This window comes from Enterococcus sp. AZ089 (genome assembly GCF_050547225.1).
In the GTDB taxonomy this organism is placed as follows: Bacteria; Bacillota; Bacilli; order Lactobacillales; family Enterococcaceae; genus Enterococcus_D; species Enterococcus_D entomosocium.
In genome coordinates this window covers 576,714-692,056 of record NZ_CP172954.1, presented here as the reverse complement: position 1 = coordinate 692,056, position 115,343 = coordinate 576,714, and the positions used below count along the sequence as shown (strand labels likewise).

100 protein-coding genes and 1 other RNA gene (2 of these 101 cut by a window edge) are annotated in these 115,343 nt (G+C 41.8%); 25 read left to right on the top strand and 76 right to left on the bottom strand.

The window, feature by feature from the left end; translation table 11 throughout:
• The 7 genes from IGJ01_RS03160 to IGJ01_RS03130 all read right to left on the bottom strand — a co-directional run.
• Window positions 1–1,198, bottom strand: the 5' portion of a protein-coding gene (locus tag IGJ01_RS03160) for a bifunctional metallophosphatase/5'-nucleotidase (protein ID WP_008378070.1). 185 nt of this gene lie to the left of the window's left edge; the window shows 1,198 of its 1,383 coding nt (coding positions 1–1,198); the start codon lies at window positions 1,196–1,198; the stop codon falls past the left edge of the window.
• 634 nt (window positions 1,199–1,832) lie between these two features.
• Window positions 1,833–1,919, bottom strand: an RNA gene (ffs, locus tag IGJ01_RS03155) — signal recognition particle sRNA small type.
• A gap of 29 nt (window positions 1,920–1,948) precedes the next feature.
• On the bottom strand, window positions 1,949–2,455 hold the full coding sequence (tadA, locus tag IGJ01_RS03150; RefSeq protein WP_005231990.1) for a tRNA adenosine(34) deaminase TadA: 507 nt from the start codon (window positions 2,453–2,455) through the stop codon (window positions 1,949–1,951).
• Window positions 2,456–2,586: 131 nt separating this feature from the next.
• A complete protein-coding gene (locus tag IGJ01_RS03145) occupies window positions 2,587–2,922 on the bottom strand; it encodes a hypothetical protein (RefSeq protein WP_005227636.1) in 336 nt (111 codons plus the stop codon).
• 68 nt (window positions 2,923–2,990) lie between these two features.
• On the bottom strand, window positions 2,991–4,358 hold the full coding sequence (locus tag IGJ01_RS03140) for an RsmB/NOP family class I SAM-dependent RNA methyltransferase (RefSeq protein WP_008378065.1): 1,368 nt from the start codon (window positions 4,356–4,358) through the stop codon (window positions 2,991–2,993).
• Window positions 4,359–4,497: 139 nt separating this feature from the next.
• Entirely contained in the window at window positions 4,498–5,133 is a 636-nt protein-coding gene (locus tag IGJ01_RS03135; RefSeq protein ID WP_008378064.1) for a YczE/YyaS/YitT family protein, read from the bottom strand.
• Between the two features lie 204 nt (window positions 5,134–5,337).
• Entirely contained in the window at window positions 5,338–6,141 is an 804-nt protein-coding gene (locus IGJ01_RS03130; protein ID WP_016611256.1) for a MerR family transcriptional regulator, read from the bottom strand.
• A 106-nt stretch (window positions 6,142–6,247) separates the two neighbouring features.
• On the opposite strand from IGJ01_RS03130, the gene IGJ01_RS03125 reads away from it, so the two are divergent.
• Window positions 6,248–7,981: an ABC transporter ATP-binding protein gene (locus IGJ01_RS03125; RefSeq protein WP_061053783.1), complete on the top strand. Its 1,734-nt coding sequence runs from the start codon at window positions 6,248–6,250 to the stop codon at window positions 7,979–7,981.
• On the top strand, window positions 7,974–9,758 hold the full coding sequence (locus IGJ01_RS03120; RefSeq protein WP_005231996.1) for an ABC transporter ATP-binding protein: 1,785 nt from the start codon (window positions 7,974–7,976) through the stop codon (window positions 9,756–9,758). Before IGJ01_RS03125 ends, IGJ01_RS03120 begins: the two co-directional genes overlap by 8 nt.
• 125 nt (window positions 9,759–9,883) lie before the next feature.
• On the opposite strand, the gene IGJ01_RS03115 is transcribed toward IGJ01_RS03120, so the two are convergent.
• The 5 genes from IGJ01_RS03115 to IGJ01_RS03095 all read right to left on the bottom strand — a co-directional run bounded on the left by IGJ01_RS03115 (window position 9,884) and on the right by IGJ01_RS03095 (window position 17,714).
• The gene (locus IGJ01_RS03115; protein ID WP_429970139.1) at window positions 9,884–12,295 is read right to left on the bottom strand and encodes a glycoside hydrolase family 2 TIM barrel-domain containing protein; all 2,412 of its coding nucleotides are present in this window, start codon (window positions 12,293–12,295) and stop codon (window positions 9,884–9,886) included.
• Window positions 12,296–12,319: 24 nt separating this feature from the next.
• A complete protein-coding gene (locus tag IGJ01_RS03110) occupies window positions 12,320–14,026 on the bottom strand; it encodes a glycoside hydrolase family 3 protein (protein WP_244733075.1) in 1,707 nt (568 codons plus the stop codon).
• A 108-nt stretch (window positions 14,027–14,134) separates the two neighbouring features.
• Window positions 14,135–15,424 (bottom strand): PTS sugar transporter subunit IIC, encoded by a 1,290-nt coding sequence (locus IGJ01_RS03105; RefSeq protein WP_008378054.1) that lies wholly within the window; start codon window positions 15,422–15,424, stop codon window positions 14,135–14,137.
• A 5-nt stretch (window positions 15,425–15,429) separates the two neighbouring features.
• Complete coding sequence (locus IGJ01_RS03100) at window positions 15,430–16,800, bottom strand: glycoside hydrolase family 1 protein (protein WP_008378052.1); 1,371 nt, start codon at window positions 16,798–16,800, stop codon at window positions 15,430–15,432.
• A gap of 113 nt (window positions 16,801–16,913) precedes the next feature.
• Complete coding sequence (locus IGJ01_RS03095; RefSeq protein ID WP_008378050.1) at window positions 16,914–17,714, bottom strand: MurR/RpiR family transcriptional regulator; 801 nt, start codon at window positions 17,712–17,714, stop codon at window positions 16,914–16,916.
• Window positions 17,715–17,919: 205 nt separating this feature from the next.
• On the opposite strand from IGJ01_RS03095, the gene IGJ01_RS03090 reads away from it, so the two are divergent.
• On the top strand, window positions 17,920–19,419 hold the full coding sequence (locus tag IGJ01_RS03090; RefSeq protein ID WP_244733073.1) for a helix-turn-helix domain-containing protein: 1,500 nt from the start codon (window positions 17,920–17,922) through the stop codon (window positions 19,417–19,419).
• 74 nt (window positions 19,420–19,493) lie between these two features.
• Here the strand turns inward: IGJ01_RS03090 and IGJ01_RS03085 are convergent, their stop codons facing one another.
• Window positions 19,494–19,787, bottom strand: coding sequence for a WxL domain-containing protein (locus tag IGJ01_RS03085; protein WP_244733071.1), 294 nt, complete (start codon window positions 19,785–19,787; stop codon window positions 19,494–19,496).
• A 570-nt stretch (window positions 19,788–20,357) separates the two neighbouring features.
• Window positions 20,358–22,862 (bottom strand): VWA domain-containing protein, encoded by a 2,505-nt coding sequence (locus IGJ01_RS03080; protein WP_430601394.1) that lies wholly within the window; start codon window positions 22,860–22,862, stop codon window positions 20,358–20,360.
• Between the two features lie 208 nt (window positions 22,863–23,070).
• Here IGJ01_RS03080 and IGJ01_RS03075 point away from each other — a divergent pair, with 208 nt between their 5' ends.
• Entirely contained in the window at window positions 23,071–24,570 is a 1,500-nt protein-coding gene (locus IGJ01_RS03075) for a helix-turn-helix domain-containing protein (RefSeq protein WP_430601393.1), read from the top strand.
• A 140-nt stretch (window positions 24,571–24,710) separates the two neighbouring features.
• Here IGJ01_RS03075 and IGJ01_RS03070 read toward each other — a convergent pair whose 3' ends face one another.
• The 3 genes from IGJ01_RS03070 to IGJ01_RS03060 all read right to left on the bottom strand — a co-directional run bounded on the left by IGJ01_RS03070 (window position 24,711) and on the right by IGJ01_RS03060 (window position 27,637).
• Window positions 24,711–25,274 (bottom strand): hypothetical protein, encoded by a 564-nt coding sequence (locus IGJ01_RS03070; RefSeq protein ID WP_008378032.1) that lies wholly within the window; start codon window positions 25,272–25,274, stop codon window positions 24,711–24,713.
• 144 nt (window positions 25,275–25,418) lie between these two features.
• Entirely contained in the window at window positions 25,419–26,111 is a 693-nt protein-coding gene (locus IGJ01_RS03065; RefSeq protein WP_008378031.1) for a response regulator, read from the bottom strand.
• The gene (locus tag IGJ01_RS03060) at window positions 26,108–27,637 is read right to left on the bottom strand and encodes a Spo0B domain-containing protein (RefSeq protein ID WP_008378028.1); all 1,530 of its coding nucleotides are present in this window, start codon (window positions 27,635–27,637) and stop codon (window positions 26,108–26,110) included. The genes IGJ01_RS03065 and IGJ01_RS03060 overlap by 4 nt, the downstream gene beginning before the upstream one ends.
• 167 nt (window positions 27,638–27,804) lie before the next feature.
• Between IGJ01_RS03060 and IGJ01_RS03055 the strand changes: the two genes are divergently transcribed.
• Window positions 27,805–29,133, top strand: a complete 1,329-nt coding sequence (locus IGJ01_RS03055) for a 2-hydroxycarboxylate transporter family protein (RefSeq protein WP_086316913.1) — start codon at window positions 27,805–27,807, stop codon at window positions 29,131–29,133.
• 30 nt (window positions 29,134–29,163) lie between these two features.
• Window positions 29,164–30,330 carry an NAD(P)-dependent malic enzyme gene (locus IGJ01_RS03050; RefSeq protein WP_429967645.1) on the top strand — a complete coding sequence of 389 codons (1,167 nt, stop codon included), beginning with the start codon at window positions 29,164–29,166 and terminating at the stop codon, window positions 30,328–30,330.
• A 203-nt stretch (window positions 30,331–30,533) separates the two neighbouring features.
• Here the strand turns inward: IGJ01_RS03050 and IGJ01_RS03045 are convergent, their stop codons facing one another.
• Window positions 30,534–32,012, bottom strand: coding sequence for a helix-turn-helix domain-containing protein (locus IGJ01_RS03045; protein WP_430601392.1), 1,479 nt, complete (start codon window positions 32,010–32,012; stop codon window positions 30,534–30,536).
• 428 nt (window positions 32,013–32,440) lie between these two features.
• A complete protein-coding gene (locus tag IGJ01_RS03040; protein ID WP_254907482.1) occupies window positions 32,441–33,490 on the bottom strand; it encodes a zinc-dependent alcohol dehydrogenase in 1,050 nt (349 codons plus the stop codon).
• An 89-nt stretch (window positions 33,491–33,579) separates the two neighbouring features.
• Between IGJ01_RS03040 and IGJ01_RS03035 the strand changes: the two genes are divergently transcribed.
• The gene (locus IGJ01_RS03035; RefSeq protein WP_086316908.1) at window positions 33,580–34,029 is read left to right on the top strand and encodes a MerR family transcriptional regulator; all 450 of its coding nucleotides are present in this window, start codon (window positions 33,580–33,582) and stop codon (window positions 34,027–34,029) included.
• Between the two features lie 54 nt (window positions 34,030–34,083).
• Here the strand turns inward: IGJ01_RS03035 and IGJ01_RS03030 are convergent, their stop codons facing one another.
• The 11 genes from IGJ01_RS03030 to IGJ01_RS02980 form a co-directional block, all read right to left on the bottom strand.
• Entirely contained in the window at window positions 34,084–35,247 is a 1,164-nt protein-coding gene (locus IGJ01_RS03030; RefSeq protein ID WP_430601391.1) for a hypothetical protein, read from the bottom strand.
• Between the two features lie 47 nt (window positions 35,248–35,294).
• Window positions 35,295–36,059 carry a hypothetical protein gene (locus tag IGJ01_RS03025; protein WP_086316906.1) on the bottom strand — a complete coding sequence of 255 codons (765 nt, stop codon included), beginning with the start codon at window positions 36,057–36,059 and terminating at the stop codon, window positions 35,295–35,297.
• 73 nt (window positions 36,060–36,132) lie between these two features.
• A complete protein-coding gene (lepB, locus tag IGJ01_RS03020) occupies window positions 36,133–36,612 on the bottom strand; it encodes a signal peptidase I (protein ID WP_086316905.1) in 480 nt (159 codons plus the stop codon).
• A 27-nt stretch (window positions 36,613–36,639) separates the two neighbouring features.
• Window positions 36,640–38,106 carry an HTH domain-containing protein gene (locus IGJ01_RS03015; protein ID WP_430601390.1) on the bottom strand — a complete coding sequence of 489 codons (1,467 nt, stop codon included), beginning with the start codon at window positions 38,104–38,106 and terminating at the stop codon, window positions 36,640–36,642.
• Window positions 38,107–38,187: 81 nt separating this feature from the next.
• The gene (locus tag IGJ01_RS03010) at window positions 38,188–41,208 is read right to left on the bottom strand and encodes a WxL domain-containing protein (RefSeq protein ID WP_086316903.1); all 3,021 of its coding nucleotides are present in this window, start codon (window positions 41,206–41,208) and stop codon (window positions 38,188–38,190) included.
• 1 nt (window position 41,209) lies between these two features.
• Window positions 41,210–42,274 (bottom strand): DUF916 and DUF3324 domain-containing protein, encoded by a 1,065-nt coding sequence (locus IGJ01_RS03005; protein ID WP_430601389.1) that lies wholly within the window; start codon window positions 42,272–42,274, stop codon window positions 41,210–41,212.
• Window positions 42,275–42,366: 92 nt separating this feature from the next.
• Window positions 42,367–43,293 (bottom strand): WxL domain-containing protein, encoded by a 927-nt coding sequence (locus IGJ01_RS03000; protein WP_430601388.1) that lies wholly within the window; start codon window positions 43,291–43,293, stop codon window positions 42,367–42,369.
• Between the two features lie 23 nt (window positions 43,294–43,316).
• Window positions 43,317–44,141, bottom strand: a complete 825-nt coding sequence (locus IGJ01_RS02995) for a WxL domain-containing protein (protein ID WP_430601387.1) — start codon at window positions 44,139–44,141, stop codon at window positions 43,317–43,319.
• Between the two features lie 12 nt (window positions 44,142–44,153).
• A complete protein-coding gene (locus IGJ01_RS02990; protein ID WP_301389176.1) occupies window positions 44,154–44,522 on the bottom strand; it encodes an LPXTG cell wall anchor domain-containing protein in 369 nt (122 codons plus the stop codon).
• A gap of 1,194 nt (window positions 44,523–45,716) precedes the next feature.
• Window positions 45,717–45,932: a hypothetical protein gene (locus IGJ01_RS02985; protein WP_228085392.1), complete on the bottom strand. Its 216-nt coding sequence runs from the start codon at window positions 45,930–45,932 to the stop codon at window positions 45,717–45,719.
• A 379-nt stretch (window positions 45,933–46,311) separates the two neighbouring features.
• Entirely contained in the window at window positions 46,312–46,707 is a 396-nt protein-coding gene (locus tag IGJ01_RS02980) for a DUF7006 family protein (protein ID WP_008377999.1), read from the bottom strand.
• A gap of 487 nt (window positions 46,708–47,194) precedes the next feature.
• Here IGJ01_RS02980 and IGJ01_RS02975 point away from each other — a divergent pair, with 487 nt between their 5' ends.
• On the top strand, window positions 47,195–48,682 hold the full coding sequence (locus tag IGJ01_RS02975) for a helix-turn-helix domain-containing protein (protein WP_086316900.1): 1,488 nt from the start codon (window positions 47,195–47,197) through the stop codon (window positions 48,680–48,682).
• A 127-nt stretch (window positions 48,683–48,809) separates the two neighbouring features.
• Here the strand turns inward: IGJ01_RS02975 and IGJ01_RS02970 are convergent, their stop codons facing one another.
• The 13 genes from IGJ01_RS02970 to IGJ01_RS02910 all read right to left on the bottom strand — a co-directional run bounded on the left by IGJ01_RS02970 (window position 48,810) and on the right by IGJ01_RS02910 (window position 63,785).
• Window positions 48,810–49,172: a DUF7006 family protein gene (locus tag IGJ01_RS02970; protein WP_008377996.1), complete on the bottom strand. Its 363-nt coding sequence runs from the start codon at window positions 49,170–49,172 to the stop codon at window positions 48,810–48,812.
• A gap of 53 nt (window positions 49,173–49,225) precedes the next feature.
• On the bottom strand, window positions 49,226–50,686 hold the full coding sequence (locus IGJ01_RS02965; protein WP_086316899.1) for a helix-turn-helix domain-containing protein: 1,461 nt from the start codon (window positions 50,684–50,686) through the stop codon (window positions 49,226–49,228).
• Window positions 50,687–50,700: 14 nt separating this feature from the next.
• Entirely contained in the window at window positions 50,701–51,798 is a 1,098-nt protein-coding gene (wecB, locus tag IGJ01_RS02960; protein WP_217809920.1) for a non-hydrolyzing UDP-N-acetylglucosamine 2-epimerase, read from the bottom strand.
• A gap of 32 nt (window positions 51,799–51,830) precedes the next feature.
• Complete coding sequence (locus IGJ01_RS02955; protein ID WP_086333021.1) at window positions 51,831–52,862, bottom strand: glycosyltransferase family 4 protein; 1,032 nt, start codon at window positions 52,860–52,862, stop codon at window positions 51,831–51,833.
• The gene (locus IGJ01_RS02950; RefSeq protein WP_086316896.1) at window positions 52,859–54,274 is read right to left on the bottom strand and encodes a lipopolysaccharide biosynthesis protein; all 1,416 of its coding nucleotides are present in this window, start codon (window positions 54,272–54,274) and stop codon (window positions 52,859–52,861) included. The genes IGJ01_RS02955 and IGJ01_RS02950 overlap by 4 nt, the downstream gene beginning before the upstream one ends.
• A gap of 8 nt (window positions 54,275–54,282) precedes the next feature.
• Window positions 54,283–55,536 carry an O-antigen ligase family protein gene (locus tag IGJ01_RS02945; protein WP_430601386.1) on the bottom strand — a complete coding sequence of 418 codons (1,254 nt, stop codon included), beginning with the start codon at window positions 55,534–55,536 and terminating at the stop codon, window positions 54,283–54,285.
• Entirely contained in the window at window positions 55,533–56,279 is a 747-nt protein-coding gene (locus tag IGJ01_RS02940) for a WecB/TagA/CpsF family glycosyltransferase (protein ID WP_008377984.1), read from the bottom strand. Before IGJ01_RS02940 ends, IGJ01_RS02945 begins: the two co-directional genes overlap by 4 nt.
• A complete protein-coding gene (locus tag IGJ01_RS02935) occupies window positions 56,279–56,926 on the bottom strand; it encodes a sugar transferase (RefSeq protein WP_086333018.1) in 648 nt (215 codons plus the stop codon). Before IGJ01_RS02935 ends, IGJ01_RS02940 begins: the two co-directional genes overlap by 1 nt.
• A 13-nt stretch (window positions 56,927–56,939) precedes the next feature.
• On the bottom strand, window positions 56,940–57,581 hold the full coding sequence (locus IGJ01_RS02930) for a CpsD/CapB family tyrosine-protein kinase (RefSeq protein ID WP_430601385.1): 642 nt from the start codon (window positions 57,579–57,581) through the stop codon (window positions 56,940–56,942).
• Window positions 57,581–58,315 carry a YveK family protein gene (locus IGJ01_RS02925; protein WP_008377977.1) on the bottom strand — a complete coding sequence of 245 codons (735 nt, stop codon included), beginning with the start codon at window positions 58,313–58,315 and terminating at the stop codon, window positions 57,581–57,583. The genes IGJ01_RS02930 and IGJ01_RS02925 overlap by 1 nt, the downstream gene beginning before the upstream one ends.
• 40 nt (window positions 58,316–58,355) lie before the next feature.
• On the bottom strand, window positions 58,356–59,609 hold the full coding sequence (locus IGJ01_RS02920; protein WP_016611295.1) for a nucleotide sugar dehydrogenase: 1,254 nt from the start codon (window positions 59,607–59,609) through the stop codon (window positions 58,356–58,358).
• Window positions 59,606–60,100 carry a hypothetical protein gene (locus tag IGJ01_RS02915; RefSeq protein WP_008377972.1) on the bottom strand — a complete coding sequence of 165 codons (495 nt, stop codon included), beginning with the start codon at window positions 60,098–60,100 and terminating at the stop codon, window positions 59,606–59,608. Before IGJ01_RS02915 ends, IGJ01_RS02920 begins: the two co-directional genes overlap by 4 nt.
• Window positions 60,101–60,176: 76 nt before the next feature.
• Window positions 60,177–63,785, bottom strand: coding sequence for an immunoglobulin-like domain-containing protein (locus IGJ01_RS02910; RefSeq protein WP_275626343.1), 3,609 nt, complete (start codon window positions 63,783–63,785; stop codon window positions 60,177–60,179).
• A 660-nt stretch (window positions 63,786–64,445) separates the two neighbouring features.
• Here IGJ01_RS02910 and IGJ01_RS02905 point away from each other — a divergent pair.
• Window positions 64,446–64,649, top strand: a complete 204-nt coding sequence (locus tag IGJ01_RS02905; protein ID WP_005232004.1) for a hypothetical protein — start codon at window positions 64,446–64,448, stop codon at window positions 64,647–64,649.
• Window positions 64,650–64,845: 196 nt separating this feature from the next.
• On the opposite strand, the gene IGJ01_RS02900 is transcribed toward IGJ01_RS02905, so the two are convergent.
• Window positions 64,846–66,336: a helix-turn-helix domain-containing protein gene (locus IGJ01_RS02900; protein ID WP_016611298.1), complete on the bottom strand. Its 1,491-nt coding sequence runs from the start codon at window positions 66,334–66,336 to the stop codon at window positions 64,846–64,848.
• A 180-nt stretch (window positions 66,337–66,516) separates the two neighbouring features.
• On the opposite strand from IGJ01_RS02900, the gene IGJ01_RS02895 reads away from it, so the two are divergent.
• A complete protein-coding gene (locus IGJ01_RS02895) occupies window positions 66,517–67,092 on the top strand; it encodes a recombinase family protein (RefSeq protein ID WP_005232006.1) in 576 nt (191 codons plus the stop codon).
• Between the two features lie 199 nt (window positions 67,093–67,291).
• Here the strand turns inward: IGJ01_RS02895 and IGJ01_RS02890 are convergent, their stop codons facing one another.
• Window positions 67,292–68,716, bottom strand: coding sequence for a PTS mannitol transporter subunit IICB (locus IGJ01_RS02890; protein WP_144330645.1), 1,425 nt, complete (start codon window positions 68,714–68,716; stop codon window positions 67,292–67,294).
• A gap of 17 nt (window positions 68,717–68,733) precedes the next feature.
• Entirely contained in the window at window positions 68,734–70,392 is a 1,659-nt protein-coding gene (locus tag IGJ01_RS02885; RefSeq protein ID WP_144330644.1) for a glycoside hydrolase family 43 protein, read from the bottom strand.
• A gap of 89 nt (window positions 70,393–70,481) precedes the next feature.
• Between IGJ01_RS02885 and IGJ01_RS02880 the strand changes: the two genes are divergently transcribed.
• The 4 genes from IGJ01_RS02880 (at window position 70,482) to IGJ01_RS02865 (ending at window position 75,362) form a co-directional block, all read left to right on the top strand.
• The gene (locus IGJ01_RS02880) at window positions 70,482–71,372 is read left to right on the top strand and encodes a helix-turn-helix domain-containing protein (protein WP_144330727.1); all 891 of its coding nucleotides are present in this window, start codon (window positions 70,482–70,484) and stop codon (window positions 71,370–71,372) included.
• A 494-nt stretch (window positions 71,373–71,866) separates the two neighbouring features.
• A complete protein-coding gene (locus IGJ01_RS02875; RefSeq protein WP_430601384.1) occupies window positions 71,867–73,372 on the top strand; it encodes a helix-turn-helix domain-containing protein in 1,506 nt (501 codons plus the stop codon).
• Window positions 73,373–73,840: 468 nt separating this feature from the next.
• The gene (locus IGJ01_RS02870) at window positions 73,841–74,707 is read left to right on the top strand and encodes a LysR family transcriptional regulator (RefSeq protein WP_008377960.1); all 867 of its coding nucleotides are present in this window, start codon (window positions 73,841–73,843) and stop codon (window positions 74,705–74,707) included.
• 502 nt (window positions 74,708–75,209) lie between these two features.
• Window positions 75,210–75,362, top strand: coding sequence for a hypothetical protein (locus IGJ01_RS02865; RefSeq protein ID WP_008377957.1), 153 nt, complete (start codon window positions 75,210–75,212; stop codon window positions 75,360–75,362).
• 51 nt (window positions 75,363–75,413) lie between these two features.
• On the opposite strand, the gene IGJ01_RS02860 is transcribed toward IGJ01_RS02865, so the two are convergent.
• From IGJ01_RS02860 to IGJ01_RS02845, 4 genes are all read right to left on the bottom strand, one after another.
• Entirely contained in the window at window positions 75,414–75,947 is a 534-nt protein-coding gene (locus IGJ01_RS02860) for an IbrB-like domain-containing protein (RefSeq protein WP_005232014.1), read from the bottom strand.
• Window positions 75,874–76,365: a hypothetical protein gene (locus tag IGJ01_RS02855; protein WP_050790962.1), complete on the bottom strand. Its 492-nt coding sequence runs from the start codon at window positions 76,363–76,365 to the stop codon at window positions 75,874–75,876. The genes IGJ01_RS02860 and IGJ01_RS02855 overlap by 74 nt, the downstream gene beginning before the upstream one ends.
• Window positions 76,366–76,401: 36 nt before the next feature.
• Entirely contained in the window at window positions 76,402–77,709 is a 1,308-nt protein-coding gene (locus IGJ01_RS02850) for a DUF3440 domain-containing protein (RefSeq protein WP_008377955.1), read from the bottom strand.
• Between the two features lie 231 nt (window positions 77,710–77,940).
• Window positions 77,941–78,465: a hypothetical protein gene (locus tag IGJ01_RS02845; protein ID WP_016619925.1), complete on the bottom strand. Its 525-nt coding sequence runs from the start codon at window positions 78,463–78,465 to the stop codon at window positions 77,941–77,943.
• A 955-nt stretch (window positions 78,466–79,420) separates the two neighbouring features.
• Between IGJ01_RS02845 and IGJ01_RS02840 the strand changes: the two genes are divergently transcribed.
• Entirely contained in the window at window positions 79,421–79,609 is a 189-nt protein-coding gene (locus IGJ01_RS02840; protein ID WP_005227564.1) for a hypothetical protein, read from the top strand.
• A 413-nt stretch (window positions 79,610–80,022) separates the two neighbouring features.
• Here IGJ01_RS02840 and IGJ01_RS02835 read toward each other — a convergent pair whose 3' ends face one another.
• The 5 genes from IGJ01_RS02835 to IGJ01_RS02815 all read right to left on the bottom strand — a co-directional run bounded on the left by IGJ01_RS02835 (window position 80,023) and on the right by IGJ01_RS02815 (window position 85,873).
• Window positions 80,023–80,949, bottom strand: a complete 927-nt coding sequence (locus IGJ01_RS02835; protein ID WP_008377949.1) for a LacI family DNA-binding transcriptional regulator — start codon at window positions 80,947–80,949, stop codon at window positions 80,023–80,025.
• Between the two features lie 231 nt (window positions 80,950–81,180).
• Window positions 81,181–83,544, bottom strand: a complete 2,364-nt coding sequence (locus tag IGJ01_RS02830) for an HAD-IC family P-type ATPase (protein WP_430601383.1) — start codon at window positions 83,542–83,544, stop codon at window positions 81,181–81,183.
• A 366-nt stretch (window positions 83,545–83,910) separates the two neighbouring features.
• A complete protein-coding gene (locus IGJ01_RS02825) occupies window positions 83,911–84,642 on the bottom strand; it encodes a class I SAM-dependent methyltransferase (protein WP_176273459.1) in 732 nt (243 codons plus the stop codon).
• Window positions 84,643–84,916: 274 nt separating this feature from the next.
• Window positions 84,917–85,429 (bottom strand): ClbS/DfsB family four-helix bundle protein, encoded by a 513-nt coding sequence (locus IGJ01_RS02820; protein ID WP_086316885.1) that lies wholly within the window; start codon window positions 85,427–85,429, stop codon window positions 84,917–84,919.
• 27 nt (window positions 85,430–85,456) lie between these two features.
• A complete protein-coding gene (locus tag IGJ01_RS02815; protein ID WP_086316884.1) occupies window positions 85,457–85,873 on the bottom strand; it encodes an effector binding domain-containing protein in 417 nt (138 codons plus the stop codon).
• Window positions 85,874–85,965: 92 nt separating this feature from the next.
• Between IGJ01_RS02815 and IGJ01_RS02810 the strand changes: the two genes are divergently transcribed.
• The 3 genes from IGJ01_RS02810 (at window position 85,966) to IGJ01_RS02800 (ending at window position 87,993) form a co-directional block, all read left to right on the top strand.
• Entirely contained in the window at window positions 85,966–86,874 is a 909-nt protein-coding gene (locus tag IGJ01_RS02810) for a helix-turn-helix transcriptional regulator (protein WP_086316883.1), read from the top strand.
• Window positions 86,864–87,433 (top strand): hypothetical protein, encoded by a 570-nt coding sequence (locus tag IGJ01_RS02805; protein ID WP_035006572.1) that lies wholly within the window; start codon window positions 86,864–86,866, stop codon window positions 87,431–87,433. Before IGJ01_RS02810 ends, IGJ01_RS02805 begins: the two co-directional genes overlap by 11 nt.
• A 98-nt stretch (window positions 87,434–87,531) precedes the next feature.
• Entirely contained in the window at window positions 87,532–87,993 is a 462-nt protein-coding gene (locus IGJ01_RS02800; RefSeq protein WP_005232035.1) for a GNAT family N-acetyltransferase, read from the top strand.
• 114 nt (window positions 87,994–88,107) lie between these two features.
• On the opposite strand, the gene IGJ01_RS02795 is transcribed toward IGJ01_RS02800, so the two are convergent.
• The 4 genes from IGJ01_RS02795 to IGJ01_RS02780 all read right to left on the bottom strand — a co-directional run bounded on the left by IGJ01_RS02795 (window position 88,108) and on the right by IGJ01_RS02780 (window position 91,653).
• Entirely contained in the window at window positions 88,108–88,953 is an 846-nt protein-coding gene (locus IGJ01_RS02795) for a class I SAM-dependent methyltransferase (protein WP_086316882.1), read from the bottom strand.
• Between the two features lie 388 nt (window positions 88,954–89,341).
• A complete protein-coding gene (locus tag IGJ01_RS02790) occupies window positions 89,342–90,175 on the bottom strand; it encodes a MerR family transcriptional regulator (RefSeq protein WP_194199901.1) in 834 nt (277 codons plus the stop codon).
• 21 nt (window positions 90,176–90,196) lie between these two features.
• Window positions 90,197–90,937 carry an ABC transporter permease gene (locus IGJ01_RS02785; protein ID WP_413154042.1) on the bottom strand — a complete coding sequence of 247 codons (741 nt, stop codon included), beginning with the start codon at window positions 90,935–90,937 and terminating at the stop codon, window positions 90,197–90,199.
• Window positions 90,934–91,653, bottom strand: a complete 720-nt coding sequence (locus IGJ01_RS02780; protein WP_016609705.1) for an ABC transporter ATP-binding protein — start codon at window positions 91,651–91,653, stop codon at window positions 90,934–90,936. Before IGJ01_RS02780 ends, IGJ01_RS02785 begins: the two co-directional genes overlap by 4 nt.
• Before the next feature lie 251 nt (window positions 91,654–91,904).
• Here IGJ01_RS02780 and IGJ01_RS02775 point away from each other — a divergent pair, with 251 nt between their 5' ends.
• Entirely contained in the window at window positions 91,905–92,396 is a 492-nt protein-coding gene (locus tag IGJ01_RS02775) for a PH domain-containing protein (protein ID WP_194199899.1), read from the top strand.
• Window positions 92,386–93,855, top strand: a complete 1,470-nt coding sequence (locus tag IGJ01_RS02770; protein WP_430601382.1) for a PH domain-containing protein — start codon at window positions 92,386–92,388, stop codon at window positions 93,853–93,855. The genes IGJ01_RS02775 and IGJ01_RS02770 overlap by 11 nt, the downstream gene beginning before the upstream one ends.
• Window positions 93,856–93,967: 112 nt before the next feature.
• On the opposite strand, the gene IGJ01_RS02765 is transcribed toward IGJ01_RS02770, so the two are convergent.
• The 8 genes from IGJ01_RS02765 to IGJ01_RS02730 form a co-directional block, all read right to left on the bottom strand.
• The gene (locus IGJ01_RS02765; RefSeq protein ID WP_142437662.1) at window positions 93,968–94,930 is read right to left on the bottom strand and encodes a transketolase C-terminal domain-containing protein; all 963 of its coding nucleotides are present in this window, start codon (window positions 94,928–94,930) and stop codon (window positions 93,968–93,970) included.
• 3 nt (window positions 94,931–94,933) lie between these two features.
• On the bottom strand, window positions 94,934–95,791 hold the full coding sequence (locus IGJ01_RS02760) for a transketolase (protein WP_086316879.1): 858 nt from the start codon (window positions 95,789–95,791) through the stop codon (window positions 94,934–94,936).
• 22 nt (window positions 95,792–95,813) lie between these two features.
• Window positions 95,814–97,178 (bottom strand): PTS ascorbate transporter subunit IIC, encoded by a 1,365-nt coding sequence (locus IGJ01_RS02755; protein WP_005232062.1) that lies wholly within the window; start codon window positions 97,176–97,178, stop codon window positions 95,814–95,816.
• Window positions 97,179–97,194: 16 nt separating this feature from the next.
• A complete protein-coding gene (locus tag IGJ01_RS02750) occupies window positions 97,195–97,476 on the bottom strand; it encodes a PTS sugar transporter subunit IIB (protein WP_005227537.1) in 282 nt (93 codons plus the stop codon).
• The gene (locus tag IGJ01_RS02745) at window positions 97,473–99,512 is read right to left on the bottom strand and encodes a BglG family transcription antiterminator (RefSeq protein WP_430601381.1); all 2,040 of its coding nucleotides are present in this window, start codon (window positions 99,510–99,512) and stop codon (window positions 97,473–97,475) included. The genes IGJ01_RS02750 and IGJ01_RS02745 overlap by 4 nt, the downstream gene beginning before the upstream one ends.
• A 364-nt stretch (window positions 99,513–99,876) precedes the next feature.
• Window positions 99,877–101,139: a PTS sugar transporter subunit IIC gene (locus tag IGJ01_RS02740; protein ID WP_016611331.1), complete on the bottom strand. Its 1,263-nt coding sequence runs from the start codon at window positions 101,137–101,139 to the stop codon at window positions 99,877–99,879.
• A gap of 14 nt (window positions 101,140–101,153) precedes the next feature.
• Window positions 101,154–101,879, bottom strand: a complete 726-nt coding sequence (locus IGJ01_RS02735; protein WP_139960420.1) for a glucosamine-6-phosphate deaminase — start codon at window positions 101,877–101,879, stop codon at window positions 101,154–101,156.
• 2 nt (window positions 101,880–101,881) lie between these two features.
• Window positions 101,882–103,207: a 6-phospho-beta-glucosidase gene (locus tag IGJ01_RS02730; protein WP_005232076.1), complete on the bottom strand. Its 1,326-nt coding sequence runs from the start codon at window positions 103,205–103,207 to the stop codon at window positions 101,882–101,884.
• 145 nt (window positions 103,208–103,352) lie between these two features.
• Between IGJ01_RS02730 and IGJ01_RS02725 the strand changes: the two genes are divergently transcribed.
• The gene (locus IGJ01_RS02725) at window positions 103,353–104,105 is read left to right on the top strand and encodes a MurR/RpiR family transcriptional regulator (RefSeq protein ID WP_005232077.1); all 753 of its coding nucleotides are present in this window, start codon (window positions 103,353–103,355) and stop codon (window positions 104,103–104,105) included.
• A gap of 205 nt (window positions 104,106–104,310) precedes the next feature.
• Here the strand turns inward: IGJ01_RS02725 and IGJ01_RS02720 are convergent, their stop codons facing one another.
• Window positions 104,311–105,639: a PTS sugar transporter subunit IIC gene (locus IGJ01_RS02720; protein WP_005227522.1), complete on the bottom strand. Its 1,329-nt coding sequence runs from the start codon at window positions 105,637–105,639 to the stop codon at window positions 104,311–104,313.
• A 146-nt stretch (window positions 105,640–105,785) separates the two neighbouring features.
• Window positions 105,786–106,499 carry a GntR family transcriptional regulator gene (locus tag IGJ01_RS02715; RefSeq protein WP_016611336.1) on the bottom strand — a complete coding sequence of 238 codons (714 nt, stop codon included), beginning with the start codon at window positions 106,497–106,499 and terminating at the stop codon, window positions 105,786–105,788.
• A 167-nt stretch (window positions 106,500–106,666) separates the two neighbouring features.
• On the opposite strand from IGJ01_RS02715, the gene IGJ01_RS02710 reads away from it, so the two are divergent.
• Window positions 106,667–108,091, top strand: a complete 1,425-nt coding sequence (locus IGJ01_RS02710) for a glycoside hydrolase family 1 protein (RefSeq protein ID WP_086372608.1) — start codon at window positions 106,667–106,669, stop codon at window positions 108,089–108,091.
• A gap of 518 nt (window positions 108,092–108,609) precedes the next feature.
• Here IGJ01_RS02710 and IGJ01_RS02705 read toward each other — a convergent pair.
• Window positions 108,610–108,714 (bottom strand): putative holin-like toxin, encoded by a 105-nt coding sequence (locus tag IGJ01_RS02705; RefSeq protein ID WP_017144486.1) that lies wholly within the window; start codon window positions 108,712–108,714, stop codon window positions 108,610–108,612.
• Window positions 108,715–109,081: 367 nt separating this feature from the next.
• On the opposite strand from IGJ01_RS02705, the gene IGJ01_RS02700 reads away from it, so the two are divergent.
• Both IGJ01_RS02700 and IGJ01_RS02695 read left to right on the top strand, forming a co-directional pair.
• Complete coding sequence (locus IGJ01_RS02700) at window positions 109,082–109,915, top strand: helix-turn-helix domain-containing protein (protein WP_429960374.1); 834 nt, start codon at window positions 109,082–109,084, stop codon at window positions 109,913–109,915.
• Window positions 109,908–110,327: a DUF2000 domain-containing protein gene (locus IGJ01_RS02695; RefSeq protein ID WP_005232083.1), complete on the top strand. Its 420-nt coding sequence runs from the start codon at window positions 109,908–109,910 to the stop codon at window positions 110,325–110,327. The genes IGJ01_RS02700 and IGJ01_RS02695 overlap by 8 nt, the downstream gene beginning before the upstream one ends.
• Before the next feature lie 194 nt (window positions 110,328–110,521).
• On the opposite strand, the gene IGJ01_RS02690 is transcribed toward IGJ01_RS02695, so the two are convergent.
• From IGJ01_RS02690 to IGJ01_RS02680, 3 genes are all read right to left on the bottom strand, one after another.
• Window positions 110,522–111,064, bottom strand: coding sequence for a DUF3267 domain-containing protein (locus tag IGJ01_RS02690; protein WP_086299091.1), 543 nt, complete (start codon window positions 111,062–111,064; stop codon window positions 110,522–110,524).
• A 58-nt stretch (window positions 111,065–111,122) separates the two neighbouring features.
• Window positions 111,123–111,440, bottom strand: coding sequence for a hypothetical protein (locus IGJ01_RS02685; protein WP_005232089.1), 318 nt, complete (start codon window positions 111,438–111,440; stop codon window positions 111,123–111,125).
• A gap of 459 nt (window positions 111,441–111,899) precedes the next feature.
• Complete coding sequence (locus tag IGJ01_RS02680; protein ID WP_429947102.1) at window positions 111,900–113,024, bottom strand: GGDEF domain-containing protein; 1,125 nt, start codon at window positions 113,022–113,024, stop codon at window positions 111,900–111,902.
• Between the two features lie 136 nt (window positions 113,025–113,160).
• Here IGJ01_RS02680 and IGJ01_RS02675 point away from each other — a divergent pair, with 136 nt between their 5' ends.
• Entirely contained in the window at window positions 113,161–113,904 is a 744-nt protein-coding gene (locus tag IGJ01_RS02675; RefSeq protein ID WP_005232094.1) for an EAL domain-containing protein, read from the top strand.
• 373 nt (window positions 113,905–114,277) lie between these two features.
• Here the strand turns inward: IGJ01_RS02675 and IGJ01_RS02670 are convergent, their stop codons facing one another.
• The 3 genes from IGJ01_RS02670 to IGJ01_RS02660 form a co-directional block, all read right to left on the bottom strand.
• Window positions 114,278–114,625 carry a DUF7006 family protein gene (locus tag IGJ01_RS02670; RefSeq protein ID WP_430601380.1) on the bottom strand — a complete coding sequence of 116 codons (348 nt, stop codon included), beginning with the start codon at window positions 114,623–114,625 and terminating at the stop codon, window positions 114,278–114,280.
• 125 nt (window positions 114,626–114,750) lie between these two features.
• Window positions 114,751–115,146 carry a hypothetical protein gene (locus tag IGJ01_RS02665; RefSeq protein WP_430601379.1) on the bottom strand — a complete coding sequence of 132 codons (396 nt, stop codon included), beginning with the start codon at window positions 115,144–115,146 and terminating at the stop codon, window positions 114,751–114,753.
• A gap of 173 nt (window positions 115,147–115,319) precedes the next feature.
• Window positions 115,320–115,343: the 3' end of an LPXTG cell wall anchor domain-containing protein gene (locus tag IGJ01_RS02660; RefSeq protein ID WP_144331032.1), read on the bottom strand. The gene runs 306 nt beyond the window's last position; the window shows 24 of its 330 coding nt (coding positions 307–330); its start codon lies off the right edge, out of view; it ends in the stop codon at window positions 115,320–115,322.

Sequence of the window (115,343 nt, the reverse complement as noted above, 5' to 3'; positions counted from 1 at the left end):
GGTGGTTTTTTTCATCAAAGCGAATGCCTTCATAAACCAGTTCGCCAAAAATCTTCCCTCGAAAGCCCATCCCCATAATTGGGAAATTGCGCAAAAAGTTGCGATTTTTTTCCATCTCTAAGACCAATCGAATGACATCCGCGCCTTGCAGCGTCACTCGAATCAAATGCATCGGATGGGGCAAAATCGTGTGCAGCTGATCTTGATCGACCCGTCCTTGTGGTAAATCATCTAAAAATAGCCCCGTATTTAAGATGGCGGCATCCGTCTGTCCTTTGGCACATAATGCCAAAAGAGCCTCCCGAACCAAGGAATGTTCACTTTGCCAATCCCTCGTAAACGCTGCTGGAATTTCTGCCACCTGATTTGCCCGCAGCAAGCGATGGCCGATTGATAGATATTCGGCGATCTCGTCCTCATCTTGCGGAAAAGCCACCAACGAATCCGTCGGAATCACACGTGCGCGATGCTTGATCGGGCGGTGGTGATCATCTAAGACCACTTCGACTTCGCCAATGTTAAAACCAAACTTGCCAGCTGCGCCAATTTGAACCCCATTGATGACTTCGCCCTTTTCAAACAAATGGTGCGTGTGGGAACCTAATATAACATCTAACTCTGGAAAGTCCCTCGCAATCTGGCGGTCAGCATTGATGCCTAGATGGCTCATCAAGACCAGCAGATCGACCTCGGGGCGCAAATGCTGCACCAATGAAGGCAAAATCTCCAAGGGTTCGCGAATGTCCCAACCGTTGGGGGCATATGTTAGCGGAAACGGTGCCGTAAAAGCGATCAAGCCGATTTTGGCTCCTTGATTGCTTTCCATGATTTTGTATTCTTGTGCCCACTTTGGCGGACGCAAATCCTTTTTATCAAATAAGTTGCCTAAAATGACCGGAAATGCTGCTTGGTCATACAGATGCTGCAAGACCTCTTTGGGATTGCCGACTCCCTCATTGTTCCCAATCGTCACCGCATCATAATGCCCTTGATTCATCAAGTCGACATTCGCCTTGCCGTCAGTTGCTTCTGTCAAAGGATGCCAGCGATCGACAAAGTCGCCTAAGTCGACCGCGATCACTGTCTCTTCGGTCGTATCCGCTTCTCGTTTTCTTTGATCCAAATAACGCCGCATCTTCGGCCAATGTTCTAGGTGGGAATGCAGATCGTTGGTATGGATAATCGTAATTTTTTCCATTGTGCGCCTCTTTTCAAATACGTCGCCTGAAATCACTATCCGTTTCTCTTGGCATCAAGGGTTGCCAGTAGAAAGACGACGGAATTCTCTACAAAATAAGCATAGCATAAAATCTCTGGGAAACCATTGGAATGCTTGGAAAAGAATGGTGACTTTTTGTAAAAAAGAAACAGTTACAGTGACAGTTGTTCAAAAGAAAAAATCACTTTTCTGACTGTAAAAAGGAAAGTGATTTTTTCTGGTTATTTGGGGGAATTGCAACCGATAACACGGCGGAGGCAATTCGTTGAAGCGAAAATAAAGAGTTCTTGAAACGAAGATTCTATCGAATATCGAGAGCAGGTAATCCATGTTTCAGTTCGTCAGAACTACTGATTCTTTGAGAGTATAAAAATCGCCAACGGAAAAGTTATCAGAGTAAGGTTCTAAACAGGAATAAAGCCTTTGTATCAAAAATACAACTTAACCCTCTGAGAGCTGCTATCGATTGCCTAGATTTAAAGCAGAATACAATTAGAACAGCCCTTGGTATCACAAAGACTTTCAGACAATAAAAAAACCTAAGACAGTCTGTCTCAGGTTTGAATGATCATCGATTCAATTAGTACTACTGCTTTCTTCAAAAGCAGGCAGTTTTTCAATCAGACACATGGAGAATCCTGCTTAGTGCTGCTTCCTTCCGGATCTGACACGCTTCACAAGACCTCCATTGTCCTAGCCTTTCGGCAAAACTTAGTATAACGTATTTCGTTAGAGATTGCCAGCCTTTTTTTGTTTTTTCTTTTCTCGTAATGCTCGGAAAAAATCTGTTAGCAGCTGGCCGCATGCTTCTTCTAAAATGCCGCCTTCCACATAGGACCAATGGTTGAAGCGCTCATCTTCCAATAAATTCATCAATGTACCAGCAGTGCCGCCTTTGGGATCGTAGGCACCAAAATACACTTCTTCCACCCGTGCCAATAACATCGCCCCACTGCACATCGGGCATGGTTCCAAGGTCACAAACAGCTGCGCTTGTTCTAAGCGCCAACTTCCGACAGTGCGACAGGCTTCCTCGATCGCAAACATCTCCGCATGCGCTGCGGCTTGTTGCTGCGTTTCTCGTAGATTGTGCCCACGACCAATGATTTTGCCATCCAAGACGACGACAGCACCGATCGGTACTTCTGCCACACCTTCTGCTTTTCGGGCTTCTTTGATTGCTTCTTCCATAAAGAACGCTTTTTCCTCGGCAGTCAAGGTACTTGTTTTTTCCACGACTTCACTTTCACTCCTCTACCTCGCACCATTTCGTGCATTTCCTTGTTAGTATAACGAAAAACGCTTAGAAAGACGAGAAAAACTCGCAAAGACCGATGTCCCTGCGAGTTTCAAATGGAATGATTGGCTTAAAAGACGGAATCAACAAAGCTCGTCAACTTGTCTTTGACATGTTCTGTCGAATCTTTGATGTTGTCTCCGTAAACAGAGATTTTGTTGCGGCCCTCATTGACTTTTTTCATCACACCTAACAACGAATCCAATTCATTGTCAGACAAGCCGTCTACGACATCCAACAATTTTTCATTGCCGTTGAATTTGTCATCGACAAATTTCTTTACTTTGTGTCGGTTGCAAGCGAAGCGTACTTTATTGAATACTTTGTCTGATACAACGACGGCAGTAGTGATCCCAGCGATCGCTGCAATGCTTAATCCAATCGTTACTTTTGATGATGTTTTCATATCGATCAGCTCCCTTATTTTGCTACTTCCATCATAGCACGAGGACTGAAATAAAAACACTATTTCGTTTAAATCGCTTTGAATCTTAATCCTTTTGGAAAGAAGTTTTTCACAGTTCCTTGGACTTGTTTTCCAAAACCGACGGGGATCTCATCGACTGTCAAAATCACCCATCCAGCATTTCCTGGCACGCTCATGGTTTCACCTGCCACATACTGCTGCCATTGCGGCAAAGTGATCGGCACTGTCGGTGCCCCTTCTTCTGCATGGATCGCCAATGCCAACGCATAACTAGGTTCGATCCGATTCTTTTTAACGACGCCGACATGCAAACCTGGGCGCATAAACTTGATCCCTTTTAAAGAAGGCATTTCTTCAGGAACGAGCCAGAGGTTTTCTCCTAGCAGCTGAGGTGTCGCATTCAGTGCCTGTAAAAAAGGAAACTCCTTGCGAAAGGCTTGCCACAACTTTTGAGTCGTTGCATCCAATGGGCTCTTGGCTGTCGCTCCTTTGCCTTTTTTCTTCTTTTTCACTGGCGCTGCTTCTGCTTGGGAGGTCAATTTCGCAGCGAAATGACCTTCTCCTTGGTTTAAATGCGGCCATAAGCGGATGGTTTTCTCGATCCCAGATGCAGCTCCCCACTCGCTGCGCCCATGAGATACATTGGCCAAGTCGATCGCTTCGATTGTGAAGGGATACTCCTCCATTAACCAAGCCATCATCGCTTCGTTTTCTTCAGGGGCAAAGGTACAGGTGGAATAGATCAGCTGGCCCCCCGGTTTTAGCATCGCAACGGCTTGTGCCAAAATGTCTTTTTGCCTGATCGCACACTGATCAGGTGTTTCTGCCTGCCATTCTTCTAAGGCGACGGGATCTTTACGAAACATCCCTTCACCAGAACATGGGGCGTCCACCACGATCTTGTCAAAAAACTGAGGAAAATGGCGGCTCAATTCTTGTGGAGCCTGATTGGTGACGACTACATTCGGAAAGCCCCAACGCTCCACATTTTCTGATAGGATTTTGGCACGCTTCGGGAAAATCTCATTTGCTACAAGCAGCCCTTTTCCTTGTAATTGGCTTGCCAGCTGCGTTGTTTTGCCTCCCGGTGCCGCACATAAATCTAAGACCCGCTCCCCTGGTTGAGCGGCTGCGATCGTTGCCACGATCATCGCACTAGGTTCTTGGCTGTAGACATAGCCAGCTTGATGGAGCAACGAACGGCCTTTGACTTCGCCAATATAAGCCGCTTCTGCATAGGGGGCGGGTACAGCAGCTGGTCCATATTTTGCCAGCATCGCTTGTGCGTGCGGCTTAGCAACATTCAAGCGAAAGCCTTTGACTGGCTGATTATCGGTTAAAGCGGTAAAAAAAGCTGGTGCTTCTTCTCCTAGCAACCGTTGGTATTTTTCAATAAATGGTGTTGGTAATTGCATACTACCCCTCCTCGGCTTTTTTATTCTAGCGACTGAGAAGCAATTATGCAAGAATTCCTTGAGCAAATGGCAAAAAAACTGCAGCTGAGTGAAGTGGGCGACTAAATCGCTTCGACTTCTCTTTGCTGCAGACCTTTTTTTATTTAAAAATCGCTTTTTTGACACTGCTTTCGATGAATGGCTCAGAGACACGGTTGTCCCAGAATTTGATCAGTGGGCCCACTAAAAAGGCACTGATGAAGGTTCCGATCCCGATTGGCCCGCCTGTGAAGAGCCCAATCAAGGCAAAGGCAACGTCTTGAATCACCCGCACCACTCGATAGTTGGCTTTCGTCTGATCGACGATGGTTGGGGCGATCGCGTCGTAGGGGGCGCTACCCAAATTCGCTGACATATAAAACGAAGCACCGAAGGTAAAGAAGATGATCCCGATCAACAAGAACAAGCCTTGCTGCCACCAGTTATTTGGACCGACGGATAACCAATCAAAAACGTTGGTATAAAAGTCGATGAAAAATCCTGTCAGCACCATATTGATGACCGTCCCGATGCCGATATGGCGACGGCCAAAGATAAAAATCAATACTAGGACAGCGATATTGATCATCAATTGATAGACCCCAAGGGATAACCCTAGCAGCTCGCCGACACCGATATTGGCTGCTGTGTATGGGTCTAGCCCTACTCCGCCAACCCGCAGCAATGCCGCCCCGAATCCTAAAATGGCGACACCAATCAACGCATAAAGCGAGCGTATTCCTGTTTCTTTTTTCATTAAAATTTCCCCTTTTTTCTCATCTGTTCTTTCAAGTATAACGAGAAAAAAGCAAAATGGGAATTTCAACGCTTCACAGGGCTTTTTGTATGGAAGGGATCTGGCTTAGTCATCTCCTTTGCTTCTATTGAAAAGCCAGCGGCAATAATCATTGCTATTGCGTATCTTAGTTTTCGTTTCTTACAGATACGCGTGCCTCGTCCATTACTCGGGCTTCACTGGAACCATCACTTCAAATATCTGCAATTCTTTTTGTGTGGTAAAGACTTCATCTTGCCATAACAATTCCCAAACATCGCCATCGATTTTCAACTGCTTCTCTTTTAGAAAGGCTTGGATGCGGTGGGTAAAAGCGGCAATTTGTTCTTCTCCCTCACTGACAAATCCAGAAACATACGTACCAGCGGGACGTGTGATGATCAGCTTTTCCGGATAGAGATGTAGCCGATCTTGGGGAATCAAGATCAATGCCCGATAAGGCGATGCGTGAAAAGTCTGATCCTCCAACGTCGTTCCTGCACTTAAAAAGCCGATGGGATAGCCACTGAAGGCATCTTTATAATCCACTAGCGGATAAAAACGGGCGTACACTTGATAAGCAGATTCTGGATCATCGCCAGCGATCTCTTCGGAAACGATAAACGCCTCTGCTTCGTGCTGCGCTATCGTAAAGGTCTCAAAATCGGCTTTCTGTACTTTTTCATAGCGCTGGATGTAGCGATCGAAGGTTCGTTCCAATTCTTGTAGCGCAGCGATTTTGTCACGGACTTGTCCTCGCCGTTCCACAAGTTCCTTTTGCGTATATTCCGGGTTGCGGTTTTTCAAAAATTGGCGAATGTCTTGCAAGGGCATGTCTAAAGAACGCAACATCAAAATCACGTCTAACTCAAGGCATTGTTCAAAGCCGTAATAGCGATAGCTGTTTTCACCAATCGATTGCGGTTTGAACAAATCGATTTGATCATAATAAATCAATGTGCGCCGACTCACGCCAGCATAAGCGGACATCTCACTGATGGTCAATTGTTTTTTCAAAAAAATTTCACTCCTTGCTTGACTGTAACGTAACGTTACAGTTTATTCTACCATAGAACGACATTTTTGGAGGGAAATCATGAAACAATTACAGTTATTTTATAAAGAAGAACGACGCTTCTTTTTCAGTTTATTTCTTTTGATGCTAGTCCAATCCTTCGGCACACTCTTGTTGCCGTATTTTTTGGCAAAAATCATTGATGAAGGGATCTTAAAAGTCGACACGACGGCCATTTGGCACAATGGCTGGTGGATGTTTGCCATTGCCATCGGCACCGTGATCGTCTCGGTAGGCGGTAGTTATTTATCTGCCCACCTTTCAGGAAAATTCGGGCATTTTTTGCGGATGCGCTTTTTCAAAAAAACACAAGAACTCTCTGTATCCGCTGTTGATGGCTATGGTACACCCACTTTGCTGGCACGTACCACCAGCGACATCAACAACATCCAACAAATTTTGATGATGGCGCTGCAAATGATTTTGCCAGCCCCAATGATCGTCGCAGCTTCGATTTTTCTAACCGGCACCGTCTCTTTACGGATGATTTGGGTCCCAATCGTAGCGATCCTATGTTTTTCAATGATCGCTTATGGGGTGATTCGCAAAGCGATCCCATTATCACAAATCACGCAAAAACTAGTCGATAACATGATGCGGATCTTACGAGAAACCTTTACCGGCGCTCGGGTGATTCGGGCATTTGACAAAGCGGCTTACGAAAAAGAACGGACAGATCAAACCTTGACGGAATATGCGAAAACCATGATTAAAGTCAATCGCCTCTTTGCTGTCTTGAATCCGACCGTCAACTTAGTAATGGGACTCTCGATTTCGACCATCCTAGTCTACGGCGGCTATCAAAGTCTTCAGGGCCACCTAGCTATTGGTAGTATTACTGCCATTATCGAATACACGATTTTGAGCCTTTGGTTTTTGACCATGGCAGCGATGGTGATCGTGATGGTGCCTAAAGGCTTGACTTCCTTACAACGAATCGAAGAAGTCTTAGAAGAACCAATTGATTTGATTGACGGTGACCAAACCTTAAAAAAATCCGCCTTGTCAGAAACGATCGCCGCTTTCAATCACGTGCAATTTACGTATGAAGGCGCCGAAGAACCTGTCTTAGAAGATATCAGCTTCGAGATCCACCGAGGCAAAACGACAGCGATCGTTGGCGGAACCGGCTCTGGCAAAAGCACCATCGCCAAAGCGCTGTTGCGTTTCAAAGATGTGACTGCTGGTTCGATCACGCTTTTTGGCCGCAACATCAAAGAGATCTCACAAGCCGAATTACGGGACCAAATTAGTTATGTCCCGCAAAAAGCGCTCTTGCTTAGCGGCACGATTCAAGAAACCTTGCGTTTCGGCAATCGTCCAGCAACCCATGAGGCGATGGCAAAAGCCGCTGAAGTTGCTCAAGCCAAGTCATTTATTGAAGGCTTGCCTGAAGGTTATGAAAGTCCGGTTGCTCAAAAAGGCAGCAATTTCTCTGGCGGTCAAAAGCAACGATTGAGTATTGCCCGAGCGCTGACAAAGCCCGCAGAAATCTACTTCTTTGACGACAGCTTTTCTGCTTTGGATTATCAAACAGACGCCAACTTGCGGCGTGCATTGAAAGAATACACGAAAGATGCCGCCGTCATTATCGTGGCTCAACGGGTATCGACCGTCAAAAATGCCGATCAAATCATTGTCTTGGATAACGGCAAAATGGTCGGTAATGGAACCCACGAAGAATTATTACGCACTTGCCAAACTTATCAAGAGTTTGCCTCATCTCAAGGAATGGGAGGAATGAAGGATGAGTAAACAAACAATGGATACACCAAAAAACATGAAACATACAAGCCGGCGCCTACTTCGATTACTAATGGAACAAAAAGCCCGCTTTCTGCTGATCATCGTCTCTGCCTTGTTCTTTTCCTTACTAATGTCCATCGCCCCTTTGATCTTGGGACGTGGACTGGATAATCTGATCGCCTTGTTTCAACAAGAAGGCTGGCAAATCAATGATTTTTGGCAAAGTATTTTAGGCCCGGTCGTCCTATTAGCGGGAACATGGCTTTTGATCAGTCTCTTTTCCTTGCTACAAGAGTATACGATGGCCAGTGTCAGTGAAACCCTGACCTTGACTTTACGCAAACAAATCAGTGACAAATTCAATCGCCTGCCTATCAGTTTTTACGACAAACATCATACCGGCGATATTTTAAGCCGAGTGATTCTCGATTTAGATAAAGTGTCCGAAGTCTTACAAGTCGGTTTGATGCAGCTGATCACCGCAACCATCAGCATTACCTTCGGCTTGATCGCCATGCTTTATCTCAGCCCATTACTGACGATCGGTGTGGTCCTGATTTTGCTTTTGAGTGCTTTTGTGACCACCGTTCTCGCACGAAAAAACTTGAGCTACTTTACCAAAAACCAAGAAACATTAGGTGCAGTCAGCAGTCGTGCGGAAGAGTTTTATACCGCAAATCCGCTGATCAAATCCTACAACCAGCAAATTGCCGTTGAAGCGGAAATGGCGGAATTGAGCGAAGCTCAATTTAAAGCTTTTCGGAAAGCACAGTTCGTCAGTGCAGCTATCAATCCTTTCGTGCGCTTTATCAATCAAATCGGCTTTATCTTAAGCGCCGTCGTTGGTGGTCTGATGGTGTTGCAAGGGCAATTATCCATTGGTCTTGTACAAGCCTATCTGCAATACATCAACCAAGTGTCTGAACCGATCACGCAAGCTTCTTATATTATGAATACCTTGCAAAGTGCCTTAGCATCTCTCGAACGAATTTTTGAGATCCTTGATTATCCTGAAGAAGAAACAGCGACCCAGCAACTGCCGGTACCGCAAACCATCAAAGGAAAAATCGATTTCCAACACGTATCCTTCGGCTACAACAAGGAAAAACTCCTGATGGAAAACGTCGAATTTTCCGTCAAACCAAAACAAACGGTTGCGATCGTCGGACCAACAGGCGCTGGAAAAACCACCATGATCAATCTTTTGATGCGCTTTTATCCTTTGAACGGTGGAAAGATTTTGCTGGACGATCAAGACATGATGTCCTTTTCGGCACCGGCAGTACGGAAAAAATTCGGTATGGTGCTGCAGGATACATGGCTGTTCCAAGGAACCATTGCTGAAAATATCGCATATGGCAATCCCGATGCCACTCGGGAAGACATCTTGGCTGCAGCCAAAGCCGCCCAATGCGACCACTTCGTGCGGACCCTGCCCAACGGTTACGATACCGTCATTGGCTCCGAAAGCGAACTGTCTCAAGGACAACAACAATTATTGACGATCGCCCGGGCGATTTTAGCGGACCCAACGATCCTGATCCTTGATGAAGCCACCTCCAGTGTCGACACTCGGACGGAACAAATGATCCAAACGGCAATGGATCGTTTGACCCAAGGAAGGACCAGTTTTATCATCGCCCATCGTCTTTCTACCATCAAAAATGCCGACTTGATTCTAGTGATGAAAGACGGCTCCGTCGTCGAAAAAGGCTCCCATACTCAATTGCTGGCACAAGATTCCCTTTACGCCCAACTATATAACAGCCAGTTTGCAACAGCTTGATGAAAAAGCCGAACCACCAACCAATGACTTTATAAACTGTCGAGGTTGTGGTTCGGCTTTTTTCTTTTTCCTTAAAAATCTGTGAGCACCAAAGCTAACTACTATTACCTTCAATTGTTTCTTTTTTACTCAACTTTTTTTAGTGCTGCTTGGATAAGTGGTACTTTTCCTGGTTCTTTTTTTATGATTGCCATTAATTTTCCTGAAAAAAGTTTTTTCTCTTGGCAATTATACCCGTCTAGATCTGCGGGATCGCCATTAGCAAGTCCGAGGATTGTTCCATTCTTTACCAAAACCGCTACAAGTTCGTCTGCAGTTGGCACCTCGATCCCTTCTGAATCGATTCCTTGGATCTCAAATAGAGAGTAGTCCGATCCACAGAATCGTTCTTTAACTGTGACAGAATCAGTCGGACCGCTTGTTTTTCTAGTTGCTTCAATTGTTTGATCCTCTTTGATACCAATGGCTTTTAAACAACCTGGTTCATAAGGAATACGCCAAGATAGGCCATCTTTATCATTTTTTTTCTTTCCAAAACTCTTCCCGTTCAGAAACAACTCAACAGTATGACAATTAGAAAAAATCCTCACCTCCGTAACCCCTTGGTCAATTGTTAAACCTTCTTTGTTCCAGTGAGGAAACACATGAACCATTGGTGTTTCAGTCCACCTTGATTGATAATAATAAAAAGAATCCTTTTCAAATCCGACCGTATCTGTAATTCCAAATTGAGAACTGATTCCAGGCCAGTGAAACGGTGCTGGCTCACCGTAGTAATCCATAAATGTCCACAAAAAGACACCTCCCATATAGGCATGTTCTTCTAAGTAACGCAGTACTTCTGTCGGTTTAGCCGTACCACCGGTTCCTGGCTCTTCAGGCTTTCGTTTCCCAGGTAAGACCATAGAATAAAGAGAGCCAAAGTTTGAAGTATGACATTTTTCGCTGTTATCTTGATAGACCCCTCTTGTCGAAAAGTAAGAAGCACTTTCCGTACTAAGATATGAAAATAGCGGATACTTTTCCTTTACAGAAACTAAACCTGTCCCATTTACAGCAGACTCAGGATAATTGACCCCGTTCACATCAAAAATACGCATATAAGAAGCATCCACCTGACCAGCAGGATTAAGTAATTCCGCTGAAACAATGAGACTTTGCGAAGTATGGGTTCGGATCACAGCTGCTAATTTTTGTGCCATTCGGTAAGCAAGCGGCGTATGACCAATCACCTCTTCATTACAAAGGGACCAAAAACAAAGAGAAGGATGATTACGTGTTTGCTTCACCATTTTTACCAGCTCATTTGTCCGCCACTCACTAGATTCCAAGATGCGGTTCTCGTTCATAACGATGATACCTAACTCATCACATAATTCAAGGAGATCTTTGGAAGCAAAGTGATGTGCACTGCGATAGGCGTTTCCCCCCATTTCTTTCATTTTCAACAGCTTATACCGTAAAATATCTTTTGGTAATGCGACACCTAGACCACCAAAATCTTGATGCTCACAGACCCCTCTTAATTCTTTACGTTCCCCATTAAGCAGAAAACCTTTCGTAGTATATGCGACTGTCCTAATACCAAAACAAAGCTGATAGTCATCGATTTGGTTCTCGCCATCAAATAGTTGAAAAGTAGCTTGGTATAGATGTGGATTCTCGAGAGACCATAGCTGAGGCGCGCAGATTTTTTGACAATAACTCCATTCTGTTGTCGCCAAAGGATCCACGTTACACTCATGGATATTTTGTTGATCAGCCACCTGACTTTTGATCGTTATCTTTTGTTTTTTCTCAAAATGATGGTTAGCAAGACCAATGGTGATTTTAAGGAGCGCTTCCTGCTGGTTTATTTCAGTTGTTTCGATAAACGATGCTTCTGCCACAATCTGAAGCTTTGGTTTTATTTCTAAATATACATCCTTATATATACCTGCTCCCTCATACCACCAGCCTTCCGCGCCTTTCGTCGTATCCACTTTGATCAACACCACATTCACTCCCTCTGAGCCGATGCGTATCAGTTCAGAGACATCAAAAGAAAAATCAGAGTATCCACTGTAATGATCACCTAGAAATACACCATTAAACCAGACAGATGCCATACGCATGACGCCCATAAAGTGGAGAGTCACTTGCTTTTCGTTCACTTCATCTAGAGTTAACGCAAAAGTCTTACGGTAATAGGCAATGCCATCTGGCTTTGATCCACTCATCAGTAAATCGGGATCATTAACATACGGAAGTTCATTTTTCCAATCATGAGGGAGATCAACAGATACCCAATCTTCGTCAAGTTCACTTTCCAAAGCAGTATTCGCCAACATTCTCAAGCCTTTTTCACGATCACCTTGAGCAATCAGCCGTAGAAAATGTTCTCCACCAGCACCTATCAAAACAGTATCCCCCGCTTCATTTTCAAGCGGAGCTGCCAAGCCACCGATAGCTGCGGCTTTTCTGACTGTTTTCATTGGCTCTTCTATCTCACCTAAGTGAAATTGCCAGCCATCATTCAGTAATCGATTTTGTCTCATTTTTTCTCCTCCTTCTTATAAAAGTTATTTTGCTCTAGCTAAAAAGTCCCCACAAAATGGATCGATCGGGCTCTTACCTTTAAACGGTTCTTTCCCTAGCAATTTCTGGATTACAGCCTCCACTGTTTCTGGATTTCCTGTATACGCATTGATAAAAGTTGAAACATAAGGGATGTCAAATAAGTGATAGGGATTGGCAGTAGAAACAAAAATGGTAGGGAGATCCTTTTCATACCAGGGAGCATTTGCGGCCATCAAATGATTCCAATCCAAACGAACTGTTGTCTGATTGCTGGCGGTCTCAACATTAGCAACATACAATGCCAAATCAAATTTATTTCTAAGATCCTCAACCCCTGCCTCGAAAACCTCTTGGAAATCCAATTGTTGATTATCGAAAAGGTTGACTTCAAATCCAGCAGCTTCTAATCCAGCTTTAAAAAGCGGACCCACTCGTCCTCCCTCTTTAAATCCACCGTCGTCAGAATCACCCAAAATAACGAGACGGATTCGAGGGTATCGTTTTGGGGTGAGTGGTAAGTGTTTTTCTCTGTCTTTGACCAATGTAATCGACTCATCAGCAATTTTTTTCGTTACCCACTGATATTCAGTACGATCGATGACACTTTTAGGAGTACTATTGACTGTCTCTTCCCTTACTTCAGTAAATAAACCATGGTACATCTTGACTGCTAAAATTCGTGCGACTGCTTCATCCAAACGTTCCATACGAATGCTTCCCTCTTTTACAGCAGATGCGATCACTTCATAATCTTCATCAATATTTTTATTAAAAAGCAACATATCGATTCCTGCATTGATTGAAGCAACGAGTCGCTCTCTATGAGGCATGATCGTCGTGTAACCGACCATTGGTGTTGCATCAGTGATAGCCAAACCATTGAAGCCCAGTGTATCTCTTAGTAACCCGTTAACTAGAAGTTTCGAGCAAGAAGCAGGCATCAATTCGGTTTCTCTGATAGTTGGTGAAAGTTTTCGCTCCCACGCAGGCTGATAAATGTGTCCCACCATGATACAGCTGACGTTTTTTTCAATAAACTGGCGATAAATAGTCCCATACGATTCCATCCACTCATTCGCGGAGAGTGAATTGATCGAACTCAGTAAATGTTGATCCCTTTCATCAACACCATCCCCAGGAAAATGCTTGATCACTGGAATGATGTTACTCTCAGAAAAACCGTCTATCTGCGCTTGAGCCATGCGAATAATTCGTTTTTGATTACTTCCAAATGTGCGAGTATTCGTGATTGGGTTCTTGAAGTTATAATCAATATCGACAATCGGTGAAAAAGCCATATTAATACCAATTCGAGCCGCTTCCAGCCCAGCAATTTTTCCTAAGTAATAGGCATTTTCGGTGCAATCTGTAGCGGCGATCTGCATAGGATTACCGACCCATGTCCCTTCCGTAAGAATACCATTCCCACCTGACTCTAAATTTGCTGAAAGAAATAACGGTATTGTGCTAGCATCTTGGACTGCTCTTAACTGATCCTTCAATTTTTCAGCATTGTCGGGGCGATACATCATTCCTCCCGGTTGGTATTTCTTAATAAAAGCCGTCAATTCCTTTACAGAACCTGATTGTCCAATCACGAAAAAAAGCTGACCAATTTTTTCCATAACTGACATGTTTTCTACGATCTTCTTAATTTGTCGTTTTCTTGTCTCTGTAAATTTGAAAAGTGTTTCTCTTGTCTCTCTCACTGAGTTGTCCTCCAATCGATAGTTTCACAGACGACGAGCGCAAGAATCACTTCACTCTTGCGCTCGTTTGTTGTTATTATAGTTAACTGTAAATCCTGTGCGAGTTTCTTATCCAGCTTGTTCTTGTGCTAAACGTTCTTCTTGAACTGCTTGATTATCTAAGGTTTTAAAGAACGGGTAATAGATAGCCATAGAAATAGCAACTGCAAATAGTTGATAGATACCAAAAGAGAGACTCCCTTGAACGATGCCGTGGATCAGCGGAGGTAACGAGCCCGCCCCTAGGATGCCAATCGGTGCGGTAATGATTCCCATAGAAATCAATGCGTACCCAAGAGAAGTGATCACTAATGGCGTCAATAAGAACGGAATCAAAAGCATCACATTCAACATCACCGGCATTCCAAAGACAACTGGTTCATTTACACCAAAAAGACCGCTTGGAAATACGATTTTTGAAAATGATTTGTAACGCTTACTCTTGGAAAATAAAAACATGTCAGTCACTAAACCAATCGTTGCACCGCTCCCCCCTAAACATGCCAAATCGTATAACCCAAAATTAATGGCATGAGGGACTGCTTCTCCCGCCGCCACAGCAGCACTATTGTCTGCAAGATAACCCAAGAAAATCGGCATGAGAATCGGCAATACGGTCATTGAACCATGAATCCCGAAAAACCATAAGAGATTCGAGATCAAAATAAGAATCAAAAAGGCAGTTAAGGAACCCGTCAATCGCTGCAATGGTTCTTGAAGCAATGTATAAACAAAATCTGTCGCTGAATTATAACTAGTTACGCTAAAACCAAATTTAACAATTCCAAAAAGTGACGCAATCACAACTGCTGGAATTAAAGAAGTAAATGACTTGGTCACCATTTCTGGCACCCCATCGGGCATTTTGATCGTAATATTTTTTTCCACAAACAATTTCATCAGTTGAATCGTGATCAGTGAAACGAAAATTGCCACGAAGACCCCGCGCGCGCCTAAATAATTGGTACTTAAAAATGAAGCTCTTGCTTCGGGATTTTCAGTGAGTGGCGTTAATAACAGGAAACATACCAATGAGATGAACCCCGTCCCCAAGGCTTGTTCTTTGATCCCGAATATTCCTGCTCCACAGTAGGCAATACTAAATGCCATATACAAACCTAATAAATCAATTGTGTAAGCTGGAATATAATTCATTACTGTCCCAATGTTGGTCACTGATAGAAAGTTTTGATACGGTTCCCAGCTTAAACTAGAAATAACTGTAAAGATGGCACCTAACATAATAACGCCTAGTAATGACATCGAACCTGTACTCACACTTTTTAAATAGCGATTCGAAGAAATTTTATTCGCAACGGGAATAAATCTTTTTTCCATAAAGTGGATAAATGCATTCATTTTTCTTACCCCTTTTTAGTGTTTTTTATTTTATTTTGGTACCAATAGTAACTGTCTTTGGGAATTCGTCGACATTCTTTTGGATCTTCATCTGTGCGATCAACAAAAATCAAACCATATCGCTTTTTAAACCCTTGGTGTGAACTAACCAGATCAAGTAGTGACCAAGGACTATAACCCAATAAAGGATATCCTTCCTCCATAAAACGCTCACATTGCTTAATATGCTGTTCTAAGTAATCAATACGATAGACATCGTGAATTTGCCCATCTTCAATACGATCAGAATACGCTAAACCGTTTTCAGTCACCATCATTGGTAAATGGTATTTTTCATAAATCGACCGCATACCTATATATAATCCTTCAGGGTCAATACCAAATTCCATCCATTTCGTCTTCGTTAAATAAGGATTGTTCCCTAAGGTAAATCGCTCATTTCGATAAAATGGTGGTAGTTTGCTTGTATCTTCTCCCGGTTCAACGGCACGTATACAGGTACTACAGTAATAGTTTATCCCTATAAGATCTGGTTTATTCTTCTTCAAAATTTCTTGATCAGCTGGTTCCGTTTCTGGATACCAACCTTTCTCATTCAAATAATTGCAGTAGCTTTTCGGGTACTCGCCGAATACTGACATGTCGAGAAAACAATTTTGTAAAAAGTCTTCGGCGTTCTTAGCTGCTAAGATGTTCCTTGGCGAAGGTGTTTCAGGATAAACAACTTGCATAGAGCACACCGGTCCAATTTTCCCATCTCTTACGATTTTTCGAAAAACTTGAATTGTCTTTTTCTCAGCTAGCGACATATTGTAACTCATTTGATACATCTGCTTCATTTTTTCATCTGCATCCGTTTCGTGATTGCCATTTAAATCAGAAGCTGCTGTGACGATCAATTGCTCGTTGATCGTTCCCCACAACTTGACTCGATCACCGAAATGCTGAAAGCAAACTTTTGCATAAGCAACAAAGTAATCAATACATTTTCTTGATTTCCATCCGCCAAATTTGGTTACCAATGCTTGCGGCATTTCAAAATGATAGAGGGTAGGAAAAGGTGTGATTCCTTTTTCAAGACACCCATCAATCAAACGATTATAAAAATCGATGCCTTCTTGATTCGGCTGATCACCATCACCCATCACACGTGTCCAATTGAACGAAAAACGATAGAGATCGATCCCTAAGTCTGCCATTAATTCAATGTCTTCGCTTAGATGATGATAGTGATCGGACGCGATCTTCGAATCTGCAATTCCCTCCGGTACGTGACGCACATCTGTTGTTGCAATCCCTTTTCCACCTTCACCAAAGCCTCCTTCTACTTGAAATGCTGAAGTTGATGCCCCCCAATAAAAATCTTTTTTAACCATTGTTCCTTCCACCTTTCCCTTATAAGAAAACGATACCATCCGGGATTAATTCTAACGACAACAAAACAAGACCTCTGGTTTCAAATCCAAAGGTCTTGTTTCAAAATATGAAACTATTGAGGCAAATAGAACTTTTTCATATACATATAAATCAGTAACTCCATCGTGTATAGAATAGCAATCCGTCCTTCGGTGTTTTCGTTGATCTCTCCACAGAGGATAATTTGGTCTGCACTTCGCTCAATGATTGGAGAATGCTTAAACGTAAAGACGATAATTTTGATTCCCTTTTTCTTCAATGCTGCAATCACTTTTTCACTAAAGTAAAAGAAACCACCCTCCATCGAAAAAATCAAAACCAAGCTATCTGGCGAGCTTTCTTCCACAATTTTTAATTGCTCTTCCACTGTAAAACCAATCCGAATAATTTTATCCATGCTTGCTAATTTGCTTTGCAAATGCTGTCCCATAAAAGCAGCAAATTCTAAGCCAAACACAGCAACGTTTTCTGTTTCATGGATCGTAGAGACCACTGTTTCAAGTTCTGAAATCGAGAGATGTTCTTTGGCGTACCTCAAATTGATCAAAAGATTTGAGGTGAATTCGTCCAGAAATTCCTCCCTTTGTTCCACGGGCTGGATTACTTTTTTGGAATAATCGCTGACGATATCGATCTCTTTTTCAACCGCTTGTTTGAATTCTGTATAAGATGAAAAAGCCAAAATTCGAATGAATCGCGAAATCGCTGCAGTCGACACAAAGCATTCTTCTGCGAGTTCATAAATGGTCATCTTAGGGATTTTCGAAAAACTTCTTAGAATCGCCTGTGCAATAAAGTAATTATTGTCTTGTTTTTTCTGATTATTTAAATAGCGCAACAAAAGACTTCTGACTGAGGTTCCTTTATTTTCCATTCGTGCTACCTCCTAAATACGCTTTCACCTAAATATACAATGAAAGCTAGGGAAAGCAAAGTTGAATTGGTGAAATTCTCCTTATACTCTGCGCCCATTTCGATAATTTGAATCTAAAAACCTTTCCCTTGCCTTGCCCGTATCCATATTCCATAATCAGACGTGAGAGACGATCCACCAAACAGACCATATGGGAGTGTTATGAATGAAAAATTTTCAGATGACGTTTATTACTTCTACTACCACCATTCGTTGGTTGAAACTATTGAATCTCTTGGAACGGCATAAGACCCTTTCGAATCGTGAGTTATCAAAAGCTGTCCAGAGTTCGCGGCGCACGATCATTTATGATATGGAGGGGCTACGGAGCTACTTTGGAAGTACTTTAATGATCGAATCCACGTCGAATGGCTATTCTCTTCACGAATTACTACCGAAGGAATATCTTGAACGAAAACGAGCGCTCCTTCAGAATGAACCGTTATTCGTTATTCTTGAGCATCTGTTTAAGGGAGAATATCGGACAGTTTCCGAATGGGCAGACTATTTTTATCTTTCTGAAAGTTCCCTTTTACGCTATTTAACGCTTTTTGAAAAAGCCCTGAGGCCCTTTCAGTTATCTGTTGATCACAAGAATTTCCGTCTGATCGGATCAGAAGCGGATATTCGCAAATTTTTTCATACCTTTTATTATGAGTCAGACGCTACGCCTCATACGGTACGTCCAACGATCGCTGTGCAAAACATCGTCTTAGATTTTTTTCGAAATATACGCGGCAAAACCAATAATACGGCTTCATTTTGGTATATCAGTTATTGGTTGTATATTGTCCTTGAGCGTACTCAAGCAGGAGAAACTGTCATTGTCTCCGATCAATTAAAAAAGATCGTCTTGGCAGATGAGCTCTTCCAAGAAATCCAGCCCCTCAATCAACGACTCCAAACGGCTTTTTCCTTGTCTTTACCGTCAGAGGAGCTGGTCTACCTTTTCGCTCTACTAGCAAGTAACCGTGGGATAAACAACTATCTCAGGGAAATATCATTTGTTAACCGCTTTGACCATTGGCCTGAGCTAAAAGAACTGACTGCCAATTTTTGCCAGTTTCAGCAAATATCCGATCATGATCAGTCCCGAGAGTTTATTTTTCTCCATTCTTTCTTTATAACAGAAAAAATAAAACAGCTGATTTCCCCTACCTATAATCTAAGCATGGAAGAAATTTCCAATTACGCACAAACACAATACCCTAAAGAGTATGAGGAAAATACACGGTTTCTTTTTAGACAGCCTCTCTTTGAAGCAACTGCTCTGCCAGCAATCAGTGCCCGCTTCACTTTGTACTTTGAAGGATTAAAAGAAAAATACTGGGGCAACCCACGCCGAATCGCCTTTCTTTTAGAAGGGGATGCGCATATTTGCCTTCACATCAATGCTTTTGCCGTAAAATATTTTGGTCGATATCATGTTTTACAATTCCCTGATTCCAGTGAGTTTTCTTTGGATTATGTGGAACGAAACAAGATTGATCTAGTCGTGACGAATTACGCAGAGTATTTGGAAGAGTATATTCTGGATATTGAATGCCTCCTAATAAAATCGATCCCAGATGCAGATGATTGGAACAATTTCTTGAAAATCATCAACCCAAAAATCATCCATAATTTTGCGTTGCGAAACATCGAAAAAAGCACCTTTTATAAGTGAAAAGACGTGTGCGGCACTTGAACGCCGCACACGTCTTTTCAATTCGTTTCTTATTGCCGACTAGTATTCTTTCTTCACTCTGGCACACTACTTAACGACCATTCAATCGTTGCACGGTACCATCCCAACTTGGGATTTGCACCAGCAGGCACTTCCAAGGCGACACTGGTGGCTGCCGTCTCTTGATCACCAAAACGATAGACCCATGTTCCCGTACTCTGACTGTCGCCAGTTAGTAGAGGCTGCGCTTCACCTGGCGTCAAAGTTACACTATCATTCACCGTGGAAAGCTCTGGCATACTGGCATTGGAATTTGCTGAGGTCGTCATAAGCCGTTGATTGGCTAAGCTGATTTGAGCACCGATCAAGGGCTCATTGTCTTCATTTTGGAAGCCCTGCGAATCAAGAGTCGCCGAGAAATACTCGCTTTTTCTGAGAGCTGTTTGACACTCAAAATCTGTTCGTTTTCCATGTACGCCAATAGTATAAGGCTTCTTCGATTCACTGAGTTCGTTACCAATTGGAATGTAAGACTGTTCACGGGCGTAATCTCCTTTAGCAAATTTCCTATAAATTTTCCATCAAATCGTAGGTCCCTCCTTTAGTGCTGCCTTCGAATCGTTGCAATGTTTCTTGTTTGATTCTAACAAAATTACCACCTATTTTTTATCCAGCATTTGCACACGAGGGTGCAAAAATATTGACTTTCCGCAAAGAATCATTTGTTCTGCGGGCTCTCAACGGTAAATATTAGATGTTATTTTAAATAATTCAGACACGTTTTTGTTTATTGTTTCTCTTTTATAAATTGCTAGCTGTACTCACCAATAAGCCGCAGCTTTTTTAGTAACAGCGCCGATTTCAACTGCCTAAAGCACAAAAAAACAGCTAGACACTTGTCTAGCTGACTTTATAGAATTATAAGTTAGAGCTAACTCCTATTTCCTTTTCAGTACTCTTGTAAACACACCGCCTACCATGATTGCGCCTAGAATCACCAGCCATGCAGCTCGTTGCTCATTCGTTTGAGGAAGAGCCTTTGCTTTTTCTTGACTGGAAGATTTCGTGGTTTCGCTACTAGCACTTGTTTCAGTAGACTGGCTCTCATGGGGATTTACTAGCGTGGCACCGTCATGGTTTGTGGTCGTTGTACTTGGTTCTGCTATACTTGGCTCGGTCGTACTTGGTTCTGTGGTACTTGGTTCCGTGATACTTGGCTCCGTTGTACTTGGTTCGGTAATGCTTGGTTCTGTGGTACTTGGCTCCGTTGTACTTGGTTCGGTTGTGCTCGGTTCTGTTGTGCTTGGTTCCGTGGTACTCGGCTCCGTCGTACTTGGTTCCGTTGTACTTGGTTCGGTTGTGCTTGGTTCTGTGGTACTTGGCTCCGTTGTACTTGGTTCTGTTGTGCTTGGTTCGGTTGTGCTTGGTTCTGTGGTACTTGGCTCCGTTGTACTTGGTTCGGTTGTGCTTGGTTCCGTTGTACTTGGCTCCGTCGTACTCGGTTCTGTGGTACTTGGTTCCGTGGTACTCGGCTCCGTCGTACTTGGTTCCGTTGTACTTGGCTCCGTTGTACTTGGCTCGGTTGTGCTTGGCTCCGTCGTACTTGGTTCTGTTGTGCTTGGCTCCGTTGTACTTGGTTCGGTTGTGCTTGGTTCCGTGGTACTTGGCTCGGTTGTACTTGGCTCCGTCGTACTTGGTTCGGTTTCTTTTTTTGTATTGGTGATTACAAGGGTATCTCCCTCAGTCGTCACACTGCTTTCGAAGCCGTCGGGGATATTGATTTCTTCAACCTGATACACGAAGTCTTCCCCTTGATTGTTGTATTTTGGTAAGTCTGCCATTTGACCAGCAACGGGTATCTTTGTTAATGATGCTTGAAAATCATTGGCTTTTTCAAGGGTCAAACGGTCTGACTGCTGCCAACTGTCTGCTGCCGTAGTGGTGGTTCTTTTGACTTGATAATCGATTTGGTCTGGAATCTCAGCTGCTGAGACATTGACCCACTTTTTGAGAACAGCAAGGGAAACATTGGGTGCCTTGATGGAAGGTATCGGAAAATCCAACGCTTCATCATCGCTTGCTGGTGTTAAGGTCGTACGGCCATTGCACAACACCCACGCCTCTCCTTTAAAATCTGGGGCTTCCGTATTCAAGCGAACTTGGTAGGTCAAGGTCAATTTTTCATTTTCACCTAAGGCTATCCCACTGACGGTAATAGTCTGATCCTTTTCAGAAACGGTTACTCCAGTTGCAACTTCCGGCGCTTCGACCCACTCTCCTTGCGCATTTTTGCGCCATCCGACTAACTGATACTGATCAGCATCAAAATTACCTGCCCCTTGCAAAAGAATGCCCTCACCCATCGGATCTGTAATCGTCCCGTCAGGGATGGTTTTATCGATATGATTGGCGATTTCTGTCAATGCTGAACCCAATCCGCTCAGGTTTTCATCCGTTGTTAAGTAATTGCTCGGTGCAGACGCCAGATTGCGCCCAATGTATTCCCCTCGTGCGGAAGGCGCCGTTGCTACCGAATAATAGGTAAAACCAGATTTTTTAAGCGCGACGATCGTGCCAAGGGTCTCGTCTGTCACCACAGTGTTGCTAACAGGAATGGCTTGCGAATCTGATGGATTTTTACTTGTCGTATGGTAAGCAGTGGCTGACGTTTGAAATTCTTCAATATAGCTTTCCGTGTGATAACCGTTATAGTCACTGATTGCGCCGGTATTTTGATAAACCGCTGCCTCATCTACTGGCAAATAACTACGATTAGCACTGTCGTCACCGACATGAATAAACAGCTTTTCCGCTTCTGGACGACTTTCTTCCAGTAACAGTTGTTGTCCAGCCAATAAGCCTTTTTGCATAAAAGTTCCAGAATGGGATTCGGCCGTCTCACGCAGAAATTGTTCCAAGTAGGCGATATCGGTAGAAAAACCGTTGGTAGTGTAAACTTCTCGATTGTAGGCAACGATCCCGATCCGAATGGAGCCATTCGCTAGCGAATCAGCTAATTCATTTCCAAACTGTTGCAGCCCCAACAAGGCGTTGGTTAATTTTTCTCCAGTCATGGAGGAAGAATAATCGATCACCATGACCAGATCAACAGGGGTACTGGTCTGATTGCCTTTGACAGCTAACGTTACATCAAATAGTCCTTGGTCCGCAGCTTCTTTGACACTTTTTTTCAGATAAGCTTCATCTGCATAATTGACATAGTTCTCTTCATCAAAAGCAACCCCCGGCGCCTGTCCATACTTGTAGTTGTACGTATCTCCTTGCGCCGTTCCATTTGTCAAATACTGTCCGGTCGCATCAGTTTGATAGTCAAAATCATACGTGGTGGTTTCACTGTTTACAGTCAGACTGCCCATGAGAACCCCCATCAACAATAGGAAAAAAATCCCTGCATGCTTTTGCCAACCTCTTTTGTGTTTCATCACTTTCGCTCCTTTATTTCCGCACTGCTTTCCTCAGCAGATCCATGAATGCTGAGGAAAGCGAGTCTTTGTCAGAAAACAGTATAGAAGGTTTTGCTGCGAAAAGGAGACAAAAAATTGCTGATTTCATTTACAAAAAAATCACGTTTTTTGTGCTATCATAAGAGAATCGAGTACATAGAGAAACCTTTAGAACGGAGCTTGAATTATGGAACGGTTTTATCCATTTTTTGGACACACTCTCAAGAGAGATATCGACTTGTTGCGGTTTTTGTATCTTCAAAAACGTTTTGTTCCCATTGAAGAGATCAGTCAAGCGTTGGCTTTGGATCGCCGCTCCATCCAAAAAAGCTTCGACACTTTAAGCAAACGCTCGCTTTCCTTACAAGACGATCCCTCACCGCTTTTGGTTGCCAAACATGGCTTTGGGTTATCCTTCATTGGGACTAAGCGAGACTACAAGCGATTGAGTCGGCAGTTGCTGGAAGCGAATCCCTTTTTTTATTTACTGGAAACCCTTTTGCTGCAAAATGAGATCAATTTGATCCAATTCGCCGCTGACCATTACTTCTCCGAATCAACCGTTCGTAAACGAATCTATGCGTTGCAAAAACTGCTTGCTCCATTGGGATTTCAGCTGCAAAAGCAAAAAGGGACGGTTCGACTCGTAGGCAGCGAAGCCCGTATCCGCTACTTTATGATGGTCTTCTTTTGGCGAACATTTGCCGGTCTGCATTGGCCCTTTACTGGTCTTTCCCAGAAAAAATGTGAAACCATCGCACAAGACTTCTACCAAAACAATCAGATTCCCTTTAACCCGATCGAATTGAAAATGACCACATACATTTTGGCTGTCACTATTTTGCGGTTTCGCAAAGGACAACGGATTTCAGCAGAAGCAGTAGCGATCGAAGCCCCTTTGATTGGGGAAGATCTTTCCCTGTTTCAATCCCTGATTGATGAAGAGACCGCCATCTACAACCATTTATCGTCAGAACTAGCGGAACACTTCTTTCTTGATGAGAATGAACGCCGCTTTTGTTTTCTATGGCTAGCATCGAATCTCGATCGAACGTTTGCCGATGCGCAACTGAACGCTGCGTTTTCCCCAAAAAAACCAACGACGAGCATCCAAAAACTTCTCTGGTCGATGACCGCGTTCGCACCAAAATCCGAGTTGACCCGCCCTTGCAAAAGTAGGATCGTGAATACCCTCTTGAATGGGCTTTTGACTGTCGAATTGTTTGGACCGGTCGACCATACATTAGCCGGCTATAATACTGCACAGTTTTTAACAGAACATTTTCCTGATTTGCAAAAGCAAGCCGAAAAGCTAGTGATAAAAACTTCGTTATACCAAAAAGAGCCGCTGAAACAAAGCGGATTTTCTCTTCATGTCGCTATGGCGTGGACGCTGATTTTGCCGCCAGCTACTTTTCAGCAGAAAATCAAGATCAAACTGGAAACAGACTTGCCGCTGGCGATTTCGCTGACCATCAGAGAACTGATCAAAGCGCCCTTTCAAGGGTTCTACAACCTTGATATTCGTGATCAGTTTGTCGACGACGACTACGATCTCTGTCTAAGCACCACTCCATTGTCTGAAACCTATGAAAAAGCACCGGTCCTATTGATCAATGCACAAGTCACCGTCCCTGATTTGTTAGCAATTCATCAGGCGATTGAAGTATTCCAATCGCAAAAATAATGATTGCTCTGCTCAAATCACTCCAACAAAACGAGACGACGAAGTAATGAAAGTAGGTACTTCGTCGTCTCGTTTTGTTTCATTCATTCAATACAGTATTACTTTTATACAACCAATAGTTAAATCTGTTGCTAGTTCCTTTAACGAAAAGGAACACTCGAGTGTTGCAACTGGATTCGAACGTTGCCGTCTTCATCCAACATATACCCAAATGTATATTCGACCTTTACCTCTTCTCCGGTCTCACCGGATGTAAAATAATAATTTCCTGAAGAAAGTGCTGTATCACCATTTAGAATCGTATCGTGATTGTCAAAGCGTACATTTGTCCACGGCTCTAAAGCAAACCCGCTGTCTTCTTCAATATCACCACCAACGAAATAAGACAAGGCTTCTTCCTTTGTTGAGCGGAAAGGAATTTCAGCAGCTTTCGTCGGTTTAAAAAGGACTGTTCCTTCATCAAATGCATACAACGTATCAAGGGTTTCTTTAGCTTGTTCTTCTGCAGCTTCCTCACTCTGCGTACTTGCTTCCCCAATAGCTACGATGCTCTCAGCCCAAGCTTCTTGTGCTTCTTCGATTGCAGCGAGAGTGATCGTTGGCACTTCAACCGTATCTGCTTGTGCTATGTCGTCTTCATTTTGAGCCCCACACCCTGTTAAAGTAACTAAGATTATTGGTAAAATCAGTGTTTTTTTATTCATTTTATTCCTCCTTCTTTATCAATCAGTCTAATAAAGAATAGGTTTAATTGAAATAATAATCATAAAATCTTAACAAAAATAGAAAAATACTCGTATTTTGATTATTAAATGCATTTATCGCAGCTGATAATGAGAGCTCATTTTTCAATCCGTTGTCTGCTTTTCTGCATATGTCAAAAAATACTGTTTATACGGACGCCCAATTTTTGTATACACATTTTCACTGCGAATGGCTTTGGTCTTTTCTAAGTGGGCGACATACTTTCTTACCGATACATGGGACAATGCGCAAGCTTGCGCCAATTCTTGGACTGTAAATGGCTGTTTGATGGTACGAATCGTTTCTTGGATCAGCTGAAGCGTGTCTTCTGTCAACCCTTTTTCTAGTTCGATCCACGGACTTTTTTGGTTTCCCTGCAGCAGCAGATCGATTTGTTGCTGAGCGATCCGTGGATGTTTGAGGCTTTCCCGTCGTTGCTGAAATACTTGGATACTTTGGGCAAATCGTTCGAAGGAAAACGGCTTGATCAAATAATCCAACATCCCCAAATGTAGGCTTTGGCTGATCAATCGTGTTTCATCGGCCGCCGTGATCATGATCACATCCACAGCCTGTTGTTGTTCCCGTAATGTTTGCAACAGCTCCAAGCCATTGCCATCTTTCAAATGGATATCCAGCAAGAGCAGCTCAATGGTTTCTTTTTGCAACATTTCTTGTGCTTCTTCCACTGTTTCCACCGAAAAAATTCGCTCAAAAACCGCTAAACGTTCTAAATAGCTGCGATGAATAAATTGAACCATCGGATCGTCTTCAACAATCAAAATATTGGCTTTCATAGCTGCTCCTTCCGATAATCATTCGTGATCGTCACTTCTAGGACGCCTTGCGCTTCCTGAAAAGTGATCGTCCCATTGACTTCATGCAGTAATTGCTGAAAATAGCCTACTTGCTGTAAAGTCACTTGTTCCGCGGGTGTCAACATTTCTTCCGCTAGCTGCCAACTCGTTTGCAACTGATTTTCTTGGTACTCGATTTTCATAAATACCTCTTGAGTCAAATGCTTTTGCAGCAAAAGATGATGTATATATTGATAAAGGTTTAATAAGACTTTGGTTTCATGTGCAACGGCCCCTTGGGGAATCTCTGGAAAAATTTCTAACAACAGCTGGCATTTCTTTTCTAAAAATTTTTGCCGCTCGCCAATCAAAAACCCTGCCAACAAAGGGTTTTTAATAAGAATCGCTAGCCGATGAGCAAATTCTTTCTCTGGTTTCAAAATATCATCCAAATAGATCGTCAACTCTTCATAGGCTTCTAAGTCCACCAAACCATAGATGACATGCAGCTTGTTCATAAATTCGTGGGCTTGACTTTGCAGTGCCGTCGCATAGGCTGTCGTATTTGCCAACTGATCCGCAATAAATAAAGACTCTGTCGCATTTCTTAGAAAAATAATATGCCCTATCTGCTGATTTCTCACGATGATCGGCGCCGATGAAAAGACATAGTCCTGCCCTTCTTGCTGTACTAACCGCTCTTGCTTCTTGTCAAAATCGACGTGCTGCAAAGCAGGCAAGATCGTTAGCAGGGATTGGCCAACCAAGCCATCTTCTGATGCAGTAGCAAGCGGCAATGCCGTGGCAGCTCGATTTGCCAGCAAGATGTTCTTCGCTAAGTCTAAGACAAAAACAACATCCTTGGTTTCTTCCAGCATACTATTGCGTTCTTCTAACAAACGTGAGATTTCTTGCGGTTCCAGATTATGCAGTTGTCGTTTCAAATAAAATGCCACGAATAATGCAATCCCCCCGCCTAATAGCAAACTGATGAACAATGCTTTCCGATAGCCTTTTTGCGATAGTAAGATTAGCGATTGCAGTGAAGTCATTTTAATCCCTAATGCCACGACGCCAAGTTGTTCTCCATCTTCTTTCACTGGAACGAACCCACGTAAGGACTGTCCTAAGGTGCCGTTGCCAATGGAGAGAGACTCCTTGCCTTCAATTGCCGGTGTTTCATCGCCACCAGTAAAAGGTTGACCAATCTTTTCAGGGTCTGGGTGCGTGATCCGAATAGCGTCTTGATCCATCAAAACAATAAAATCCAACCCATAATTTTTTGCTAATTCATTGGTATATGATTGCAACTGGGGACTGGCTTTCTTTTCCCGCAGTGCTTGCTTGACCTCCGCTTCTGATGCTAACTGACGACCGATCGATAGCAGCAGCGTTTCTTCATCCCGGTGCATTTGCTCTTTTTGTTCCATCATCATCAGTACATAAAATAATGTTAGAACGATACATAAGGTACTGGTAAAAATTCCTACTAACAGCACCCACAGCCGAACTGGCCGCTCTCGCATAGTCGTTCCTCCTCAATTGCTAATAAGCGTTCATTACACGCTCATTTTAACATAGGAATCTTTTTCCGAAGGTCTTTTTTTAAGTTGTATTTAATTAAATTAGTTAAATAATCTTCTTTGTTTGTGAGCGCTTCCTTATACTGGAAACATCCAAAGGAGGTATTTGAATGAAACAAGTCGTCGCAAAACAACCCGTTGTTGAAAAAAAGCAAACCAAAGCAAAGTGGTGGTCTTTCTATGTTGGTTCCGTTCCTTTGCCCGTCTATCTGGTAATGTCTGCCATTATCTTGATTACTGCTTTTCTACAGCAACTGCCTGTCAATATGTTGGGGGGGTTCGCCGTTATCCTAAGTTTAGGCTGGTTATTAGGAACGATTGGTGCCAACATCCCCATCATCAAGAATTTTGGTGGTCCCGCTATTTTTTCTTTGTTGATTCCGTCAATCCTGGTCTTTTTTAATCTCATCAATCAAAACGTATTGGAATCAACTAATATCTTAATGAAGCAAGCAAACTTCCTTTATTTCTATATCGCCTGCCTGGTTTGCGGCAGCATTTTAGGTATGAATCGCAAAATCTTAGTCCAAGGGTTGATGCGAATGATCATTCCTATGATGTTAGGCATGGTCTTAGCGATGGGCGTAGGTACCCTTGTCGGTGTCCTGTTAGGGCTAGATTGGAAACACACTTTGTTCTTTATTGTGACTCCTGTTTTAGCCGGCGGTATTGGGGAAGGAATCTTACCACTTTCCTTAGGCTATAGTGCCATCACTGGTTTAGGTAGCGAGCAATTGGTCGGTCAGTTGATTCCAGCCACTATCATCGGCAACTTTTTCGCGATCGTTTGTACTGGCTTGTTGACTCGCTTAGGGGAACAAAAACCGAAGCTTTCAGGAAAAGGCCAACTCGTCAAAATGAGTGATGGGGATGATTTGAAAGATGCGTTGGTTGAAGATCAATCACCGATCGACGTCAAATTGATGGGTGCCGGTGTGCTGACCGCTTGTACGCTCTTTATTCTCGGCGGTTTGCTGGAACACGTCACTGGGTTTCCTGGACCTGTTCTCATGATCGTAGCAGCCGCTTTCTTGAAATACTTGAATGTCGTACCAAAAGAAACACAAAAAGGATCAAAACAGCTTTACAAATTCATCTCTGGTAACTTTACATTTCCACTCATGGCAGGATTAGGACTGCTTTATATTCCTTTGAAAGATGTCGTCGGTATGCTGACCTGGCAATACTTTTTAGTCGTTATTAGCGTTGTTTTCACTGTGATTGCCACGGGATTTATCGTTTCTCGCTTTATGAACATGTACCCCATCGAAGCAGCCATCGTTTCTGCTTGTCAAAGCGGAATGGGTGGAACCGGCGATGTCGCGATCTTAAGTACCGCCGACCGCATGAATTTGATGCCATTTGCCCAAGTAGCTACACGTTTGGGTGGCGCGATCACGGTTATCTCAATGACCGCACTTTTACGACTATTATTTTAATTGTTTGAAATCGGAAGGGAGAAATCAAGAATGTCAACGATGAATGTCAAAGAAGCAGCTATGAAACAAGCCAAGGAAAATGGGGGCAAATTAGCCGTCGTTTCTAAAGTCACTATTGATTCAAAAGAAGATTTAAGTATCGCCTACACCCCAGGAGTCGCAGCTGTTTCATCAGCAATTGCTGAAAACGAAGAACTCGCCTACACCTTGACCACTAAGAAAAATACTGTCGCCGTGATCAGCGATGGCTCAGCGGTGTTAGGTTTGGGCAATATCGGTGCCAAAGCAGCTATGCCGGTCATGGAAGGCAAAGCGGCCTTGTTCCAGCGCTTTGCCGGAATCGATTCGATTCCGATCGTCCTAGATACGCAAGACACCGAAGAAATCATTCAAACGATCAAAGCGATCGCACCAACCTTTGGTGGGATCAACCTAGAAGATATCAGCGCCCCTCGCTGCTTTGAGATCGAACGACGCTTGATTGAAGAATTACCGATCCCCGTGTTCCACGATGACCAGCACGGAACTGCCATCGTGGTATTAGCCGCTTTGATCAATAGCCTGAAGCTGATCGACAAATCCTTTGAAGAGGTCAAAATCGTGATCAACGGCGGTGGTTCTGCTGGCCTTGCCATTACCCGAAAATTTTTGGCTGCTGGCATCAGACACATCACTGTTGTCGACAAAGCAGGGATCATTTCAGAAACGAACCATGAACTTGCGCCCCATCACGCAGAAATTGCCAAAGTCACCAATCGTCAACATCTAACAGGAACACTAGAAGATGCCCTCAAAGGAGCAGATGTCTTCGTAGGCGTTTCAGCTCCCGGTGTGCTGCACCCTGAGTGGATCAAAACGATGGCAGAAAAACCAGTGATTTTTGCTATGGCGAATCCAACGCCAGAGATTTTCCCTGATGAGGCACTAGCAGCTGGCGCCTTTATCGTCGGTACTGGTCGCAGTGATTTCCCTAACCAGATCAATAATGTCTTGGCCTTTCCGGGAATCTTCCGAGGCGCATTAGACGCTCGAGCAAGAGACATCACGATCGAGATGCAGATCGCAGCAGCACAAGGGATCGCTAGTTTGATCCCCGAATCAGCATTGACTCCAACCACTATCATTCCAGATGCGTTTCAGCCTGATGTCGCTAAAGTCGTGGCAGAAAGCGTGAAGAATGCGGGGAAAAAAGATTAAATAGATTGGTATCATTAGTGACTGCAGCGCTAGTTGTTTGATACCAATAAAATGAAAAATAGCTACAAAAATGTACCGACTAAGAAAACTAGTCGGTACATTTTTGTGTCGGATTTTACAGATAATCGAAAGTTTCCTCCCAGAAGACAGTCCGAAAAAATACTCCCTAACTTCCCATTCACTATTGCTTCACTTGGTTCACTTCACAGAGGGCACTCTTTAGTTTGAGGATACAATCGACAAATCACACGCTCCCAATCTTTCTTCGTTGGTATGCTACTTAACAAGATATAATCATCCGTCAAACCATAATCCAGGATATAGGGACGATAATTTGTGACGATCAAAACCTTCTGGTCCGCTTTTAATCGTTCTTCTGTTAATTCGTGCAATGAAAGAAAAATGACTTGATACTTTTTTGCAAAGAGCCGAATTGCTTGTAGTCGAATCATTTGAACGACCATTGAGTCCCCTTCTATAAGAAACAAAATATTTTTTTTCGGTTGATAATAGTCGCGTAGTAAATCACTTACCGTTGTAAAACTGATAGCAATATCTTCCATAAATTCTGTCGCAAAAGCTAACTCTTCTTTGTACTTTTCCAAAAATGCTTTATTTTTGTAGTAAGACTCTCGATGGTATGTTTTTATTGAGGCGACTTCTTCAGCTTGTCGCTTGTTCAAAGATGGACAAATCACTTCATTAAGTTTTCTAGACACCAGAAAGGAGATTAGATAATCTTCTAGCAGTGACTGATCCCAGCCCTTAAATTCGGCACCAGCAAAATACGCTTTTACGATCGGCTTCACTTCTGGCCAGAAATTAAATCGAGCTAGAAAAGTTTTTTCTCGATCGTATTGATTGATTGTCCGCGTACATATAATCATGTAGTGAAGCCAAGCAAGTTCTTCTTTGGGTAAAGATACCCCATACTCTTTGAAAATGACTTCTTTCAGAATCTCTAGCAATTTAAAATCATTTTCTTGATAGACAAGCTCTTTTGCCCAGTCAGGAATCGAAACATAGTGCTCCTTTTGCGCCCGTACAATCGTTATATACAGCAGTGAATAAAAAGCCGAGATCGTCAAGCCAGTCCCTACTTCATATTTTCCCAATTTATCAGAAAGTCCCTTTAGAATTACATGATGCAGGCCTTCTGGTGGTCTGATCGTATAGGGGGTGGGCTCACCTACATAGTAAAAATCAAAAAAGAATTTACGAATATTTGCTTCATCGCCTACCAAAGTAACCGGTGTGAAACTTAGAGAAAGTCCATACTCTTTTAAGGCTGGTTGCACACGTGCAATAAACCTTCGTAATGTTGTTTCCGCATAATTGTATCGATAAGCCAATTCATTCAGATCAACTACTTCTCCATAAAAAATGTTCCCAATGATTTCAAATAAAACTTCCTGATTTAATAGCTGCTCTTTTTTTTCTTTAAAGAGAACACGATTTCGTTCTTCGAAATGAAATCCGCTATTACCTGATACCAATTCAATACATTCGCCAAAATGCTCTTTGATCAAGCGTAGGTCTTTCACCAATGTCCGCTGAGAAATAGCCAATCGCTCAGAAAGAATCCCAACTTTAAAAACTTGTTCTCGTTCAATAATCGTTAATATCTGCATCCAACGCTTTGTACTCGGACTTGTAATAAAAGACATCTGAAGTTCCCTCATGCCATCTCTTCACTCATTTCCTTTTCTGACTTGGCTCTATTCATTCTACCATACAACAGAAACCCCTTTCTTCGCTACGTCAAATGAACTTCTTTCTAAAAACATAAGATGTGGCACGAAACATCCATTGTCAGAAAAGTTCGCTTTTGCTTTTTTGAACTTGCTGCGGGCTTTCTTTCAATCCATAGCAAGGCAAGCACCATTCTTTTCCTGGATCAAATGATAGCACTGCGACACGCGACAAATAAGAAAAGTGCTGACACCCATGTATACACACAACCTTTTGCCTGTGCGCAACAGATTTTCTATTGCAGATTCAAATAAAAAAGCTTAACACCTCGTAGATGTTAAGCAGAATCAGCTATCATTCTATGTTTGTTCAATACTCGGTGCCCGATTTTCATTTGGTATTCTTCTCTGGATCGGATTTAAAACCTCACAACCGCTTTGACCAATGGATCATCTTCTAACGTTTGGCGTTCTAGCACCTCTTGCAGTTTTTCCAATGGGTATTCATCCGTGATATATTTTGTGGGATCGATCATGCCACTAGCAATCAAGTCGATCGTTTGTTCAAACTCTTGGCGGGTGCATGAAACGCTGCCGATGAGCTTGATTTCCTGCAAGACCAACCGATTTAATGAAAAAGGAATTTCGGGAGCAACGGAATTTCCGATCGCCACGATCGTTGCACCAGGACGAGCAGCCTCAATGCACGTCGCTAAGGAACTGCTGGAACCGACTGCTTCAAAAATCAAATCGAATCCACCAGCAGAGGCGTCTTTCAATACTTCCCCACGTTTTGGATCCTTGGCATCAAAGTAGTCATCAAAGATTCCCAATTCCTTGGCTTTCTCAATTTTTGTATCGTTGATTTTGGACATGGCCACATAAGAAGCCCCAGCTTTTTTGGCCAATTCGCCAATCAATTGCCCAATGATCCCACTTCCAGAAACCAAGACTTTGTCATTTAACTTAATATTGGATTTACGGACGGCATGATAGGCAACCATCAAGGGATCAATCAAGCTAGCTGCTGTATCTGAAACTGTATCTGGCAATTTATAAGCATTGGACGCTTTTCCGACAAACCGTTCGGCATAGGCGCCATTGCAGACAAAGCCGATATAATTGGTGCCATTTACTTCCCGACACAAATGCTCTTGCCCTTTTTGGCACATATCACATTTCCCACAATAAAGATTGGCCCAAAAAGCAACGCGATCGCCGATTTTAAAGGAACTATCGCCTGCATCCGTCACGACACCGCAAAACTCGTGACCCATGATAAAATCGGACTCCCCTGTTTTGCCCCAACCTTTCCCTGCTTGCCACATATGCACGTCACTGCCGCAGACGCCGCAAGCTGAAACTTGGATCTCGATCAGTCCTTCTTCCACTTTCGGCACAGGTACTTGTTTGACCTCGATCGTTTCTGGTCCTTTTAATACAGCAGCTTTCATGTTTTTTTCTGTCATCTCTGTTTCCTCCTCATTGCTTTTTCCTTTGCTTACTGTCATACTAACATTAAAGTTAACTTTAAAGTCAACGTTAAGGAGTGAAAAAAATGACCTATACGATATCCCAAGTTGCGAAAGCCTTAAATATCCCCACGTCAACCATCCGCTATTACGACAAAGAAGGCCTTTTGCCGACGTTAGCGCGCAAAGAATCTGGCTACCGTTTATTTTCAGATACCGAAATTGAGATGCTGGAATTGATCGAATGTCTGAAGGAAACAGGCATGACCATTAAAGAGATCAAAGATTATGCACAATTGACACGCCTTGGTGATGACTCGCTGCAAGAACGCCATAAAATGTTTCTTGAACAAAAAAAAGCGCTGCAAGCGCAGATAGACGCTTTGCAGCAATCGATGGCGTTGATCGACCATAAGTGCTGGTATTATGAATCAGCGATCGCAGCCGGTACAGAACAAATCCATTTCCCAATCAAAATGTCGTTGAGAAACAAAGAAAAGTTTCAAGCGATCACCGCCCAAAGCGAAGAGCGCTAACGTTATGTAACGTTCACAGGACTATCTGCCTGCTTCTAGTGATCCGAAGCAAACCTATTCTTGGTACTTTTCAAATACTTGCTTGTCTGCTAGTGAATAGACTTGTTCATACAAATAATCAAAGAGAGTATTCATGTTCTCTTTCGTATCGCTCACTTCATCAAGGATCTCTTTTGCCGTACGATGGGCGATATTCAAGCGCATTTCAGCGTTGTAGATCATCCGTTCTGCTTCAACCTGCGCTTCTTCAAGTGTCCGGTCTGCTTTCTTTCTAGCAAACAGCAAGATCTCTCGCATCTCCGCTTGAAACTGCTGATTTTCTTTTTGTAACTCTTGGTTTTCTTTTTGCAGCTCATTGACCGCTTTGCGAAGCGCAGCGGCTTCTTCTTCCTGAGGGCCTCGAGCCTGCTCCTCCAGCTGTGCTTCTTTTTCAGCGAGTTGGTTAGCCAAATTTGTGATGACCTCTTCTTTTTGGAGCAGCAGCTGTTTTTGTTCTTGGGCTTTGCTTTCATACCATTGTTTTTCTCTTGCCCAATCCAAGCGTTCAAAAATCGCTTTTTCTTTCACTTGCTGGATATCCGACTGTGAGCGATGCAAGGTTTCTGCATGGAGCCGCTTTTCAAGTTCTGTGATTCTCGTTCGTGCCAACACTAACTCTTGATGGGTTTGTTCAAAGCTCATATCTGCTGGTGAGACAGGCGCCAGCTCCATCTGCTCCCCGTTCGCTTCCTCGGTAAACGCTTCAAAAGAGCGTTTTTCTTGATAGCCAGGCAAGGGCGCATTGACAGTTTCATTACGCTTTTTGGTGCTTTTACGCTTTCTCTTCCCTTTACTGCTTACAGGATGTGGCATGCCAGTTTCTGAGGACCAGAGTTGCGTCGAGTGCTTAGGCGATCCTTCTGGCTCCAATCGTTCCTCTAGTTCCGCTTGTACTGAAGGAGAAGGTGCCGGCGCCTGTCCACTTCGTTGCCCTTGTTTTTTGCCTTTTTGGGGTTTACTACTGGTACCCGTCATTTCTTGATCATTGCTAGTAGCTTTCTTTTTTGCGGTATCGGCGAAGGCTTCTTTCGACGGTCCATTGGCAACAGCTGTCTCAGCGGTTCTGTTTTCTTTCTCATACGTTTCTTCAAATCCTTTTAATTCTTTCAATGACACTTGGTTCATTTCGTCGAATAGCGTCTGAGCAGAAAACCACCCACGTCCCTTCTTCTTACTCATCCCTTGAATCCCTCCCTTTCGTCAATAACTCTTTTGATTGTTTCATTCTAAGTTCCCGTGTCTGAAGCTTGGACAAGCTCTTTTCGGTTGAGTACTTGCCACTGTCCCTGAGCATTGCGGACGATCGTTTGTTCAAATGACGTATCGGGCGTATCTGCTACTTGCAACACGAAATGGCACCGTTTCACGCCTTGCGCCTGCGATAGATCATCGATGATTCGCTGCAAATTAGCTTCCCAAGCAGGAAAGTCCGCAGAAGAGTTCAAATGACTTGAACTCGTTAGGGTGATTTCTTGCAGCGGTTGGTCAATATGGATCAGCACGACTGTCGGTCCTAAAAAAGGCGTCACTTGCGTCCCAAATTCTTCTTCTAGCTGAAAACGCGCTTCTCGATCATCCGCCATCAGCAGCGTCTGCCAAGCAAGATTTTCAAAAGGGAGACCTGCAGACGGGTACACCGATAACGGTCGTTGCGTCCCTTCCATCTGTTCTTTTTGTAAATGTAAGATTTCCTGTTTCATCTGCTCCCTTTCCTCTGCTATCCTGCGGCTTTGCGCATGTATGGAAACATGAGTAAAAGTCAAAAGCAGCAAACTCATAAGAAACAGACCACTCACCATCAGTAACGCTAACGGATGTTCATTACGAATCTTATGCTTAAAAAAAGCCAGTTTTCTTTTTTCCAACTCCGTCATCTTTGTTCGTCGCTCAAGTCTTCGAACAAAGATTTCGAGGTATCCCCGTTGAGCAAGCACCCCGATTGCCACAAAACAAAGCAGCAGTATGCTGACATAAACAATCTTCACGGACATCCCCCTTTCCATCTTTTGTCCATAATTGAGCCTCGATTTTCAAACAGACACGCTGACTGACCTCGTTGAATCCTTAAAAGAAATTCAAGACGACCCCACGAAGGGCCTCGCTCGTCACCATACCAAATTCACGACTATCGATCGAGTGCATGATCGCATCCCCAACGACGAAATACTCTCCTGGCTGCAAGATGCCTCCGACCGGCAATTCCCTCGCCGTTTCTTGCGTCAGTGTAAAGGTATAGGAAAAATCATAATAGGACCCTGATGCACCCAATAGCAAACGATTGCCACTGCGCGCATAGGAATCCCCAGGAACCCCGATCACTCGTTTTACGATCAGCAGCCCTTCATGCTCAAAAGCGATGAGATCATAACGATGCGGCAACTGATTCTTTTGAATAACGACTAACTCGTTGTTTTGAATAATGGGGGCCATCGAATCACCGCTGACACGAGCCATTTTGTAGTTTGAAAAGAAATAGAACAGCAGCAGTAGCAGACAACTTATCCCCAACACACGAAGTACCAATTGTTTTTGGAATCGACCCATGATACCTGTTGCTCCTCTACCATAATTTTACGTCGTACGTAACGTTTGACTGATTCTACCGTTGGCTCTACCGTTTTTGCGAGAGGCAGACGCTGCTTGAAGCTCTTCACTAGGAACAGAGCCTTTACATTGACCAAGAAAATCGGCTAAAATCGCCTTGCCGAGACGTTCAATGGAATTTGGCTCAATCGGTCGTTCCAACCGATAGATGGGCTGTTCCAATTCCAGCAAAAAGAGCGGTTGATCAGTGACTACCACCTGGCGGGCGGTGAAAATCGACAGCTCACTCGTAGTCTCGACGACAACATCCACTCCTTGGGCAGCCAGCCAATCACTCAGACGTTGTTTGATCCAGCCTTTGATTTTCTCATTTCCACACAAATGATAGGTGATCATCAGCTGGTTGTTTTTTAACTGCTGCTTCTTTAGATAGGACTCGCCTATTGTCAGCAAATGGTGAGAAGCAGCGCTAGAAAGTGCCTTCGGCTTTCCAATACCAGACACTTCTGGCTTTTGACGATCCCGCAGCAAAGGAGGTGGCACATGGAAGAGCCGATCCAGTAACATGACTGCTAACGTCACTTGCACGAATACGCGATCTTCTCTCAATGTCTCTGCTTGCTTAGGAAACGTCTCTCGCAAGCTATCGATTGGATCAAAGGGCACCGTTTCTTCGACCCACGGATGTTTCAATAAAAACGAAAGTACCCCTTCATCTGCCATCATCAAAAACAATAGGACACACCGTTCTTGCTGCGACAAGGACCTGCAGACCTCCAAGCCTTCGATGACAAAACCCGTTTTTTCTAGAAACAACCGACAAAAGTCAGCCATTTCCCAATTTTCTTCCAAGCGTCCACCTTGTTGCGCCCGTAAAAGAAAGACCTTCGTCCACTGCAACGAAACCACTGGATCGATCGGCAAGGACGGACGATACCGCAGTATCAACGTTTCAGCCAGCTGCTCAAAGATTTGGTAGGGCTGTTCCTCTTCTTCAAAATAAAAGGCTTTATAGAAATACCGTATGTTTCCTTCTGCCCCTTCTAGGCACCACTGCTTTTTATTCAAGGTCAGTTCATAAGCAGCGAACAAGGTCTGAAGCTGACGACATTGTTTCAAAAAGGTTTGATTGCCTAATCCGGTGATCGCAACAAGTTTTTCCGGTATCGCCGTTTCTTGCTGACACAAGAAATGCAGAAACAACAGATTCGGGTCATCCGCCAACAATGCTCGCTTTTTTTCCTGATACTCTGCCAATTCTTGGATCATCAATTCATAACCATTGCTGGCAGATGCGAGGATCGTCGAAGCCCCAAAGAGTTGGCGCAGTTCCTCAATGTCTGAAATAATCGTCCGCCGAGAAGCGCCGCAAGCATGTGCCAGCTGTTTCCCACTTAAAGGACCGCAACATTCCAACTGCCGCAAAATCGTCAATTGCCGCTTGCACGTCATTGAAAATAAACTGTTCATCAATAAAGACGGCTTGTTTCTCATCGTTTCACCTCCCCACACATTCGAAAGAAGAGAAGCTGCAGGCGACTTCCAGCAGCTTCTGCTTCCTTCTTATTCAAACTTTTATGACTCAGGTCTCGGAACAAAGCTTAATTCCCAATAAATCGTGCCGCGATAAGCAGTTGCTTGGGGGTTGGCACCAATCGGGACTTCCAGTTCCACACTGTTTTCCATTGTTTCACTTGAGCCATAATGTTGGATCCACGTCCCTCCACCATGATTCTCTTGAGCCGAAGCCAAGGTTTTACTTTGACCTGCAATAAGTTCAATGGCTTCTTGATAGTCTGGCGTCTCCGACTCATTCGAACCAGTGGTTACCATATGGATATTTGACAAATAAACGCTTGCCCCTCTTAGTCGTTGCCTTTCATCATGCGTACCCACAAAACCCTCTTCAGATAAGCGAGCACTCAGTGTCCAACCAGTAGTAGCGACCCTCCGATCCGATACTTGGATATAATTGGGACGGTCCCCTTCATGCACATCCTCATAAACTTCCCGCAACGCCTGCGGCTTTGCGGGATATCGAGTGGTACTTGAAAGAATTGGTACTTCTCCAAAATCGAATTGAGAAATAAAGTCGATGCTGACAAATCCCTGGTTTTCTGGCAAAACAGGAGGATTCACAGGATCGACCGTTTCATCCGGGCGAAAAGGATCCCGCGGGTCCACAATGTCGATTTTCTCTACAATCACCGAATCCTTTCCCCATCTCCCATTCAAAAACGCCTCGGCTGTCACTAGCTCTTCGTGACGAAAATGTTGGAAGTTTGGAAATTCGGATAAATCAAACTGAAAGTTTCCCTCTTCATCAGCTTGGACGTGAAAGAATTCTCTGCGTCCATCTGGATCCGTTACAGTACCAAGGGAAGGATTTGGTTCGGGCATAAATGCTTCCCGCTCAAAACGAATATAGCTATTGGGATTTGCTCTTCCAGAGATGATCCGAGAATTTGATAAGGTCGGATCTTCCGTTAATGGATTCAACTCTATTTCAACTTCAGAAACTTGCTCGAAAAGCAATCGTTGGCTATGAGTCGAAAAATGACTACGTACCCCTTGTTCCACTGTTGGATCCAAAGTTACGACACTGTTGATTGTTGGATTGATCCAAGTAAGGTTGGTACTCATATGAATCAAAGGCATCCACTCATGGGTAGACTGCACCTCATCAAACTCACCGTATTGCCATTGTTTGATTCCTTGAAATTCGATTTCCAGTTCATTGGTTCCATTTAAGTTGATCAAACTTCCGTTATTAAAAGAAAGCGGCGCCGTTCGTTCTAAATTGACCTTTCGGGCCTCATTGAACGTCAACTTCGAAAGATTTCCAAAAAAGATCAAATTTTGAGAATCATTGCGACTGTCCGAACGAATATCTAAAATAGCATCTTTACCAACAGTGATACTGTTTTGAGGTTCCCAGAAGCCAACAACATGTGCCGATAAGTTGGGTTGATTTTCCGCATCAATTTTTAACATACTACGTTCCTTTAGATTGATATGGGTGTTGCCTCCTTGAAATGAAAGAATATTCCAATTCCATCCATTCGTGTGGCTTCGATTCTCTAAGGATTGGATATGCACTTTGCTGTCTTCCAAGAGATCGATGGTATGGTTTCCATGAAGTGTGGAAATCGCAGAGGCGTTGATCTGAGTGTCAAGTTTTAATTCTGCTCCCTTGCCAACAGTCAGATTCCCACCACCATTTCCAAAATAGACATTCACACCATCGGCTTCCCCTCTAGTCCCTTCAAAATTTGCTTTCATGGAAACTTTGGCATTCTCTCCAATAACCAGTTCTGGATGATTCAAACCATGATAAAATATATTTCCTGAACTGATGGTCGACAATTCTACTTCTGCATTGGGACTGATCAAAAGTCGATGGACTTCAAAATTTGCTTGATTCCAAGCATTGATCTGCCAATTTTCATTAAAAGTCGAACGGTAGCTTCGTGCTTGATGTGAGGTAACCTTTCCTGAAAGCACTGCGGTTGTACCAACGGAATGCAAAAGCTGATTCCCAATGTTTTCAACATTATGGTACCGCATGGTCGATATGGCTTGATTGTTAACACCCAAAGTAGTAACGTTCATAGGTCCGTAATAATTCCCATGATAAAGGGTAATATTTTGATACGAAATATCCCAAGGAGATTCTGGTACCATCGTACTATCCAAGAAGCCAACAGCAACCGCACGAAAATCAATTTGGTATTTTCCTTGTCCATCAATAATAAGAGTTCTTGAGATTCCCGGTTGGCTGATATAGACATACGAGTCTCCACTCGAAATATTAATTGTACTTCCTGATACGCCTGAAGCTATACCTTCAATCGGATTATCACTAGATTCAAAGCTGTCGATCAACTTTATATGATTCACCTCTGGGTCCATGACAGCTTCTAAAAATTCTAGCCAGGAGCCTACTTCTTGTTCTCTTCGCCTATCTTCCAAAAGATCAAGATTGCCTTCATCCACCTCGATGTCATCAAAAAATGAACCATCTGATGTGACAGGATCCGCTGCTAAGTTAGTGCCAATCGGGTGGTCGTCCGTTTCCATAGGGGGCCTCTCCCCCTCATCTCCGGATTTTCTTTCTTCCACGTTCAAGGTAAACACTGTCTCTGCTACCGTTATTTCATAAGTACCTACGGATTCTATTGTCAGTGGTAGACTAAACGACGTCAACGGCACTTCGGAGTTCAGAAGCCATTGCTCGGGATCCTCGGTTTGGGTGATCACTATTTCTTCCATTAAAAATGTTTCTTCTATGATCGTGGCTGCAGGCAGCTGGATGTCGATGCTTGTTAGTGGGCGGTTTGTTAAAAACATGATCGGAAACACTTCTCCAACATAGGCTTGCTGGATTTCTTCCAGAAAAGAAACCACCAACTCCTCTTGATCCTCTAAAGATTCTTCAAAAGAAGATCCAGTGAACACCTCGCCTAACGTACCTTCTCTTCCTTGCCATGCATGTAGTGGTTCAAAAAAGAACACACGAATAGACGGAAAAAACAAGTAAACACTAAATAGTCCTACCATAAGTGATAGTACTATCTTTAGTGTTTTCTTTTTCATTTTACTGATCCCCACCTTCCTTTGTCTTTTTTTTCTTGTTAATGATTAAAACAACAACGATGATCAATAACAAAACAAGTGCGGCGATTCCGCCAATCAGCCACCAATTGGTTTCTGGTTCCAATGTCACGTCTTCCTCATTTAAACGTCTCGCATCAGCAGCCGCAATCGTGAAGGGCTCTTCCCAATGCCATTCCTCCCCTTGTGAACGGGCCGTCAGAGTCAGGACATAGTCTCCCGGACGGAAACGCTCGCCATTTAGCGGGATCGGAAAATCCATCTGCGAATTTGGTGCCATCTGCATGCTTGTGCGCTGGGTTTCATACAAGACGGTGTCGCTGCCGCTGGCACGAACCTCAGCATCAATTTCTATGTGGTTGACGAAAGTCGGTGTGTAATTTTGAATCTTGGCACTGATCACGTTCCGATAATTGACTTGACTGGCAAAAACGTCCAGCAATTCAAGTCCCGGATCCGTTGACGAGCGGTTATTGCTTACGACGACTCCTAAAATAAAGGCAAACTCATTACGAATCCCGATGCCTTCTGTTTCTGACTCCGTTGCCGTAGCATCGCGGACCTCTTCTACTCGGATCGCCCCTGCCAGTATCCCATCAAATTCTTCCTCAGGCATCGTCAGAGGCAGTGTAAGGATCCGTTCTTCTTGGGCTTCTAAGGTGATGACCCCTGGTGCTTCAATCAATTCGGCAATCGAGGCAGGCAATGTCGGGTCAGGAGCTTCGGCATCACGACCGTATTCTACTACCCCATTGACATTCGTGAAAGCAGTATGAGCCGATACTTCGACGTCGATGGTTTCTTCCGATGTATTTTGGACGCGCAACTGCAATTCTTCTTGTTCCCCTGCGCCTAAATTCAGATCAAAATAACCGCTAGCACCGCCTTCGATCTGACTGTCAGGGAATATCGGGGTTACAAAAAAATTCAACTCTGATTCAATGTCATCATTTGCTCGTACTGGTGTCGGCCAAGCAATCAATGAGCATAGCACGATCATTGTAGTCAAAAGCCGCAGCCAGCGTTGGTTTGTTGGTTGTTCAATCACTGTTGTTTCTCCTTCCAAAAAAGGCAGGAATAACGGTCTACTCCTGCCAGTTGTTTCACATTATTGTTGCGTTGCTTTGAAGATTAGTCGTCTTAGTCTGGCACTGTTTCACCATTGGCATCCATCGCACTTGTTAAATGCCAAGTTAGTGTTGCCGTATATTCAGCAGCTTGTGGTGTAGCCGTTCCCGGGATATGCAGGCGAATAGCATGATTCAAAACTGGATCTGTTTCTGACTCGTGAGCAGCATTTAATTCTTCTTGATCCCCCCAGTAAATTGACGATACACCTTGCCCTTGCCCATCGGTAGCAGACATCACTGGAACGTTGGTCGAGTTTGCAGGGATAATCAAACTCTGGTTTCCTAATTCGTTTGGTGTGGTAAAGGCATTAGGAAGTAATTGCAGTAAATAATCCTTATCCTCATGGTCATCAGGCAGTGCCTGCAGCTCTTCCTCAGTAGCCCCATTGTGAACAATAGTTGGTTCAAGGAGTTCTAAATAAGCCCCTCTCAAATTACTCCCGCTTGATGTAGTAAACTCTGTTAAATCAAGATTCAGTTCCCACTGTGAATCAATTAATCCGCGAGTATCAACGATTTGTGCAAAGGATACAAATGGTACTCTTACCTCTTCGCCATTATCTCTTGAGATTTCCTCCCCCTCATCATCACCGGTGACAAGCTTTTCTTGTTCAGCGATTATTGGATAAAATTCATTAGTAGTTGAAATTCTTTGTATGCCAAAATCAAATTTTTTCGGTACATGGGCAATCGTTAACGGTCCGGTTGGTGGATCTGGATCAACGATTGTTACTGGTGGATACGGTACAGGAGGAACGACCTCTACGCTCTCCCCATCACCAGCTCGGAACTCAATATTATTTTCTGTATTCTGACGACGTCTTTCTCCACTCGGCTCTTGGTTCGGTGTGGGTTCATCATTTGCTACTGCTTGTACACCGCCTGCGAAGATCGTAGAGGTCAGTGTTGCGACTGTTGCTAATCGAATCCATTTCATTTTTATTCCTTCTTTCTTTTCTTTTAGTTTGTTTCATCGGCTTGCGCCGTTGGAACTGTTTCTCCTGATTGCGAGGTAGTGGTCGTCAATTGCCACGTCAAAGTCGCCACATACAAGGCTGCATCTTTAGCAGTCGCTCCCGGGACGAACAATTGGATCGCCTCATTGCGAACCACCGGCGCCTGGGCTTGGACCTGCGCATTCAACTCATCTTGGTAGCCCCAAACGACGGATGAAGTGCCTGCCCCTTTGCCGGCATCAGCAGTCAGAACAGCTTGTGCTGAACCATTGGCATCCAAACGCAAGCCTGCTTCATGTGCGGCCGGTGCGTTTTCTTGGTTGTGGCTATTGTAGTCAACTTCTCGTGAGGCAAAGATGATTTGTGCCCCTCGCAGTTCGTTGTGTTGCGTCCCTGATTCAAACGCACTTAGTGCTACAGTCAAACGCCAGCCAGCATTTGACCCACGGGTATCTTGTACTTGGGCGAAGGAAACATACGGTACTTTGTTTTCTTCCCCTTGGGTATCCGCTAATTGTTGCTTTTCTGCCACCATCGAATAGACGGCATCTCGGTTGGAGATTTCTTGGGTACCAAAATCCAAAGTCGGCGCATAAGCGATCGTCAATGGTCCTGTTTGTCCATCTGGTCCGATCGGCGGTATCTCCACATCGGGGCCATCGGGTCCTGGATCAGGCGGTAACACTTCCGTCGGTTCTCGATCATTGGGCACAAAACTTACTTGCCCATCGGTTTCAGCGACTCTTACTTCAGCGGCGGTCCCTTGGATCCCACCAGTCAAAAGGGTTGCGGCAAGTACGGTGCTCGTTGCAAATCGCAAAAATCTCATAAGATCATTCCCTTATTCTCTATTACTCAACTTTTCTTGTGTTCTTGAGGTTGTTCGTTCTTTTTGGTACCTGCGTGTCTTCTTCACTGTTGAATAGCCAGCGATCAATAGCAGCAATGATCCGAGTGCCGTGGCACTGGAACTTTTTCGGGTATTCGTCTGCGGCAAACGTTCCCCATCCCCGCCAGGTTGTGTCGGTCCGGTCGGTGGTGAAGGTTCTGGTTTGTCTGGTTCATAGACACCCGTGAACTGGACTGAGCCTTCTGTATCGACGGAACGCTCCTCTTGTGCCGAAACTAAAATCGTCGAAGCACTGATCACTTGAAAAAAAGCCGCGAAGATCATCAGCTTGACCCAAAAATTCCCCCTCGCTCTTTTCATTCTCCCTCCCCCTTTTTGACATCATCAAGCCTAAAAACCACCCTTTTTTAGACACCTTTACTTAGACGGTAACCTTGAACAAAGTCGATTGATCTTTGTTTCAGTTGGCTTCCAAAAACGCTGGTTTTTATCCTCGATATACTTCATTATAGCTATCTTTGTGATGCGGGAAAAATCAATAAATTCACTGGCTGATGAAATCTATGCCTAAATAAAAAAACAAACCCCCGTTTTAAATAAATTATTCAACATAGGATATGGCTAAAGTGAGAAATCCTTAACATCTACCAAAGTGCTTGTTACCATAGAAAAATCATATATCAATCTCCAAAGCACCTGCAGTTCTCCATTCTATAAAAGCCACAATAAAATAACGGTAAAAAAAGAGGGAGGGGGACTATCCTTATTAAGAACGTTCCTCTCTTTTCATCTGATCCCCCAAGTTACGTTTGGCGGGTATTCTTTCTTTTATGTTGTTTTTCTTAGAATCACTAAACTGATAAGAACATGAAGCATGCCTGTCAGTGGTCATCTCCTGCTCGTTTGGTATTTCTCTACGGAAAACAGTTGGGTGGTCCCTCGACGATTGGCGGATCATCAGCTATGGTTCTTCTTTTGGAGCGCCACCTTTCCCATTCATTTTCACTTATCCAGCCCTTTCCCGGTACTCTGTTGTTGCCAATACAGATGCAGCCAAACCAACGCATACTCCAATAGCTATTGCAGCGCTAAAAACTTTGGCGTCTCTGTCCATTGCTTTATCTTCTCTATCTAATATCCTTCGGTACTCCCTTGAAATGCCGCTTGGCTAAATCAGCCATTCCTCCATGAAGCATTTTATTGACTCTCTCGTATGTAGTTCTTCGGCCATCCATTTTTTGATTACTATTTACAGAACGAATCGATTCTTCCAGCCTCCCCCTTAAGAATTTTTCATTTCCTTGAAAAAAGCTCTCCACGGGACATTTGAAAACAGGCCTATTTGTTAGCACAAAAAAACAGCAAACGATCCCTTCTTGGTTTCACCAAAAGAAGCAAACGTTTGCTGCAGATTTGTTTATGTTAAGTAAGAGCCCGCGAAAGGCTCGTCTCGGTCGTACTATTTATGTATACTTTTGCTTACAAACAAGCGATTTCTTCCTATGAAAAAACGCTTCTTTGCTGATCATTGCTGTTTAATTCTTGATCATTCTCCTAAAGATTGCTTCTCTTTCCTTGTTCTGCCACGCTGGACCCAAAAATACATAACCAGCAGAAAGAAATAGCCAAGCAAAAGAATGGTTTGCCCCAATTGAAGCCAGCTGCGAAGGATCGCAGATATGCTGGGAAGAAATCATACATGCCGTATTGTGCCACCGATATGCCTACCGACAAGGAGGCAAAAATAATAAAAAGTTTCATTCCGTTCATGTCCTACCTTCAAGCGCTTTTTGCTTTTTTTCACGTCTTACACAGTAATTATTTTAATGAAGAGAAAAAAACATTCGCCTTTGTCGTTGACTTTAGCGGTCAATCTGTTGTTTCTTAAAAACAACTCTTACTCAAGCAAGGAAGACCAACCAATTGCCTTCCCCACTGCGTTGTTTGAGTAGTCCATCTGCTCTCTGTCATTCTCAAGGGTACGTTCCACCTGAAAATCATCCTTTTAGCCCCACTACTACTCTCCATTTATTTCTCCAAAAAACTATCTATAAAACTTCCCCAATAGTCTATTGAACATCATCGTTTCCCATTTATCTCAATTTTTTTCCTAACTCTCAGGTCTACTCGACGTATTAGACATAAAACTTCAGGACTCCGCTAAGTGTTCACTCAAATAAATCAAGCCCATTTTGGGTTTTTGCGTTAACTTTGCCCCCGTGATCTCACGGTAAAAATACTTATGGTCATTTTCTATCATTTCAATGACTTCTTCCTCACTCATCCCAAGGTCATCTAGCAATCCCTCTTTGCGATTGTTGCTGATTTCCATCAATATTTGCAATTGTGCATCAATCGCCAATAAGTGGCCCCACTGAACAAACAGGTTTTCTTCCTTGCTATGAAAAATCGTTAAAAACTCTTTTGCTAACCGATGATAAAAGGCATTTATTTTAGGAAAAAAGCGTAACACCCCTTGTTTTTCTAGCTCTGTTTGAAAATGCGCCAAATATTCTTCTGCTCCCGCTATCTTTTCTGCCAGCATATTAGCCTCCTCGTAATCTATCTGCATGTTCGTTTCCAGTTTACACTTTCTGGTAACCGTAGATGTTCTTCAACCAATCAATGTCTTCTATTTTCTTTCTCTCTCATTCGTGGATACCCCTCAAGTACACTGCATTTCTAGGTATTGATGGCACATTCACTCATTTGCTAGTTACATTTACTGTTTATTTTCTCCCTTTTGATCCAACCAACAGTTCACAGGTTTCCTCTTGAGAAAAAACAAATACTCCTAAGCATCGGACTATGGTCTCACTATAGCGTCAAATATCCTTAAAAAAAAATAGCAATTTTCACCTGTCGGTGAAAAAACCTACATTGTATCAATTAGTTTCAAACGTTTACATCCACCAGAATAATAAAAATGGGATATTTAGTCAAATATAATAAAATTAAACATAAAAATTGAAGTTTTTTAACCAATTGTTTATAATGTGTTTAATTCTTTTTTAAATTCAACGGGGGCAACTATGAAAAATTTTCAGCTAAAATTTATCAAAAATCGTTCTTTAATCCGACGATTGCAATTATTAAATGAATTTGAGAAGAATCCATCTGCAACATTGGGCGATTTATCAGAAGTAACAAAAAGCAGTACCCGTACGATCATTGCGGATATTGCCATGATTCGCGACTATTTTAATGACGCGATCGAAATCTATTCCTCTAAGTTTGGGTATTTATTTGAAGAACTTGATCCCGAGGGGTATATCAAACAAAAACAAAATTTAGTTAAAGACGAGCCATTTTTTATGATTTTGGAGAGTATTTTTTTTGATGAATTACAATCTGCTCTGGATTGGAGCTTGACCCTTAATCTTTCGGAACAAGCATTGCTCAGTTACTTAAAAAAAATGAACGAATTATTAAAGCCCTTCAAACTTCGTCTATCAACAAACCCTGTCACATTGATAGGTTCCGAAATCGATATTCGCCGCTTTTTTTGTCTGTTTTATTATGAGTCAGATATCAATGTCAATACTATCTTCCCATCGCTGGATGTCCAAGATGCTGTCATTGAGATCACCAATCTTTTGCATTCAAAAAAGCAACCGGCTTCTACCTTTTCTTACTTTTCCTATATTCTCTACATTACACTGGAACGCAGCAAGAAAGGGTTACAGGTCGAACTTTCACCTGAACTAAAGGACATCTTTTATGCTTATCATTCATTGATTGCTCCAGATACGTTAAGAGAGATCCTTTATTCCTATTTTCATTACCATCTGCCAGAGGACGAAATCATTTATTTGTTGCTTTGTCTCATCTGTCGCCGAAAAATCAATCATCCCTCGATCGAAGAATTTTGCCGAATGTATAATCGCTGGCCTGAGATCAAACAAGTGACAAAAGATTTCTATGCCCTAAATCAAGGCAATTCCTATGATGAACAAAAAGATTTACACTGGTTAGAATCATTTTTTACGATTGTGAAAATACGCGATATGCTCTCGCCCATCATGAATGTCAATATTGACGATCTTACGCAATTCGTCAAAGAGAAGTTTTCCTACGAATATAAGAGAAACTATGCATTTTTGGCAAAACACAAGCTAGTCAAAAAGCTGTATTCATCCTCCTATCTTGACGATTTCTGTGCCAGCTTAACGATTCATATGGAAGCGATCAAAGAAGAAAATTGGGGATCACAACGGACGATCGCCGTGATTTTTGAAGGAAACGAATATGTTTGTGAATATGCCGAAAGTATCGTGCGAAAATATTTGGGTCGCTTCCATACATTGTATTATCCTAATGCCAGTGAACTCTCTCCAACCTATTTAAAAGAAAAGCAAATTGATCTATTAGTCACCAATTATTCGGAGTATACGACAGAATACTTACTGGAAGTAGAATGCGTTCTTCTAAAATCTTTTCCAGATGCGACAGATTGGAATCGATTACTTAATCAAATCAATCCACGGATCTTGCGTCTGGTTGTGTTGGACAATGCGTAAGTCAACTTGCTAGACACTATCTTGTGGAATCATTACGGTCACAAAGCATTTCGAAGTGTTATTTTATAAAAACCATTCTTACCCAACGAGTGGTTGACACTCTGATTTATCTCAGCGATCACAGTGTTCATTTCTCGCTGAGATAAATCAAGCCATGGGGCGCTTTCTGGTTTGTGCCGATCCCTGCCATTTGTCTGTAATAGACATTTTTGTCTTTTTTGATCATTTCGACGATCTCTTCTTCTGCTAATTCGATTTCTTTAAAAAAGTCGTGTCGGAAAAAATCTAAAAACATTTGCAGTTGGGCATCGATTTCTAGCAAATCCGCCATTTGTTGTAGCACATTATCGTACTCGGTATAGCAAATTTCTTTGAATCGTGTTTGCAACTCTGTACATACTTGTTTGATTAAGGGAAATTCCTGCAAGTAACAAAGTTCGCTGTAATTTTTTAAATAGGCTTCTGGTGTCATATGTCCTTTTTTCATCATGATTGCATCATTCCTATCTTTCATCTGAGAATTATTTTGCACCTGGACCATTGTTAAAGTTTAAAGTCGATCAATGACATGAGTCTGCGCCAATCGGTTGAGTTCGGGATTTTATTGAACAATAAATACACGCCAGAACAAGAAAAATTCGACATATGCTCATTATAATTTGTGACGACGATATCAAATTGGTTCGCCTCAAAATAGCCGGGATTGATATCTAATACATTCGGAAAAAAGAGTTTCTGATAACTGCCTAGATACTTACGAGCAGTGACCTGAATTCGTTGCGAGATAAATTGATTCCCTTCTAACAGGAACGCAATTTTTTTAGGCTTCCCCCAGTACAATTCTTTCACACAGTCCATATGAATGGTAAACACTGCGCTGATATCTACGATCATGTCTAAAGACAGACACTTCACTTGTTTGAATTGTTTTTGTAAGAACGCTGTGTTTTGTGCCATTTCCTCTGGAAAATGTTTTTTTACAAATGAGATCAAATCGGGAATCACTTTGTTCAAGACCGGTGAAAGTTTATTTTTTAGTAAGATCGTCGCAAAAAAAGACTGGATCAAAACCGTACTATATTCCAGCGCATACGGCGGTACGCCTGCCTCCTTTAGATAACGTTGGGTTAGTTGCAGGATCTGCGAGTCTTTGCCTAACTTGTTGCAAAAGTCCCTTTCCATATCAATATCAAACACCGTCCGTTTTCCCATCGATAACGCATAAAAGTAGATGATTTCTTTTTCGGCGATCGTCGTTTGCAAATGGTTCGATAGCATCGTCTTTAATTTTTTCAGCTCAAGATAATACTCTTTACGAAACTGCTTGACGATGGCTGGATCGATCGTGACGTAATGGCCATGAGAGGTTCGCTCTAAAATGATATAAAGCATGTAACTGATTTCCTCAAAGGCAAGATTAGAGAAATTGCTATCGAATTCTTCTTTTTTCAAGTTTAAACCGATCTCATGAATGATCAACGGCGGAAATACGGTATGCGGCGTACTATCGGATTCATAATAAAAGTTCAGAAAAAAATGGCGAATATTGACTTCCTCACCAGTAAGATCAACGGTGGTTTTGTTTAATGTCAGTTGGTACTGTGCTAAAATTGGGTCGATCTTTCGAAAATACCGCATCAACGTGGCAGGGGAAATAAACAAAATGTCTGACCACTCATTGATGGTCAATATTTCCCCTAAAAAAATGCTCTCAAAGATGCGAAACAACGGCTCGTTACTGATCAAATTCCGTTTTTTTTCTAAGTAGCTTTCTGTATCGATGACTTGTAGCTGATAGCCACTATTTGACGTTTCCATTTCGATAGCATCTTCGAAATACTCTTTAATGTTTTGTAAATCTTCAATGATGGTTCGGCTAGAGCTTTTGATCACTTTTGACAACCCACGGATCGGTGTATGAGAAGCGTGCTCCATATGTTCTAGCAAATGTAGCCACCTTAGCGTCGTTTTACTAATGACAAAAGATGATTGGAATTGTCTCATAGGTTCGCCTTCCTCTACTCGAAATAACTTTTTAATTCAGCCACGATCCGCTCACTGGCTTGTCCATCTCCATAGGGATTTTTGGCTTGCGCCATCTGTTTGTATGCTGCCTCATCAGACAATAAATGAACGATTTCTGAATACACATGCTCCTCATGGGTACCAATCAGTTTCAAAGTCCCTGCTGCCACCCCTTCTGGGCGTTCCGTCGTTTCACGTACGATCAAGACAGGAATCCCCAAGGAGGGTGCTTCTTCTTGAATCCCTCCTGAATCGGTCAAAACAAGGTAGCTGTCTGCCAGTAACTGATAGAATGCAGGGGCATCCAATGGTTCGATCAGCTCGATATTTTGCTGCCCTTCTAAATAGCGCTTGGCTAGTGCACGGACACGAGGGTTTTTATGCATCGGAAAGACGATCGTCAGTGCGGGATAAGCAACAGCGATGCGTTTTAGTGCACGAAACACTTGTTCCATGGGTTGCCCAATGTTTTCTCGCCGGTGCATCGTAACTAAAAGGATTTTTTTCTCACTAATTGGTTTTCGGTCTTTTTTTTGTGCCAACGTATGGTACAAAGCATCAATAGACGTATTGCCAGTAACTACGATGCGGTCGTGTGGGTGGTTTTCCTTTAACAGATTAACCTGACTTTGATCCGTCGGTGCAAAGAGAAAATCTGCTAGTTGATCAATCAACCGGCGATTCATTTCTTCTGGAAACGGATCATTCTTGTTACCTGTTCGTAGCCCAGCCTCCACATGACCAATCAAGATCTGCTGATAAAAAGCGGCCAGCGCAGCTGCCACTGCCGTCGTCGTATCGCCATGGACCAACACTACGTCTGGTTCTTCTGATTGAAAAATACCTTCGAGTCCTTCTAAAATACGACTGGTGATACTAGACAAGGTTTGATTTTCTCGCATGATAGCCAAGTCGTAATCAGGGGTCAGCTCAAACGCCGCTAATGTTTGCTCAAGCATTTCTCGATGCTGCCCTGTCACGACGATCTTTGATAGGAAGCGTGGATCATTTGCTAGTTTTTTTATGACCGGTGCCATCTTGATGGCTTCTGGTCGTGTACCAAAAATAGATAATACCTTTATTTTTTGCATCGTACTTCTCCTTTTTTTCAGCAATTTGAGCATTAATCAAGTTGCTTTTTGTAAATCTTCTGCCAGCGCTTCATATACGACGTTAAGGCATACTGTTGCTCAATCGTTGCTCTGGCTTGTTGGCTGCTTTTGATTCGTTCTTCCTCGTTAGCTAACAGACCGCTCAACGTCTCGATCATTGCTTGAATATCACCGGCAGCTACTAGGTAGCCGTTTTCACCCGATTGGATCAACTCTGGGATTCCCCCAACCTTCGTCGTTACATTGGGGATACCTGCCGCCATGGTTTCTAAGATCGCCATCGGCAAGCCTTCGTGATAAGAAGGGAGAAAATGGATGGCTGCCTTACGAAAAACAGCTGGTAACGCATCGGTTGCTACCCACTCATTTAAGAACACATTGGTGAGAGCCTCTTCTTGGAGCTGTTGGGCAACCTGTTGATTTTCTTGATCGCCAAATAACATAAAGCGAATCTCGGGAAAGGAAACAGCCATTGCTTTTGCAACTGCCAACAGATCAAAACTGCCTTTTCTTTGCCCGATCCTGCCAAGAGTGATGATCCATTTTGCGGTGGGGTCATAAAAGGATTCCTCCGGCACCGCTACGGCATTTGGCAAGACCTCGATTGAGGTATCGGTAATCGTTTGGTAAAATGCTGACCAGCTACTACTTAGCACTACGAGCTGATCCACCCGAGCTAAGGTAAAACGGACCCACCACTTTGCCCACGAAGGACTGTTTTGATAAAACTGGTCAAATTGCGAAGCATGCATATGAAAAATCGTCTTGCAATGTTTTGGTGCTAGCAACAACAGCAAACTCTTGCGATAGAAACTGCCCTTTTGCGCAACGTGGAAATGAAGGATCTGGCACCTTTCTTTTTTGATGTGCCGACGAAACGTAAGAAACGCTTTGAGCTGCGTCCAATATTTTCCTTTTTCCGACCAAGTCTTATGGACGACGAAACGCACGTCCTCTGGCGCTTTTGCTTTTTGGAAATTATAAATGACCGTTGCGATCCCCCCTTTTGCTGCTGGATCTGGACCGATAAGTAAGATATTCATGCTTTGTTGATTTTCCTTTCTTGTACAAATCTAGTTACCTGCTTTAGTTCCTTGCGATAAAGAACAACGACGAAGAGCATCAGCAGCAAAACGAGGCTCTTTTCCAGCCAAAGAGTCCGATTGAATGCCGTAAACAGCGCAAAGCAATACAGCATGATCGAAAGGCTGATTTGGCGTTTGACTGAGAACCCCTGCCAATAGGTCATCGAAAAATATGTACGGGCAAAAAAGAAGACCAAGTACCCTAATGCCGTAGCACAAGCCGCTCCTGTGGCGCCAATTGTCGGTACGAGTAGGAGATGACCAAGGGATGCGGATAAGACCGCCAGCAAAGAGGCAGCAATATTCAAATGACTTTTCTTATAAAAAACGATCCCGAGATTGGTCGTTTCACTGATCGTCATCATCAAGGGATAAAAACATAACAAGGGAAACAAGTACTGGGCCTCTAAGTAGTCTTGCGACAATAAGATGACGATCGTTTCTTTGAAAAAGACCATCAGTAAAAAGAAAATCGACAAGACGAACATGATAAAGTGACTGACTCGTTCGTAATAAATCAATGGTTTGCCTTTTTTGAACCATTCATAGGAGGTGGGAATCCAAAAATTGGCAAAACTAACTTGTAGAATCATCAAGGCACTTGCCACTTTGAATGCAGCCGTGTAGATGCCCAAAGCGGCAAAATCAGCAAAATAGCGCAGCATCATTTTGTCGATAATCATTAACAGGCTATAGAGGAACGTTCCCACCACCGTCGGCAAGCCAAAACGACTCAGCTTTTTGATCAGGTTGCGATCGATTTGGCGAATGAGCGGCATAAAAAGCGCCAGGTTTGCCAGAATCAACAGACAATCACCGATAATCTGACCGAAGAGCATGCCATAGACCACCGTAATAAACGTCGGCGGACCAAAAAAGAGAAACAGCAACGTGATGAACAAGACCATGAATTTCACCAAAATACTGTAAACGGAGAACTGGATCGCTTTGTTTTGCATTCGAACCGTTAACAAAAGAAACCGTTCAAAAATCAGCAGTCCCGACGAAAGAGCAAATAAATAAATCGCACGGGTGTACTGTGGAGATTCAAATAAAAGCTGCGAAAAATCTACCGCAAAAACCACTAGGATCAGCTGAAAGAAAAATGAACCGAGCAACGGGACGAGCATCGCTTGTCGCAATAACTCGCGTTTGTTTTCGTGGTCATGGTATTCCCTCGTAAAGGCTTGGTCGAAGCCGAGATAGATCACGTATATCAAAAAGGTCTGTGCAAGGAAAAACATACTGGTCTTCCCATATTCTTCGGGTGTCAAAAAGCTGGTCGTTACGGGCAAAAGCACCAAGTTTAAGACCGCCGAACCTAACGAACCGAGGGAGAAAAAGCCCAGCCTCAAAAGTAATTTTTTCAATCAGTTGTTCACTCTTTCTCTGTTAAAATAATGCCTCCACAAATCAATCCTAAAAAGGTGGAAGACAATGCCGAATACAAAACATGCCCGGCAAAAAAACTATAAAAAAGCACCACGATCAAGGCAAAACTATAAACCGATCGTTTTCGTGGCTGAAAGGCCAAATAGACAAAATAGGCGAGCATTAGCAGCAATAACGCTATTCCCAGTAGGCCTTGCCCGAAAAGGGTGTCGAAGAAGTCCATTTCAATTAAGCCAAGACGACCAAAGTGTGCCAAACGGTATTCAAAGCCTTGGCCAAAGATCATGATAAAGTGTCGGGCCTCATCATTTAAGAAGGCGTTCATCCCACCAATCAAAAAATCACTTCTTGAACTAGAAAATAGCCGGATCAAGTCCCCGTCGAAAAGATGATAAAAATACACCATGCGAAGATAGGTTCCTTCGACGGCTTGGATCAGCAATGGTAGTCCTTGAATAAGCAGCCAAGCAATCGTAATAAAACTCATAAACCAGATAAACAATTGTTGCAGAAATGCTTTACGTTCAATGCCTAGCACCAATCGGATTAAAAGATAGAACAACACACCGACACCATAAAACACGCCGGTTTTCGTACCGACCAAGACCAAACAGACGAAATTTCCAGCGAATAAACTAGCCAAAAACAGTGAAAACTTATGGGTCTGTTCTTTGATCGAAACAATTAGTGCCTGGACTGTAAAGGTGATTGAAACAATAAAGGCAAAGCTCGTATCATTATTGGCAAAGAAATAGCCTTTATACCCAGCATCAGAATTGTCATAAGTTTGGTAGCCTAGCCCTAAAAAATAAGGAATCAGTAGCCCCAAGGTGAAGCAGACACTGATAACAATAAATAAGCTGTCGTAGTGCAGTTTGGAGAAGTCGTTTTTTCGTTGATAGACATAATAAGGAATCAGTACCCATAAGAGGTATTTGATATACACCGATAGATCCTCGATCACCCACTGCCAGCTGTACCCTAGAAAAAGTGCTTGTAACAGAAAAATCGTAAGCGTCACAGCGATAAACCCATACGTTAAATATGTATAGTAGCTATGGGGAATCTTTTCTGTCACGATCATAATCACTAAGAACAAAAAGAACAGCAAACGGTAGAACACGCCAATGGGAAAAGGAATGGCCAGACTTAGAAATAAGCCGTTTAAGACGTCGATTATCGGAAAAATGGCCACAATCCCCAGGAAGAAGCGGTGATGGCTTTGCTGTTTTGATTTCATGCGTTTCTTCTTTTTTCTCCCCACACATACTGTAAAAAGCGTAAATTTCCTATGATATAGCGATCAAACATCCTGACTGGCTCTTGCGCAAAGCGATAAAACCATTCCAAACCTGCCCGCTGCATCCACAAAGGCGCTCGTTTGGTTTTGCCTGCGACGATATCAAAGCTGCCGCCAACGCCCATCGCAAATGGCACTTGCAACACTTCGCTGAATGTATCGAGCCAAATCTCTTTTTGCGGGCTAGAAAAAGCGACAAACAGCAAGTCTGGTTGCGTCCGTGCAATCTCTTTTGCCACGTCCAATGATTCGACTTCGGAAAAATAGCCATGGTGAAAACCCGCTATGTTCAGGTCGGGATAGAGCTGTTGGTCATGTTTGACGACGGCTTCTACGACTTCGGCAGTTGCTCCTAAATAATAAGGACGCCAGCCTTTTTCTGCTGCCAATTTGACCAGCTCGCGAAAAAGATCGATGCCTGTTACCCTTTCTGGTACCGGGCACCCTAAATATTTCGCTGCCCAGACAATCGACTGCCCATCAGCCGTGATCAAAGCTGCCCGATTGACGATCGATCGCAACGAGGGATCTTTTCGCATCAAGTTTATTTTTCCCGCGTTAATTGAAACATGCTGTGCGGGCATCCCCTGTTCGATCATTGCCTCGATCTTAGTAATGGTTTCCTGAAAGTTTAAGGAATCGAGATTGCTGCCTAAAAGTGATACACGTACTTGTTGCTCCATTAGAATGCTCCTTTGGGTAAGAAAACAACGCCAATCGTTTTCATAATTATTTTCAAGTCCAATAACCAGCTCAGGTTATTGATGTAATAGAGATCCAATGCGACCATCTCTTGAAAGCTCAATTCGTTTCGTCCACTGACTTGCCACAACCCTGTGCACCCGGGTGTGACACACAATCGTTGCTTGTCTTTTTCTGAATAACTGACGACTTCTCTTTCTAAAGGAGGACGGGGGCCGACCAGTGCCATCTCCCCTTTCAAGACATTGATCAATTGGGGCAGTTCATCAAGACTCGTTTTTCTTAAAAAACGGCCTAAGCGCGTCACTCGCGGATCTTTCTTCAGCTTGAACATGGCCCCTTCAATTTCGTTTTTATCAAGGTACTGCCCTAATAATTGATCGGCATCAGGCACCATCGTTCGAAATTTGTACATCACAAACGTGGCCTCATTTTTGCCAACACGAACTTGCTTAAAAATAATCGGTGCCTGCCAGTTAGAAAATTTGATCCCTATACAAATCAGCAGTAACAGCGGGCTAAGGACGACTAATAAGCCCAAGCTAAAGATAGTTTCTATCGTGCGTTTCCAACGTAAATAACTAGTCGCTTGAACCCTTGACTGCTTGTCTAAAGCGGGTCTTTCCACAAAGTTCCCCTCCTTAATAATAGTAATTTTCGCCCGTGTCCGTGCCATTCGCCACGACACCTAAGATGTTTGCGTTAACTAGGCGTAGCTTTTTGACGGCATTTTTTGCGGATTGTTTGTTCGTTTTATCCGCATGAACGACTAAAAGTACACCGTCGACTTTCTTGGCTAGGATCAAGGCATCCGAAACGACATTGACTGGTGGCGTATCAATAATGACCACATCGTATAGTTGTTTGACCTCTTGCAAGGCTGCGGTCATTTTCGAAGAAGCGAGCAGATCATTAGGGTTTGACATAATGGCTCCGCTAGTAATGATTGAAAATTCGCAATCTTCTAAAATCACTTGTTGGACACAGCTTTCGATCGAGATGTCCCGTCGGATATAGTTGGACAAGCCCACGTGCATTTCTTGTGAAAACAAATAATGTTGGGTGGGTTTACGCAGATCCGCATCGATCAATAAGGTTCGGTTCCCTTTTTGGGCATAGGCGACCGCCAAATTTGCCGAGACCGTGGATTTTCCCGTACCGCTTTCTCCTGAAGTAATCAAAATCGTTTGAGCATTTTGTTGTTGGCATAAATAGTCGACATTTTCGCGAATCAACTTGACTTGTTCACTGATGATGGAATAATTTTCCTTCATGCTACGCATCACACACGCTTCCTTCCTCTAAAGCTTCTCGACTGGATGGTTTTAAACGAAGCAACTCGTTTTTCTTTGCTTATCTCACCGATGACTTTTACCCCTAAGACCTCTTCGATTTCCGTATTCGAAGCAAAGCTGCGCTCAAAAACCAACAGGAGGAACACATACGTAAAAGCGAAAAGAAGACTTAAAAAAGTGGTCAAACTGTACAACAAAAACTTGTTTGGACGAGCAGGCGTTTCTTGTGGCAAAACGGTTCCTTCTGCTAAGATCGTGACATTATCAATGTTCATGATCTTAGGGATCTCTTCACTAAAAACGCTGGCGGTCGTATTGGCGATTTCGGCTGCGATCTTCGGACTTTGATGGTAAGCGTTGATTTCGATGATCTGCGAGTTGGTGGCATTGGTAACACTCAAAATCTCCGACAATTCAGCCACATCGTAGCTTCCCTCTAGCGCCTCACTGACTTCATTTAAGATGCGAGGACTCATGATGATGGTGCTATAGGTACTGACGAGCTGAAGGTCTGCCTGAATCGTCTGGTTTTCCAGACGATTGCCAGCTATCGTTTCTGACTGACTAATCAGCAACTGTGCACTTTTTTGATAAATGGGTTCAGCAAACAGGGTTAGATAAAGCAACATCGCTAGTAAGGGAATACTAATGATCATGAGGATCCAGCCTATTCGTTGCTGAAGGACTTGCTTCAATTTTTTCATATTTATTTCTTTATTCATTGGTTTTCCCTTTCAATAACAGAAATAGCAATCAAACCATTTACTGGGCGCTTGGTAATGACCCAAGAGAATAGGCAGCCTCGAACCTCGTTTTACCTGTCACAATATTTTTCGTGTCAAAAACGATTTTTTGTTTCATCGCTTGAATGGCTGCCGGCGCTATGTCTTTAAAGGCATCATGGTCACAGAGGATCAATGCCAGATCACTGTCTGTTAGTGCTGCTTCAATTTGTGCAACATCAGAAGTGGCGACATAAGGATCATAGGTAGTGACTTGCAGAGCTTTCTTTTGTTTCAATCTTTTGGCGATCTCAACAGCCGGACTTTCTCTGGCATCGTCAATGTTGCCCTTATACGCCAACCCTAGGACCGCGATTTTGTTTCCACCATGAATCGCTAAGATTTCTTCGACTTTTTTTATAATGAATTCAGGCATCTCTGTATTGATCATCCGCCCCAATTGAATTAACTTCGCGTCATCAGGTGCTGCCGCGACAACAAAATACGGATCGACTGCTAAGCAATGACCGCCGACACCAGGTCCCGGTTGATGGATATTGACCCGTGGATGCTGATTGGCTAACTCAATCACTTGGAGTGCATCAATGTTTAGGCGATCCCCAATTTGGACCAATTCATTGGCTAGTGCAATGTTCAAGTCGCGATAGGTGTTTTCCATCAATTTCGATAGCTCAGCGATACTTGCAGAAGTCTCCAGCACGTTTCCTTTGACGAAGGTCTGATAAATGCGTTTGCCTTGTTGGGTGCAAGCGCTCGTCATGCCACCAATGATTCGATTGTTCATCACCAGCTCTTCAAAGATTTTCCCTGGCAAAACTCGCTCTGGGCAATGCAACAAATAGAGATCTTCTCCAATGGTATAACCTGCTTTTTCAAAAAAGGGTCCAACGATGTCTTCCATCGTGCGGGGTTGAATGGTCGATTCAACAATGACTGTGTTGCCTTTTTCAAGATAGGGTAAGATAGCAGCCATCGCCGCTTTCACGTAGGACAAGTCGCAACTACCAAATTGATCGGCGATATTTGGCGTTGGTACGGCAATAATAAAGACATCCGCTTTTTCTGGTACCAACTGTGCCTTGAATGTCTTTTTCGCTAAAGCTTGTGCTAGATAGCGATCAATGTCGGGTTCTTCGATTGGTGCCTGACCTGCTTGAAGTGATTGAACGACTGTTTCTGACACATCAACCCCAACGACTTCAATCCCATGGTTTGCAAAAGTAAGTGCTGTGGGTAGCCCGATATACCCCAATCCAATAACGTTTACCTTCATTCGCTCTTAACATCCCATTCTGCTAATTGTTCTTCACCGGGTTTATAAATCAGTTTTTTCGCCACTTGTCCTTCTTCTAAAGCAAAGGAAACTTGTCCAGTGATGGTTTCACCTACAGCGATCTCATTGCCAAACATCGCCATGGTATGATCAAGTTCAAGAAATTCTCCCTCTTCAGTTTCTAAAAGAAAATCAATCGAACCTAATCCAGCGGCAACTGATCCCATATTTTCTGCTGTGATGGTAAATGTATGTAATACTTGTTCCCCATCTTCTGTTTTCTTTTGATTGATTTCTTGTTTGTCGATGATGATCTTTAATCCACCAATGATCGATTGCGGCTCGGCATTGCTTTGATCCGTGATTTGTTCGATTGGTTCGCTGCCTTGGGTAGTATCCGTCTTTGCTTGGTCATCCGTCGAGCAAGCCGCTAAAAAACTCCCCATGAGGGCAAGGCTAAAGAGGCTAACGATTTTTTTCTTCATGTTCATTTGCTTTCTCTCTTTCTATCAATGAAGAGCCCCTTGCAACAGGCAAGGTACAAGGGGCTCTCGTAGTTTCTGTTTCTTATTCTGTGATTGAAACGGTTGCTTGTGCAATCTCTCGTGTACTTAAGTCAGCAAAGCGATGCAATGCATAGATCGTCATCTGGCTGTCTTTTGTCACACTGTTGGCTTGTTCTTGGTTCAAGTAGGCGGTAAAGGTACCATCCGCAAAACCGCTCACCCACAGGATCATGCCATCAATTTCAAGTCGACCAAAGTTGATGTCATCTCCTGTATAGGTTCCCGTAACGATTCGATCACCTAATGTGTAAGGGTTTGGCGTAATTGTGCCAACAAATTCTTTGTCGATAGTGACTACACTGCGATCCAATTCGGTGTCTACCGGACGGCCACTAACAACCTCCCGATGGTAAGCAACCAATTCAACTGTTTCCGCATCGCGAATCAAGTCGCGGGTCGTTTGATTGACAAAGTAAGTAAACGTCTGGTTTGCGGTGTTAAAGGTGCCTCCCCATGAAATTGAACGTCCATCAACGATCAAGTTGGCGAAATTCACATCTCCTGTAAAGGTTCCAGTAATTTCACTCTCTGTCACTTTGAAGGCTGCTGGTTGAATCGTGCCTGCTGCTTTGACGATTTCTATCGGCTGCAACACCAGCTTATGATCAATCGTTTGTCCATCGACTGTTTCACGATGGTAGGTTTGCAATTCTACTTTCGTTGCCGTTCTGATCTGTTCTCTAAATTGTGCGTGAACAAAGAATTCAAAGCGGCCAGTTTCTTTATTGAATGTGCCACCCCAGTTCCCTACTGACTGTCCATCAATCACTAAGTTGGCAAAATTGATATCTCCCGTAAAGGTTCCCGTAATCATGGTATCGGTGTAACTGTATTGATCCGGTGTGATCGTCCCTTGAAGTTGATCAATCACTGTTACTTCTTTGGTTTCTAGCACTTCGATGGCTTCCGTGTTACCGTTAATTTGGCGGTTCAACGCTTGGATCTCAACTTTATCGCCCGCTTTGATTCCAAGATTCGCTACATAAAACGAGAAGGTGCCATCGGCATTGAAGGTACCACCCCATGCATTAGAAGGCGTGCCATTGATCACTAAACGTGCAAAATTGACATCACCCGTAAAGGTCCCTGTAATCATTGTTTCGCCAACACGGTATTGATCCGGTGTGATCGAACCAGCCAAATCTCTAGTTAATTCAACGGTTGTCCGATCAAGTACTTTGCCATATTGATCCAAGGCTTCGATTTCTACGACATCATCTACGGATTGGATGCGATTGCCGATAAAGAATTCAAACGAACCATCAGCAAAATTCCCACCACGAACGGATGATCCATTTACATACACACGGGCAGATACAACATCACCGGTATACGACCCTCTCAGGAACTGATCGGCCGAAGAAACATTGTAGCTTGCTGGTGTAATCGTGCCTTCAGTGTTTGCTGGATCAGTGACAACGATCGTTGAAGCAATATTTGATTGCAATCCATCGATGCTTGCTTGAGCAGTAATAATTGTTCCCGCTGCTTGTTGATCAATCTCTACTTCAAAATTGCCATCACTGTCAACAGTGGCATTTTTCGTTTCAGAATCGCCTATAGTAATTTCCACATGTGCATCTGGTTCGGCTGTTCCGCTAACGGTAGTGGATGTGGTTGTCACCTCATTCAATGTTGTTTCGGCGATCGTTGCTCGATCAACCATGGTTTCTGCAATATTTGATGAAATGCCATTTAAGGTTGCTTGGGCGGTAACTACCGTACCAGCTTGTTGTTTCTCAATCGTCAATGCATAGATGCCATCACTACCCACTCGTCCATTCGCAATGATCGTGTCACCGGCTTTGATCGTAATCTCAGCATTCGGCTCAGCCGTTCCCGTCACACTTGTGGAGTCAGTATTTAGCTCGGAAATCGTTGTTTCGGCAATCGTTTCTTTTTCACTATCCTCTACAACTGTTTCTGCAACCGATTGAATACCATTGGACGTTGCGGTAACAGTCACTTTTGTTCCAACTGCTAATGGTGCGTTCGGAATCGCAAATTGATAAGTTCCATCACTTGCAACGCGTCCCGTTAAACTTCCTTGTCCTTCAATAGTGACTGCTAAATCGGCATTTGGCTCAGCTCGCCCCGTAATGTGCGTTGAGCTTGTGGTTAAGTCGTCAATGGTCGTTTGTTGAATCGTTGCGCTATCCACAAAGTCACCAAAAGCGATTTTTCCGATTTGAGAACTATTGAATGTTGCGTTGAAGATTGAGTCATTGGATTCAATTCGCGAAGTAACTTGTTTGTTCGTATAAGTATTTAGTGAGAAAGAACCTTGTCTAAACTCTGGATAATTAAAGCTGGGCTCTCCTGAAAAATCAGCTGATCTTCTCCAAGTTTGCATTCCTGTCGATGAGTGGATCGTGTAGTTCGTTGTTCCTGGATAGGACCCAATTGCGGTTCCATTCGTATGATTGTTTTGGATTCGAACATTTGATCCTTCGTGGAAAGTGCTTGATTGTCCAACGTTTACCGTTGAATACGTGCTTCTTCCCACGACATCCAGTGTTCCCCCAGATAATACGGTCAAAGCACCTCGCAACCCCAATGCTTCTTGTGTTTTTTGCGTATTTGGCGCACTTGTGATCTTAAACGTTGCATTCGAATTAACTACTACGCTTGAGGCACTTCCTTCGATCAAGACTGCTTTTGCTGTATTTGAAGGATTGTTTTGAGTAACGTCTAATAAACTGCCTTCACCTAAATCAATTCGACCACCACTTGCAAGATAAATCGCACGAGCTGTTCCATTGTTATTTGCAACTACAGAAGCACCACTGCCGATATTCATTCGGACATTCGAAGTAGCCCAAATCAAGGAACCTGCATTTAATCGGTTTTCGCCAAAGAAATTAGCTGAAGAATTGCTAGCGGCTAAATAGAGTAAGCGCCCCGTTGCATGACTATTTTCATGAGTAACGTTTGTGAAGGAAACACTGGACGTTCTATTTTGATAGATCGTATTTGTTGCATGAGCCACGATTCTCACATTTCTGATACTTAATCCTTGATTTACCGTATTTCCATACAACCGAACATTATTCCCGAAGGTTAACGTATGACCATTACCTTCAATCGTTTTGGTCGTCCCTGTCCATGTCACACTACTGGTCATCGTGATGTTATTGGCTAAGCTGATTTGTGTAACCGTCGCATTGGCTAACGCTGTCCGTAATTCAGCATCAGATGTTACTTGGACACTTGCCCTTGTTGAACGGGTTTCAGCAGCGTCTTCTGATGATTCGTTAGAATTACTTTCTGAGGTTTCTTCATTTGGTGCATCCGCTTGTTCATCATTTTCTGCGACTTCATTATTTTCTGAAGAGTTCTCAGTAGAAACTTCTGTTTGAGCTTCTTCACTTTCAGTAGGAGAACCCTCTGTTTCCTGAACTGCTTGCTCATTGGTTGCTGTATGGTCATTTTCTGTGCTTTGAGTTGCTTCACTATCTGATAATAAATTTGGAGCTTCTATTCTCTCTTGTGTCACTCCTGAAGAATTATCAGTTTTTTCTGTCGCCATCGCATTTATTGGCAACGCCGATAAAGTTAAATGACTAATCAACAATAAACCTGTGACTTTTTTACTAAATTTGTTATTCATAAGTAACTCCTTTTTCTCTATTCTTTCTCTTGTACTTTAAAGATTCATTTCACGTTTTTATCAGTCACCCTTTCTTACTCCCTCGAAAAAAATCAGTTATAGCTCTTATCGGAACAACCTATTCGATACAAACTCTCTAAAAACCTAAATTAGAGCTATAAAATAATGCTTTTTTGACGAAATTTTATCGTTTTTAACGAGATTAAATTTACCATGGTTGATCATCAATCGATAAATCAAGATTTGCAAACCTGTATGAATAAATTGATTTTCATTTTCTTTTTAAATAAGGCATTTTAAAAGTTTGTGCAAAAAAAAGTGTTATAAAAAAAGACGATTCCTTATCATTTAAAAAGGATCGTCCATTTTTGTTATTACCTGTAACCACTTGACTCAATACGATGGATACAAGGTTTCTGCCTACTAATTCTTAGTATTATCACAAACATTTTTAACAACAGTTCCTTTCAACAGAACGCTTCTTTTCTTCAAAAAAGGTCCCAAAAAAAGCAAAATAAAAGAAATTGTATGTAATTTTACACATCTTCTAAAAAAATTCATTTTTCTTTGGTATACTAAACATAGATCTGCATATCATTAGATTTACGTTGCCCGTTAGTGAAGTTTCAGGCAACGTTTCTTTATGGGGGATAGATAAAAATGGAAGAGAAAAAGATTTTTGAGAAGCGGTGGTTATTAGCTACCAGTGAACAACGAGAGAAATACCATGCCTTGATTGCCTCTTACCCTTCGATCGAATGGACATTCAAAGAAAAAAGCTACCTTTTATGGCTTTGTCAGTTAGATAGTGATACGTTCAAAACCTTTGAAGCAATTTTTGATAAACTAGTAAATGCCAACTAACTGTTTCAACGTAGGCTGTTCTTTCACCAAAATAACCCAATCTTTTGGTATTCAGGAACAGTGGGCCTATTTTCAGATAACTCCCTTTTTTATTAGATGAACGAATAAAAGCCGCAACCGTTGATCGCAACGGTTGCGGCTTTTCCTTTTAATTTATCCACACATGTCCTCGTCATGCTCTTTTTCAACACGTATATTAGGCTGTGGGAGCGTTTAACGCTTGCCCTAACTGAGGATCGATTTTTTCAATCACTCTTTGCCAATCTTGATGATCGGGGATTGCTTTGAGCAAAAGATAATCAGTCGATAAGATGAACTCTGATAAATATTCACTATAATTTGTAACCACAAGATCAATGGCATTTCCCTTCAAATAATCGGTCGTCAATTCATTGATTTTTGGAAAAAATACCAGATGATCATTGCCGACATAACGCAAAAAGCGCGCACGAATCGTGTGACAGGCATAGAGATCACCTTCTATTATCAATGCGATCCGTCTGACTTTTTGAGCATAGAGCTCCCTGATTGCTTCACTGTAAAGGGTCAGTGCCGCACAAATATCTACCAGATACTCCTGCTTGATCCCAAGAATCGCTTGGTGCTGCTTCATAAATGCCAGATTCCTTTGATAAGCGGCAGAACGATGCTTCTGCGCTTCATTTTTTACTTCTGTTAGCAAGTGATTTAAAACGGGCGCCAGTTGCTCATTGATTTTCTTTGACAGGAAAAAGGCGTGGATCATCGTCTTGACCCGTTGGGGCTCTTGAAAGGAAATGCCCCATTCTTGAACGAAGCGCTGACTCAGTTCTTCGAGTTCAGGATACAGTCCAAACGATGCAACGAATTGCTGCTCTTTTTCAGGCTCGGTCAAAGTCCGTTTCATCACGGTCACTAAATAAAGCCACATAATTTCTTGTTGCGGCAGTCTTACTCGGTATAGCGCTTCGATTTTAGGTGCTAAGTCATTCATTACGGCAAATGCCTCATGGGTTTCGATGATTTTTGCCAACGATTGAGGAATCTGAACCGTCTTTCCCAATTGGTAACGCTTGATCGCAATATACAAGCTATAATAAAAATCACTCGGAGAAACGCCTGTATTCACCAGCTCTGCGGGCATTTCTGAGAAGACATCACTGACTAGTGCAATCAGTTCTTTGGGGGGCAATAGCGTATGAGGGGTGACATCTGATTCATAATAAAAATCTTTAAAGAACTTGCGAATATTGGCTTCGGAGCCACTCAAATTAACCGGTTGCAAGATCCACTCCACATGATACTTTCGCAACGTCACAGAAGCAGTATTCAAATAACGACGCATCGTACTTTCTGATACATACAAGCGCTGCGCCCACTCTTCAACCGAACAGAATTCACCGTGGAAAATGGCTTCCACGATTTGATACATTCCTTCTTCTGCAACAAGCTCCTTTTTTTGGGACAAGTATTTTTTCGGATTCGTTTCCCTAAAATGATAGCCATTGGCTACAAGCGAAAATTCGGCTGCCTCTTGTAAATAGGTTTTCAATTCTTTGATATCCGAGCTGATCGTCCGTTGGGTCACATCAAGTTTGTTTGCTAAACTTGCGATGGAACAAGTCCGTTCTCGCTCAAAAGTATTTAACATTTGAAGCCAGCGAACGGTCGTCTTATTTAGCATAAAATTTAACTGCAATTCTCTCATTTTCCCCTCCGTGTTTCTTCCTCACCGACTAGTGTCTTTACTATAGTACAATATTTAGGTGCATAAAAAAACCTTCCTATTTCCCAAATTCACATTAAGAAGCTTCTTGAATGTGTACTTAAGTGAACAAACAAGGTATTCTCTATGTAGACTTATTTTTGTGCAACTGGAGGAATTCGTATGACAAATATGGTTTATGGGTACGCACGTGTCTCCACAAGACAACAGGATCTCTCGCGTCAGTTAGATTTACTTGACCGGTATGAGTGCAATAAAATTTATACGGAAAAGATCAGTGGTGTTCGTGCGAATCGTCCTGAATTAAATAAATTAAAAAAACGAGTGAAAGAAAACGATAAAATCATCATTGAAAGTTTCTCGCGACTAGGAAGAAGTACCAAAGATCTCATTGATCTTGTCTACTTTTTTGAAAAAAAAGGAGTAAAGCTTATCAGTATCAAAGAAAATTTTGATACGCAAACCCCACAAGGGAAATTGATGATGACTGTTTTCCAAGCCTTTAGCCAATTCGAACGAGACATCATCGTCGAACGGACCAAAGAAGGCTTAGAATCCGCTCGTGCTAGAGGAAATATCGGTGGTCGCCCACGAATCGATCCTGGACTGATTCAACACGCATTGAACCTTTATCAAAAAGAAGGAAAAGCTGTTGTGGATATCTGTGCCCAAACAGGGTTAAAACGATCAACTTTTTATCGTTATCTTAGTCTGGAAAAAGAGGAGATCGTTTCTTGAACGAATAGGTTCTTCTAGATTTTTAGTTCAAATCAGGGTAGATCAGGAAAATTATGTAAATACGAGTAGCAAAAAATCACAGGAAGAGAACTATATCCTAACTCTTCCTGTAATTTTTTCGATTATTTATTGTTCTTTCCTTTATTTGGAACGAAAATTGTTAATTGATAGTAATATTTATCGTTATGATCATTAACTTTCACACTAGCTTGTCCAAAGATGATGATTGTCTTAAATCAGCGAGAATCTCATCGTATCGCTCGCTATTCAAAAACTCATCTACTGACTGAAAATGCGCAGACGGTGCAGCTTTTTTTGCTCTTTCTTGAAGCTCTTTTTGAGTAATCACTAATGACGTTTCATCTGCTGATAAATCACGAATAGCAACATTTGTAACCTCAATATCATAACCGAGTTCTTGAACTTTTTTTCTAACAATCGCTGCCCCCATTGCTGAAGAGCCCATTCCTGCATCACAAGCAAATATAATTTTTTTAATTGAAAAATCTTTGCTAATTTTCCCTTTTCGCTTCATTTCCTTGGTCTTTTCTTCTGCTAGGAGAAATTCTTCATTGTTCTTATCCGACGTTCGATTTGTTAATTTATGAACAAGGGAAGCACCAATAAATGTGACCGCAGTTGCAACAGTGATTGCTAATAAAATACCAAAGTGGCTCCCCCGAGGAGTCACAGCCATGAAGGCAAAGATAGAGCCGGGCGAAGCTGGGGAAATCATTCCTGCTCCAGTAATCATTAGTGTTGCAACGCCACTCATTCCTCCTAATATAGCTGGAATCAGCAATAACGGATTCATCAGTACATAAGGAAAGAAAATTTCTGCTATTCCTCCAAAAAAATGGATAACGATGGCCCCAGGAGCGGTTTTCTTAGCTGTTCCTTTTCCAAAAACCATATATGATAACAAAATACCTAGCCCAACACCTGGATTATCAATTGCAAACATCATGGAACGACCATTTTCAGCTACTTGCTCTAAACCGATTGGTGCAAAAACACCAAAGTTAATGGCATTGTTCAAAAACAAGACTTTTGCTGGCTCCATAAAGATGCTTACTAAGGGCAAAAGATGGTTTTCAACGAGTACATTGACTGCATCAGTCATCATATAGTTCAATGTATTGAATATTGGACCTACTAATACATAGCCAATAATTGTCAAAATAGCAGCATAAATGCCCCCACTAAAGTTTTTAACAAGCATTTCAAACCCAGTTTTTACCTTTTCTTCATAAAGGGAATCGATTTTTTTCATCCCCCAGGCAGCACTCGGTCCTACTATCATTGCGCCTAAAAACATCGTAACATCAGCACCTACGATCAACCCCATAGTCACCATTGAGGCTACTACTGCCCCTCGAGTACCATACACTTGTTTCCCACCTGTATATGCTACTAGCAATGGTAGCAAATAGTTTAGCGTAGGTGGCACGATTTCATTAAATTTTTCATTAGGAAGCCAACCCGTGGGAATAAATAATGCCGCTAATAGTCCCCAAGCTATAAAAGCTAATATGTTCGGCATGATCATACCGCTTAAAAATGAGCCCATTTTTTGAAGTTTTACCCGGATCCCAGCACTTGACACCATATTTGTCCTATTCATCTTCTTCTCCTCTATCCTTAATTTTTAGTGACTTCGTCTTCCTCTATATCTTGATAACTAAAATATTCAAAAGCAGCTTCTTGCCTCATCCCTGTTAAATCATTGCAGTGAACGCCTACAAAAGCACCCGTAAACGCACTTCCTGTAGGTCCCAAGAATGGTTTTGTAATGTAATCATCTGAAAGTTTGTAAGTATCAAAAATGAAAGAAAGTTCTTTCCAATTCTTCCCATCCAATGAATAAAAAAACTGATAAAAACGAGCATTGACCTTAACTCTCAGATACACATTCCCTTCTTCAGTTAAAACGATCGGAACTCTCAAGGGCCAACTAAGTTTTGCTCCTTCACATTTTAAAATTGTCAAAACTTTCCCTAATTGCTCGTTAGCCGTTACCTGTAGTGAGGTCCAATTCTTACTGTTGTAGTAACAGACCAAACCAGCACTTTGTTGAAAATACGAAGGGGAAAAATCAACCGCCGTTTCAGCTATAAAATTTACAGATTCAAATCTACGGGCAAGTAAGGATTGTTCGAAAACTGAATACAAGGATTCCTGTCCGTATAAAATCAATCCTTTCTTTGTTATCTGCCCTATTTTTTGGCTAAACGGAATTCTTAGGGTTTGAAACTCAGAAGGAATCCCCGAAGCGAAATAATTCTTTTTAGGTTTGCTGGACCAAGGGCACTCTGGTAAGTTTGGTTTGGGTACATACTTTTGCGCAACTTTTCCACCAGTCACGATCGGCCAATCGTCTGGTGTCCATTCAATTTTTGCTAATGCCGATTCACGCCCTAAGGTACAAAATCCTCTTTCTTCAAATAAGCCTTTTCCTTTTCGTTTAATTGGACGGCTTGCTAAGTATGCGATATACCATTCCTCACTATCCGTTTTAATTAATGACGCATGTCCCGTTTTTTGCAAATCATTTTCGGGAGAATACCAAGCGGTCAGGATAGGATTATCAGGGTGTACTTCATACGGTCCATACAATGATTTCGAGCGGGCCACAGTAACTGAATGCCCCCACTGGGATCCTCCCTCCGCTGTGAAAAGATAATAATAACCATTGATAAAATAAATATGTGGCCCCTCTGTTTTCTCTAAATGGGTTCCTTTAAAAATAATTTCTGGTTTTCCTACCAATTGTTCTTTTCCCTCATCAAATTCCTGAATAGCGATTCCGTAATTCCAAGGATGATCATTTCTAAAATCATAGATCATATTCAATAGATACTTTTTCCCGTCATTATCGTGGAAAAGCGACGGATCAAAACCACTCGCATTTAGAAAGATTGGTTCACTCCATGGACCTTCTATATCATCAGCGGTTACTAAATAGTTGCGGACATCTTTAAAGGCACGGTGTTCACGCATAATTGAATACACCAACCAAAATTTTCCGTCTGCGTATGTCAAACAAGGAGCCCAGACGCCACCACTATCTGGAACACCAACCATATCCAGCTGACTTATTCTATTTAACGGACGAACAAGTAAACGCCAGTTCTTTAAATCTTTCGACTCGTATATCTGTACACCGGGAAACCACTCGAATGTCGATGTGGCAATATAATAAGTATCCCCCCTTTTACAAATTGATGGATCTGGGTTAAAGCCTTTTAATATTGGATTTTGAATCATAAAATCATCCCCTTTTTTTGAAACCACTTTCATTCAGTTCCTATCTAAAGTATACTTTTATTAATAAATTTAGAAATGGTTTTTACCACGTTAAACTTACCAAAAACCACGGAGATCAAACTATGAAAAAGAGCTTATATAATCATCTAGCGTTTCTACCGAATTTAGATACTAGTGTCCGTTTCTTTTCTGCGCATACACAAAAAGTTCCTTATGGCTGGACTAGCTACTTAGACTCTCATAATGCTTTTGAAATCCTACTTATTTTATCTGGGAAGCAGAAAACCACGATCAACCAAAAGGAGTATTTATTGGATGCAGGAGATATCTTGATTATCCCTCCGGGTATGCTCCACTTAAATGCCTGTTACTCAGAAAATGGCTTACGCTACTTTACCGCACATTTCGATATCGATGAACCCGTTTTACGCTATGTACTAATGAAGAATATTCCCTTGATCTTCGAAAAACACACAGCTGAGAACACTACACTCCAAGTAATCATCAATGAATGGATCGATCTCTATGATAAAGCACCTAGTTTTTCACTTTCTGATAAAATCTTAACCATTCAAATTTTAACAAAACTGATTTTTGAACTTATAAGATTCACTGAACTGGATCCTAAAAAAAATGCCAACATTCAAACGCTTAGTATCGCTAGAAGTATTGCAGAAGTTATCAATCACAATTTTCATCACTTTTTTGAAAGAAAAAATACTGAAAAGATCGATATCTTGATTAAAAAAATTTATGCTGAAGCGAATGTGTCTCCAAGTTATGGTCTTGAAGCTTTTAAAAAAATTTACGGTATTTCACCAAAAAATTATTTGGACTCACTTAAATTAAAAGAAGCCAAACGACTGTTAACTATCCCTGATATTACGATAGAAAGTATCTCGGAAAGACTTGGCTATTCGCACCCCGCACACTTTAGTCGACAATTCAAAAATTGGGTAGGCGTTTCACCAAACAGCTATCGCAAAACGAATATTGCCAATTTTGTATCCTGAATCATTTGTTACTAACAAATAAGGAATAGCGTAACAGCACCTTTATCTGCTGTCACTCTATTCCTCTCCTATATTCTACTGATGAACCCTGTCATTCCTCTAGACTGGTTACCCAAATACGAATTTAAACTACAATTCAATCGTTCCTTAATAGAAAACTACCCTCGCAGATAAAGGAACAAGTTGAAATTTAGCCGGTAGCTTCGTTGATCCAACTGCTATTTTCTACGTGATTTTTTTCGATAAAAAAGATCATCCCATCGATTAAGAAAAAAATCTCGGGAATGCTGAGGCTGTTTTCTATAAAACAGCTAACATAAAGGATTGTTCTTCAAGAGATTAAATGAGTGATGCATCTTTAACATGAAATCCTTCAATTTTCAAGGGATTAGACTTCTTGATTGGCCCAGAGTATTATATAATTTACTTAAAACGAACGATTTTTTATTCAATCCTTGATTCTTCCCACAGGATCTTAAAAGGCGGTGACATCAATGTTAGAGAATTTATCCATCAACCTGCATCGCGACAAGGCATTTTCCCGTCAAGTAAAAATTCTGCAAGTGCTAAATGCCGCACCAGCGGGGTATCATCCGCAAGAGTTGGCGACATTATTAGGACTTTCCTTGCCTACAGTCACTAAAGAATTAAGTATTTTAAGCGACAGCTTGCCGAAAGATCTGGTCAAGATCAAACTTTCTGGAAGCAACCTCGTTTCGATCGAGTATGCCCCAAATGCGTCGATCAATTCTGCCATTCAGCTTTTGGGCATGGAAACGCTGGAGTTTAAAATCATGTCTAGTATCATTGATAATAAAAAATACTCTATTCACCGAGCAACGATCGAATTCGGCTATTCCCGCAGCCATCTGTTGCGAACGATCAGTTACATGAACAAGTCTTTACAAACCTATTCTGTGACCATCGCCACGAATCATCTTGACTTTATCGGTACCGAAGCCGATATTCGCTTTTGTCTGTTTGTCTTCTTCTCTGCTTACGGCGATAGCACGATCTTAGATAAAGACAGCCCCGCTGATGCGCGTCTGCTGGTTAAAAAAGCCAAGGAAGCCAACAAAAAAGATTTGCATTACAGCCATTATCGCCTTGCTCTATGGCTGAGTATTGCCAAGCGCAGATGGCGCTATTCTTACTTTTTGACCTTGCCACCTTCTTTAGAACGAAATCTATTGGAGAAAGAACGTTATAGCATTTTCTCACAATTGCTGAATGACCATTATTTAAAGAAATATCGGATCATCCACTTGCCGCAGCAAGAACTCCTTTGGATCTTCGTCAATGCTCTCCACTGCATTTCGTATAGTACGATGGATATTAATGGAGAAAGCGATGCGGATTACATTTTTCACCATACAGAAAAACCAGAAATTCTCGCTGAAGTGACTGCCTTTTTAAAGAAATCCGGGATAGCGATTCCTCCTGCAGCAGCACATAAAATCATCGCTTATCTCGTGAATCTTCGCTTGTTAACGATGATTTCGGCAAATTACGAGTTTGCCGATCCCCAGATCAAAACCTTTGTTGAAGCGACTTTCAAGACAGATTATCTTGCTTGGAATGAATGGTTGAAACATTTCAATGACCAAAGCCGCTTCTTTTCATTTACTCACTTGGAGCACGTCGCAGTCACGCTGACCTTGTTAAGCGAACTATCCCCTAGCACTCAGCTGAAAAAACATTTAAAAGTTGCCTTTGCTTTTCAAGGAGGTGCTGGATTAGATACCTTTTTAGCGGTATCAACGGAGCTATTCAAAAATGACCATACGGAAATCAGTTACTTTTTTGAAGTGGCTCCTGACGAGCAGGAATTGATCCAAAGAGAAATTGATTTGATCGTCAGCAATTTTGATTTGCATCTGAAAAGCAACCCCAAATTTCAGCAATTACGAATTTCGAATGTTCCCACCCTGTCGGACTGGACGATCATTCACAAAACGATTGAAAAATTGATTCAGCCACGGTTTACTCCACTTCATTGAAATAAGAAAACTGACGGTCTTCTTAACCAGAGCTCCGTCAGTTTTTTCTCAATTACTTAGTTAGGCGCTATCAGAAATAGTTTCTGCTATTTTTGCCCCTTACTAAGTAGTCATTTTTTCTACTTTTTAGCTTGTCTATTTTTTTATCTCAGAAAAAAATCAGAATCATTTTGCTTGAATACCCTTCTATCAGCTACTTTTTAAACATCAGTGTCTTAGAGACCAGTTACTTTTGGCTGTTTGAGATCGGTGGTCAAAATCAATTTGGGGATAAGAAAGGAACGACCCCTCAGTTTCCCTAGTGAGCCGATGTAAGCTCCGTTATTTTAAAACCCTTATATCCTTTACCAGAAGGGGGATACACGTTTTAAATAACATTTGTATCTATTTTTTTGATTTACTCTAAAAAAAAGAAATTTTTTCTTCTGACATTTTTTGTATAATTTGGAAAAAGAGAGGGGGACCAATGTGGATTTTATCAAAGAGCTGCACTCCTTTAAAACGATCGTTGAAGAAGGTACGTTTACGAAAGCTGCTGCTAAATTAAACTATGCCCAATCGACGGTTACGAACCATATCAAAAAGTTAGAAGAAGAGTTAGAAGTAGCGTTATTTTTGGAAGGAAAAAGCAATGTACTCACGTTGGAAGGTGAATTGTTGAAACAGGCGGTTCCTGGTCTGATCGCTCAGTGGGAGGAGGTCAAAGAACAGTTGCTCAATGCTTCGAACACAGTCGAATATTCTTTACGGATGGGCATCGTCCCCCCTTATGACATGTTGATTTTACCGGAGCTTCTCCATGTATTTTCCCACCAATACCCAAAAATAAAATTCGAGATCATGGTGGGATCCACGCTGGCATTAGCCGATGCATTAAAAGAAAATCGTATTGATTTTGCGTTATGCTCACTTCCTCACGAAGATTCCTTTGTCTATGAAGAACTTTTACAAGAAGAAATCTGCTGCATCACTTCGATCACGAACCCATTGATCATTAAGGAATTAGCCGACCTTACAGGAATCCATCTATACAGTTCCGGCGGTGACTGTCCTGCACTTAGAAATATCGAGGGCTACCTTGACCAGTGTGTACCTTCGCTCCAATGGGAATATGTCAGCAGCAGCACGACGATTCCTTATTTGATTGAACAAACAGGCTTCTGCGGTCTAGTCCCGCGTTCGATCATTGATCAAACATGCGCTCAAGTAAAAATTTTATCACTGCCTTTACCGAATCTCCGCATGACGATTGGCTTACTGTCAAAGCAACCATTGACACTTTTCCCGAATATTACAAAAAAGTTTGTCTTTGAGTTAAAAATGCGCTTACTGTAATTGTTATAAAATCAGTTTGATCACGATCGATTTTTATGCAGTTATTCTTCAAAAAAAAATAATAGTATTTATTCTAGCAGCAAAGAAGCAGCGTGAAAACAAATAGCCGCACAACCTCTTTCTGTTCTACAGACGTTGTGCAGCATAGCTTTTCATTTCGCTTATTATTATTCAATCAGATGATTACCTCTTGTTTCGCCACTCACTTTTTGTTATCATTTTACTTTTTTTATGCAAACTGGTACGATTATTCATGCTATCCGCAGGAGATAAAAAAGCCACTGTTGTTCTTTACATTTCAGAATTTTTTACCGATTATAAAAAATAGAAACGTTCTTTCATCCTTTCCAATGTATACTCTACTTTGGAAAAGAACAATCACCAAAAAAGGCTGGACTTGAAAACCGTTCGATCATGTTTTTAGTAGCAGGCAGTTATTGCTCAAGGAGCCTATTTTTGCAATTGTCAGAAAAAATAGACGATGAGAAAAGGAGGAAAAACTATGTTTATCATTGAAGCGATCTTCAGCTTTCTAAGAGACACATTAGGTGTGATCCTGGCCATTCTCTTAGGGACGCTTTGTTTGTCGATGGTGATCAATCTGATCGTTATCGTTGTAAAAAACACCTATTCAAAATTTAAAAAGAATTATTAACGAATCGCTGTCTTCTAATAGATAGCTTTTTTAGATAGTTTTTTCAACCTCTCAGGTCTCTTTTTTGCCTTTGTAGTATCTTTTTTCAAATTCAATCCAAGATTTGCTGAATTCATGGTTGGAAAAGGCACTTTTTAAGCCTGAGCGCTGCTTAAAGCGAAAGACCTCTTCGCGGTCCATCCCCAATTCCTTGGCAATTCGTTCGTCCGACCACTCGTTGGCGACCAACTGTTGCACGATGTTTCCCATCTTCTCGATGCCATGGGTACCACGTGCTCGATTGTGGCGAATCGTTGAAGCGATGCGATTCTCAAAAGGCTTATCGATCACTGTGACCGGAACGCTTGGCAATTCTAAGCGATCTTTTGCTACGACATACCGATGAAACCCATCGATCAAAATATACTTGTCCTGCTCCTTATCGTGGTAACAAACCAGTGGCTGCGTAAAGCCATCTTCCCGAATCGACAGTTCCAGCAAATCCATCTCTGGAGCAGCCACGGTGTTGGGATTATACGTATTCGCGTGAATCTTGCTGACTGGGATCAGCTTCGCCGCTAACACTGGAAAATCGATATCGCTCATGAGGTACTACACTCCTTTTTAGAAATGAATAATTTTTTGTTTGTCGATAGACCGCAAACCCTTTTGACTCCAAAAGTGCAATTTCACTAGGCTGGTTACTAGAAGCGAGAATCTCTGCTTCTGGGTAGTTGCGGCTGATATCCACCAACATTTTCCGTAAAAGAAACTTTTTAAATTGAGCAGTTGGATCTTTTTCATAAAATTCCCCTAGCTCCACTTTATTGACGCCTTTTTCATAATAAGAAAAAGCGGTCACCCGTTTTTCGTCATCAAGAATCACATACCAGTAGCAGTTCTCATCATTGACTAAGTACGGAAATTGCTGCTGATACACCCGTTCCGCAAAAAATGCCCCCATCAATTGATAGAATTGGCTTTTCTTATACGGTGGAAAAAACAAAACCAATCGTTCGTTCACAAAACCCTTCCTCTCTAGGGACACATTCGTCCATCGTTAGGTGATTTTTTTCGTTAAATACTCATATTTGGCATTCAATTTTTTTAACTGATACTTGGGTAAATGCTCGATTCCCAACGCCGCCCCAAAATCGACCGCCAACTCATACAATTCCGTCTCATCTTTTTTCGTCAGACTGTATTGTCGCGTGCTCAAAGAAAAATCATTTTTTTCTAACGCACGAGCGATCCCTTTCCAGTCATGCCAGAGTACTTCGTTTTTCAGCCACTCCTTACGTTTGGTCACATCGGGGATGTCTTCCACTTCGATCCCGTGCTTTTCTCGATAATGATCAATCAAGATTGTGATTTTGCGGTAATAATGGTCCTGTAATTTCTTTGAATAAAGTCCAATTGATTCCAGTAAAAAGACCGCATACTCTTGCCAAGTCATATGACTTGGCTTTCTCGTATTGTAATGCGCCAATAATCCCGTCTGGGCATACAATCGACCAAAATTGGCTCCTGACACGCGGTTGACGACGCGTTCCCACGTTTCCGGTTCCACCAGAGCATATTGGTATAAGCCTTTTCGTTGTTGCATACCATAAGGCTGACAGATTCGCATTTGATGAATCGGAACGCCATGATCATATAATTTTTCATAAAAGCCATTGATCGGCCAGTCAAAATGGGCATAGGCGCCCCAGACATCTTCTGTCTTCCAATCATAGATGGGGTAAAAATTGACGACCATGGAATCTGCTACTTGCCGTTTGATCCAGCATTGCTTCCGAAAGTTATACTTTGGCGAAGTGATCGACCGATATCGGTATAGACTTTCCTGTGTTCGGATGCCAACGCCACAAGCAACGGGTTCACACTGATGATAGTTTGCGTACCAGTGAGCAAAGTTTCGTAAGAACTTATCTGGATTCATATTTGCACTCTGATAGATTTCCATCAATGATTCATCTAAATCAGCAAGTGAAATTGCATCTTTTGGCATCATCTGTACCCACTTCTCACGTTCTTGTTCATCCCACATCAGCCATTGTGGCTGAAATACGCTAGTGTTGTTGTCCTCGTAAAAGGGCAAACAGAAGTGAAAGGTTTGATTGATAGTTGGTAACGCTTTGATTTTTTCCATGAACGTTCTCGTAGCATCATAATTTGCCTCGATATCTAAAATCAGCAGATCAAAAGTTTTCTTTTTTTGTCGGGCGACTTGGTCAGCCAACTGAATCATGGCACCGCTATCTTTTCCACCACTGAAAGAGAAATAAACATGGGGAAAGGTATCAAAAATATATTCCAGGCGCGTCATCGCCGCTTCCAGCACATTATCCTTACAATATTTCTTCATAAAAGCTCATGTCCTCATTTTATTTGTCCTTTTTTTGAATAAGTATTACATTCTAGTATAAAGTTTCACTTAGCTTCTTACAAGGACTTAAGGGAGATTTTGCATTCGATACATGCAAATAATTGTTAGCTATCATTGCAATGTGTTCCCCATTGCTCACTACTATTCCTAGTAATCAAGAAAAATAGTAGAAAAATTCCTTCTGAAACAAGTTTTATTGCTTTTCTTGATTCATTCAGCCAAAAGGGTTTGAAGGACTTTTTCAATACGCTTCACTTGTTTTTCATTGAAGTGGGACAGCCATTCTTGATCCGCAAGTAAACGCTGAATCTCTTGCTGAAGGTCTTTGTATCGACTGGCTTCCTGGATGTTTTCAGTCATTTTCAAGAAATTACTAATTTTTTCTCCTTTAGGCAGCAGTACATACTCTTGCTTGATCCCTTCAAACTTGTCTTCATGATCAATCACCAAAAGTTGAGTGATCAAATCATGAGCGATCCACCGATGATAGGAGTTTTTATGGGTATGCAATGCCCAGATCCGTTCCCATTCATCATAAATCAGCTCAGGGTTTTTAACGGCTACTTCTTTAATGATCAAATAACTATTAAAATACTCATTGATATGATTTTGACCATCAACGATATTCTCCACTAGCCTCTCTCTTACCTTTCGATCATCGATCGCCGTTTGCACAAACGGTTGGGGATCAAAGGATGTTGTCTGGAAATGACCTGCGATTTCTGGGTAATCCATGCTTTCACCTTCTTTAAAAATTATAAGATTATTTTACAGGTTTGAACCTCTAAGTTTATTTTAACAGAATCTATGTGCGAAAAAAGTGGCTTTTATATTCCCCTTCTTTTATCAATCATCCATTCTGATAACGTAGGTAGACTAACGCCACTTTGAATATCATACTTTTTGGAAAACCCAATTTAAAATTGAAAACAGCTGGAAAGAATCCTTTCGATCCTTTATCCACTAACACTGCTATCTATTGATTTCTTCGGTTCGTCTATTGAGCGCTAGGAAAAGTGCAAGCTTCCTTTTATATCCTTTTCTGAAAGGAGCCCTTCACAAGAGAACCTGCTGGCAACTACTTTCTCGTTAAATTCCCAATGTCACTGACACAAAAAAAGGAAGTCCCGCGTTCGGGACTTCCTAACGTTCTTTTCTCTTCAAATACTATTTCACGCATAGCTGCGAGATGCTGGATCACGCGTCCTTTCTCCGAATACCTCGGTCGGTAGGCATTTTGATCCATTGTTCTGGTGGACGCTTTCTGATTTTTTTTGGTGCAAACATCAGTTGAATAGTTCTTTTGACAAAGTTATTTCGGTATACGTTTTCCATAACTTCCACGCCCTTTTCAATTGATTTAGGAAGCGGTGACGTCGATCCTTCTTCCTATTTTTATTATAAGCCCCAATCCGGTACAAAACAAACAATTCAGCTGCTGTTTTCTCCCATTCGTTTAGATGAAATCTGTGGTTGCTGCTAAAAAAAGAGGTACATATTCTTGAATAAAGTTCAATAAGCCACCGCATATTTATTGAAAAAAATAATGAAAAATTGCAGAAAAAGATCGAAACTACTCGAGACAAACGCCAAAGGGCTGTGTTTTTGAATGAAAAATCGTTTCACTTTACTTTTTCTTAAATTTTAATTATTATTCTTTTGAAATAAGAATAATGAAGGAGATAAAAACATGGAAAAATACCAAGTGTTCCCTGGTCAAAACTATCAGGCAAATGTTATTGGCTTTACCGGTTTACAAGAAGTTAGTGTGATTCATGTTTACGAAAATACTGCAACTGTTCTAATCAAAGAAACAGCTGAAACAGGTGTTGCTAAGCTATGTAATTTTCTAGTTGGTGCCACACAATTAGTTAGTTGATCCTCTTTTATTAACCAAAACATGAGGAGCCATTTGCCATCCAACATGTTGTAGGAAAACGATCTGAAAGTAGTCCTTTGTGAGCTTGCTCTTTTCCTATTCATCAATTACAGCAGTATTTTTATTTATCTACTCAATATCTCTCTACTTTATATATAAATAGTGTTAGAATGAACAAAAGGAAACGTATCAGGCTTCCCCCAAGAGAATCTTCCCCAAGTACTCTTGTCTGATACGTTTCCTATTTTTGTGGCGAAAAAGCCACAGACCAATGGTAGCCCTTTACTCTGTGAAAAGCAAGCATTCAAAATTGATTTTTTCTTTATTTTTTTATTTTATCTCCTCAAATTCCCTTTAAAAATCAGGCAAAAACACACCTCTCGTAATAAGGTGTGTTCTTTTTTTGACAATGATTATTCACGAATAATAAGTTCATAAGGCAGAATGATCTGTTCTTGTTTTCTTTCTTGAAACAAGCGAAAGGCTTCTTTGCCGCACTGATTCAGATGAAACTCAACGGAAGAAAAATGCAGCATTTGACTGATAAGCAGGTTTTCTTGTCCAATCACGATGGGTGCTGTCCCGTGGGAGTATTGATTCAAAATCATTGCTGCGATTTCGTCTCCATTTGTGATCACCCCATCGATTCCTCGTTCTTTAAAAAAGGCTGCTGCGGAAATCCCGTCTTGGGCTTTGATACAATCCCAATAAATATCGGCTTCCGAAAAAGCAGGAAACAGCTCCTTGGCTTTTGCGATGGTATTGACTGAATTGCAGCTAAGACGTTTGCTGCGCCCGAGCGTCAGTCCCAAACGTTTTACGCCTTGTTCTTTTAAATAATTGATACTAGCTGTCACAGAGCCGACCAAGTCGATCGCAACGAAAGGAACAGCAGTACCGGTCGAATTTTCACAAAAAACGATCGGTCCTTTTTCCATGTAGGGATAAAACGTCTCGATATGATTTGCGCGGGTAATGACGATCAATCCGTCAAACCCTTTTGCAGCGAATTCTTCTAGATATTCTAGTTCCAATTTCCGATCAAAATTGGTCGGCAATAACGTCACTTTGTATTTTTTAGCAAAGGCTTCTTCCATAATGCCATTTAGAATCCCATCAAAAAAGGCGTGATTGACAAACGGCACGATGACCCCAATATTATAGGTTTTCCCCGAGCTGAGCTTTTGGGCTATTTTATTCGGTTTGTAATCCAGTTCTTCCATCACCGCCAAAATCGCTGCTCGCTTTTGCTCATCGACATAAGGATGGCCATTGATCACACGAGAGACTGTCGTGATCGAAAAACCAGTGATTTTGGCTATATCGCGTATCGTTGCCATTTCCTTCATTCCTATCTGTTTGTTTTACGATTGACCTAAGTCTACCATAGAAAATTTACTGATTCACTTTCGATAAATTTTCTGAAAAGGTCCCTCGGTTGATTGTACGGTATGAAACGAGTTTCATAGCAAGACTTAGACTCCTTGAAAATAAAAGAAATTTATTTATAAACAAAAACTGATTGCTTAGCAAGCTACAAGCGCTACTTAAGCAATCAGTTTTTCTACCATTTACTGAATCATTTCTTTTGACAAGCTTTTACGTTTCTTCGTATACCTTCGCATCAGTAACTCGATTCCCTTATCCGCAAAGCGTTGCATATAGGCGGAAAAATTCAACAAGGCAATCAAGAGAATGAGGTTGAGATAGCTGGTATTGCCTAGGTTAAAGAGGTCACGACCTACGATCAAGGCAGCAAAGTACAAGATCTGGGTGCTGAAAAAAATCATCGTTCGATAGCTGTTGATAGCTGGATAGACTTTTTTCTGGATCAAGCGATAGTTCCAAGCGGTAAAAATAATGCTCATGATCGATAGAGCTTTGCTGCTACTGTTGAACCAATAGCCAAAGTTGATGATCAGCAGAGTTCCTACCGTAATCGTCAATGCTGTTGGAAAAGCATTTTTGAAAATCGTTGTCATAAAGTCCCCTTTGATCCGATTGAAGTCTGGTTCAAAGTTTAAAAAGAAGGTCGGAATGCCGACAAAGCAGGCATTGATGATCGTTAATTGGATCGGCTCAAAAGGATAGGTCGTTCCTGATAACAACGTCCCCATAGTGATCATGATGGAGAATAAGACTTGCACTAGCACCAATGAACCTGAGCGAGTAATGTTATTGATTACTCGGCGGCCTTCATCCATGACCGAGGGCAAAGCATCGAATTGATTTTCCAAAAGCACCAAATTTGATACTTGGCGCGCAGCATCGACACCGGAAGCCATCGCGATGGAGCAGTCGGCTTCTTTCAGCGCCAAAACATCATTGACGCCATCGCCAGTCATCGCGACAGTATGCCCTTGTTCTTTCAAGTAGAGTACCATTTCTTTCTTTTGTTGCGGCGTCACTCGACCAAAAATCTGATAGTTGCTGACAGCTTCTTTTAATTCGGCTGCAGTTAATTTTGATACATCGATAAAATCAGCAGCCCCTGGTAGATTGACTTTTTTCGCGATTTGACTGACTGTCACTGGATCATCGCCAGAGATGATCTTGCATTGGATTGCTTGTGAACGAAAATACTCCAAGGTCTCTTTGGCATCTTCACGGATCGTGTCTGACAGTAAATAAAATCCTAACGGTTCAATATCCGTCGGCAGTCCTGCCTCCTCATAGCCTTGCGCACTGTGCGCCAAAACGATCACCCGGTAGCCTTCTTCTGCCAGCTGTCTTTCCTGTTTTAAGACAGCTTCATGGTTGGTTCCCAGTAAAATCGACGCAGCTCCGATGAAATAAGTGCCTTGCCCTTCAAACGTGACGCAACTGAATTTGCGGTCAGATGAAAAGGGGACGACTTGCTGCATCTGGTACGTCTTTTTTTCTGGGAAAAAGGTTCGCAGCGCCATTGCCGTTGGGTTCTGATCGGGTAGCTGCGCCATTAAGTTACCAGTGATTTCTGCCAACGGTGTTTCTGAATGAAAGGAAATCGTCTTTTCCACCGTCATCTTGCCTTCGGTGATCGTGCCCGTTTTATCTAAGCAAAGAACATCGACCCGTGCCAAGGCATCAATGCAGTTCAATTCCTGCACCATCACTTTTTTGCGCGCCAGATAGACGGCACTGATGGTCAACGTGACACTCGTCAATAAAAACAAACCTTCGGGGAACATCCCTACAGCTGCCGCCACCGTCCGTAAGATGGCGGTGTTGAAAGCCGCATGAGAGAAATAGAACTGTTTGACAAACAAGAGGGTACATAACGGTACCAAAATCAAGCTGATCCAACGAATGATTTTATTCAAACTGCCTTGGATCAAGTATTTTTGTCGTTTGATGGTCTTGGCTTCTTTGTTGATTTTTGCGATATAGTTATCAGCGCCTACGTGGATCACTTGGCACAACGCTTCACCAGCAGTGATAAAACTGCCAGAAAACAACTCGTCTGCCGGCTGTTTGTGGATCGTATCCATTTCACCAGTCAGCAAGGATTCATTGACTTCTAAAGATCCTTGAATGACTTTGGCATCCGTCGGCACTTGATCCCCGCTTTTCAGTCGTAACACATCATCCATTACGAGTTTGTGGATCGGCAAATTCTCCAGCTTACCATCCCGATAAACATCGGCTTTGGCAACTTTTAGCAGTGCCAGCTTATCTAGCGTTCGTTTGGAACGAACTTCTTGAAAGAGATTGATGATCACATTGCTGAAGACAACAAAGACGAACAAACCGTTTTGATAAGAACCCGTCAAACAGACGAGAAAGAATAGGACACAGTTGATTAAATTGAAAAAGGTAAAGATATTAGTAAACAGGATTTTCGGGTACGTATTCGTCGTATCCTTTTTTGTCTTATTGACTTGACCGCGCTGCACCCGCGCCTTGACTTCCCCTGACGTTAAGCCAATGGTTTGGTTGTTTTCGATGATCCTCACCCTTTCTAATCATAGTCATTTACTTTTCGTTTGCTGAATATTCTGCAAACGTGCATCGGACTTGGGAATGGTTATGTGTTTTTTCTATAAAACCAATTGGCGGCGATTGCGTAAGTTACGCCATCATCTATCGGCTTTTTTCCGTAAAAAAACAAGTACTGTCTAAAATATAGCATACCCTTTTAAGTAATGGCGTTTCATTTTTGTCACCTTCGCGTCACTTTAGGAATTAAAATAACAGTTTATTTTGTTAACTCACCCCCCTACACATCAAGCGATCACAGGCTTCATCGGTTGTTTCTTACGATGACACAAAACAAAAAAACAGCTGATCTTCACAGATCAACTGTTTAACAATTCTTTAAGTCAGCTTTTTCTAGCAGCTATTAGCAGCATCATTGGTCGGCGCATTTCGTCTTTCATTCCCGGTACTTCCAGTAATTCTTCTGGCGGCTGCGGCTCAATCACTTTTTCTAAAATGAAGCCGTTTTGCAATAAGGTCATTAAATAGGTTGTCAGGGTACGATGGTATTTGGTCACCGTTTCACCTAAAAATTGCGCTTCCCGCTTGCCTTCATAATAGTAATGATCGACTGGGAAATGCTGGATTTCCCCCTGCATATCATACTGCCAATCTTGCGATCCTTCCGCAGTATAAACCGGATGCTCCACCGAAAATACGAGTACACCACCAGGTTTCAGCCAGACCGATATGCTTTTGATCAATGTTTCGAACGTTGCCACATAGTGAAACGCCAATGAACTTAAAACAACGTCTATTGTGGCTGGAGGAAGTGTCACTTCTTCCATTGCGACACATTGATACGTTATTTTCGGATCAGGGTGCCTTTTCTTGGCCTCCTCGAGCATCCGTTGAGATATGTCAGTTCCTAGTACTGCTGCCGCTCCATGGTTTACAGCATATTGGCAATGCCATCCATACCCGCAGCCTAAATCAAGTACCTGCTTTTTTTCGAAATCAGGCAACATTTTTTCTAGCGTCTGCCATTCCCCAGCTCCTTGCAGGCCTTTTTGCGAACGAGTCATTTCACTGTATTTCGTAAAAAACGTTTGGTCATCATATTTGTTTTCTTTCATCATTTGTTCCTCCCATGTAAATCGTTTTTTGCTGGTCTTGATCTACATGGGCTTAGGCAATTTTTTGGGAAATAATGCCACCACACATCAGCTTTTTCCTCCTTGCTCTGATTAACGCCATCATAGCACGATTTTCAGTCTCTCACAATTGATAGCAAGTCGCTGGCGCTTCTTTGCCATTGTTTCTCAATAAACCGTTTTTTTATGTACAGCAAAAAATCACACTATGAAAAGGGTGTGATTTTCCTGTTCGATTCATTCATTTCTCTATTGATCAATGCAGTACTTCCTTTTTCCATTTTCGGATTTTCGTTCGGAAATTGGTAAAGGGTGCTACTGTATTGATATGGATCCATTTATAGACTGGCCACTGTGCTTTGGTGGTTGCCCAATCCCGCTGCCCTGCTTCAAACAATTCCTGATCGGATAAGCCTTCGATCCACTGGCAAAGGGCCGTCACTTTTTGGTCTAAGAGCTCTTGCTGCTGTGCTAAGGTCAAACTGCCATATGTCTGATAAAAGGATTGATACAATCCGCCAAGGTTGTTCCATTTATACCCTTCAGCAGGTGTGTGAACGCTCATCCCTTGTTGTTCCTGTGCTTCCCATGACAATAACAAACTGACCCAGCCGATTTGGTAAGACAAGTTTTCTGAAGGCGTCTTATCGACCCCAGCTGTTCGCTGATTTCGTAACGCTTCGGGAATTTCAACAAATTCTTGGCGAAATTTTTGGTAACGTTCTGTGATCTCTTGGATCAAGTCTGCTTTGCTTTCGTACTGTCTCATTGACTGTCCTCCTATTCAGGAAAATGGTTACTCTTTGTCGCTTTCTTCAATGGCGATAAAAATCGTTACTTCGCCGTCTGGCGCATACTGTTCGAAATCAAAGGAATACCTGCGCTGCAACTGCCGGTTTTCTTCCTCTGACCAGACTTGACGCCAAGTAGTCAGAATGCCCTGCGCATCGCGCCGATCGACCGGATACTTTTTCCAAGTATATTTTTCTGTATCAAAGTCTGCTTGCTCCGTTTCTTCGCAACAAAGCGAAACGGCATAGTCTCCTTGATAGTTTGACTCATACTCGTGGTAAACGCAAGCGATGACCGTTCCTTTTTCTGCGGCTTTCTTGACCGCCTCGCTGTTTTTCTCCCATAAGCCAGTGATTTTTGCTTGAATCGCTGGATCAGTAAAATTATTGGTTCTTTCCGTTGCCATTATCGAAAATTTCATTAGTGTTCCTCCTTCTTTGTCTTTATGATACGATAGAAACCTAGACACCTTCTGTCAGTGTTTTATCATCTTTTATAAAAGGAGTAAACCAAGTGAGCACGACACGCCTGTTCGGCCTTATCTACCACCTGTTGAATCATGAAAAAGCAACTACAGCTGAATTAGCCAAACAATTTGAAGTCTCGACTCGCACCATCACCAGAGATATCAATACCCTAAGCAGTATTGGCGTGCCCATCTATACCGAAACGGGTCGAAATGGCGGCGTTTATCTGTTAAGCAGTTTTGTGTTGGATAAAGTGTTATTATCAGAGGAAGAACGGAAAAACCTGCTTTTGGCGTTGAAAGGGATTCGCCAGCTGACGCCACAGATCAGCGGAGAATCATTGGCAAAACTGCAATCCTTATTCCAGCAAAACGATGCAGACTGGCTAGAAGTTGATTTTTCCACTTGGCATCGGCGAGAAAACGGCAACGACACGTTTGATTTATTAAAAAAGAGTATTTTAACGAACCACGTGATCACCTTTGACTATATCAGTAAACAGGGACCGCAAAAACGCGTCTGTCAGCCTTACAAACTGCTTTTTCGTTCGCAAGCATGGTATCTGCAAGCCTTCGACCAGCAAAAGAATGCCTTTCGGACATTTAAAATCAGCCGTATGAGTCAGGTCCACGTCACTGAACAGCATTTTTTTCCGGTCACTGCGCCTAATTCTGCCATTGAATTGACTGTTGACACCTATCCCGCTCGTCTATTCTTTCAAGCCGACGTTCTTTATCGGGTATATGATGAGTTCGATCATCAGGATATTACTTTGACGGAGGAAGGCACTGCTGTGGTTACCGTTGATTTACCCGAGGAAAGCTGGGTGGTGCCCTATTTGTTCTCTTTTGGAAAAAGCCTACGCATTTTAAGTCCCCCTCGACTAAAGAAGCGTTACCAAGAAGAAGTTGCTGCGATTTATGCCAATTTGACTGAGAACGAGGGTGCGAACTGATTTTTCAAGAAATGGATCCCTATTGAAAGGAGTGTTTGATTTGAAAGAAGTGATCGTAGACTATGGCGGGGTTTCGCTAGCCCGCCTTTGCCAGCAGTTGGAAGAACAGCAGATTCACTTAAACGCGTATGCCAACCAGCTCTTGCGCCATCCCCACCTCTCCCTCAGTGCCGATAAACAGCGTACTACTTGTGTGATTGTTTCCCTTAAAGAACTGGGACTCACACAAGGTGGCTCGTTGACGGAGATTTTTGCAGCTGCACCTTCTTATGGACTGACCGATTGTACATTGGAAATGGCCTTACACTTTCGCCTCAGTTATCATCAACTGGCAAATAGCACCGGACTGAAATCCCAAGGAAAAGCGCCAGCTGCCGCAATCACGATCGCTTCTATGCCTTTGGAGAAAACCGACGATTTCCCCAAAGGATTCTACGTTCGCCGCATCGATGGTTGTGACTGGTTGCGAGGCTATACTTGCGATGCACGCCACCAGTTTGCACCGGATGACCTGTTTTTGTTTCAACGACGAGACCCGCTGTCAGAGACCTTCAACTGAAGGGGGAACAAATAGTTACCAATCAAGCGTCCCCATTTCCCCTTACTGCAATCATTCTGCAAGATAGGGAGAATCCAAAAGGACGAAAGGAGAAATAGATGAACTTAATACCAATGAAAGACAGCGACTACGCTGCCTACTTAGCCAATGCTGTTTTCGAATACGCCAATGACAAAGTCCAAGCAGGCACATGGGCCAAAGACGAGGCCCTCTCCCTCGCCAAAGAAAGCTTTGCTTCTTTACTTCCTCAAGGGACTGCCACTGAAAACAATCACTTGTTTTCTTTATTTGCAGCTGATTTTAGTGAACCGATCGGGGTGATTTGGATCAACACAGCTGCCCAGAAAGCCTTCATCTATGACTTTATCATCGAGGAAGACCAGCGAGGAAAAGGCTATGGCACCAAAGCGTTACAAGCTTTGGAAAAGTGGGCGATCCAGCAAGGCATCACTGAGATCGGCTTGCACGTTTTTGCCCATAATCAATCTGCGTATCAGCTATACAAAAAAATGGGCTATTTGGAAACAGATATTACGATGGTTCGACGTTTCGCTGAATGAGTAGTGTTGAATAGGCCCGATCATTAGTACGAAAAAATTGATCGATCAGTTCCGAGCCAAACAAAAAGAAACGACGAAAAATCATCGTTTCTTTTTGTTTCTATTTACAGAAAACTACTCTTTCAGTTGTGGCTTCTTCAAAAGTATCGCCATTGTTGAATCTTCTTCGCTATAAGGACTGCCTTTAGCATCGCCAAATACCTCACAGATATCAAAGCCTGCAGCCTGAACTTCCCTCAGCAATGCATCTTTTGTAAAATAGGTCGTCCATAAGTAATAATTTGTGGTCTCACCTTCTGCTAAAATCGTTGTTTGCTCCAGCAAGACGTGATCAGGATATTTCCATCGTTGATATAGCACAAGATGGGGCTCCCCCCGCCAAAACCCTTCTGATTCGTGACTTTCCCAGGTCTGCTCTTCATTAAGCGTTAAAAACTGTGCAATCGTAAATACATCGAACAAAAATTTGCCACCCGGTTTTAGATGCGCCAGCACATTTTTTAGCAGTAGTTTGCGTTCCTCTGGATTTAAGGCACCATAGTCGCAATAAATCAAGGTAATAAAATCAAATTGCTGAGGCAATGCCATCTCCAAATAGTTATCAAATAGATAGGTAATATTTAGTTCCCGCTTATTCGCAGAATCTCTCGCATAGGTAAGGGATCTTCTGGAGTAATCAACGCCTGTCACTTCATAGCCCAGCGCTGCAAATTTTTCCGCGTAGATCCCTGGTCCGCAGCCGATATCAAGAAGTTGCGTCTGTTTTTCTGGCGGAACAAGGCGACTGATCCATCGAACGGATTCGTTGATAAAGTCAACCTTTCTACTAGCTCCCTCAAAATCAGGATCCAAATGAGCCTTTAACATTTGCTTGGAAATATACGCATCGTCCCAAAACGCCTCTGCCATTTTTTTATAGAGCGGTGGCCGCTCGATTGCCTTTCTCAATTCTTGGTACATCTTATTTTCCCCTTTCAAAATAATTGAAAAACAAAAAAGACCGCAGATTTCACTCTGCGGTCAACCTTCAAACGATGAAGATCAAAAAGCGAAGAGTAAAATAAAATCAATGATAGGCACTTCAAATAAAACTGCATGCAGTCAATTTTTTGCCTATGAAATTGATTTTATTTACTCTTTTCCAGTCCTACCCCTGTTAACGAAGGAATAACAGCAGATAGGCCGGAGCCATCACCTTTTCCTCTTGTTTTTCTGCTTTTAGTTTAGAAGGCGCCAGTCGATTTGTCAATGGGAATTGACTGTAGACACTCGATTAAAAGATGGTCTTGCCGAAATTCACGCCTTACGGAGTAGAAATTTTGCAAGAACGCTGATTTTTTGCTTCCCTTCACCTGCTGATTTTTTCAACAGGAAGCTGGATCTCAGTCAGCCATTCCTCTTCACTTTCTTTATTCCAAATACCATCAATATAGCTTTCACGAAAAGGCCCTGTGATTCGATAGCCGTTATTTTCAGCAAACTGGATCACCGCAGCATAGGCTTTCGGAAATTCAGTGTAGGCTCCTTTATGGACCGTGCAAACTGCCTCTGGTACTTCTTCTATCTGCTTGAAGGTCAAATTCCCTTGATTATCTTTCATTTCTGTGACCGCTTCGCAAACTTCCACATCAATGTTTTCTTCTTTGTACTCGTTGTCATGATAGATAGTAAAGCAATATTCGGGCAATGCGCAGACGCAACCAGCTGTTTCCATCTGCAGCCCCATTTCTGGGATGATAGAAAACAACCGATCGAAGCTTGGCACGACCATTCTCATTGAAGCGACGATAACCGCTGGCAAACGTTTAACGATCATTTGGTAATTGGCTTCTTCCTGTTGCAAATACCCTTCGATCTGCGTGAGCATCGCCATCCGTTCCGTGATCTCTCTCATCAGTTGCTGTCTCTTGCGATGCAGTATTCGCCTTTCGCTTTCTCCTGCTTGCACTTGTTTGATTTCATCGATGTTATACCCCATTCTGCGTAAAGCTAATAACCGATGCAATGGTGCCAACTGACTAGAGATATAATAGCGATACCCATTATCTCGATCGATAAAATGGGGCTTAAGCAGCCCCACCTCATCATAATAACGCAGTGTTTTTATCGTCACTTGATTCATTTTAGAAAACATGCCGATTCGATACAGCTTATCTGGTGTTTTTTCACATTCTTGTGTCATAACTCTTTCCTCCGTTTCCTGTTATTCCCAACGGAAAAGCTTAACTGCCAAACCAAATCCTATGATCGTCACCACTGTCAATAGAAAAAGAATGAATCGAGGGTCACCGATTGGTTGATCGAGACTCACACTCTTTAACAATTTAACGCCTTGTGTCAATGGCAGAACATTAGCGACTTTTTGCACACCTTCTGGAAAGAGCTCAAAGGGAATCACTGCCCCAGAAAGAAACAACATGGGAAAATAAACCACTGTGCATACGAGATTGGCAATCTTGATATTTTTACACAAACTAGCAATCAATAGTCCTAGGCTATACATGGCAATCATAACGAAAAAATAGCTAGCTATCAATCCTATCCAGCTGCCTTTCATTTGATAGTCGAGAAATACCACCGACACGAATGCGACACCTATCGCTGAGAGTAGTGCAGTCGCTGCAGCTACTACCACTTGAGCCGCAATCAGATGAACTGGAGAAGCTGGGGTAACAAAAAAGTGTTTCAAAATCTTTTTGTCTCGATAATCACAGATAGTTAACGGAATCCCCATAAAGGCTGTTGCGCAAATCCCCACCACCAGCAACGAAGCAAAACTGCCCTCTTGAAATGTATATGAAGTAGCACCAATCACTTTCTCTCCACCGATCATATTCGTCAAAAACAGGACGACCAGCGGCATGCCAATGCCAAAGACGATCCCATCAATTCCTCGCAACGCTAACTTTCCTTCAATTTTTGCTAGTTTCATTACTTTGCTCATTCTATCTCCTCCCCTACAAACCAAAGATATGCCTCTTCAAGTTTTTGCTGACCGCTTCGTTTTAACAGCTCCTTCGTGCTGCCTTCAACTACCTTGCGCCCATGAGCGATGATGCATAGCCGATCACAAAGAATCTCCGCCTCCTCCATATAGTGGGTCGTCAATAGAATCGTCATTTGTGCTTCTTTTAGTTTGAGGAGCGTTTGCCAGACACTTCTCCGTGCTTTTGTATCCAGTCCCGTTGTCAATTCATCCAAAAAAATCACCTCGGGATTCGGGATCAACGCGAGTACAATTGAAAGCTTTTGTTTTTCCCCACCAGAAAGTTTGTCGATGAATTGCGATTCGAATGGTTCCAGCTGAAACAAACGCAAAAGCTCTTGATAGTCTTGAGGCTGTCGATACAAGAGCGTCATCTCTTTGCACAATTCTCCGACGCGAATATTGTTCTGATAACTTGAAGATTGAAGCTGTACCCCCACTTTTTCAAATACCTCACGTCGCTTTTTTTGAGGATCTGATCCGAGAATTTTGACAGAACCTTCCTCTGGTGTTTTGATACCTAAAATTGTTTCAATCGTTGTTGTTTTTCCTGCTCCATTTGGTCCTAATAAGCCGAACACCTCGCCTTTTTTTACGGTGAAGGTAAGTTGATCAATAATTTTCCGACCGTTGATTTTCTTAGATAGCTCGGCAACCTCAATCATTTTTTCCACAGCAATCGCCCCTTTCTACTAAAGCATACTGTCTCCTCTTGAGGGAGAGTCAATAGCCTACTTGCCTTTTTTCATGACGAACAACCCCATACTCATTGGTTAGCTAAAAGCGGCTTTTTCTTTTTGTTCGATAGAGCTACACTATTTAAATCACAATTAACTATTTTTAATTTCTAAGCTTGTTTTTTTCTTCTATCTCCACTATATTTGTGGGTAACCCTATTTATTTCTATGTAGAGAGGATGTTTCCCTTGAACTATCCCTTATTAAATGAACAAATGCCTCAAACCATCATTCGTGTTTGGCGGTTGCGAAGGATTACGTCACTGATTATTTTCAGCCTGATTTTCGCTGCTTCTTTTTGGTTTCTAGCCACGCAAAACTGGCTGCATTTCTGGGTGATCACGCTTTGGTCAAGCATATTGGCGCTGACTTTGATCAGCCATCTGCTTTCTTTTGTGCTGATGAGCTACCGTTACAAATTCCATCGCTACGAGATTCAAGAAAATGATATCGCCATTCAACACGGCTATCTATTTCGCAGCACCACGTATATTCCGATCCGCCGAATTCAGCATATCGAAACAGACCAAGGGATCTTTTTGCGAAAATACTCCTTAGTCTCCTTACAGATTCATACGGCTGCCACCAACCACACCATTGAAGGCCTACCAGTGGCGCAAGCCGAACGCTTGCGAGAAACCATTATGACTTTAGTCGAGGTGGTCAAAGATGATCTATGAAAAACAACGACTGCCGTTGCTGTGCATTGGCCTTTACTGGTTCAAAAATTGCAAAAATTTTCTGGTACTAGCGTTTCTGCTTGTATTCAAATTATTCAACGACGCCCCTTCTTTGCCGATGATTCTGGGCGGCATTCTGCTATTTTTACTGGTCTGTCTGATTTTTGCGGTACTGTCTTACACCCGCTTTACCTTTCAAATCGATCAAACAAGTGTGCTAGTCAACAAAGGACTCTTTATCCAAAAACAAACGATTTTGCCGTTTGAACGCATCCAAACGATTCAAGAGAATCATTACTTTTATTTACGTCCGTTTAAACTAGCTGAAGTGAAGTTGGAAAGCGCCGCAAGTTCGAATGGCGAAGCCGAAATTCTTTTCCCTGCATTGCCGCTGGCTCTCATTGCCTCCATCGAAGCGTCAAAAAAAGCGGCTGCGACACCACAACAGCCGACTACCCAAGCAGTTAGTGGAGAAGAAACAACCCACGATTACGCTACTGTTTTTTCGGGTGAGGAAACAGCAAATCCGCCGTTAGAAACATTCACTTTGAAATTCAAGGAGATTTTCTTGTTTTCTATCACTGATTTTTCTGTTTTCACCTTGGTTCTAGTCATCGGCTACAACGTGATCGACAACATTCCCAATCTCTTTACCTATGCATCGGAATTGCAACAACTCGGCCTTTTATTTGGTGCTGCGCTTTTGCTGGGGCTGTTAATTTTGTTTTTCTTTCTTGCGATTGCTAGAAATCTTTTCCGCTATTATGGCTTTACGGTGGAAACGAACCAACAACAGCTGCTGATCACGCAAGGCTTGTTTTCTAAACGACACCAAACGATACCCCTCGCTAGGATCCAAGGGCTAAGTGTCGAACAAAATCTTTATCGCCGAATCTTTCATCTAAGCTCCGTCAAGTTACTGCTGGCTGCTGGCAGTTCTTCAGAAAGCGATGATACGGTCTATCTGTTCCCCATTTTGAAAGAGGCGCAGCTGACCGAAACATTGGCCCGCTTTTTACCTGAATGGTCGTTTCAACAAACCGCTCTAGTGAAAAATCCGCGACCCAACTTTTGGTACTTTTGCCGTTGGCCACTGCTTATCGGGCTGCTTGTTGTAGGAATCTCCGCCTTCTTTTTCTGGTGGTTAGCGCTGATTTTCTTCGTGTTCTTTGGCTCCTTCGTGTTATCAAGCATCTGGCGGGGCAAAATACAAGGGTATCAATTTTTAGATAACCATGTATTGTTGTGTCAAACGATTCGCGGCTTAACAAAGGTGACCGCTTATCTGAAGAAAAATAAAATCCAAGATTTCACCGTCACCACGACGTATTGGCAGCACAAAAAAGGTCTGGGCAAGTCACAGTTGACCATCAAAACCGAAGATACCTTCACCGAAAGTAAGTTTTTCTACTTCCCATTAACCGAAGCAGAAAAGTTACGGCGCTGGTTTTTGTCGTAGTTCATAAAAAAACGTCAAACAGCAGAACTGACGCGTTGTTTGACGTTTTTTGCAAGTCCTGAAATAAATGAGAAGGAAGCACCAACCATTGATTCGTTGATGCTTCCTTTTTCTATCCCCTGACCTTCCCCTCAACGATTTGCTGCTTTATTGAAGCAGCATCTAAGCCATATTCTTTTTGCAGGAAATCGGGTGTGCCGACTTGACCGAATCGTTCGTTGACACCAATACGTTTTAAGGGGACAGCACTGCCAGTTTCAGCAAGCACTTCGGCGACGGCACTCCCTAGTCCACCGGTGATAGAATGATTTTCGATGGTGATGACTTGCCGTTTTCCCTGAACTTCGCGGATGATCAATTCTTTATCGATCGGTTTGATGGTGAACATGTCGATCACTTCGCAGCTGATTCCTATTTCTGCTAATTCTTCTGCCACTTGCAGTGTTTCAGAAACCAGTTGGCCACTGGCAATCAACAACAGTTCATCGCCTGGTCTTAAAACATTGCCTTTCCCTAGTTCAAAGGTCGAGCCTTTTTCATAAATCGTCGGAACCGCTTTCCGATTGCCTCGTACGTAATGAATGCCGGATAATTGGCTAAAGGTTTTTATGATCCACGCCATTTGGACTTCATCCGCTGCATCGCAGACGATCGATTGGGGAATCATTCGCATCAAAGCCACATCTTCCCATGTCGTATGGGTGCCGCCGTTGTGTCCGACTGCAAACCCCGGATCAGAACCGTAAATATTGATCGTATTGCCGCCATAGCCTCCAGAAATAAACAGCTGATCGAATACCCGGCGCGTTGCAAATGGCCCAAAAGTGTGGATAAAAGGTGTATAGCCAGTTAAACTCAAGCCAGCCGCAACGCCAACCATATTGGCTTCCGCGATCCCCATGTTGATAAAGCGTTGGGGATGTTTGTTGGCAATCGCTGTCCAGCCGCTGGCAGAGCCAAGGTCGGCATCCAACGCAACTAGCTGGTTATTTTCATCCATGAGTTCCACCAATGTGTCAACGACACATGTTCGCAGCTCTTTACCAGCAGCAGTGGTTTTGCTTAATGTAAACATGCCTTAGCGTCCTCCTTCGATTTTTATCGTCAACTCTTTGATTGCCGCTTCTGCCGCTTGATTGATTTCATCCGTGGTAAACTTCACGGAGTGATTGGCATCTAATTCTTCAAAGAAAGGAACGCCTTGTCCTTTCACGCTGTCCAAGACAATGCAAACCGCTTGGTCTTCGATCGCTTTGCAGCGCTCGATTGCCTCATCAATGGCTTGCATGTCTGCTCCTGGAACTTTTTCTGTATAAAAGCCAAATGCAGTCATCTTCTGCTGGATGTCAAAGGGATCAAGAATGTCTTTGGTTGGCCCATCTAGCTGTTTTTTATTGTCATCAATAATGACGATACAGTGATTCAGTTTGAAGTGGGCAATGTATTGGAAGGCTTCCCAGCACTGTCCTTCATTTAGTTCGCCGTCCCCGACGATCAAATAAACAAAATTGTCCTTCCCTGCCAAGCGCAGACCCGTCGCGATCCCGGCAGCCATGGAAGTCCCCTGCCCCAGTGAACCTGTGGTGGCATCAACCCCCGGCGTTTTCCAGCGATCCGGATGGGAAGGCAGTCTCGTGCCGCCCTCATTGATCGTCCATAACCACGACCGATCAAAATAGCCCGTATTTGCTAATGCACTGTACAGTGCGGCGCCAGCATGTCCTTTTGATAAAACGAGTCGGTCACGATCCGCCCACTGTGGATCTTGTGGATTGACCCGCAGCTGTTTGCCGTACAAAACGGCTAATAATTCAACAATTGAAAAGGAACCGCCCAGATGACCTTGCCCCATTTTCTTGATGCTGCAAAGGGTATCTAAACGAATCTTTGCCGCTAAACTTTCGAGTTCGTGGTATTCTTGTTCACTGATTGCCACTATTTATCCCTCCATCCTCTATTTATTCAGAAACAGATTTTGCCCGGCTGTTTTTCTTGAAAATCGTCAATCCGATCAAGACCGCGACTACCGCAATTATCCCTGAGAAGATGGCGATTTGACCGCCCATATTGGCTAAGTTTCCTAGGAAGATCCCTGCAACTCCATAGTCGGTATCAGAGAAAGTTGATCCTTGGAACCCAAGATCCCCCATGACTGGCATCAACAAGATCGGCATGAAGCTGATAATGATCCCATGAATAAAGGAACCAATCACGGCGCCTCGCACACCACCCGTTGCATTGCCGTAAACACCTGCCGTTGCGCCACAGAAGAAATGGGGCACGACACCTGGAATAATAACGGTTGTTCCTGTGAAGACCATGATGATCAAACTAACGATTCCACCGACAAAGCTGGTTAGAAAACCAATCAGAACAGCATTTGGCGCATAAGGAAAGACGATAGGGCAATCCAATGCAGGAATTGCATTAGGAACAAGCTTTTCGGAAATCCCTTTAAAGGCTGGTACGATTTCTGCCAAAATCAGACGGACACCAGCTAAAATCACAAAGACACCAGCGGCAAACGAACCGGCTTGCTGCAACGAATAAATGATCGAGTTCGTGCCATTGCTAAGATTTTCTGTAATAAATTCACTCCCAGCAAAAATTGCTACGATCACGTATACAACAGCCATCGTAATCGTGATACTAACAGTAGAGTCCCGCAAGAAAGACAGGCCTTTCGGAAAATTAATGTCTTCTGTGGATTTTTCCTTATTGCCGACGTATTTCCCAATCAACCCGCTCAATGCGTAGCCGAAGTTCCCCGTATGCCCCAATGCGACGGAATCATTTTTAGTAATTTCTCGAGTAAACGGTTGTGCGATCGCTGGGAAAATCGTGTTACAGATCCCTAACGCTAAGCCGCCAAATAAAACTAGATTAAAAGTATTCATTCCAGTAACGCTCAAAATCACCGCAATCATGCAAGCCATATACAACGTGGCATGCCCAGTCAAATAAATGTATTTAAAGCGAGTGATACGGGCAATCAAAATATTGAAGGCCATTCCGGCTAACATAATAAGTGCGGTATAGGTGCCGTAAGTCGTCAACGCCAGCGCAACGATCGCTTCGTTATTTGGGACGACCCCTTGCATGTTAAAGGCTGCTTGGAACATCTCCCCAAATGGCGCCAGAGAGCTTTCGATCACCCCAGCCCCGGCAGTGACCACGAGAAACCCAACAAAGGTTTTGATGCCCCCTTTGACGATCGTGGCAATGTCTTTTTTCTGCAGCACATTCCCCAAAACGGCGATCAGCGCAACTAAGATCGCTGGGGTACTCGCGATATCAACAAGAATATCTAAAAATTCGTTCATGACTGTCTACTCCTTTTTATAGTAATCCTTTTTCCTGACAAACGGCTTGAACCTTTTGCTTCAATTCATCGAGATCGATAATACTGTCTAACACCACGATCTCACCTAGATGCTGCGCACTATCGGCTAAATCGCCACCAACAAAGAAAACATCCGCCATATCGGGTGCGGCACTTCCTAAATCATAATGGGACACTTCCACACCTGAGACACCCAATTCATTTAAAACAGAATTGATATTCATCTCCACCATAAAACTTGATCCTAATCCTGACCCACACACTGCTGCAAATTTCATTTTTCATCTTCTCCTTCTCTGATCACTTCAATTATTTGATCCGCATTGGTTGCGGAAAGTAACGCAGTTAGTTTTTCATTATTCGACAAAATTTTTGTTAAACTCGCTAACGCTTTTAGATGGAGCTCATTGTCAACTGCTGCCAAACATATAAACACTTGAATGGGGTGTTGCGGATCATCATTTAAAAGCACTGGCTCTTTGACTTTTAATAACGACATCCCGATCGCATTGACCCCATCTTCTGGACGCGCATGAGGCAAAGCGATGCCTTTTCCAATATGGATAAAAGGCCCATGATCCACCACTTTATTGATCATGGCGGTTATATACTGTTCCTCAATTTTATTGGTCTTTTTTAATGGCGCAGCAGCTTCTCGAATGGCTTCTTGCCAAGCCAGCGGCACCTCAGTAAATTGGATGGTTTCTGCTGTTAATAAATCTGATAACATCGGACGTTGGTCTTCCCTTCTATTCAATTCTCGATTGATTTTTCTTTGCAAAATTTTTCTCAGCTTTTGCTTACTGATGCCTGCTTTTAAATCAACATAGGGCAAAATCACTTCTAACACATCGTCAATGGAATGCAAACCAGTTTTTGAAGGAAAGAATGCCGCTTGTACGTTTCTAAACAGTTCATCCTTCTCAATGGGGGTCATAATCGGATTGATCACATAACATGGTCGTTTGGTTTTGATCGGGGCACTGGAAAAAATCAGATCAATCTCTTCATTGAAACGAACATTTTCATACTCTTCGATCGAACGAGCCGGCAAAAAATGGATCTGGGGAAACAGTTCCTTTAATTCTGATTCCAAAATCAAGGATGAACTGATGCCGCTTGGGCAGACAACTAATGCATTCAATTGGAAGTAATCGCGTTTGGCCTTTTGTTTACTGATTTCCCCACCAAACAAAATCGTAAAATAACCGATTTCTTCATCAGGGATCGTACCGACTAGGTCTTCTAAAGAACCCAGTGCTCGTCTCGTCAGTTCAAACAACTCATTGTATTGCAGCTTGATTTCTTCAATCAGTACATTCTCCAGTGGAAAACCGTAGCGGATTCGAAAATACGCCGGGACAAGATGATAGAATGTGTTCATCAAAAGGGTGCGATAGTCCACAAACTCGATAGCTGCCAGCCGTTCCATTTCATGAATGATCTTACTGGCACATTCCAATAAAAACTCTAATGAAGTATCTTCGATATCTCCTTGCAGAATCGTTTTCAACAGGATCGTTACATAAAGTTCTTCTGTTTTCCGATCTTTGATGGCAGGAAATTCTGCTAAAAACTGCTGACTAACTTGATGGACATGCAGCGACTGTAGCAGCGATGTTTCTGTCTCCGCTAAAGAAACAGCCGTTTCTGCCATCCGAAAGGATAAATAATTAAGAAAATAAAGCATTTCTTCGAAGCGGCTCGGTACGATCACCAGATTGAAGGCAGTCAATGTTGCGGACAAACGATCTTTTATTTGAATATATATCGTTTTATTCTGCTCATAGATTCCCTCAAATAAAAGCAAATTCCCATTTTTCGTATTGGATAACGCACTGACTTTTCGAAAAGCAAGAGCGCGAATCTGATATTCCTCTCCCTCTAGATAAAAGCCATATTTTCGAGAGTACAATAGTTGAATCTTGAAAGCTGCAAGTTCCTCTCTGATCCCCTTTAAATCCTTCAAAATCGTATTTTTACTGACATAGAACAGCTCTTGAAACTGGTAGACGGATAAGTCTTTCACTGCTGAAAAAGTCAGAAGATAAATCATGGACCGCCGCTCTTCTTCCGAAAAAAACAACGTGTTCTTCTGGACATCGAAAAGAATTTCCGGCCATTTTCGTTGAATCAACGAAGGAATCAAAACTTCTCCCTCATGCATCGTGATTCGTTGATTCAACCGCTGTTCAGTGATTTGATTGATCTTGGCAATCTCCGCCAGAAATTCCTCATCCCTCCACTTCGTCAACTGAAGAAACGCCTCAATATTTGGTTCTGAAAACAGATACGTCAATTTGAAATGAATCATATTTGCTACCCCCACCTAAACTATAGCTTGCACAAAATGAAATCGCCATCATTTATCGGTACAACTGAAGCTCCGTTTTTTTTTAAACGATGGACCGAAGAGGAGATTTCAAGGATTACCATAACATCCAATAAAGTATTCGAGAAGGTTTTATTGATAGAAGCAAATGATAAAAAATACAACATTAAAAAAAGCGAATCATTTACTGATTCGCTTAGATAATGATGCTATTTGTTGTTTTATTATTGAAACTATCAGAATCATGAAGGACAATCGTCTTTTTTCCAATATACTTTTTTAAAGTTATTTTCTGATACCTAAAAATACTTATCTTAATGAATGATGGAAAATAGGCTTCTTCTATCTACTCACTTATACTCACAGGAATCGTTGTTTCCGTTTCTTGCGCCTCTGCGGTTTCATTTTTCACTTGCTGCTTTTCCAATATTTTGAAAAATGGCATATAAATAAAATATGAAATGAAAATAGATACAAAAGACCAAACGGCTGCTCCAATACTACCATTAGTAGCTAAATAAGGACCAATAATAGGAGGAATAGTCCATGGAACTTGAATAACAATCGGTCCTACTATACCAATATTCATTAAGATATACGTACCGATACATAGGACCATAGGCGTTGCTATAAACGGAATAAGCATTACAGGATTCATCACAATAGGCAAACCAAAAATAACCGGTTCATTGATACAAAAAATAGCTGACGGCAAAGATAATCGTCCAATCGACTTATACATCTTACTTCTGGAGTGGAGCATATTTAACACTAGACCGAGTGTTGCTCCAGTTCCGCCTAAACACATAAAGACAATCCAAAATCCATCGGCAAAAACATGAGGTACTTCTGCACCACTTTGAAAAGCTGCCGTATTATCAGCAAGATAACTTAGGAAAACAGGGGTCGCAATTCCAGACAAAACATTGTCTCCGTGGATTCCACATATCCATAGCAAACAAACGAGAAGTGTGTATAACAGCATGCCTGGGAGTGTTCCCATCCCTTGCATTAAAGGTTGGAAAACAATAGTAATGATTTCATTGATATCAACCCCTAATAAAGTTCTGACGATCCATATAACGGTCAGAATAAATGCCCCTGGGATTAACGTTGCAAAAGAAGTTGCTACAGTGGGCGGCACACCTTCTGGCATTTTTATTACAATATTATGAGTGACAAACCATTTAAAAGCATGAGTGACAAATACCCCAACAATGATCGCGGTAAACATACCACTAGCACCAAAATTAGCCAAATTTATCGTCCAGTCATCGTTTAATGTTGCTAGAAGAAAGCCGATAGTTGTGAGCATCGAATTAGAAATAGCATCAACACCAAACTCTTTTCCTAAATGATAGCCTATGCCAATGGCAGATATCAGTCCAAGGATTCCGAACGTAACATTGACTGGTGCATTCAACTGCGGTCCCCAATTTGACACAAAATCCATCCATGACTGTATTGGAAAGTTACCAATGATTAGGAAGATACTTCCAACAATAGTAAAAGGAATCGTCATGGAAATCCCATTTCTTATAGCAACTAAGTGTTTACTATTGCCTATTTTCAGCAATATAGGCAATACCTTGTTCTCAATGACCTGCATCTTTTTTCCTCCTTTTAGTTCACGACTTCCTTATCAACCACCAATACAGGATCTTTGTGCAACCATAGAGAAGTAACTGGACACTCTTTTGTAATCGTACCGCATAGAAATTGTTGTATCGCAGATTTCTTTTTTGCTCCACTAGCTTGTACGATCATTGTTCCAGATTGTAATAATTGTCCTATCCCTAACGTAATTCCTTTCGTACGATCAACTTTCTCGTCTGAAAAATATTTTTTCCCAACACTTTGGGTTGATTCGTCTAAGTTCACTATATGAGCTTTATCTTCGAAGGACGAACCAGGCTCATTAAAACCTAAGTGACCATTTACTCCAACCCCAAGCAAACTCAGTGTTAATCCTCCATTCTCCTCGATAAATTTATCAGCTTTTTTGCATTCCTCATTTAAATCATCGGCTAAAGGATCAAATGTGTGAAGTTGCTTTAGGTCAATAGGAACCCGATTGAATAAGTTTCTTTTTAAATAGGATAGACAACTGCCTTCATTTTTCGGATCGATTCCAACCCATTCATCTAGTTCAATAAACTTTGCCTGGGATAAATCTATTTCTTTGTTGATTGCTGCTTCTGCAATGATGTTAAGCGTTCCTACGGGTGTATCACCACCTGCAAAGCAATATAACCCATTTGGCTTTTCTTTTAAGACATCTAAAATGAGTTTTGCACAGATCTTACTGACTTCTTGGTAATTTGCCTCAACATAGTATTTTACTTTCATTGTCATTCTCCTTTAAAAAAATTCGGCAGATATTCTTTGTGTGCTAAAAGCATTTCATCAAGTAGTTGCTTTGCTGTCCTATCACTTGGAACTAAGGGATTGATCGTCATCGCTAATAAAGCAGTGTTATAGTCTCCCGTAACAGCTGCTTGGGCCGCTATACGTTCAAAAGACTTAATTTGTTGAACTAGTCCTTTGATAGGAATAGGTAATTCACCTGTAGTCAAAGGGATCGGTCCTTGTTTTGTAATCAAACAATTTACTTCAACCGCTGAATCACAATCGATATCACTGATGGCACCATTATTTCTTGTATTGACCGTTTGAATATCACGTTTGTCATTATAGATGGAATTAATTAAATTACATGCTGCTTCACTATAATAAGCGCCCCCACGTTCTGACAATTGAGGTGGTTTGATTGCTAGATGTTCATCTTTATAAAGTTCAAACAACTCATGTTCGATTTTCTGCACAACTTCTGCACGAGTTCCTTCTTTCTCTGCTGATCGTTTTTGCTCAGACAACATAGTAGCTGTTTGATAGTAATACCTTAAATAGCCGATGGGAATCATGCCAAGTGTTCGGAAAAAATTTGGTTCCCATTCTAAATCAGCAATGTTTTTCAGACCAACTGCATCGCCAGTATCTTGCGTCATCAATGTAAGTACTTTTTGGGTCACATCAATCCCTTTATGATAAATCTTTTTCGCAAAAACCATATGATTTAGCCCAGTAAATTCAACATATAATTCTTGTTTGGGTACTTTTAATGTTTCTGCAATGCCACGTTCTATTCCAATTGGTCCATTACACAAACCTACTACTCTACGCATATTGCTATGGCGTAAGACAGCTTCTGTCACCATGCCAGCTGGATTAGTGAAGTTGATCAGCCATGCTTCTGGGCAAAGGCGCTCCATATCTTTCACTATTTCTAAGATAACAGGAATCGTGCGTAATCCTTTAAAAAGCCCTCCTGGACCATTCGTTTCTTGTCCAATCGTGTCATATGTTAAAGGAATTCTCTCGTCTTTCGCTCGCGCTTCCAAAAGACCTACACGAAATTGCGTCGTAACGAAGTCCGCATCCTTTAATGCCGCTTCACGATCAAGAGTCATATAAATTTTCATTGGAAGGTTCGCTTTTTTTACCATACGTTTAGCAAGTTCCCCAACTATTTCTAATTTCTCTCTTCCTTGTTCAATATCCACAAGCCATAATTCTGAAATCGGTAATTCAGCATATCGTTTAATAAATCCTTCTATCAATTCTGGTGTATAACTTGATCCACCGCCAATTGTTGCAATTTTTATTCCTTTATCCATCCTGAAACACTCCTTTAACTTAACTACATGGTCAGTATAGATTATTTTTATCCCCTTAAATACCGCTTTTAAGTAAACGGTTACAAAAACAGACGATTGACACCGGTTACAATCCTGTTACAATTTGTAACAGGAGGGGATTACTATGTTGTTTCTTGACTATCAACCAGACTTAAATGAAACGGATATTGAGGTATATAAAGCAATTATTTCAGAGGTAAATGCAGTTGCTTCCATGAGTATTCGAGAATTAGCTGAGAAAAGTCATACGAGTACTGCCAGCGTATTACGCTTTTGTAAAAAATTTCGCTGTACCGGTTTTTCTGAATTTAAAATTTACCTTAGTGCGTATCTCGAATCTCTTAAAGAAGAAAAAGAGGTAAAAACACTTGATTTTGAGAGTGAACTCTTGAATTTTTTAGCACGGACACAAGACAAATTCTTTGAAGATAAATTTGATGAGGCAGTTCACTTATTGATGGAAAAAGAGCTGATTATTTTTATTGGCGTAGGCTCCTCAAATGTTGTTGCTGAATATGGTTCTCTTTATTTCTCGTCACTATTTAACATGGCGATTCGCATTGAAGATCCTAGTAATTATCCTATTAATTACCTATCCACTGAGTTAGCAAAAAAAATGTGTATCGTCGCTTTATCCGTTTCCGGCGAGACCACAGAAATCATTCAATATTTAAATCATTTGAATCTATCAGAAAGCTCAGTAATAGGAATTACCAGCAGCTCTAATTCAACACTTTCTAAATTAGCTGATATTTCAATAACCTATAATATTTCGCTAGAAAAAATTAATGAAGCTGATATTACAACCCAGATACCGGCAATGTATATTATTGAAAAGTTAGCCAAAACCGTGAGAAATAGAATGGAAACTCAATAGATTTGTATAAAAAAATTCTTGCTAATAAATTCTTCAGGTAATTCTTTCCGTCTAAACACAAGTTCACCGACCGATATTTCCACAAAAAAAGAGACTCACATACATCTATGTGGTCTCTTTTTGTTATATAGATTTGTTCAGTTTATTTGTTTCACTTCCCTTTGGTTTGAGACGACTTCAAAAAATCTTGTGAAGTTTCCTCTTCTCAATCATTTGCCTCTTCATTTCCTATTGTTGAGGTAACTTTTTCATCGATACGTAAAAATGGTAAGTAGATAAAAACACTCACAGCAATGATCGCAATTTGTAAGACTGATGCTCGCCAATCGCCACCAGTTGCTAAAAATCCAGATATGACGGGAGGAGTGGTCCAAGGTATCTGCACGACTACATGATTGATCAAACCAACAGCTGTCGCAAAATATGCAACTGTTAGGGAAAAAATCGGTGCCAATACAAATGGAATAATCAAACTAATATTGAAAACAATTGGTAAACCAAAAATGATTGGTTCACTGATATTAAAAAGTGCTGGAGTTACGGATAATTTTGCAAAGTCTTTGTAATCTTTACGACGACTAAAGATAAAAATAGCAATTAGCAAAGCAATAGTATTTCCTGACCCTCCCATAACAGCAAACGTATCTTTAAATGCCATGTTTATGATATGTGGAATATCTTCCCTATTCGCATAAGCAGCCATATTCTCTTGCATATTTTGAATCAAGAACGGATCGAGAAGTGAACCTGATATCACTGCTTGATGAATTCCAAACCCAAAAAAGAGATTTGCAATTGAGGTAATTAAGAGGAACCCTGGTAAACCTGTCGTTACCCTACTTAAAGGCCCAGTGATTAGAGTAGTAATCAACGAATTAACATCCATATTGAATAATTGATTGACAGCAAATGAACCAATTGCGAAGGTAGTCACGGTAATCATGATTGGAATAAGGACGTTAAAAGACTTCAACACAGCTGGAGGGATATTTCCTGACAATTGAATTTGTAACTTTTTATTATTAGATAACTTAATAAAGAGTTCCGTAGCAGCTAAGCCCACAAAAATTCCAACGAACATTCCTGACGCACCAGTATGAGTGACAGGAATAACCCCACCTACTTCCAGCGCTTCTTGACTTCCTTCTGGTGTAAACATCGTCATCATAGGGGTGAGAACAATAAACGTTGAAATAGCGACTAGAACAGCAGCAATATGATTTGTATAATTTCTGCTAACACACATATGATAAGAAACTGCCGCAACAACTAATAGTGTCGTTATACTTAGCGTTCCATTACTGATGGAAGTCCCGATCTCTTGAATCGTCGTTAATGTTGCTGGATCAATAATATTTCCCATAAATCCTGTTGGCTCTAAAATAACATAGTTGATCAATGTAACAAATCCCGCCAACATCATAAAAGGCATAAAAGTGGCGAAAGCATCCCTTAGTGTTCGAAGATGAATCTGGTTCCCTAACCTTGTGGCTATTATTCCGAACTTTTCAAAAATAGCATCTTTTTTACTCATAATTCCAATCAGTCTCCTTTTTTAGTTGTAAGCGATTGCTTATGGGATGATCATACACCAGCTCCCCTAAAAAGTAAATATCTTTATTCAAAATTATATATCTTTTTTTGAAAGTCAAAAAAAAGACCAACGAAATTCGTTAGTCTTCACTTCTCAACAAAAACTGCTTCAAAAATAAAATCTTTGTATAAATGTCTCGAAAGAGAATATTCAAACGGTATACCAGAAGACAATGACACCACTTTGTCTACCTCTATCATAAACTCGCCTGGTTTTACAGAAAGAATTTCCGCATCGAAATCATTTGCCACATCCCCTTTGATCCAAATATGGGAAGATTTAATCTCTAGACCAAGCTCATTTGTAATGTAGCCATATACAGAACGTTTCAAATGCTTTGGTTCTAACCCCGGTATAACAGAAAGTGGCATAAACGTTTGCTCAATAGAATAAGGCTGTTCATCAATAAAACGACTTCTAATAATATTATAGACATACTCTTTTTGATTTATTTCTAAAATTTCTGCAACTTCATTCGATGGCAATTCAATTGAGAACGTATGGATTTCAGAAGTCACATGTTCTTCCCCTACTAAATCAAAAAGACCTTCATTTGGTCCAAACACTTTCGAATTATCAATTGGTCTGCGTAGAACTTCCGTTCCAAATCCACTACGTGTTCGTAAAACTCCCTCTGATACTAGCATATCAATACCTTTCTTCACAGTGAGCTTACTTGTTTGATACTCATGCGCAAGTTCATCGCCCGTAGGTAATTTTTCACCGATTTGATAGGTTCCATTGGCAATTTTTTTCTTTACCTCCGTATAAACCTCCATATATTTTGGCTGTTTCTTCATAACTTACTCCCTCATACTCATCTCTATTACTTATACTTTAACATAAAAATTGTCTTTTTACAGCTAAAACCATACCCACCATAAAAAGATATATATTTTTAATAAAAAGTATTTATTTATATCAAAAGCAATGTTACACTGTTAAAAACGAACAGGAGGAAACGATAATGTCAATACATACTCAGTTAACATTTCCAGATGACTTTTGGTGGGGATCCGCTTGGTCAGCAGAACAATCTGAAGGGCGTGGAGAAACAGGAAAAGCAGAGACCGTATGGGATCGGTGGTTTCACGAAGAACCTCATCGTTTTTATAAACGAATTGGACCTAGTATTACGACAGACCATATCCATCGTTACCACGAAGATATTCAATTGATGAAACAAACCGGGCACAATTCATTTCGGGTGTCTATCTCATGGGCACGAATGTTTCCAAATGATGGGGTTGGTAAAGCGAACGAGAAAGCGATAGCCTATTATCGAGATCTTTTTACCGAAATGAAAAATAATAATATCAAAGTTTTTGCGAATCTCTATCATTTTGACATGCCAGCAAAATTACAAGATAAAGGGGGATGGGAATCACGTGAAGTTGTTGAAGCTTATGTAAATTTTGCTGATACCTGTTTTCTAGCGTTTGGCGACTTAGTTTATCATTGGTTCACCTTTAACGAACCTTTGGGGCCAATCTTGGGCTCTTATTTAGAAGATTTTCACTATCCAAATCTCATTGATTTTAAACGTGGTGCTCAAGCAGCATTCTTTACCATATTAGCCCATGCAAAAGCCATTCAAACTTTTAAAAAATACCAGCTATCTAGCAAAATCGGAGTAATTCTCAATTTGAGTCCGACTTTCCCAAGAAGCCAAAATTCAGCAGATAAAAAAGCAGCAGAAATTGCGGATCTTTTTTATACTCGTAGTTTCTTAGATCCCATGGTCAAAGGAGTATTTCCAGAAAAACTAGTCTCTTTGCTGGAGGAATATGACCAATTACCCGTTGATTTCAATGACACAGACCTAAAAATTATTGAAGAGAATACCGCGCAGATACTTGGTCTAAACTACTATGAACCACGCCGTGTCAAAGCAAGAACTTCTGCCGTTAATTTAGAAAGTCCATTCTTACCAGAATGGTTCTTTGAACCGCATATTATGCCTGGTCGTCGAATGAATGAATATCGTGGATGGGAAATCTATGAAAAAGGAATTTATGATTTATGTATGGACATCAAAAATAACTATGGAAATATTGAATCCTTTATCTCAGAAAACGGTATGGGTGTTGCTAATGAAGAACGGTTCATGGATGAAAATGGTCAGGTGATTGATGACTATCGCATTGAATTTATCCAAGATCATCTCGCCTATTTATGGAAAGCAATTCAAGATGGCTGTAATATAAAAGGGTATCATCTATGGACATTCATTGATTGTTGGTCATGGATCAATGCATATAAAAACCGCTACGGCTTAGTTTCTTTAGATTTAGCCACACAGAAACGTACAATAAAGAAAAGTGGCTTGTTTTACAAGGAACTAAGTAAGCAAAACGGTTTTTCCTACGATCTCGAGCGATTGGTAGATTAGCATTCACGAATATGATCGATAGTGATCTGTATAGAAGAAACCTGTTGCCACAACTCCTCTCTAGCACCTTTTAAGAAGGCGACAGGGTTTTATTAGTAAAAAAATAACCGTTTCCTTGCTAAAGTCGACGGTTATTTTTTTGTCATTTTTCACTGTGGCTAGGATACGAAAGAGCAGCACGGCAATAAATGTACCAGAATTTATCTGGAACTTATTAGCCGCTAGTTTCGATAATAATGCTTCCCTTTTCTTTAAACATTGCATTCGTTTTTAGATGTTCGAACACTTTTCAAAAATGACTACATCGAACACCTTATTCCAATTGAGAATAAGGTTTTGCCTATGTCGCTTATCGATTTTGTTTGAAAATATCCTTGTTAAAGTTGAAAAATCACTCTCTTCTTGCTATACTAACTATGTAAAGAGGAGTTGTTGCCACAACCCCTCTGCAGCGCCATTTAAGACGGTGACAGTTTTTTTAACTTAAAAGATAACCGTTTCCCTGTTAAAGTCGACGGTTATTTTTTTTTGTCATTTTTCACTGCGGCTAGGATACCAAAGATCAGCATGGCGGTAAATGTACCAAAACTGATCATTAGCCCGATTGCTTCCGCTGTGGACAAAAAGGCTTCTCCTTTCTGAGGAGTTAGTACTTACATTCATAAGCACCACCACCTTTCAAAGATAGCCACCGTCACAAACTTTACTGCAGTCAAATGGTACCATACTTCCATCAATAAAACTTTCAAATGCCAAGGATTTGTCATTATTTTTTCACGGTGCATGGTCCATTTGCTTTGATTCATTACATAAAATCGTCAAAATAACCCGCTGTTCTCTCTTCAATCCTGGTCCACTCTTTTCCGACCTTCTCCAGCCCCTTTTCTCAATCCCAATCAAGGGCCTTCCATCAAGAAAAATAGTCAAAAGTCAATATCATTCTATTCACCAAAAACCACTTTTGTTATAGTAACAAAAAGGAGAATGCAGATGAGAAATGAACGAAAAATCATTCAAGATAGCACCCTTGGTGTAGAGGCTTTATTATTTAACGGCATCCAGCAGGAGTTTCCTAACCATTGGCACGAATATTATGTGATTGGCTTGATGGAAGCTGGAACGCGTCAATTCACCTGTCAAAATACCTGCTATATCGTTGAAGCAGGCGACTTGATTTTGATTCCACCAAAGGCTGCCCATCGCTGCCAGCAACTCACGGAGGAGAAGCTGGTTTACCGCAATATCCACTTAACCCCGGAGAACATGGCGGTACAAGTACAAAAAATTTTTAACACTCAATTGACGCCCCACTTTCCTGAACCGGTCATTCGCCAAGTGAAAGAAAAAGAGGAACTTCATGCAGTTCATCGGCTGCTGCTGTCGGATCGCGGCGATGAGTTTGAAAGGCAAGAACGCTTTACTTGTCTCCTTCACGACCTGCTTGTTCAGTATGCGGATTTCACCCACGAACAAACAGATCCGGTTTCAAATAAAGCCGCAGCGGCAAAAACCTATATCGATCAGCATTATGCCGAAAAATTGTCCTTGAGTGAATTAAGTGACGTTCTTGGAATGAATCAGTACGTCTTGATTCGGCAATTTACCAAAGCGTATGGGCTGTCGCCGTTTCAATATTTAAGTACGGTGCGCATCAGTGCTGCCAAGAAAAGACTGGAAGCACAAGAAGCAATTGCAGAAGTCGCTTTTCTGACAGGTTTTAGTGACCAAAGTCATTTTACCCGTATCTTTAAAAGCTTGATTGGGGTCACCCCGAAAGCTTACCAAACAATTTACCAAGAAGATGGAGTGAGAACGTATGAATAACCAAGAAAAATGTGTCATGATTATCGATGAACAATTACCGATTGGCTTAGTTGCAAATACTGCTGCAATTTTAGGCGCAACCTTGGGCAAATTGTTTCCCGAAGGAATCGGAGAAGATATTTACGATTCGACAGGCAGAAAACACCTTGGCATTGTCAACTTTCCCATTCCTATCTTAAAAACGAACAAGGAGCAGTTGCAGACCATTCGTGAATCGATCAGTCAGCAAGCAGATCCAGAAGTAACCATCATTGATTTTTCCGACGTTGCTCAGACCACCAATTCTTACGAGCAATACCGTCAGACGCTTGAGACGATTCCCACAGAAACACTGGCTTATTTTGGTCTTTGTTTAAAAGGCAAGAAAAAGAGTATCAATAAAGTCGCTGGTAGTTTGCCGTTGTATCGGTAAAGCGCTAGTAAGAAAACGGTCGTTTAAAACAAATTTTCTTTTTGTCGGCCGAACAGTCTTCTTGCTATATACGTTATTTATAAACAGTCTTACAAAAAAACAAACACTTTTGAGGTGTTTGTTTTTTTGTAAGAGATTTTCTAGCATACATTTTCTTGCTCTTTGATTTTGCCAAGATCAATTGAAAAAATAAACTACTCTCCTTGATAAATATTCAACCCCACTTCAGTATCTTCTACACAACTGTTCGCTGGTGCTTTAACAATCAGAAAAAGAAAGTAAAAGTCTCCCACACAAGAAGCGGCATGTGCGGTAGCAATCAAGGTAAAAAGAGATGCCGTCAACCAGCCAAATAAATATAATAGAAAGAGGCCCACAGAAATGCCAATGAATGGCGCCAATAAAATGATGGCAAATTTCCCTTTTGAATAAAAGGAATGGGGACTCGTGGCATATGCTACCCCATTTTTGAACCCAAACTTTACCTTCCCTTTAGGGTCAAAAAGCTTGAAGAAGGCACCATGAATCAATTCATGAACAATGATGAGAATAAAATACGCAACCATTAAGAGCAAAAGATCGAAAATAAACGAAGTTTCAGCATTTGACCCATGACCACCTAAGACAAAGAGTGTAAAGAACACATAGAAAAAAATAAAACTAGGGATCGCCGCGAGATTCAATCTCTTTATTGTTTTTTTATCATCCATTAAATTAATTTGTTTGAGTAATTTCATCGCTGTTCTCCTTTTCTTTTCGACATTCTTCTTAGTACTTAATTTCTATGAATTCCCTTTACCCAACCAACAAGAGCAGCAAACACAAAACCAGTGCCGTTAAAACGAAGAGGAAATTGATCGTTTCTGGCGCACCTTCGATCCTTCTCTTTAATGGCGGAGGACGAAAACTTGGATTCATGCTTTTCGTTTGGTAGTCCACGCTGCTTGATAAAAAGCTGTCGGAAGGGATCATAAACACCAAGAGAACGCCATAAATAATGGATGCAGGAATCAGGAGTGAGCATTTGGCTAAGTAGCCAATCAGTAGACTCACGATCAAAGGAATAGCTACGTATAAAGCACTTTGGTACAGTGATCGCCGAATTGGTTTCATAGGGAAGTCTCCTTAGTCAGTCTTCGTTACACACAGGAAAAAAATAATTTTATTTACTTATCAAATAAATATACCATTGCTTTTAAAGACTGTAAACACGCCAGAAAAACAAGTCGATGCTGCCAAGCGCGGCTGCCCAATGCTTGGTGCAAAAAAAGAAGTGGTTTCTTCCCACTTCTTAAAGAGCACTCTACTTGCCTTTCTATCCTCGCTTAACCTCTCAAGATAATCGGAAACCGTTTAGTAAACCGTTATACTTACCAGATTGCTTCCCCTCTTCCTTTTGAAAAAGCTACGACGCTGGACAAAGAAGCCTGCGAACATTGTCTCTTTATTAAAACTTCTTCTGAAAAGCATTCGTCTAAAAAAATCATACGGCCTTGTCTCTCCTTTTGGCTTCCTACAACACCTATCCACTTGAGAAAAGACTGCGGAACCTTCTTTAGAAAAGCAAGAGTCTCAAGAAAAAATAATCGTGCGGTTTCTGCCTTTCCTTTTGGCTTCGTACAATGCTTGATCTGCTTGGTAAAAGGTTTCTGAAATGTCTAACGCAGAGGCTGCTTCTGAAATCCCTGCTGAAAAGTAAAGGGTCAGTTGTGTTCCCTCTAGTTTCAACTGTTCATTGCTTAAGAACAAATGAAATTCTTCAATAATTTTTTTCACTGACACGGAAGTATTCTCTTTAAATAGGACTAAAAATTCTTCGCCACCATACCGATAGACTTCGACTAAATGGGAAGGACTTTTTTGATAGAGAAATGTCGTCAGTTTATCCGAAAAGAAGGTTAAGGCTTGATTGCCGATTTGATGTCCATGGTGATCATTGATCTGCTTAAAATGATCTAAATCCATCATCACCACGACCAGCTGATCCTTCTCGTTTATCACCAATTTTGAAATATCTTCGTTCAAACTACGGAAATTTTTTACCTTCGTCAACTCATCATAATTGCGCTCAATGATCTTCGTATTGATTTTTTCGAGAAAGTTTTTTTGATTCTGCAGATAATACTTCCATAAAGAAACGATTGCCACTGATCCAATCCCTAAAGTGACAGCATCCCAAAGACCAACTTCACGGCGGTGAAAAAGCAATGCGTTGACCATCGGCGAGACAACCGTAACCACAATCGAAAATAGATAAAAGACAATATGATTTGTCTGTCCGTAAAATCTTTTCTTTAATAAGCAAGTAACGATTAAAATGATGTAATTTAATCCGATAATAAAGAGCATGGCTCCCCATTCGAATTTATTGATCAATGCAAAAAAAGTTAGCAAGATGACGGGGACCAGCCCAATCAGATATATTTTTTCTTTGAGGATACCAAAATAATAAATAAAGATTGGAATCGTATATTCATACGCAACATAACCGATACTGTTCAAAGAAAATGATATAATAAAGTAGACTTGCGAAATAAACAGAACGACACCGATAAGAATTTTAAATGACAAGCGTAAATTCAATTCTTTGAAGTTCTTGATAAACAGATCATACGAAATGAGCAAGCTTACAACTAAAACAGAATAGATCGCTGCATAAATCAGATGGACAAACACACTATTCCTTCTTTCTTTCATAGATTTTTCTTTAAAATCCTTCGCCCATGATTTGGAAAGGCTCGATTCTTTAACAATGCAGGTAAAGAACTCGATCTTCCTTTCCTGCACTTCATGAAACCAAAAATAAAACTACCCCAGAAAGGAGCAGAAACCAATGTCTGAGAAAATAGAACAAGAACTCTTATCGATATTTCCCCAATTATATTTTGATGCCCAGCCTATCTTTCAAATGAAAGCAGATAGTCAGAAAGTGATTGGCTACGAATTATTATTGAGAAGTACCGAAAGAAATAGGTTTCCCCTTTCCTTCTTCCAGCAAGTGATCAAATACAAAAAGCTACACACTCGCTTACTGCAATGGTACCGAAATGAAATTTTCAGCTTACTTCACCCGAATGAAGAAACAAAAATCAGTCTTAATATCCACCCGCAACAACTCAGCTACCCAGAAACCTTTCTGATGTTAGCTGACTTAGCACCCTACCATGATCGTATTTTGATTGAGATCACCGAAGACGATACGGAACCTTCTATCGCCTGTGATCCCAAGTCTTTTCTTATGAACAAAATCAACCAAATAAAAAAGATGCGCTTTTCTGTCGCATTGGATGATGTAGGGACAGGCATTCATTCACTGACAAATATTGCACCGATGCTGGATAAAATCGATGTGATCAAATTTTCGCCTATCTCGTTGCGAGTGCTGTCCCAAAAGGAGATTTTCTTTTTGATCGACTTCTGGCGAAATATCGCCAGCAATCGTAAAATCCAATTTATTGTCGAAGGGGTCGAAACCTCGGATATCCATGAGTACTTGCTTGAAGAAGAGATTTTTCTTCAACAAGGGTTTTATTTGGACAAACCTTCCCCAGCTAATCAATTAAAGCGAAAAAAATAGCCATCGCGTCGTTTATTTTTCTCACTATACGCGATTAAAAATAAACGAATATTAAAAAAATGAACAGATGCCCTTCAAATATAACACAAATAATTTTATTTGCAGAATTTTTGCTGATTCGGCATCGTTTTAACGGTGATTTTACATGAGAGGGAGTAGAAACCAAAGCAAAGACCTTTTTCAGATAAATGAATAGACAAAAAGCATTCAAGAAACCAATTCCTGAATGCTTTTTGTCTATTCACCCTTTTCTTCGATACAAACCTTCTATTTCAATCGCTCACCTTTACTAATTGCAGAAACATTAAAAATACTCATCACTTCTTACCAAATCGTTTTGCTAGAAGTGATTCCGACTATTCCCCTCCTTGATTTATCTCACGTTGAAAACCAGAGAATGCTTCGTTTCCATTCCTAGATTGTAACCGCACAATTCTTTCAGATAAAAGCGATAATCTTTTTCGACGATTCGGATGATCTCGTCATCGGAAAAATCGTCAAATCGCATCATTTCTGTGACTAAAACCAGTTTGGCATCGATTCCCAGAATATCTGGGGTGATCGCCCAAAATGTTTCTGGAGAAATCTCTGCTATCAATTGATCAAGTAACGTTAATTGCTTTTCTACATAAGAGGCTAAGGCACCATTTTCACGATTGGAATCCGTAAATTTCTTTTGAAATCCATCAAGATATTCTATCTTTGAAGTAAATACAGTCATGCTTCTTTGCTCCTTTCTTTGAGGGGAACAAGCCCCCTTATTTTCTTCCTAAGTCTCAGCCTATTCTTTCTCGTTATCTATTCACTACTTTTTCTAGCTACTGAGAAAACACCAAGGTCCAGTAGTCAATGAAGAATATCCAGCAACCCTCTGACCAGCTGCTTGTAATGCTCTTTTTGATCCTTCGCCTCATCTTCTGCCTTGATTGAAAGACTTTGCTCAATTGCTTCTTGAGGCATCAACAAATGGGTGTTCAAATTTGAGATGTACGAGACGCATTCTTCCAACAACTGATACTCTTTTTGTAGGACACTAGGTACTTTATACGTACGAAAAATGAACAAATAGCGAGCATTCGCTTTTATTTCTTCTATGTGATTATTTTCTAATAAGTAACGCATCTTATCTATTTGTTCCCCTCGGGGATAGGGGCTAGAATCTGCAGTCAGCAGATGATAGTAGTAGCCAATATATTCACTATTTATGATGGTTCTTTCAAACGCTTCTTTCCTGATCTTCATCTTCTGTATCCTTTCAAAACTATCACTGACCTCACTTATACAGCGTTTGTGGTATCACTAAGGACTGCTTACCTTTTTGATTCATTTTTTATCCGCTCTACTCTTTCATTAAAAAAGAGAAACTGTAAGTTTTCCTCACAGTTTCTCCTTTACGCTTCTAGCGATGACGATAGTTAAGGAGCGACGCTTTCACCGTG

Bases quoted from the DNA above. Each gene is read 5' to 3' on its own strand.
- IGJ01_RS03045 (WP_430601392.1), bottom strand. From the start codon at position 32,012: ATGAGGGAACTTCAGATGTCTTTTATTACAAGTCCGAGTACAAAGCGT.
- IGJ01_RS03000 (WP_430601388.1), bottom strand. From the start codon at position 43,293: ATGAAATGGATTCGATTAGCAACAGTCGCAACACTGACCTCTACGATC.
- IGJ01_RS02905 (WP_005232004.1), top strand. From the start codon at position 64,446: ATGGAAGAGAAAAAGATTTTTGAGAAGCGGTGGTTATTAGCTACCAGT.
- IGJ01_RS02745 (WP_430601381.1), bottom strand. From the start codon at position 99,512: ATGATTCATTTCAAATTGACGTATCTGTTTTCAGAACCAAATATTGAG.
- IGJ01_RS02715 (WP_016611336.1), bottom strand. From the start codon at position 106,499: ATGAAGAAACAGCCAAAATATATGGAGGTTTATACGGAGGTAAAGAAA.
- IGJ01_RS02900 (WP_016611298.1), bottom strand. From the start codon at position 66,336: ATGAGAGAATTGCAGTTAAATTTTATGCTAAATAAGACGACCGTTCGC.
- IGJ01_RS03030 (WP_430601391.1), bottom strand. From the start codon at position 35,247: ATGAGTAAGAAGAAGGGACGTGGGTGGTTTTCTGCTCAGACGCTATTC.
- IGJ01_RS03140 (WP_008378065.1), bottom strand. From the start codon at position 4,358: ATGCAATTACCAACACCATTTATTGAAAAATACCAACGGTTGCTAGGA.
- IGJ01_RS03100 (WP_008378052.1), bottom strand. From the start codon at position 16,800: ATGGTTAAAAAAGATTTTTATTGGGGGGCATCAACTTCAGCATTTCAA.
- IGJ01_RS02910 (WP_275626343.1), bottom strand. From the start codon at position 63,785: ATGAATAACAAATTTAGTAAAAAAGTCACAGGTTTATTGTTGATTAGT.
- IGJ01_RS03135 (WP_008378064.1), bottom strand. From the start codon at position 5,133: ATGAAAAAAGAAACAGGAATACGCTCGCTTTATGCGTTGATTGGTGTC.
- IGJ01_RS03055 (WP_086316913.1), top strand. From the start codon at position 27,805: ATGAAACAAGTCGTCGCAAAACAACCCGTTGTTGAAAAAAAGCAAACC.
- IGJ01_RS02770 (WP_430601382.1), top strand. From the start codon at position 92,386: ATGATCTATGAAAAACAACGACTGCCGTTGCTGTGCATTGGCCTTTAC.
- IGJ01_RS02895 (WP_005232006.1), top strand. From the start codon at position 66,517: ATGACAAATATGGTTTATGGGTACGCACGTGTCTCCACAAGACAACAG.
- IGJ01_RS02815 (WP_086316884.1), bottom strand. From the start codon at position 85,873: ATGAAATTTTCGATAATGGCAACGGAAAGAACCAATAATTTTACTGAT.
- IGJ01_RS02670 (WP_430601380.1), bottom strand. From the start codon at position 114,625: ATGACTGTATTTACTTCAAAGATAGAATATCTTGATGGATTTCAAAAG.
- IGJ01_RS02985 (WP_228085392.1), bottom strand. From the start codon at position 45,932: ATGAACGGAATGAAACTTTTTATTATTTTTGCCTCCTTGTCGGTAGGC.
- IGJ01_RS03120 (WP_005231996.1), top strand. From the start codon at position 7,974: ATGAGTAAACAAACAATGGATACACCAAAAAACATGAAACATACAAGC.
- IGJ01_RS02990 (WP_301389176.1), bottom strand. From the start codon at position 44,522: ATGAAAAGAGCGAGGGGGAATTTTTGGGTCAAGCTGATGATCTTCGCG.
- IGJ01_RS02710 (WP_086372608.1), top strand. From the start codon at position 106,667: ATGTCAATACATACTCAGTTAACATTTCCAGATGACTTTTGGTGGGGA.
- IGJ01_RS02945 (WP_430601386.1), bottom strand. From the start codon at position 55,536: ATGAAATCAAAACAGCAAAGCCATCACCGCTTCTTCCTGGGGATTGTG.
- IGJ01_RS02885 (WP_144330644.1), bottom strand. From the start codon at position 70,392: ATGAAAGTGGTTTCAAAAAAAGGGGATGATTTTATGATTCAAAATCCA.
- IGJ01_RS02970 (WP_008377996.1), bottom strand. From the start codon at position 49,172: ATGATGAAAAAAGGACATATGACACCAGAAGCCTATTTAAAAAATTAC.
- IGJ01_RS02765 (WP_142437662.1), bottom strand. From the start codon at position 94,930: ATGTTTACATTAAGCAAAACCACTGCTGCTGGTAAAGAGCTGCGAACA.
- IGJ01_RS03125 (WP_061053783.1), top strand. From the start codon at position 6,248: ATGAAACAATTACAGTTATTTTATAAAGAAGAACGACGCTTCTTTTTC.
- IGJ01_RS02975 (WP_086316900.1), top strand. From the start codon at position 47,195: ATGAAAAATTTTCAGCTAAAATTTATCAAAAATCGTTCTTTAATCCGA.
- IGJ01_RS02795 (WP_086316882.1), bottom strand. From the start codon at position 88,953: ATGTACCAAGAATTGAGAAAGGCAATCGAGCGGCCACCGCTCTATAAA.
- IGJ01_RS02840 (WP_005227564.1), top strand. From the start codon at position 79,421: ATGGAAAAATACCAAGTGTTCCCTGGTCAAAACTATCAGGCAAATGTT.
- lepB (WP_086316905.1), bottom strand. From the start codon at position 36,612: ATGGGTCGATTCCAAAAACAATTGGTACTTCGTGTGTTGGGGATAAGT.
- IGJ01_RS02995 (WP_430601387.1), bottom strand. From the start codon at position 44,141: ATGAGATTTTTGCGATTTGCAACGAGCACCGTACTTGCCGCAACCCTT.
- IGJ01_RS03040 (WP_254907482.1), bottom strand. From the start codon at position 33,490: ATGACAGAAAAAAACATGAAAGCTGCTGTATTAAAAGGACCAGAAACG.
- IGJ01_RS02730 (WP_005232076.1), bottom strand. From the start codon at position 103,207: ATGGATAAAGGAATAAAAATTGCAACAATTGGCGGTGGATCAAGTTAT.
- IGJ01_RS02695 (WP_005232083.1), top strand. From the start codon at position 109,908: ATGAATAACCAAGAAAAATGTGTCATGATTATCGATGAACAATTACCG.
- IGJ01_RS03095 (WP_008378050.1), bottom strand. From the start codon at position 17,714: ATGGAAAATAAAGGAACCTCAGTCAGAAGTCTTTTGTTGCGCTATTTA.
- IGJ01_RS02865 (WP_008377957.1), top strand. From the start codon at position 75,210: ATGTTTATCATTGAAGCGATCTTCAGCTTTCTAAGAGACACATTAGGT.
- IGJ01_RS02850 (WP_008377955.1), bottom strand. From the start codon at position 77,709: ATGAAGAAATATTGTAAGGATAATGTGCTGGAAGCGGCGATGACGCGC.
- IGJ01_RS02875 (WP_430601384.1), top strand. From the start codon at position 71,867: ATGTTAGAGAATTTATCCATCAACCTGCATCGCGACAAGGCATTTTCC.
- IGJ01_RS02930 (WP_430601385.1), bottom strand. From the start codon at position 57,581: ATGCGTAGCATGAAGGAAAATTATTCCATCATCAGTGAACAAGTCAAG.
- IGJ01_RS03060 (WP_008378028.1), bottom strand. From the start codon at position 27,637: ATGCGAGAGCGGCCAGTTCGGCTGTGGGTGCTGTTAGTAGGAATTTTT.
- IGJ01_RS03015 (WP_430601390.1), bottom strand. From the start codon at position 38,106: ATGAGAAACAAGCCGTCTTTATTGATGAACAGTTTATTTTCAATGACG.
- IGJ01_RS02965 (WP_086316899.1), bottom strand. From the start codon at position 50,686: ATGAGACAATTCCAATCATCTTTTGTCATTAGTAAAACGACGCTAAGG.
- IGJ01_RS02845 (WP_016619925.1), bottom strand. From the start codon at position 78,465: ATGGATTACCCAGAAATCGCAGGTCATTTCCAGACAACATCCTTTGAT.
- IGJ01_RS02735 (WP_139960420.1), bottom strand. From the start codon at position 101,879: ATGAAAGTAAAATACTATGTTGAGGCAAATTACCAAGAAGTCAGTAAG.
- IGJ01_RS02915 (WP_008377972.1), bottom strand. From the start codon at position 60,100: ATGAACATGAAGAAAAAAATCGTTAGCCTCTTTAGCCTTGCCCTCATG.
- IGJ01_RS02835 (WP_008377949.1), bottom strand. From the start codon at position 80,949: ATGGCAACGATACGCGATATAGCCAAAATCACTGGTTTTTCGATCACG.
- IGJ01_RS03070 (WP_008378032.1), bottom strand. From the start codon at position 25,274: ATGAATAAAAAAACACTGATTTTACCAATAATCTTAGTTACTTTAACA.
- IGJ01_RS02790 (WP_194199901.1), bottom strand. From the start codon at position 90,175: ATGACACAAGAATGTGAAAAAACACCAGATAAGCTGTATCGAATCGGC.
- IGJ01_RS02800 (WP_005232035.1), top strand. From the start codon at position 87,532: ATGAACTTAATACCAATGAAAGACAGCGACTACGCTGCCTACTTAGCC.
- IGJ01_RS03035 (WP_086316908.1), top strand. From the start codon at position 33,580: ATGACCTATACGATATCCCAAGTTGCGAAAGCCTTAAATATCCCCACG.
- IGJ01_RS03115 (WP_429970139.1), bottom strand. From the start codon at position 12,295: ATGAGACAAAATCGATTACTGAATGATGGCTGGCAATTTCACTTAGGT.
- IGJ01_RS02675 (WP_005232094.1), top strand. From the start codon at position 113,161: ATGTCTGAGAAAATAGAACAAGAACTCTTATCGATATTTCCCCAATTA.
- IGJ01_RS03065 (WP_008378031.1), bottom strand. From the start codon at position 26,111: ATGAAAGCCAATATTTTGATTGTTGAAGACGATCCGATGGTTCAATTT.
- IGJ01_RS03145 (WP_005227636.1), bottom strand. From the start codon at position 2,922: ATGAAAACATCATCAAAAGTAACGATTGGATTAAGCATTGCAGCGATC.
- IGJ01_RS02880 (WP_144330727.1), top strand. From the start codon at position 70,482: ATGAAAAAGAGCTTATATAATCATCTAGCGTTTCTACCGAATTTAGAT.
- IGJ01_RS03050 (WP_429967645.1), top strand. From the start codon at position 29,164: ATGTCAACGATGAATGTCAAAGAAGCAGCTATGAAACAAGCCAAGGAA.
- IGJ01_RS02720 (WP_005227522.1), bottom strand. From the start codon at position 105,639: ATGAGTAAAAAAGATGCTATTTTTGAAAAGTTCGGAATAATAGCCACA.
- IGJ01_RS02690 (WP_086299091.1), bottom strand. From the start codon at position 111,064: ATGAAATTACTCAAACAAATTAATTTAATGGATGATAAAAAAACAATA.
- IGJ01_RS02700 (WP_429960374.1), top strand. From the start codon at position 109,082: ATGAGAAATGAACGAAAAATCATTCAAGATAGCACCCTTGGTGTAGAG.
- IGJ01_RS02820 (WP_086316885.1), bottom strand. From the start codon at position 85,429: ATGAGACAGTACGAAAGCAAAGCAGACTTGATCCAAGAGATCACAGAA.
- IGJ01_RS02940 (WP_008377984.1), bottom strand. From the start codon at position 56,279: ATGGAGCAACAAGTACGTGTATCACTTTTAGGCAGCAATCTCGATTCC.
- IGJ01_RS02860 (WP_005232014.1), bottom strand. From the start codon at position 75,947: ATGAGCGATATCGATTTTCCAGTGTTAGCGGCGAAGCTGATCCCAGTC.
- IGJ01_RS02665 (WP_430601379.1), bottom strand. From the start codon at position 115,146: ATGAAGATCAGGAAAGAAGCGTTTGAAAGAACCATCATAAATAGTGAA.
- IGJ01_RS03080 (WP_430601394.1), bottom strand. From the start codon at position 22,862: ATGAAACACAAAAGAGGTTGGCAAAAGCATGCAGGGATTTTTTTCCTA.
- IGJ01_RS03075 (WP_430601393.1), top strand. From the start codon at position 23,071: ATGGAACGGTTTTATCCATTTTTTGGACACACTCTCAAGAGAGATATC.
- IGJ01_RS02890 (WP_144330645.1), bottom strand. From the start codon at position 68,716: ATGAATAGGACAAATATGGTGTCAAGTGCTGGGATCCGGGTAAAACTT.
- IGJ01_RS03010 (WP_086316903.1), bottom strand. From the start codon at position 41,208: ATGAAAAAGAAAACACTAAAGATAGTACTATCACTTATGGTAGGACTA.
- IGJ01_RS02725 (WP_005232077.1), top strand. From the start codon at position 103,353: ATGTTGTTTCTTGACTATCAACCAGACTTAAATGAAACGGATATTGAG.
- IGJ01_RS02755 (WP_005232062.1), bottom strand. From the start codon at position 97,178: ATGAACGAATTTTTAGATATTCTTGTTGATATCGCGAGTACCCCAGCG.
- IGJ01_RS02685 (WP_005232089.1), bottom strand. From the start codon at position 111,440: ATGAAACCAATTCGGCGATCACTGTACCAAAGTGCTTTATACGTAGCT.
- IGJ01_RS02955 (WP_086333021.1), bottom strand. From the start codon at position 52,862: ATGAATATCTTACTTATCGGTCCAGATCCAGCAGCAAAAGGGGGGATC.
- IGJ01_RS03130 (WP_016611256.1), bottom strand. From the start codon at position 6,141: ATGTCCGCTTATGCTGGCGTGAGTCGGCGCACATTGATTTATTATGAT.
- IGJ01_RS02980 (WP_008377999.1), bottom strand. From the start codon at position 46,707: ATGCTGGCAGAAAAGATAGCGGGAGCAGAAGAATATTTGGCGCATTTT.
- IGJ01_RS03090 (WP_244733073.1), top strand. From the start codon at position 17,920: ATGAAAAATTTTCAGATGACGTTTATTACTTCTACTACCACCATTCGT.
- IGJ01_RS02920 (WP_016611295.1), bottom strand. From the start codon at position 59,609: ATGAAGGTAAACGTTATTGGATTGGGGTATATCGGGCTACCCACAGCA.
- wecB (WP_217809920.1), bottom strand. From the start codon at position 51,798: ATGCAAAAAATAAAGGTATTATCTATTTTTGGTACACGACCAGAAGCC.
- IGJ01_RS03025 (WP_086316906.1), bottom strand. From the start codon at position 36,059: ATGTCCGTGAAGATTGTTTATGTCAGCATACTGCTGCTTTGTTTTGTG.
- IGJ01_RS02785 (WP_413154042.1), bottom strand. From the start codon at position 90,937: ATGAGCAAAGTAATGAAACTAGCAAAAATTGAAGGAAAGTTAGCGTTG.
- IGJ01_RS03105 (WP_008378054.1), bottom strand. From the start codon at position 15,424: ATGAATGCATTTATCCACTTTATGGAAAAAAGATTTATTCCCGTTGCG.
- IGJ01_RS02825 (WP_176273459.1), bottom strand. From the start codon at position 84,642: ATGAAAGAAAACAAATATGATGACCAAACGTTTTTTACGAAATACAGT.
- IGJ01_RS02750 (WP_005227537.1), bottom strand. From the start codon at position 97,476: ATGAAATTTGCAGCAGTGTGTGGGTCAGGATTAGGATCAAGTTTTATG.
- IGJ01_RS02740 (WP_016611331.1), bottom strand. From the start codon at position 101,139: ATGCAGGTCATTGAGAACAAGGTATTGCCTATATTGCTGAAAATAGGC.
- IGJ01_RS02680 (WP_429947102.1), bottom strand. From the start codon at position 113,024: ATGAAAGAAAGAAGGAATAGTGTGTTTGTCCATCTGATTTATGCAGCG.
- IGJ01_RS02925 (WP_008377977.1), bottom strand. From the start codon at position 58,315: ATGAATAAAGAAATAAATATGAAAAAATTGAAGCAAGTCCTTCAGCAA.